The following is a 112,877-nucleotide window of genomic DNA, read 5'->3' as shown; positions in this document are numbered from 1 at the left end:
CCGTTCGGCCAGCGTCAGCCGCCGCAATTCCTGATCGGGACGCAGCGCCGGAAAATTATACTTCTCGAGCAGGGCAAGCGTCTTGCGGCGCATTTCGGCGCGGTCGACGGTACGCAGCAGCGTCCTCGGCTCGTGGCGGAACCAGACATTCTGTTCCACGCTGAGGTCGGGGATCAACGACAGTTCCTGGAAGACGGCGGCGATGCCGCGCGCCTGGGCCGCATCCGGATTGGCCGGGCGATAATCCTGGCCGTCGACCAGGATCGAGCCGCCATCGTGCTGCACGGCGCCCGACAGGATCTGGATGAAGGTGCTCTTGCCGGCGCCGTTCTCGCCGAGCAGCGCATGCACCTCGCCGGCGCGGGCGCTGAATGTCGCATCGCTCAGCGCAACGATGCCGCCATAGCGTTTGGACAGGCCTTTGACGGTGACAAGGTCCATGAATGCGCCTTCGAAAAGCTCTCCCGACATCTTGCGATGCCGGGAGACAGGGTCGTGGTCTCGGGATGTTACTTCGAGCCGGCCGCTTCCGCAGCCGTGATCTCGACCCAGTCGGGCGTGATCGGCAGCGTCAGGCCGGGGGCCTGGTCGGGGAAGGCATTTTCGCCGACCGCGATCTTGATCATCTTGGTGCCGGGATAAAGCTTGGACTCGAACGGGTCGGTGGTGACGAAATCGCCCTTGACCGAGATGGACCGTTCGGCCGGCTTCTTGCCGGTGTCGAGAATGTCGACCGCGAGCTTGATCGCTTCCGAGGACAGATAGGCCGGGTTGGATCCCAGGATGCACTTGGCGCCTTGCGTCTGCGCGCAGGTTACGGCGGCGACATTGTAGGAGAAGCCGACGACCGGCACGATCGGCCGGCCGGCATCCTTCAGCGCCTGGATGGCGCCGGAGCCATAGCCCTGTGTCATGATGCCGTCGATCTTCGGGTTGGCGGCAAGCAGCGCCGCCACGCCGGACTGTTCGGGCCCGAGCGCGTAGTTGCCGTTGTAGTAGCCGACGACCTTGATGTCGGGATATTTGGCCAGCACCTTCTCATAACCCCCTTGCAGCTGCGCCGAGATCGGCGCGCCCGCCAGGCCGCGGTCGAGGATGATGTTGCCCTTGCCGCCAAGCTGCTCGGCCATCCATTCGGCCATCACGGAGGGGATGCGGTCCCAGTCGGAAGCGACGGCGAAGGCGCAGGGTTCGGTCACCACCTGGTCGAAGGAGATGACGACGATGCCGGCATCGCATGCCTTCTTGATGGTCGGGTTGAGCGCCGAATCCGAACCGGCATCGACCAGGATGGCGTCCGGCTTCTGGCGGATGATGTTGTTCAGCGAATTGATCTGCGCCTGGACGGTGTTCTCGACGTTCTCGATCTTGAGGTCGACGCGGCCCTTCAGCGGTCCCTTGTTGACCGAAACGGTGGCGACACGCTCCATCTGCTGGCGCCAGTCGTTGCCGACGAAATTGTTGGAGAGATAGATGGTGTAGGGCTTCTTGTCCTCGGCGTGGCCGGTCTGCACGCCGGCGGCCATCATGGTGGCGGCGAGTGCTGCAAGGCCGATGTTACGGCTCAGTGATTTCATGGTTCTCCTCCCGGTTTTCGTTTCCAAACAGCGCCGCCGGACAGTGGCGCATTGCCTTCCTCAAATCAGCTTCCCGAGGCCTCCTTGGGCGTGATTTCAACCCAACTCGGCGAAACCGGCAAGGACAGGCCGGGGGCCAGATCGGGAAATACGGTCTTGCCGAGTTCGATCTTCACCGCCGAGGAGTTCGGAGCATATTTGGCGTCGACCATGTCCGTGGTCAGACCCGGCGAATTGAACAGAACGGTGGTGTCGTCGGGCTTCTTGCCGGTGTCGAGTATGTCGACCGCGAGCTTGATCGCCTCGGCCGACAGCGACGGCGATTGGCGCCGAGCCAGCATTTGGCGCCCTTGGTCTCGGCGCAGGTGACGCCGGTGCCGTTGAACGCGGCGGCGACGATCGGCACCATCGGCCTGTCGGCATTCTGCAATGCCTTGATGGCGCCGGTGCCATAACCCTGCGAGAAGATGCCGTCGACTTCCGGGTGCGCCGCAAGCAGGCTGGCAACCCCTTCCTGCTCGGGGCCGGCGGCGTAATTGCCGTTGAAATAGCCGACGATCTCGATGCCGGGATATCTCTTCAGCACGGCACCGAAGTTCTTCTCGAACTGTTCCGAGATCGGCGCGCCGGCGAGGCCGCGATCCATGAGAACCTTGCCCTTGCCGCCAAGGATGGAGGCCATCCATTCGGCCTGGTTGTTGGCCATGATGTCGAAATCGGAATGCAGCTTGTAGGCGCATTTGGCCGACACGGTCTGATCGAAGCTGACGACGACGATGCCGGCGTCGCAAGCCTTCTTGATGGTGGGATTGAGCGCTTCCGCCGACGACGCATCGATCAAAATGGCGGCGGGCTTCTGGCGGATGATGTTGTTCAGCGAATTGATCTGCGCCTGGACGGTGTTCTCGGCGTTTTCGATCTTGAGGTCGACACGGCCTTTCAGCGGCCCCTTGGTGATCGCGACATTGGCGACGCGCTCCATCTGCTGGCGCCAGTCATTGCCGACGAAATTGTTCGAGAGATAGATGGTGTAGGACTTCTGGGCGGCGGTGTGGCCAGGCATGGCGGCCGTCGAAGCCGCCAGGCCGGCGAGCGCCGCCAGGCAGGTGCTCAAGCTCCTCGATTTCATGGTTTCCTCCCTGTGTTCCCTGCCCAGCCGCTGATGGACTGCGCCATCTTGATCGGATGAGGAGGCGTGCATGATACCGGTACCAATTGCCGATGTCAATTTGACCGTGACTCTCCCAAGGCCGCGCCCGCAGGCGGAATTCGCCGGATCTCCTCCCTTGCGACCTCTCCCGGAGCCGGCATCTCAGCCTAGCTATCATGCTATTATAATTTTATGGCTCTGTCTATGCGGCCACTATCAGAAAATACCGCGTCGGGCGGGCTTCAGGACAGGTCGTTCGGCGCGTCATAGGTGATGCTGAAGATGTCGGCGGGATGACGGGCGACGGAGAATTCGATGCTGCGCTGGTCGGCCGACTGATAAAGCATCTCCACCGTCAGCACCGCACCCCCGAGCGCGATGCCGAGGTCGGCGGCAACGGTCTCGTCGGCGATTTCGGCGCGCACCGTCACATGTGCCACATCGAGCCGCAGGCCGAGATGTTTCTGCACCGAACGGAAGATCAGCACGTCGGAAAAGTCCTCCCGCTTCAACCGGGCGCCGACATCGGGCGGAAAATAGGTGGTGATCTGCGCCTTCCTCTGCTCGCCGATCGACAGCACGCTGCGCAGGCAATAGCCGGCCTCGTCCTTGCCCATGCCGAAATGGCGCTGGAGCACGGGCGAAACCTCCTTGCGGTAGGATTTCACCGCCAGCTTCGCGTCCTTGGTGAAGGCCGCCATGTCGGCGAAATTCTTGAACTTCCAGCTCAGATTGACCGAGGGGCTGCGGGCCGCCACCACGGCGGGCTTGGCCGAGCGTTTCCTGATCAGGCCGTCGGCCTCGAGATCGCGCAGCGCCTGGCGCACGGTGATCAGACTGACGCCGAAATGCTCGGCGATGGTCGCCTCCTTCGGCAGCTCGCCGCCGACCGGGAAGGTGCCGTTGCCGATCGGCTCGCGCAGGATATCGGCGAGCTGCCGGTAAAGCGGCCCGTTGGCGCGGCCGAGCGTGCGCTTGGGAAGACTTTCGATGGTGGGAACGGAATGGTCCATGTGCCTCGTCGCGCCTGTGTCGAAGCTTTTATAATAGCTTCCTTGGCCCGAGGCTATTGCATGTCGCCCAAAAGTGGCGCCGGTTTTGGGATAATGGCTTGCCTGGGGCAAAATCCGGCGCGACGACCGCCGGCGGTCTCAGACGAAGAGCCGAAGCGGCTGCTCTATCGCCGATTTCAGAGCCGAGAGCCATGCCGCGGCCGCATCCTCGCCCACGCTTGCCGCATCCACCGTGAGCAGGCATTCGGCATGGTCCCCTGCCATGCCGAGCGAGACGGCGAGGCGCATGGAGCGACCGGGCAGGAGCGGCATCGCCATCGGCCGGATGTCGCCCGCCGCCAGCAGCCGCAGGGACAGAGCGGCCGGTTCTTGCGCCTCGTCGCGGCTATCGGCCAGGGCCGCGAGCCGCGTCGCGCGCAGCGCTGTCAGGGGTGGCTCCGGAACCGTGGCGACCACCGCTTGCCCGCCCGCGAGTTCCAGCGCCACGGCGTTGTCGCCGGCCCTGGCGTCCGGCGTCTCATGAAATGCCCGGCCCACCGCGCGCGGCAGCACGTCGTCGACATCGAAGACATGTCCCGAGCTCTCCAGCGCCGCCAGCAGGTCCCGCAGCGCGCCGAGTGCGACGGATGCCGCGAAGGCGGCGATCCGGGGCGCGGCGATGGCCGGGGCCACCAGGGAAGCGTCGCTATCCGGGGAGACGGCCGCGGCGACCGGAACGAAGCTCAGGACATCGGCGGCCAGGATGCGCCCGTCCGGCCCGCTGCCGCGAAGCGTTTCGAGCGGCAGCGCGCGCTCGCGCGCCAGGCGGCGGGCATAGGGGGAAACCGCAAGACGCCTTGCCTGCGCCGTTGCATTCATCGCAGATACCCTGCGTTGACGCAGTTGGTGAGCCGGCCCTCGGCGAGATAGGCGTGCACCACCTCGATCGACTTCAGGCGAAGGTCGCGCATCGATGCCGGGCTGTAGAAGGCGGCATGCGGGGTGACGATCAGGCGATTGGCGATCCACGGCTCGCGGCGCCGCCATGCCGCCAGCAACGGATGGTCGAGATCGCCGGGTTCGTTCGGCAGCACGTCCAGCCCGGCACCGCTGACCACGCCGTTGCGCATCGCGGCCTCCAGGGCGTCGAGGTCGACGATCGGGCCGCGCGCGGTGTTGATCAGCATAAGGCCCGGCCTGGCGGCGGCGAAAGCCGCCGTGCCGAGCAGCTTGCGGGTTTCCTCGCTGAGCGGCGCGTGGACACTCACCACATCGGCTCGTCCCATCAGTTCGGTCAGCGAATGGACGCGTTCATAGCCGGTCGACAGGTCGACGCCGGACAGAAGATGCGGATCGTAAAAGACAATTCTCATATCGAAGGCGGCGGCGCGGCGCGCGGTGGCGAGCCCGATGCGGCCGAGCCCGACAATGCCGAAGGTGGCGCCCTTGTGCCTTCTAACCAGCGGCGCCTTGGAGAAATGCCAGCCATCGGCGCCATGACCGGAGAGCTCCGCGCCATAGGCCGACGTCCCGCGCGTCAACGCCAGCATCAGGCCGATGGCGTGGTCGGCGACCTCGGTCGTGCCATAGTCCGGCACGTTGCAGGCCGGAATCCGGCGCGCGCCCCAGCCCGCCGTGTCGATGTTGTCGAAGCCGACGCCGGAGCGCACCGCGATGCGCGCCTTGGGAAAGGCGGACGGGGCGGCGGCGACATTGTGGGTCGGCGAATAATTGATGACGGCGTCGACCATCTCGCACACCGCCGGATCCAGCGTCGCCGCCTTGTCGTTGGTCGACCGGGCGAGGATGAACTCGATGTCGGGATAGTGCTCGCGCTCGAGTTCGGCCTCGTCGGCGGCTTGCCAGTTGGCGCACAGGATCTTCATGCCGGTCCTTCGGATCGCTTGTTGGGATGGTCTATTTCTTGATGCCGCCGATGCGGCCGCCCATCGGCACCACCGCGCCGACCGGCTGATCGATCGCCGCGAGCGTCCCGCTGACGGGAGCCTCGATCTCGACCACGGCCTTGTCGGTCTCGATCTCGGCGATCAGCTCGCCCTCCCTGACCGGATCGCCGACCGCCTTCAGCCATTTGATGACCGTGCCTTCGCTGACGGTGAGGTCGCCGAACGGCATGGTCACCGGCTCGTCGTCGCCGGAAGCAGCGGGCGACTGGACCGGTGGGGCAGGTGGGAGCGCCTTGACCGGGGCAGGTGCCGGCTTGGCTGGCGCGGTACTCTTCAGGCCGACCGTGTACCAGTGATCCGGCACCGGCGGCCTGCCCGACATGACGTCGCGCGCGCCTTGCGCGATGCGCGCGGTGTCGACCAGCATGGCGCGCTCCAGCACAGGCGCGAAAGGATGCGAGGTCGGCGCCGTGTGCAGCCTTCCGGGCGGCGCGTCGAGTTCGTCGAAGGCGAGTTCGTTGATCGCCTGGGCGATTTCGCCGCCCAGGCCGCACATCGCCCAGGCTTCGTCGACGATGAGCAGGCGATGGGTTTTGCGTACGCTGGCGACGATGGTGTCGATGTCGAGCGGCATGATGGTGCGCGGGTCGATCACCTCCGCCTCGATGCCTTCACCGGCGAGCACTTCGGCGGCTTCCAGTGCACGCTGCACCATCTGGCCGGCGGCAACGATGCTGATGTCGGCGCCGGCCCGTGCGATGCGCGCGACGCCGAACGGCACGAAATGCTCGCCGACCGGCACCTCGCCCTTGGCGGCGAACAGCGCCTTGGGCTCCAGCATGATGACCGGGTCTCCGGCCCTGAGCGCTGTCTTCATCAGGCCCTTGGCGTCGGCAGGGGTCGACGGCACGCAGACGATGAGGCCTGGCATGTGGGCGAAGACCGGATGGTAGATGCCGCTGTGATGCGGCCCGGAACTGCGCAGTGCGCCCGCACCCACGCGCACCACCATCGGCGCGCTCATCAACCCGCTGGTCATGTAGCGCAGCTTGGCGGCCTGCAGGAAAATCTGGCCGGCGGTCTCGAAAGCGAAGTCGGCGAACATCAGGTCCGAGACGGTGCGCGCGCCTGTCGCCGAGGCGCCGACGGCGGCGGCGGTAAAACCCTGTTCGGAGATCGGCGTATCGACCATCCGCTCGGCGCCGAACTCCTGCCACAGGTTCTTGGTGTGCGCGAAACTGCCGCCACGCTCGCCGGTGCCCTCGCCGAAATAGAGGATCGCCGGGTCGGCGCGCATTTCCTCGGCGATGCCGTCGCGTACCGCTTCCAGCCAGCCTTGCATGCGGGTTTCGCCGACCGCGCGCGGCTTGAGGGCGGCGGGCGGATTGATCGGATCGGCAAACACATGCAGCCGCACCGTCGACGGGTCGGGCTCGGGAGAATTGCGGGCGAAGGTCAGCGCCTGCTCGACCACCTTCTCGATCCGCGTCTCGATCGCCGCGAGTGCTTCGGCGTCGGCAATGCCGTATTCCTCGATCAGCTTCTTGCGGAACATGTCGATCGGATCGCGCTTGATCCAGGCGTCGAGCTCCTCCTGCGTGCGATAGCTGCCGATCACCGGGTCGCCCTCATGATGGCCCACGGTGCGGTAGGTCTTGGCCTCGATCAGCGTCGGACCCTTGCCGGCGCGGGCGCGCTCGGTGGCCTCCTTCATCGCCAGCCAGACGGCGAAGACGTCATTGCCGTCCACCGCGACGCCGGGCATGCCGTAGGACGCGGCCTTGCTGGCGATCTCGGGATTGAGCGTGATCGACTTCAGCGGCGTGGCGGTGGCGTAGAGATTGTTCTCGCAGATGAAGACAGCCGGCGCGCGTTGCACGGCGGCGAAATTGAGCGCCTCGTGGAAGCCGCCATGATTGGCGGCGCCGTCGCCGAAGAAAGCGACGCCGATGTCGTCGCGGCCCTGCTGGCGCGCGCTCATGCCGATGCCGACGGCGTGGCCGATGCCGGCGGCGACGATGCCGTTGGTGCCGAACAGGCCGACCGAGCGGTCGTAGAGATGCATGGTGCCGCCACGGCCGCCGCAGATACCATCGGCCTTGCCGAACAGCTCGGCCATCACCCGGCCGGGATCGGCGCCCTTGGCCAGCGCATGGCCGTGCCCGCGATGGGTCGATGTCACCCAGTCGGTGGGCCTGAGATGCGCGCAGACACCGACGCCGGTCGCCTCCTCGCCGATATAGAGGTGCAGGAAACCGGGCGTTTCGCCCTTGCGGCAGGCGATCTGGGCGATGCTTTCGAAGCGGCGCAGCAGCACCATGCGTTCGAACAGGTCGAGCAGGATTTTCCGGTCGGGCAGATTTGACGCACTCCTGGAATCCTCGCGTGCACGCGCCGCAGACATTGCCACCAAAGCCTCCCTGAATGCGTCTGGCGCCGGGCGGCAGAGCGCCGGCGGCGGGCTTGTTGGTCGCCCGCTTCGACGCATCATAGATTATAATAGCATAATGTCTACTGGCTCTGACCGAGCTGTGCGAGAGGCTAGAGTCTGGTGATCCGCACGGCTGCGTCAGGCCGCTGGAACAGCTCCGGCCGCAGGCTGAGGCCAAGGCCCGGCCCTTCGAGCGGCGCGACATGACCGTCCCTGACCGGCGGGATGTCGGCGACGATCTCGGTGTACCAGCCGGTGAAGTAGGCGCGTACCGCTTCCTGGTAATTGACGTTCGGCAAGGTCGCCGACAAGGCGCAGCTCGCCGCATAGACGATCGGTCCGGTGCAGTCGTGCAAGGTGACAGGCAGTTCGCTGGCTTCGGCCATGTTGGCGATCTTGCGCGCCTCGGACAGGCCGCCGCACCAGGCGAGGTCGATCATGATCACGCTAGCCGCGCGCTTGTCGATCAACTGCTTGAACATCTGCCGCGACGCCAGCCTTTCGCTGGCGGCGATCGGGATGGAGGTGTGGCGGGCGAGCTCGGCCATGGCGTTGAGTTCGTTGTAGCGGATCGGCTCTTCCAGCCAGGCGACGTCATAGGGTTTCAGCGCCTCGGCGATGCGCAGCACCGGCGGCAAGGTCCACAGCCCATGCAGTTCGACCATGATCTCCATGTCGCGGCCGACGGCGTCGCGGATCTTGTGGAAGGGCTCCAGCGCCTTGTCGAGATCGACAAGCGAGATTCGGGTGCCGTTCGAGGCTTCGGCGGCGATATCGAACGGCCAGATTTTCATGGCGCCAATGCCTTCCGACTTCAGGCTTTTGGCGAGATCGCCGGCATTGTAGCGCCAGGCGAGCAGGTCTTCATACGGCCCTTCATTCGAATCGCCTGATTTGAGCGACCAGTCCTCGCCGCGTTCGAACAGGGCATTCTTCTTCGTGGCGCGCACATGCTTGTAGCCGGCGCAAGTGTTGTAGATCGGCACGGTCGCGTGGGTGCGCCCGCCAAGCAGCCGCCAGACCGGCTCGCCGAGCGCCTGGCCATAAATATCCCACAGCGCGATGTTGACGGCGGAATTGCCGCGCACCTCGGCGCCGGAATCGCGGGCGCCGACATAGACGCTGCCCAGCGTGCGGTCGTGCAACTCGATGTCGCGCGGGTCCTTGCCCAAGAGATAGGACGCGACATTGTCGTGGATGTAGGCGGCAACCGGCCCCGGCGCCCAGAAGGTCTCGCCGGTTCCGACAAGGCCGGCGTCGGTGTGGACGCGCAACCAAAACAGGAACGGGAATTCCGCCAGCTGCAGCGTTTCGAGCGCGACGACTTTCATCTTTTCCTCCCAACTCCCGCCGATACTACAGTCCAAGGACAATAGCACATAGCCGTTGACAGCCATTTATGGTACCGGTATCAATTTCGTCAAGATCGCCTCCGGGAGGGTGCTCGCTTGCCTGCCCAAAATCGAAACAAGATGCCGCTCAGGGCGCTGGTCACAGGCGCTGCCGGCGGGCTCGGCCGCGAGGTGGCGGTTCAGCTGGCGCGTCGCGGCTGTTTCGTCGCGGTCACCGATATCAACGGCGATGGGCTCGCCGAGACCGCCAGGCAGATCGGCGAAACCGGCACGGAAACCGAAAGCATCGTCAGCGATTTCACCGGGGAAGGCGCGCCGGAAGCGGCCGTCGAAAAAGTCGTCGCGCGCTGGGGCGGTATCGACATCCTGGTCAACAATGCCGGCTATGGCGTGATCGAGCCCTTCCTCGACGCCACCTTCAAGGCCTGGACGCGTACGCTGGCGCTCAATGTCACAGCCCTTGCCATGGCCTGCAAGGCGGCGGGCCGGGTGATGCGGGAGCAGCGCTCCGGGCGCATCATCAACATCACCTCGCCGGGCTCGCGCATGGCGCTGCCCGACTACACCGCCTACACGGCGAGCAAGGCCGGCGTCGATTCCATCACCCGCGCCGCGGCAGTGGCGCTCGCGCCCTATGGCGTGCTGGTCAACAGCCTGGCGCCGGGCATGATGGACACCGAAATGCAGCGCTCGACCGAAATCGACCTTGCCCGTGCCAATGGCCGCGACGATTTGCAGGCCTTTCTCGACGAGCGCACCCGCCGCATCCCGCTCGGCCGCCGTGCCGAGATTGCGGAAGTGGCCGAGGCCGTCGTCTGGCTCTGCCTCGACGCGCCTGATTACATGACCGCCGAGCGGCTCAACATGTCGGGCGGGCTCGACAAGGACTGATCCAGATGCTGCGAAACTCTCCTCCCGGCTACGCCGACATCGGCGCGCTCGAACACAAGGCGATGCTGCTGCGCCGTCATATGCTGACGATGGCGCGCGGCCAGGGCCAGGGCTATATCGGCCAGGGCCTCGGCATCGCCGATGTGCTGGCGGCGCTCTATTTCCACGAGCTGCGCTACGATCCCGGCAATCTCGGTTGGCCCGACCGCGACCGTTTCCTTTTGTCGACCGGGCATTATTCCATCGCTTTGTGGGCTGCCCTGGCCGAAGCGGGCATCATTCCTGTCGATGAACTCGTCACCTATGGCGCCGACAACAGCCGGCTGGAAATGTCGACGCTCGACACCACGCCCGGCGTCGAAATGATTGGCGGTTCACTTGGCCATGGGCTGGGGCAAGGTGTCGGGCAGGCGCTGGGCCTGCGTGTCGACCGCTCCGACGCGCGCGTTTTCGTCGAGCTCTCCGATGGAGAGATGCAGGAAGGCTCGACCTGGGAAGCAGCCATGTCGGCCAGCCACTTCAAGCTCGACGGGCTGGTGGCGCTGATCGACTGCAACGGCATTCAGGCCGACGGGCCTGTGGTGCTCGACATGGAGCCGGTGGCCGACAAATGGCGCGCCTTCGGCTGGCAGACAGCCGAGATCGACGGCAATGACATGACCGCGGTGGTTGGCGCGCTGGCGGATGCGAGAAACCGCAACGGCAAGCCAAAGGCGATCATCCTGCGCACACGGCCCGGCAAGGGTGTGCCCCGCATCGAGACTTCCGAGAAGTCGCACTTCTTCCGCATCGACGTGGCGCAATGGGATGGCATCATCGCCGAGTTCGAGAAAACCGTGGGAGCGGGCCAATGAGCGGCGCGGCGATGGAGGCCGGCCGCACGCTGGCCATGGGCCAGGACGAGGCCGTCGGCGGCGGACGGCGCAGCGTTGAGGCACCCTTCGGCCGGGCATTGGCAAGGCTCGGCGAGAGCCGCCCCGACATTGTCGGACTGACCGCCGATCTCGGCAAATACACCGACATCCTGCCATTCCGAGACGCCTTCCCGGAGCGCTTCTTCAACGTCGGCATGGCCGAGCAGAATCTGGTCGCCGTCGCCGCCGGGCTGGCGCGCACCGGCAAGGTGCCGTTCGCCACCACCTATGGCGTGTTCGCGACGCGGCGCGCCTATGATTTCGTCGCCATCGCGCTGGCCCACTCCAATCTCGACGTCAAGATCGTTGCGGGCCTCCCCGGTCTCACGACCGGCTATGGCGGCACCCATCAGGCGATCGAGGACCTTGCGCTGATGCGCATGATCCCCGGCCTGACTATCATCGACCCCTGCGACGCGACCGAGATCGAAGCCGCGACCGAAGCGATCTCGCAACATCGAGGACCGGTCTACATGCGGCTGCTGCGCGGCAGCGTGCCGGTTGTGTTCGAGCCCGGTTACGTCTTCGAGATCGGCAAGGCGCGCCGCCTGCGCCAGGGTAGCGATGTCGGCATCATCTCGACCGGCCTGATGACCGAAAGGACATTGGATGCAGCCGATGCTTTGCAAAAACGGGGCGTCGCTGCCGGCGTGCTGCATGTGCCGACCATAAAGCCGTTCGACAGCGAGGCGGTGGCCGAATTCGCCGCGTCGGTTGACCGTATCGTGACAGTGGAAAACCACGTCGTGGTCGGTGGCCTGGCGAGCCTTGTGGTCGAGACCTTGTTCGATGCCGGCATTGCGAAGACAGTGACGCGCGTCGGCCTGCCGGACCGCTATATCGAATGCGGCGCGGTGCCGACCTTGCAAGCGAAATACGGACTGACGACCGAGGCCGTCATCGCGACCATTGCCGCATTGAGCTAGGGTTCTCCCATGAAGATTACAGAGATCGAGACCTTTGCCGTCGGCGCCGGCTGGAAGAACTGGCTGTTTGTCAAAGTACATACCGATAAGGGCATCCACGGGATCGGCGAAGGCACGCTGAACGGTTTCATCAAGACTACCGAAGCCGGCGTGCACGAGTTGAAACACCTCGCCATCGGCCAGGACCCGCGCCGCATCAACGCGCTGGCCAAACGCATGCTGGACAGCGTCTCGCTCGACGGCGGCCACATCCACCGCACGGTGATCGCGGCCATCGAAGTCGCATGCTGGGACATACTGGGCAAGAGCCTCGGCGTGCCGATCCACCAATTGCTCGGCGGCCAGGTGCGCGACAGCGTGCTCGGCTATGCCAATGGCTGGTACCGCACCGAGCGCTCGCCCGAGGCCTTTCTCGATGCGGCGAAAGCGGTGCTGGCCAAAGGCTTCAAGGCATTCAAACTCGACCCGTTCGGCACCGCCCAAGGCTTCATTTCGCGCGAGGAGCTGGAGCTTTCCTACGCGATCTGCCGGACCTTACGTGACAGGCTGCCAAAGGACACGCTGATCCTGATTGACGTGCATGCGCGCTTCACCGAGATCGCCGCACTGCAGGCGGCGCAAAAATTCGCCGATCTCGACATCTACTGGTGGGAAGAGCCGACCTCGCGCGACCGCCAGGAGACCGTGCATGAAGTGGCGCACCGCTCGCCGATCCCGGTGGCGACGGGCGAGATGTACGACACGGTCGGTCAGTTCTACACGCTGGCGGCCGGCGGCGGCGTCAACATCTTCCAGCCCGAGCCGATGTCGCTCGGCGGCATCGGGCCGTCGATGCAGGTGGCCAATCTGGCGCTTGCTCATGGCAGCCATATCGCGCCGCACCAGAGCGGCGGACCGGTGGCGACGGCGGTTTGCCTGCAACTGGCGGCGGCGGTGCCGAACTTCCTCATCCAGGAGCATTTCGACACCTTCAACGATCCCTGGACGCGCGACCTCGTGAGCTGGCATCCCACCGTCAATCCCGACAATGGCCATCTGTCGCTGCCGGACGCGCCCGGTCTCGGCATCGACCTCGACATCGATGCGATCAAGGATCATCCCTACGACCCCAACGCCTATCTCAACGTCCACGCCGAAGGCTGGGAGAAACGCCTCGGGCGGCGCGAAGAGGCGGGGAAGCGCGGTTAAGGAAAATCGCGACGTTTACAGTTTGGCCGAGGCTTCCCTCTCTTCGTCATCCTAGGGCGGAGCAAGGAGCGAAGCGACGCGGCGCAGACCCTAGGATCCATGCCGTGGCGTTAAAGCTTTACAAACGTTGAAGAATTTTTCTCCGCCGTACCCTTCGATCGAGGTCACGGAATGGATCCTAGGGTCTCCGCGACGCCGCTTCGCGGCTGCTCCGCCCTAGGATGACGAAGCTGAGGGGCCTCGGCCAACGAGCAACCCATCAAGCGCTTTCGCGGTCGACGATCTCGAAGCCGAGTCTGGTGATGGTCGGCACCTTGGCGTCGCCGCCGAGCTTTGCCAGCAATTGCCGCACCGCGCGCCGGCCCATCTCGTAGCGGTTGACCTTCACCGTGGTCAGCGGCGGATGAAGCTGCGCGGCCAGATCCATGTCGCCATAGCCGGCAATGGCGATTTTTCCAGGCACCGCCCAACCGCGCCGGTGGCATTCCTGCACGGCGCCGACAGCGAGCGTATCGCTGGAAAAGAAGATCGCGTCGATATCCCTGTGGCGGGAGGTCAGCGTCACCAGCGCTTCGGCGCCGCCTTGCGCGGTGATCGGCACCTCGACCTCCAGGTCGGCATGGTTCTTGAAGCCGAGTTCGGTCAAGGCCGCGTGGTAGCCGGTGCGGCGTTGCTGGAGACGATCGTTGCCGTGGATCGGCGTCGAGACGAAGCCGATGCGCTTGTAGCCCTTCGCCGCCAGATGCATGGTCATGGCATAGGCTGTCTCGAAATTTGAGACGCCGACCACCATGTCGATCGGCTTGCGGCCCTTGATCTCGGAGATCTCGACCACCGGTGCGCCGCTGCTCTTCAGCAGCGCGCGCGCCGTCTCGCTTTGCACGAAGCTCTGCAGGATCATGCCGACTGGGCGCCAGCCAAGCAGATTGCGGATCGCCTTCTCCTCGGCCTCCTGCGTGAATTCACCTTGCACCAGGAGCATCGAATAGCCGCTCTCGTGGCATTCGTCGGACATGCCTTGCACCTGTTCGGCTATGCCCGAATTGATCAGCGGCGGCACAACCGTGCCGATCATGCGGCCGTTGCCGCGCATGCTGGAGGCCAGGCGGTTGGGCACGAAGCCGGCCTGCTCGATCGCCTCGAGCACCTTGGCGCGCGTCTCCGGCGACACCATGTCGGGATTGGACAGCGCACGTGACACCGTCATCGGCGCAACGCCGACGCGCTTGGCGATCTCGCGAACGCCGAGGCGCTGCGGCTTTTTCTCGCCCGCCGGCGGCTTATCGGTCATCACCCTGCTCCAAGAGAGCGCGATCCACCAAGGCAAAGTCCCACGGATCACATCAGCCCATTCATAGCGGTTGCAGCGGACGCTTTCCAGCGACGCGACGCGCTGTCGCGAGGCGTGGAATTTTCATCGTTGACAAGTTATAATATTATAATCTTAATGAAGACGAGGAGCGCGCCGGGATTGGCGCGGGTGAATGGAGCCGGCCGCGGGATCCGGCAACAGGCGCCGCCAGGGAGGTCAGGATGAACAGCGCGGCTGAGGTGAGCTCTCCGCGCCGGGGCACGCAATCGTTCCGGCGGCGACTGATCGGCTTGATTGCGGTGGGCGAAGTCGGCGTGCTGGCGGCGATGGCCTTGCTGATTGCCTTCTTCTGGTTGCTCGAACCGGCTTTCCTGTCGGAGCGCAACATCCGCGCCATTCTCAACGTCGTCTCCTTTGTCGGCATCATCGCCATCGGCCAGACGATTCTGCTGGTTGCCGGCGAGTTCGACCTGTCCGTCGGCTCGGTCGCCGGGCTGTCCGCAGTGGTCGCCGCCAAGCTGATGACCGCTGCCGCCTTGCCGGTGACCGTCGGCATTCTCGGCGGCATCGGCGTCGGCGCATTGATCGGCCTGCTCAACGGCTTGATCGTCGTCAGGCTCGGTATCCCCGCCTTCATCCAGACGCTCGGCATGCTGTTCATCGGTCAGGGGCTGATCCAGTCGGTGACCGGAGGCTATCCGGTCTATCCGCTGCCGGAGGCGATCAATACGATCGGCGGTACGGATCTCGCCTTCGGCCTCGGCTGGAGTTTCGCCTTCTTCATCATCGCGGCGGTGGCAGCCGATTTCGTGCTGCGGCGCACCGTACTCGGCCGCAACATCTATGCCACCGGCGGCAACAAGGAAGTGGCGCATCTCGTCGGCATCAACACCAATGCCTGCAAGATCGGCGCCTTCATCACCGTCGGCGCGCTGTCGGCGATCGCCGGCATGTTCGTCATGGCCGATCTCGGCAGCGGCGGCACATCGATCGGCAGTGGCTGGGAGCTGACGGTCATCGCCGGTGTCGTGGTCGGCGGCGTCAGCCTGTTCGGCGGCGCCGGCACGGTCGCCGGCGGTGTCGTCGGCATCCTGATGCTGAAAGTGGTGCAGAGCGGCCTCGTCGTCATCGGCGTCAACTCCAACTGGCAGCAGATCGCGGTCGGCGTGATCATGGTCATGGCCGTCGGCCTCGACATAGTGCGCCGCCGCTACTTCATCGCCGGGGCTTGAACCGGCCGAGATATTGCGCCGGCAAAAATGCCGGTGAACCATGGGAGGTAAGGCATGAAAATTCAGGTGAAGAAGGGGCTGATCCGGGCCGCATTGGTGGCGGCGACAGTCGCCACCTCGGGCCTAGCGCGGGCGGCGGATGTGCATCTGCTCTGGGTGCAGGCGATGAAGGATCACCCGGTGCACCGGCTGATGCAGGCGGGCTTCCTCAACAAGTGCAAGGAGCTCGGCTACACCTGCGAGGTCGTCGGCGACCCGAGCGCCACCAACTGGGACATCCCCGCGACCTTGCCACTTGCCGAGGCCGCGCTTGCCCGTACCAAATATGACGCCATCGGCGTCTACGGGGTGGACCCGGCCATCTATTCCTACATCACCAAGCTTGCCAAGGAGGGCTTCCCGATCGTCACCTGGCACGTCCTGCCGCCGGAAGGCACCGTCAATGGACTGAAGGCTGCGACCGGAGAAGACATTGCCGAGGTCGGCGCCAATGCGGCCATCGCCATCGGCGACAAGCTCGGCGGCAAGGGCACTGTGGCGCTGACGCAAGGCGCTTCCAACGACACCGAGAACGCCATGTCGGATGCCTTCCGCAAGACCATCGCGGCAAAGTATCCCGGCATCAAGGTGCTCGATACGCAGATGGAAGGCTTCGAGCCTTCCGCCGCCGAAGCCAAGGCGGTGGCCATCCTGCAGGGCAATCCCGACGTGACCGCCGCCTTCGGCACCACCGGCAACAGCATCCAGACCTGGTCGGGCGCGGCCCGCAAGGCCGGGCGCGACGTCGTCATCATCGGCATGGACTATATCAGGCAGAACCTCGATCTGGTGAAATCGGGCGCCGCCTACGGCATCGTCGCACAGCCGCTCTACGAGGAAAGCGCCAAGGTGGCCGAACTGCTCGGCGACCTCGCCCAGGGCAAGACGGTTCCCTACAGCAATCCGTTGCCGGCCAAGGTGATCACCGCAGCCGACCTTGCCCCCTACTACAAGATGCTGGACAGCGCCGGCCAGTAACGCCTGCCGCCGGGCCCGCATCTTGCGGACCCGGCAACATCCTGAGGGACCACTGTGTCGACCAACCAAGCGCCGCTGTTTTCAGCCACCGCGATCGCCAAGAATTTTGGCGGCGTGCAGGCGTTGCGCGGGGTCGATTTCGACGTGGTCTCTGGTGAAATCCATGCTCTGCTTGGCCAGAACGGCGCCGGCAAGTCCACCCTTGTGAAGATCCTCAATGGCGTGCATCCGGCCGGCTCCTACACCGGCACGATCCAGCTCGACGGCCAGCCCGTCAGCTTTGCCTCGCCGGCCGACGCGCGATCGAACGGCGTCGGTTATGTCCCGCAAGAAATCGAGGTGCTCGAACAGCTCTCGGTCGCCGAGAATGTCTTTGCCGGCCGCACCGGTCTGGGCGACGGCGTGCTGGTTCACCAGCGGAAGCTCGAGCAGCGGGCGGCCGAGATATTTGCCGATCTTGGCATCGATATCGACCCAAGGGCCTATGTCGCATCGCTGCCCTCGGCGCAGCGTCATCTGGTGATGATTGCCCGCGCCATCGTCATGAAGCCGCGCGTGCTGATGCTGGACGAGCCGACCGCGTCGCTCTCGGGCACCGAAGTCGACGCGCTGTTTGCCGTGCTGCGTCGGCTCAAGGCACAGGGCGTGGCGATGATCTACATCACCCATCGCCTGCCGGAAGTGCTTGCCATCTGCGACCGCGCCACCGTGCTGCGCGACGGACAGGTGGCGGTGCGCATTGCCCGCGAGGATTTCGACGCCGAGACCTTCATCTTCTCGATGTCCGGGCAAAGGTTGCAGCGGCTGTTCCCCGAGCATGCCGCGCCTGTCGGCACCCCGACCGCGCTGGAGGTTCGCCGCCTCAGCGTCGACGGCCACGGCGGTGCTGTCCATGGCGCGAGGGACATCAACCTGTCCGTCGCGGCCGGCGAGATCGTCGGATTGGCGGGACTGCTTGGCTCCGGCCGCAGCGAGATCCTGCACGGCATCTACGGCCGCGTGCTGTCCGAGGGCGAGATCCACGTCGGCGGCAAGGAGGTATCGATCAAGTCGCCCGCCGATGCCCGCGCGGCCGGCATCGCGCTGCTGACCGAGGATCGCAAGCGTGACGGCCTGCTGTTCAACCTGCCGGTCGGCGCCAACATCACCATCGGCAATCTCGCGCCCTTGTCGCGGCGCGGCGTGGTGCGCGGCGGGCTGGAGCGCAACGCCATCGTGGCAGCCATGCGTGCCCTCAACGTCAAGGCATCGTCGCCGCGGGCCTCGGTCACCCATCTGTCGGGCGGCAACCAGCAGAAACTGCTGTTTGCCCGCGTGCTGATGCGGGCGCCGAAGGTACTGCTGCTCGACGAGCCGACCAAGGGCGTCGACGCGGCAACCCGGCATGAGATCTACCGGCTCGTGGTCGAGTTGGCCGACAAGGGCGTTTCACTGCTGATCGTCGCGTCGGAACTCGAGGAATTGATCGGTCTTTGCGACCGCTGCCTCGTCGTCGCCGACGGCCGCATCGTCGATGAATTCGGCCGCGGCGAAGGCGGCGAGGATCGCGTCTTGCGTTCGGTCACCGCGGCGCAGGCCGAGCGTCAGGCGCAGGTTTCCGCATGATATTTGCCGGCAAACGCATTTTCGTCACTGGCGCCGCGACCGGGATTGGCCGGGCAACGGCGGAATACCTTGTCGCCGAGGGCGCCAAGGTCTTTGGCGCCGGGCTGGACGGCGATGACGGCAAATCACTGGCGAGCCGTTATGGCGAGAGCCAGCTGATCTTCCGGGAGAGCGACCTCACGCGCCAAGCGGACGTCCAGGCAGCCGTTGCGGCGGCGACGGACCGGTTCGGCGGGCTCGACGCGGTCGTCAACTGCGCCGGCATCTATCCGACAGGCAAGCGGCTGGAAGAGCTTTCCGACGAGGAGTGGGACAGGACCATATCAGTCAATCTGACGGCCATTTTCCGCGTCTGCCGGGCGACCTTGCCGCTGCTGCGCGAGGCCGGCGGCGGCTCGATCGTCAACATCGCCTCCGTCCATGCCGACGCCACCGTACCCGGCGTGCCCGCCTATGCGGCGACCAAGGCGGCGGTCGTCGGCCTGTCGCGGCAGATGGCGCTCGACTATGCCGTCGACCGCATCCGCGTCAACGCCGTGCTGGTCGGCTCGGTCGCCACCCGCATGACGCTCGACGGGCTGGAGGCAGCCGGCGGCGCGGAAGCGCTGGGCCTGTCTTTCGAACCGAACCGGATCGCGCGCATCGCCAACCCTGCCGAGATCGCCACGGCAATAGGCTTCCTGATCTCGGACGACTCTTCCTTCGTCACCGGCAGTGCCATGCAGGTGGATGGCGGCCTGCTGGCTCGGCTGCTTTAGGATTGAAGCGCGAAGGGCATGAACGAAACAGCGCCGGCTGCACTTTCCCCCGGGCCAAGCACGATGACGCCCTCTTCCGGATCATCCCATCGGCCGCGGTTGAAGGCGCCGGAGGCATTGGTCTGGGGTTCGACGCAGAAAAACGGTTTTGTCGGGTCGGCATAGAGCATCAGGTGCCTGAAGACCGGATCGGCCGTGATCCGCAGCCCCGCGCCGCGCGAGGGAAAGCGGATGATCGCCTCGCCGCCCCAGCCGCCATAATCATTGTTGCGCCAGCCCGCCGGCAATGGCCGGCCCTCGGCGAAGTCGAGTTCGGGTGGCAGCGTGATCGGGTCGCCGGAAACACCGTCGGGCTCTTCGAGATAGAAACGCTTGGCCTTGAATTGCAGAGTCACGTCCGGGTCGCGATCGAACCAGGGGTGCAGGCCGAAGCCGAACGGCAGGGAAACCGGTCCGGTGTTGGTCAGGGTCATGGTCACGTCAAGCCCCTCGTCGGAAACCACGAAAGTCTGCATCGCGCGATAGGAATAGGGTTCGCCGGCGCCAGCAATATCCAGCCCCAGGGTTGCGCTACCGGCTCCTGCCTCCACGACAGTCCAGGCAAGCTGCCAGCCGCTGCCATGCACGTTGAATTTTTCCGGCGGATTGTTGGGCAGGACCTGCCAACGCTTTGACCTGAACTCAAAGGCATTTCCGGCGATGCGGTTGGCATAGGGCGTCATCGGGAACATGGCGACGCCCAGCACATTGCCGGCCTCGCGATCGCCGTCCGAAAGCCCGCGCATCAGATCGATGCCGCGCCAGCGCAGTGAACTCACGGAGCCGCCGATTTGCGACACCAGCCCGACCTCGATTGCGCCGGCCTTCAGCGTCAGCGGCTCAGAAATTACGCCCATAGCCTGCCATCCATCCACCGTCGACGCCCAGCATCTGGCCCGTCGTATAGGTGTTCAGTGGATCGCAGAAGAACAGCACGGCCGCAACCGCTTCCTCGATATTGCCGGCGCGGTTGACCGGGACGTGGCTGAGCATCGCCTTGTCACCCGAAACCATGGTCTCGTCCTCGACCAAGCCGACGCCGACGGCATTGACCAGGATTTTGGGGCCGAACTCCATGGCCAGCGTGCGCATGCCGGCCAGGATCGAGGCGTTCTCCATGGAGAAGCGCGGATGGCGGCGCATCGGCATGCCGGCGGTCACCGAAAGCAGGAAGACGATGCGTCCGCCGTTGCGCTCGGTCATGGCCACCGCCGCCTTGCGCGCCGCCGCGTACAAGGTGCCGGGATTTTCGGCCGTGCTTCCCGGACGCAGAGGGCATGATACCAGAACGATGTCGGGGGAAAGGACGCTGGCGTGCCGCGCCCCTTCGAGGACGCGGCCGCCATTGGCGCGCAAGGCGGCGAGTGCCGCCTCGGCAACCGGATTGCTCGCGCCTTCCAGTTCTATTGTCGAGCCAGTGAGATCGATTTCCATGGCCCCGCTCACATCATGTATCCAGCCGTCCAGCCGCCATCGACGGCCAGCACCTGGCCGTTGACATAGCTGGCGGCCGGCGAGGCCAGGAACAGCACCGCCTCGGCGATCTCTTCCGGCTGGGCAGGCCGGGCGAGGGGCACATGGTCGAGGAATTCCTGCGTGCGCCCGGCGAACTTGCCGTCCTCGCCATAGAACAGCTTGGCGGTCAGCGCCGTCATCACCGACCCCGGCGCGATGGCGTTGGTGAGAATTCCCCTGGCGCCGAGTTCGATTGCCATCGACCGCGTCAGATGGATGATGCCGGCCTTGGCGGCGACGAACGGGCTTTGCAATCGCATGGCGGCGAGCCCGACGACGGAGGCGATGTTGACGATGCGCCCGCCCTTGCCGGCGTCAAGCATCGGGGCCAGTGCTGCCCGGCTCACGATGTAGAGGCCATCGAGGTCGATGCCGGTGATGCGGTGCCATTCGTCGGCCGGGAATTCGTCTAATGTGACGCGATGCGCCAGCGTGTTGACGCCGGCATTGTTGATGAGGATGTCGAGGCGACCATAGCGCCGCATGAGCGCGGCGATCGCGGCGTCCACCGATGCGGGGTCGCGGATGTCGGTGGTGCAGGCCATCGCATCGCTCAACCCGGCCGCGACCTGGCGTGCGCCCTCGCCATTTATGTCGGCGACGACGATCGCCGCGCCATTGTCCGACAGGCGTTTGGCGATCGAACTGCCGATGGCGCCGGCGGCTCCCGTGACCAGCGCCACCTTGCCTCGCAAATCGCAGCGCATGTCCCGTCAGCCTCCCGCACAAGTTATGCTATTATAATAATCTGGCGGCAGGAACAAGCAGCTACACGGGCGCGCGAGACTTATTCCGCGGCCGCCCCGACCGCGCCCTTGCGGGCGGCATCGACCATCCGCCGGCGCGCCCGGAACACGCCCCATTGCTGGTCGACCAGCACGCCGATGAGGATGACGCCCCCCATCACCGCGAAGTTGAGCGAGGAGGGGATGCCGAGCAGGTTGACCAGGTTCTGCAATTCCTGCAACAGCACCGTGCCGAGGATGACGCCTATCAGCGAGCCCTCGCCGCCGCGCAGCGAGAAGCCGCCGAGCACCGCCGCCGCAATGGCGTAGAGCTCGTAGAACTGGCCATGGCTGGCCGGCGAGATGGAGCGCGTGTACATGGCGAAATAGATCGCCGACAGCGCGGTGAGCACGCCGCAGATGACGTAAGCCGCCATGACGACGCGCCCGGTGCGGATGCCCGAATATTTCGCCGCCTCCTCGTTCTTGCCGATGGCGTAGAGATAGCGCCCGAACACCGAGCGGTGCAGCACCACCCACATGACGATGGCGATGACGATCAGCGCGAAGAAGGAGTTCGGCACGCCCCAGGAGCGGCCGGCGGTCAGGAATTCGAGATCGGGAAAATTCTGGCCGAAGGCGAAGCCTGCCGTGCCGTCGGCGGTGTAGAAGCGCGCGACGCCGCGGTAGATCAACAGGCCGCACAGGGTCACGACGAAGGGCTGCAGCTTGAGCCGCGTGATCAGCCAGCCATGCGCCAGCCCGATGATCGCGCCGAGCACCAGGATCAGTACGAAGGCGATAGGCCATCCCATGCCGCGCACGGCGATGAAGTCGATGAACAGCGTGCCCAGCAGCGCGACGACGGAGCCGACGGAGAGCTCGATGCCGCCGGTGATGATGACGAAGGCCTGGCCGATCGACAGGATACCGAAGAGACCGATGAGGTTCGAGGTGTTGGCGAGATTGATCGGCAAGAGGAAGCGCGGATTGATGACGGCAACGATCGCTCCGACCACCAGGATCAGGATCAGCAGGCCGAGATCTTTCTTTGTCATCGTCGTCTCCGCTTAGCTAAGGCGCGTCGCGCGCTTCAGCTCTTTGTTTATGCATGCCGTTGCCGCAAAAAACCGCGGGCAACTTTTGCGCGGGCATGCATTAGTTTGCCGGCTTGCCCACCGCGAGCAAAAGCACGTTTTCCTGGCTGAAATGGTCCTTGTCGAGGATGCCCGAGATCTGGCCCTCATGCATCACGGCGATGCGGTCGGAGACGCCGATCACCTCTTCCATGTCGCTGGAGATCATCAGCACGGCGACGCCGGCATCGGCCAGCGCCCGCATCAACCCGTAGATCTCCGCCTTGGCGCCGATGTCGATGCCGCGCGTCGGCTCGTCGAGGATCATCACCTTGGGGTTCATGGCCAGCCATTTGCCGAGCACGACCTTTTGCTGGTTGCCGCCAGACAGCGTGCCGGTGCGTGTCTGCACCGAAGGTGCCTTGATGCCGAGATTCTTCTTTTGCTTCTCAGCGGTAGCCGCTTCCGCGCTGTTCGAGACGAGCGTGCGTTTGGCATGTGCCGGCAAATTGGGGAGTGAAATGTTCTGCGCTATCGACAGGTCGAGCAGGATGCCGGTCAGCTTGCGGTCTTCCGGCACGAGGAAAATGCCTTGCGCGACGGCGTCCGCCGCGCTCGCCAGCGTCAGCGGCTTGCCGTTGAGCTCCAGCGTGCCGCCAAGGCTGGCTTCGATGCCGAAGAAGACCCGTGCCAGTTCGGTGCGACCGGAGCCGACGAGGCCGGCGAGACCAAGGATTTCGCCGCGCCTGACGTCGAGATCGACCGGCCGGCTGGGATAGGTGGGGGTGCGGACCGCCTTGGCCGAGAGCGCCACGGCGCCGGGGGCACGCGCGGCTTCGGAGGCCTTCTCGCGTTCCTTCAGCATGCGGCCGATCATCAGCTTGACCATCTGGTCGTGGTTGATGTCGCGCTTGCCCAATGTTCCGGCCAGCATGCCGTCGCGCAGCACGACGACGCGGTCGGCGACGCGCTCGATCTCGTGCAGGCGGTGCGAGATGAAGATGACCGAGATGCCGTCGGCCTTCAACGCCTTGATGACGTCGAGCAGCTTGTCGGTCTCGGCGAGCGGCAGGCTCGATGTCGGCTCGTCGAGGATGACCAGCTTTGCCTTGATCGACAGCGCCTTGGCGATCTCGACCATCTGCTGCTGCGCCAGCGAGAGATCCGCGACCTGTGTGTCGGCGGAAAAATTGGCGCCGACGCGCTTCAGCAGCGGCGCCACCATTTCGCGCAGTTTCGCGCGGTCGACCAGCCGCAGCGGCCCGGCGCGCAGCGGCTCGCGGCCGAAGAAGATGTTGGCGGCGACATCGAGATTTTCGAACAGATTGAGTTCCTGGTGAACGAAGGCGATGCCGGACCCCAGGCTGCCCTCCACGCTCAGGCCCTTATGGGCGGTGCCGTCGACCGTGATGGTGCCGGTATCCGGCGTGGTGACGCCACCGAGGATTTTCATCAGCGTGGATTTGCCCGCGCCGTTCTCGCCGACTAGGCCGATGACCTCGCCCGGCCTGACCTCCATCGAAAACCCGTCGAGCGCCACGACGCCCGGATAGGTCTTGCGCACGTTCTCCAAGCTGAGGAACGGGGTGGTCGCAGCGATGGATGTGTCGGAATAATTCATCATGCCTGACAGCGTTTGGCGGGCTCACAGACTGACTGGCCTGATCGAACCCGTCAATAAAAAGCGAAACGTCGCGCCGCCCCTCACCCTTACCCTCTCCCCGAATAGAGACGGGGAGAGGGGCTCGCCAGCGTCGCGGCCATCTCCCTTCTCCCCGTCACTATACGGGGAGAAGGTGCCGGCAGGCGGATGAGGGGCAGCGCCAACGCCGATCAGTTACCTGCCATCGCCTTGAGATTGGCGGCATAGGCGTCGACGTCATCCTTGCCGATGATCTTGGTCGGGATGATGATCAAATTGCCGGCCGGGATACCCGACTTGTCGCCCTTGAGATAGGCGGCCATCAGCTTCATGCCCTGATAGGCCCATTCGAAGGGCTGCTGCACGACGGTGGCGGCAACTGTGCCTTCCTTGACGCCGCCCAGCGTGATCGGATCGTCATCGAAGCCGACGACGGTGATCGAGCCGAGCTTGCCGGCGTCGCGCAGCGCTTCATAGATGCGCGGCGTGTTGTAGGAGTAGAAGCCGACCATGCAGGTGACGTCGGGGCTGGCGACCAGCGCGTCCTCGACATTCTTCTTGGCGCGCGCCTGGTCGATGTCGTCGCCGCGCACGTCGACGAGCTCGATCTTGGTGCCGGCGAGACCGTCCTTCATGCCCTGGATGCGCTCCTTGGCATTGTCGGCGCCGAGCAGGCCGACGAAGCCGAGGCACTTGCCGCCGTTCGGCATCGCCTTCTTGGCGATTTCGGCCGCCTGCTTGCCGGCGTCGACATTGGACGAGCCGATATAGGCGACACGCTTGGTCTGCGGAGCATCCGAGTCCGTGGTGAACAGCGCCGTTTGCGAGGCGATCTTGTTCAAGCCATCGGTCGAGGTCTTGGGATCGACGGCCGAGACCATGATGCCCTTGACGCCGGCGGTCACCAGATCGTCCATCAGCCGCTGCTGGATGGCGACCGAGGATTGTTCGGGATATTTGAGTTCGAGCGTGTAGTCGGGCAGTTCGCCCTGCGCCTTCTTGACGCCGGCTTCGGCCGCTTTCCAGAAGTCGGAAGCGCCGTTGACGACGAAGGCCAGCGTCGGCTTGTCGTCGGCGCGCGCGATGGCCGTCGCCGTCAGGCCGACAGCCAGGGCCGCGGCGGCCATGGATGCATTACGTATCAAGGATTTCATGTTCAACCTCCCGTTTTGGTCAGTCGTAGGACTGGCCGGACTTGCTCACTAGAATTGTCTTGCTCACCTGAATTGCCGTCTGCGGCGTGGACGCCTCCTCCTCAAGGGGTTCCCGGCACTGAAAAGAATGGCGTCGTTCCCAGCCACGGCCACGGACTTTAGACAACCATTCTTCATTCGTAAATAGTCCGATTTGTCTGACATATCACATATCTGAGACATGGTTTGTGGAAGCAATATCCGCTCGCCATCGGGCTATTCACAGACACGTCCACCGCAACCGGACCGATCAGGCCGGATGCGGTGGATTGACGGTACAGCGCATCCTTGTATTAGTAAATACTATTAGCAAAGGACCGATCTGGTGGCGCTCGGGTGTCATAGCCGAACCGATTCGATGGCGCAGCGATGCTTGTCCGAGCGCAGCCGGAGCCCTTGCGATCTGGGTATTTTTGCGAGGCTGGGCCTGCATGACGGGATGGGCTGCAAAGGGTGATAATAGTTATTAGTTTGCCCGACGCGCCCACGGACTGGCGGCGTCACGTCATCTTGTCGGCCCGGCAGGCCGCCGTTAGACAGGCTGGGGATTGGGGGACATCTACGGCATGAGCGAGACGACGGACCCGGACATCGCAACCGCGAAGCGTCGCAAGGCGCCGGCAAAGCCCAAGGGCCGCGTCACCATGACCGATATAGCGCGCGCCGCCGGCTGCTCGCAGGCCACGGTTTCCTTCGTGCTCAACAATTCGCCCGGCATTCGCCTGTCGCAGCAGACCCGCGAGCGGGTGATCGAGGCGGCGCGGGCGCTCGGCTACAGCGCCCCTGCCTTCTCGGCGCTGAAGCAGCCGGTTGCGGCTTTCGAGGGCGCCGCCTTCGACGGACTCGACGGCGTGATCGGCTTCTGTGTCGACCAGCTCGCCACCAGCCCGGAGGCCGTGGTCGCCATAGAGGGCGCGCGCCAGGCCTCGTGGAATGCCGGCAACGTGCTTTTGGTGGCGCAGACCATGGGCGACGCCGTGATGGAGCCGCGCGCCATTTCAGCGCTGACCAGGCGGGGCATTTCGGCGCTGATCTACATGACCATCTTCACCCGCGAGATCACCGCGCCCGATTTCCTCTACGGCCTCAACATCCCGGTCATCCTGCTCAACTGCTACACGTCGGACTATGCCTTCCCCGCCGTGGTGCCCTCCGAGATCGCCGGCGGCCAGAGCTCGACCCGCCATCTGATCAGTCACGGCCACCGCCGCATCGCCACCATCACAGGCGAACCCTGGATGCAGGCGGCCCAGGACCGCCTCAAAGGTTACCGCCGGGCGCTCGCCACCGCCGACATCCCGTTCGACCCCGAACTGGTGGTGGAGGGCGACTGGTCGGCCAGCGCCGGCTACGCCGCGACTGTGAAGCTGCTGGCCCTGAAGGACCGCCCGACCGCCATCTTCTGCCAGAACGACCGCACCGCGATCGGCTGCTACGAGGCGCTGAAGGAAGCCGGCCTGCACATCCCGCAAGATATCTCCGTCGTCGGCTACGACGACGAGGAAATCGCCCGCCATCTCTTCCCGCCGCTGACCACCTCGATCCTGCCGCATATGGCCATGGGCCAATGGGCGATCGAGCAGCTGGAAGCGCCGGCGGTGGCGGGACGGGGGCGCTATCCCATCACCAAGCTGGAGTGTCCACTGGTGGAGCGGGAGAGCGTGGCGACGTTCAGGGGCTTCGCATAAACCACCGGTCCCTTGTCCCGTCCCGGATGCAGGCATTCACCGTGCTCCCCGCGTCTTGGCTTCATCTCGATAGGAGTCTAGCCTGCGCCTGCAGCCGGGGGAGGCGCCTATGACATCGAGTTTCACCGTTCATGACGCGTCCGGCTACGAGCAACTCATGGGCCGCTGGAGCCGAAAGCTCGCGCCCAAGTTCATCGGCTTCGCCGGACTTGCCCCTGGCGAAAAGATACTCGACGTCGGCTGCGGCACCGGCAGCCTGACGTTCGAGCTGGCGAAATCCGCCGAACTCGCGGCGATCGAGGCAATCGACTTTTCGCCTGTTTTCGTCGAGGCGGCAAAGCGGCGCAACGCCGATCCGCGCATCGCAATCCAGCAGGCGGACGCCACCGCCTTGCCGTTCGCGGACAATGCGTTCGACCGTGCGCTGGCCCTGCTGGTGCTTCATTTCGTGCCGGAAGCCGGCAAGGCGGTTGCCGAAATGCGCCGTGTTACTCGGCCGGGCGGCGTGGTCGCGGCCGTGGTGTGGGACCATCTCGGCGGCATGGCGGGCATGCGCATGATGATCGACACTGTGGCGGCGCTCAGCGAGAGCGGACGCCAGCTGCGCAGCCGCTATTGCTTCCAGCCGATGATGCAGCCCGGCGAAATGAAGCGGAGTTTCGTGGAACAGGGGCTGGCCGACGTGACCGAAACCGAGCTGATGATCCGCATGGATTATCAGGACTTCGCCGATTATTGGGCCCCGATATCAGCCGGCGAGGGCCCGCTCGGCAAATACATGACCACGCTGGAGGCAGCCGAACGCGAGCGCGCCGAGGCTGCCGTTCGCGATGCCTATCAGGCCGGACGACCGGACGGGCCGAGGTCGTTCGCCAATGTGGCCTGGGCGTGCAGGGGCATGGTGCCCTGACCGCAGGCAGCGAAGCGCCTTTAAAAGCTGCTGTCAGGCCTGCAGTGCAACCAGATCGACATAGCGTTGCAGGTAGAGTGGCCAGCCCTGATCGCCGGCGACGGCATCGCGGACGCCTTCCCAGCCCTGGCCATGGCGCTCCAGGTTCCTGTGCTCGATCTCGACGCGGGTACGCTCAGCCGTTTCGGCGGTGAACCGCACCTCCCACTCGCTGGTTTTGGCCGGGTCGGTCTCGATGCGCCATTGCGGGCTGATGTCCCAGCTCAGGAGCACGCGGTTGGGCGGGTCATAGGCCAGCACGCGCGCCCAGCGGCACTCGCTGCCGTCGACGCCGCGATCATAGACGTGGCCACCGACCCGAGGCTCGAACACCGTCTCGGCGACCTCGGCTGCAAGCAGATTGTGCTCTGGCGGTTTGAAACTGCCGAAATCCTCGGTGAAAACCTTGAAGGCGCGTTCGATCGGCGCCTCGACCACGACGGACTGTTTCACGGAGGCGATGGGGACCTGGGTGTTCATGGTGACTCCTCTGGTGGGGTCTCGACAGCCAGCTTGTAGGCCGCGAGAGTCTTGCTCCAGAACCGGTCGAGCCAGGCGCGCATCTGGCCAAGCCCGTGCGGATCGATGTGGTAGACGTTGCTGGCGCCCTTCGGCTCCGCGCGCACCAGCCGCGAATCCCTGAGCACCTTCAGGTGTTGTGACACCGCGGACTGCGACACGCTGACCTGCCGCGTGACCTCCGCCACGGAGCGCGGCCGCTCCGCGATCAGCTCGAAAATCTGCCTTCGGGTCGGATCGCCCAAGGCGGCAAGCTGTGGACTATCAACAGTCATGACTTATGATTAGTGCAGACTGATGATTGAGTCAAGCGGGCGCACCTAGTAGGCCCTGTTTGGCAGTGCGGGAATTTCTCCCGAAAGAGAGATCGCATTCGTTTGGATGGAAGGAATTACGTCAGGTCGAGATCCACCCGGCCGCGAGATCTATCCCTTGCGTTCTTCAAGGCTGTTGCCGCCGTCGACGACGAGCAAGGCGCCGTTGATATAGCTGGCGCTCTCGGAGGCCAGGAACACGACTGCCGCCGCGACCTCGTCCGGCCGGCCGGCGCGGCCCGGCGGCGCATGCAGGGCCGCTATCCGCTCCGGCTCGCTCGAGGCGCCTGTCTCGATCCAGCCCGGCGCCACGGCATTGGCGGTGACGCCGTGCCGCGCCACTTCCAGCGCCAATGTCCGGGTCAGGCCGACCATCCCGGCCTTAGCCGCGGAATAGGCGGCGGTGCCCTGGTAAGAGACCAGCGGCCCGGTCACCGATGCGACATTGACGATGCGCCCATACCCCGCTTCGACCATCGCCGGCAGAAACGCCCTGGTGACGAGAAACGCCGTCTTCAGGCTGGTGTCTATGCCCTGGTCCCACTCGGCCTCGCTCATCGTCAGGAACGTCTTGTCGACGGACGGCGAGGCCAGCGATCCCATGCCGGCATTGTTGACCAGGATATCGACAGTACCGACCTCTGCCCGCAGCCGCTCCACCTCCGCGGCGATGGTGAGATCGGCGATAGCGGCTTTGGCATCGATGCCCTCGCCGCGAAGCCCGCCGGCGCGCTCAAGCACCCGCGCGCTGGCGCCGGTCAGGAAAACGGCATGCCCGGCCTGGCCAAACTGGCGCGCAATGGCGAAGCCGATGCCGTCGACAGCGCCGGCGCCGGTGATCAGGACACGCCTGGTTTTGGGGGTGGTTGCGGCCAAATCAGGCTCCAAAACCCGTTCGGGCCAAACGTGTCACTTATGTCTCCGGTACAAACCGTAACCTGTGTGTCGGGAACGGACCCTATGGAACTGGCATCCCACGGTGGAGGAAAGCGACAACTAAGTCCACACCACACCCCAGCAATAACGGTCCTAATCACCCAGCTACGGCTTGCGGCGCGATGTGCTGCGAGGGGACGCTATGATAGGCCTGCTGCGATTGTGAGGCAAAGCGCCTGCCGGCGCGAAGATAGGCTCCTGCCGAACGGACTCCCGGAGAGGCTGGGACGGTGGTGAGCGGTCGGCGCGAGCGAACCGGCCGACGAGCTCTTGCATCGGACCCTGGGGCCGCCCTTACGGCGAGGGTCCGGAACGGGAGGTCGGTATGGCAGCGAAAAGGAGCGATGGTTCGGTCCCAGGGAGATAGCGCGGCGTCACCACCAAGGCGCGCTGCCGAGCAAGCCTTAGTCGGCGATTTCGAATGGAAAGACCTTCTTCCAATCCTGCTTCATGTCGACGACAATCCAGCCCCGCTTGGTCGCCTGGTCCCAGGCCTTGTCAAGCTTGCCGACCGGCGAATTTCGGTCATAGGCGTATTCGCGCTTGGCGTCGGTGTGATGCACGATCCCCATGAATCGCGCTCCATTGCCGGAGGCGGTCCATTCCAACATCCGCTGGTCACCATCCGAATTGCCGAAGGCAAGGATCGGCTTGCGCCCAATGAACCTGTGGATACCGACAGGCTTGCCCGGACCATCGTCGATGAAATCGACTTTCGCATCCTTGACCAATGCCGGCGTTCCATCCGGCTGAACCGTGAATTTCGTAATCCCTGACGAGCCGACAATCCTTTCGGGCGGAATGCCGTAGACCTGCTCCACCCAGGGGCGCATGAAATCAATTCCACCGCCCGAAACGATGAACATCTTGAGCTCGTTTTGCCGCAGATACTCCAGCAACTCCAGCATCGGCTGGTAGACAAGTTCGACATAGGCGCGATTAAAGCGTGGGTGCCGGGCGTTTTTTGTCTATTCGACGACCGCCTTTGTGAACTCCTCCGTGGTCATTCCGGCGTGCGTCGCCGCCATGATCTCGAAAATCCCCTTCTCGCCCGAAGCGAGCAAGGCCTTCTGGTCGTTGGAAATCACCGATTTGGCGCCATCGATCAACTGCCTGATGGCGCGCCGCGCCGGGTGATGATGAGAACTACGTCTACGCTATAGCCCTCCTTTAGGCAGTTTCGCACCGAGGATTTCAGCAGACCGCCGATTGCCCCGTTGCACAAAGCGGCTGACGAAGGAGGACTCCATGCAATCGGGCAACGTTTGAAGGTCTGAATGGGGCCGACTCCAGAAAGGCCGGTTCCGGCCAGACGACCTGAATAAGCCGACATTCGGCTCACGGTCCCATGTCTGCCATTCAACAACCTATTGCCTGTCGCCAAATGGGCCATCGGAACTCGAGCAAGTGGCGACCTGAACCCGAGTGTCATTGACCGAACCGATTGGTCGGCAGCCCACCTACCCGCACCGCGACCGCAATGTCGCAGAGCGCGCATAGACGACAACTGGAAAAGTGCCAAGAGTGTTGGACAGGGCGTGGAAGACCGCTCCTCCCAACGCTTGGCAGCAGGGCTTGTTAGAGCTGTGCCTTATCAACGAGGCATCTTAGAAGGCCGAGCGTCTCTGATGCGCAGACGCTCGGCTATCTACCGTTATTTCAGTCGGGAGAGGCTACCAGTTGTCGGCAGGTCGAGAATTTGCGAGATCACCATAATATACAGACGGAAGTGCCTTCGCGAGGAACGAGAACTCCGAATGGCAATGGCGCATCAGCCCCAGTCCGATCTCGTCCGGGACAGCGTGGCCGCCCTTGTCGCTATCGAGACCAAGAACGAATCTGCTTCGCAGAACGAGGCCATCGGGCGTGTCCCGTGTGACGTGCATCATCCGGCCGCTTGTTGGAATTCCATGCTCGTCAACCTCAACATCATCGCCAAAGCCAATTCCGGCGTAGAAAAGTGCGGATACGCCGCCCACCTTCTTTGCGGCATCGATGTCCGTGGCACTGAAGTATGCGGCTGGGCTTAGGAATTTGATGGTTGCTTTGACCGGAGGAACCTCTCCTAGCGACTCCGTCGCCCTTATCGTCGCGCCGATGTAGTTCTCACCTTTTTTCCAAAGCTCGTCCCAACCGAAATGGCGCTTGTGATCAATTGGGTGCCACCAGCGAAGGTGTTCGTCGGTTTCAAAATACTTGAACCACCATTCCAGCATCGCTCCATTGCACCCTGGCATTATCGTTCTGCAGGCGACCGTGAGGGTGCCGGAGGCGAAGCGCTCGATACCCATTTCGAGTCTAATTGGGTCGGCGTGCAGCAGTGCGACAGGGATTGCTGCGTCCAATTCATGTTGCATTTCCATCTCCCATATTTAGGAAACGCTCTTCGTTTCCTAAATATGATCGGTATACCGTTCGTACAACGTTGGTCAAGGAGATCAAGTTTGGAAAAGCGAGCGAGAGGGCGTCCGGCCCGTAATCGGCTTGAGGTGGAACGCAAAATTCTCCAAGCCTCAACACAGCTTCTGTTTGACCAGGGATTTGCCAAGTTCAGCATAGATGCGGTGTCGCGTAGCGCAGGAGTTGCCAAAAAGACTGTTTACGCTATGGCGGCCAATCGTGAGGAACTGGTCGGGAAAATCGTAGCGTCCTGGACTGAGCAACTCCAAACCAGTGGAGATCACCGGCCGGGCGAGCCGCGTCCTGATCCGGGGAGCTTGCGGGAGCTATTGAGCAGGATTTTTCGGATCGCCCTATCCAAGGAAGCTGTAGCCCTTTTCCGTCTCATCTGCGCTGACACGGAGGGCCGAGAACGGCTCGCAGAAATCTATAATCGAAACGGAGTCGAGCGGGGAGTGCTGGCCGTGGCGAACTGGCTGCGCGAGTACCAAGCCGATGTCCAATCATTTGATGGCATCCGATCTGCCCGGATGATCCTTGCCGCTCTTGTTGCTGAACCCTTGCGCAGGGCCGCTATCGGCCTTGAAACACCATGGAACGATAGCGATGAGGAAGTCACCGCACGGGTTGGAGAATGCGTGGAGTTCTACGCACGTATATTGTTCAAAGAGTTGGGCACGGCACCATAGCGGCCATCGTGGCGCGTCTGGTGATAAAGTTTCGTCTCTGATCGACTGGGATGAGCCGCATATCGACGTGCACGACCTTGACCTCGTCTTGCCCCATCGGTGTCGTGATAAGCGAGGAATTCGGGCGCGGCCGCGCACCAGCGGCAACGCGGGCGTCCGTCCGGCCCGAGGATCGTCGCGCTCATCACTCAGCCTTTCAGAAAGGCGAGCCGTTCGTCGGTACGGCCCGGTGTGATGGGGAGGATTTCAGCGCTGACAATCCCCTCGGCGACGAAGGGGTCATCCTGCACACGAGCTCTGTCTCTTCAGGAGACGCATTGTGCGCGAGGATCGCACCGCCTGCGCTCGGCTGAAGGCTGCCGGTCAGCAGGAAAACGCCATCGTCGAAGCCGCGTTTGATCCAGGCGTTGTGCCCATCCATGAATAGGGGCGCTTTGGTCTTGTCAGCAAAGCGAAGGGTGACGACGAACATGGTCTCTCCATCAGGCCGAGAAACGCCTTGTCCCGCTGCCAATAGAAGACGATCCCGCCAGCGTTCACGGGCCCCTGGTCATCCATGCCGCGCAGTTGCGAGACCGCCCCTTGGGCCGTGCAGGCACCTGGCTTCTCGACAATCTCAAGGCGCGGTTCAATGCGATCGCGGCGCGCCCCGGTTAGAACCTATGGGCAGCGGTCCGGCTGACTTCTCGGCCGTGTGGGAAAGAGATCAGTGAGCCCAGCTGAACGCGAACCGTCGATTCGGATTAGCAGCTTAAGGCGTGGCGCGATCCGGGGGATTTGAACCCTCGATCTCAACCTTGGCAAAAAAGAGAAACTGGCGCACCCGACAGGATTCGAACCTGTGACCTCTGCCTTCGGAGGGCAGCGCTCTATCCAGCTGAGCTACGGGTGCTTTCGGGACAAGGAGTCCGGAAAACGAACCAGCCGGTGAACCGGCAAGTCACGGCTTCTTAGCGGAAGCCGGCGCGGGCTTCAACGGGCAATTGGCGATTGCCCTCTCACGGCGTGCGCTTGTTGGATATGGCGCTCCCCCTCTCCGTCTCGGCTTCGCCGAGCCATCTCTCCCCCACTGCGTGGGGGCGAGGAACTCCTCACTGTGGCCCCGCCGCACCCTTCGCCGTCCGCCGCCGGCGCACCGCGCGTTTGGCTTTCTTGGCGCCGGCCAGCTCGTTCATCGCATCGAGCTGCATCTGCTGCATTTCGGCCAGCCGTGTCCATTGGCGCGAGATCAAATAGTCGAGCTTTTCGTGCAGGTGGCGCACTTCGAGCTCGGCCTTGAGGTTGACGCGGTATTCGTTGAAGGAGCGCAGGCGGTCTTTCACCTCCTGGCGCTTCTGGCTCATCATGATGACCGGCGCCTGGATGGCGGCGATGCAGGAGAGCAAGAGGTTGAGCAGGATGAACGGGTAGGGGTCGAAGGCGCCGTTCAAGCCCTCGAACAGGTTGATGCCGATCCAGACCAGAAGCACGGTGGCGAACGAGATCAGGAACCACCAGCTGCCGCCGAAGGCCGCCATGTTGTCGGAGACGCGGTCGGGAAAGGTCCTGTGCTCCTCGAATTCCTCTTCCGAGTTTTCGGAGATCGTGTCCTGCTTGGCGATCGATTCCACCACCTGGCGGTCGAGCTCGGAGAATTCGCCGTGCTCCTGCTGCAGGAGCTCCTCCATGTAGCGCATGCGGTAGCGGCCGAGCTCCTCGCGGCTGACGCGCGCGCCCTTGGGCAGGTCCGGATGGTCGGAGCGGATACGGTCGGCAAGGCTCGGGCGCAGCGTGTCGATGCGCACCAGGTCGCGCTTGCGGAATTTGCGGCCCGAGATCGCCGACGGTTTCTTCCTGGGCTTTATCCGCGACGCGTCGGGCGGCGTCGGTTCGGAGTCCGGCACTTCGGGTGTGTCGAAATGCTCGTCCGAAACCTCCTGCAGATCGGCCTCGGTGGTCGGCGCCTCGAAATACTCGCCGCCGCTGTCGTTCTGGTTGTCGGCGCCCTGCTGCTCGGATGCCTTGGGAACGGTGCTCATGATGGGCTCCTGCTGTCGCGCTGTAAGTTAGGATACGCCATGGCGGCGGGGCAGTGCCACCATGGGTTTTCGCAGCGTATGGCATGCCTTCCGCACGAGTGCGTGACAGTCGTGAAACAATAGCCGGCTGCAGGGTTTTTGTTAGCTTCTTGGCGGCGACGGCCTCCGCAGGCGCTTCGTCATCCACGGGCGGAGCAGCCGCGCAGCGGCGTCGCGGAGACCCGAGGATCCATGCCGCGACTTTTGTCGGAGGGTGCAACGGTGCAGAATTCTGGACCGTGGCGACAGCTTCAGAGTCCCGGCATGGATCCTCGGGTCTGCGCCGCGTCGCTACGCTCCTTGCTCCGCCCGTGGATGACGAATTCGGGGGAGGCTCCGCGCAATCGCCGGCAACAAGGCCAGCTAGTTCTTTACTGCTGTTCGGCGTACATCAGCCTGGTCTTGGTGTCGGCCATGGTGGGCGACAGGCTGCGCTGGATCAGCGCTTCGACATGGTCGTTGCGCTGGCGGGCTGAGTCGGCGCCCATCACCACCACGATCAGCTGACGGCCGTCGGCATCGTAGGAGGTGACGATGTTGAAGCCGGAAGCCCTGATATAGCCGGTCTTGATGCCGTTGACGCCTCGCACGCGGCCGAGCATGTCGTTATGGCCGCGCACCAGCCTGCCGCGGAACATGAAGTCGCTTTCGGAGAAATAATGGAAGTGCTGCGGGAAGCGCCGCTGCAACGACATGCCGAGCACCGCCATGTCGTGCGCGGTCGTCATCTGGCCGTCGTCGGGCAGGCCGGATGCGTTGCGGAAGGTGGTGCTGCTCATGCCGAGCTGGCGCGCCTTGGATGTCATCATGGCGGCGAACTGGTCTTCCGAGCCGCCGAGATATTCGCCCACCGCCACCGCCACGTCGTTGGCCGATTTGACGACGATGGCACGGATGGCGGAATCGACGTCGATCGTCTCCCCGCGCCGGAAGCGCATCTTGGTCGGCGGCTGCGAGGCGGCGTGATCGGAAACCGGGATCTGCGTCTCCTTGGTGACGCGGCCGGTGTCCATCGCCTCGAACAGCAGGTAGAGCGTCATCATCTTGGTCAGCGACGCCGGATAGCGCTGCGCCGTCGAATTGACCTCGAACAGCTGCTTGCCGCTCTTTCCATCGACGACGATGGCGGCGTATTTCTGCGGCGGCGCCGGCACGGACAGCACCGTGTCGGGCGGGGTTGTGGTCGAGCAGCCGGCAACCAAGGCCGCCAGGGCCAGGACAGCCAGGATTTTCTGGAAGAGCGGAAAGAGACGCGGAAAGGACAAGGGCTGACTGTTCTGGCGATGCTGTTGCTGAGATAAGGCGAAGCTAACGTAACGCGGCGGATGCGTCCATTTGGTTAATGCCGGTTAGCCCTGGGAATGTCGAGTGGGGCGAGGAACTCGAGCTCCGCTTCCGCCGCCCCGAAATCGCCCCGTTCCTGTCTTTCCTTGCCAGAGCCGCGTTTCCCGTGGGAAGGAGTGTGGCATCTGGCGGCTTGGGGGTTGCAAAATGACTGACATTGGGGCTGGCGCCGCGCCGTCATTGATCAGGGCATCGCTCAGCCGCACCGGCAAATGGGCCGGCAGCATCGCCTTCATCGGCGGCGCCGTTTCCGACATTCTCAACCCGCTGGCGCCGTTTGCCGCCTATATCGCGCTGGTTGCCTCGATCGCGGCCGTGATCATCGCCATTGCCATCGTGCTCAGGCTGGTGCTGGCGGCCAAGGCACTGCCGGCGCTGGTGTTCGCCACCAGTGCGGCGGCGGTTGCCGGCGGCGTCTACGCCGTGCAGAAGGAGACCAGTTCGCAGAACGGCATCATCGCCGGCCTGGTGCCGGCGATCGCGCAACTGCAGAAGTCGATGGGCATCGTCGCCGAAAAGGTGGCCAGGATCGAGCAGACCGTCACGCAGACACAGAAAACCGTCGAAGAGGTCAAGAAATCGACCGACACGGCTGCGCAAAAAACCGATCAGATCGCCTCCGCCCAGCAGCAGCAGACGGCGCAAGGGGCGCAGACGCAAAAGACCGTCGAAGCGGTCAAGCAGACGACCGAGACGCTCGCCGCAGGCCAGCAGCAGCAAGTGGCCCAGGCCGAAAAGCTGCAGGCGACGACCGAACAGATCGCCGCCTCGATCGACACGATCGCCAAGGGGTTTGCCACCTTGGCCGCGCAAGGCGGCGCCATCGCCGAACCGAAACGGCCGGACGAATTCTACCACAATGCCCGTGTCTACGAGCTGTCGGGCGACATGCTCAACGCGCGGCGCTCCTACCTCGCCTTTGCGGGTTTCGACGTCGACGCCATCGACCCCTATACGCGCTTTGCCACGCTGCTGCGGGTCCAGGACGGCAAGGCGGGCGCCCGCGAAGTGTTCGGGGCACTGGCCGACAAGGGCAAGGCGCTGTCGATCAAGCTGGTGCATATCATGCAGTTCGACGACGCGCAGCGGCTCGACAAGCTCAGCGCCTTCATATCGGCCAATCCGGATTTCGCGCCGGCCTATTACCTCGAGGCGCAGGAGTTTTCGGAAGATCGCCTCGGCAGCCAGACGCTGGCCGACAAGCGCAGCGAAGCCCAGTCGCTGACCAAATTCGTCTCCTACGAAAAAGATGGCGGGCTGCTCAAATATTTCGTCGATCAGACCCAGCTTGCCGACTGGCTGGACCGCAGCCGCAGCCGGCTGGCGGCCCTTGGCGACGTCCTCGACCCCGCCCGCTTCGTGCCTTCGCTGACGCCGATGCGCTCCAACCAGGGCTGGTCGATGACCATTTCGCTGCCCGAGCCGGCAACCGCGATATCCTGGCGTCTTGGCGACACCGGCCCCTTCACCGACACCGGCCCGCTGGCGCTCAACGACCAGCGCACCGGCAAGCCGATGCCCAATCCGAGCTTTGAGCTGCCCGACAGCACGGCGGCGACCACCATCGCCATCAAATATCTCGACATCAGGGGGCGCGAGACCGGCCCGTTCGACATCCGCTTCGATCCGGATGCCGCCCTGCAGCAACGCAACAAGCAGATCCTCGACCAGTTCTGGACGTCATGGATCGCCTTCGACGCCAGCGGCAATCACGGGCTGGTCTATTTCACGCAGATGCTGTCCTACCGCTGCGCCATCAAGGAGGTGCGTTACAGCCTGAATGGCGCCGTGCTCGACAAGGCGCTTGCCATGCCGCCCTGCAATGCCAAGGACCCCTACGCCATCCCCGATGATTTCCAGCCCTATTTCAAGGTTGCCGACAGCGTGAAATCGATGTCGGTGCAGGTGACCTATACCGACGGGACAAAATCGCCGGTGCGGGAATACAAGCGGCAGTAGGCTCGCACCTTTCGGCGTGTGGGAAGGCGGGCATAAATCTGATGCAAAATGCGCGCCCGCGCGCTTGCGCGGTGCGCCGAACCGGTTCTTCTTGGCACCCGTCAGATTCGGGTGAGAGCGCCATGGATACAGTTACGATCAAGGCCAAAGGCATTTCGGTTTCGCTCGACCTCACGGTTGGCCACATCGCCGACATGAGCATCGAGAGCGGCGGGCGCCAATTGCGGCCACTGCACCGCGCGCCATGGGTCGACGCAAGCGAGACGCTGCCTCAAGACCTGCCGCAGGGCACCGTCCGGCTCTCCGGCGACTTTCTCTGCGCGCCTTTTTCGCGCAGCGATGTCGAGGAGGCGCCGCTGCATGGCTGGCCGGCCAACAGCGCCTGGGATGTGGTCGAAAGCGGCGCCACGGATGGCGGATGGCGCGCCGTCTTCCGGCTGCGCCACAAGGTGATGGGCGCCAGCGTCGACAAGATCTTCACGCTGCGCGACGACCATCCCTTCCTCTACCAGGAACACGTATTTTCCGGCGGCCATGGCGGGATCTCGGTCGCCCATCACCCGATGACGGCGATGAAGGGCGGCGGCAGGCTGGCTTTCTCGCCGAAGCGGTTTGCCGCCACGCCTGCCGATCCGCTGGAGCCGGATCCTGGACGTGGCCGATTCATGCTGGCCTATCCCAGTCGGTCGTCCGACCTCGCGCATTTCCCCGCTGCCGGCGGCGGTACGCTGGATCTCACGGACTACCGCATGGAGGATCGGCGCGAGGATTTCCTCACCCTGGTCGAGGCCGACCATGGCGGGCCTGGCTGGACCGCGCTTGCGCGCCAGGCCGAGGACGATCTGGTGCTGGTGCTGAAAAACCCGGCCGAACTGCCGGTCACCATGCTGTGGTTCAGCAATGGCGGGCGCGACTACGCGCCGTGGAGCGGCCGCCATCTTGGCGTGCTCGGCATCGAGGACGGGCGCACGGCGATCGGCCATGCCGCCTCGCTCGGCGACAACTGGCTGAAGCGCGAAGGCGTGGCGACGGCATTCGCGCTCGGCGAGGGCGTCTCGTTCCGCCATGTCATCGGTGCGTTGCCGCTGTCGAGTGGCGAACCCCCACGAGAGATCACCACGGCGGATGGCCGCCTTCGGCTGGCTGGCTCCGCGGCCTCGGAGGTGCCGTTCGACAGTGATTTCCTGCGCATCGGCCAGCCAGCGGCGGCATAGTGCAACCCAGCCAACGGCAGGGTTTGAAATTTCCGCCAACTGCCGACAAGATGCGTCTGAAATCGTGCGGAAGGAGCCAAAATGTCCGAAATCGCCCACCTCGCCGCCACCATCTTCAAGCGCGCCGGCAAGGCCAAGCGCTTCATTGTTGCCATTGCCGGACCGCCGGGCGCCGGCAAGTCGACATTATCGGCGGGCCTGCACGACCTTTTGCCGGAAGGCGCGGTGGAAGTCGTGCCCATGGACGGCTTCCACTTTGACGACATCGTGCTCGAGCGGCGCGGCCTGCGCGCGCGAAAGGGTGCGCCGCACACGTTCGACTTCGGCGGCTTCGAGACGCTTCTGAAACGCATCCGCGCCGGCGAGCCCGACATTGCCATTCCGGTCTTCGACCGCAGCATGGAATTGTCGCGCGCCGCTGCGGCGATCGTCGATGCCGAGACCAAATTCATCCTGGTCGAAGGCAATTACCTGCTGCTCGACGAGGAGCCGTGGTCGCGCCTTGCGCCGCTGTTCGATTTCTCGATCTTCGTCGACGTACCGCGCAATGAACTCGAACGCCGCCTGATGGAACGCTGGCACGAGCATGGCCGTTCCGAAGCCGATGCGCGGGCCTGGATAGCTTCCAACGACATGCCCAACATCGAACGCGTGCTGGCACGACGCCGGGCGGCCGACCTGGTCATTGGTCAACCCGGGTTCGATTAACCCGGGTCAATCTGGATTAACCTGTTTAATTTTGAGTATTTTTCGACGGGAACCTTAAGACTTACAAGGCGTTATCCCGGTCAGGCAATCATGCCAGAAGAGGGATTCCGTCCGATGGCAACCAAGGCAAAAAAGCCCGTCAGGGGCAAGTCAGCCCAACCGAAAGCGACGCAATCGAAGGCCGGGGCTGGTCCAGCGGTCGCCCAGCGCTCAAAGGATGCCAAGCCGGCCTTCGGCAAGGCATCGCCCAAGAAAGTCGTGCCAGGCAGCGCGTCGAAGGTGACCGCGCCCAAAGCGGCAGCGAAGACCGCCCAGGCGAAGAAACCGGCCGCGGCCGGCGGCTCGAAGGTTCGCACGGCAGCCAACGTCGCGGCCGGAGCGGTCGTGGCCACGGCGCGGAGTGTCGCGTCTCTCGCCGCATCTGTCGTCGGCAAGGGCGGGTCCAAGGCGAAAGCAAAGTAGCGACGCGCTTCCCGGCGGGGGCAGATTCAGCTTCGCGCCGGGATGGTCAGGCCCTTCTGTACCGCCGGCCGCGCCAGGCCGCGCTCAAGCCACGCTGCCAGATTGGCGAAATCGTCGAAGCCGACCAGGTCGCGCGCCTCGTAGAAGCCAATCAGGTTGCGCACCCAGCCGAGCAGCGAGATGTCGGCGATGGTGTAGTCATTGTCCATGATCCACTTGCGGCCCTTCAGCCTGACGTCGAGAACGCCGAGCAGGCGGCGCGATTCGTCGCGGTAACGCTCCAGCGGCCGCTTGTCGGCGATCTCGCGGCCGGCGAATTTGTGGAAGAAACCGACCTGGCCGAACATCGGCCCGATCGCCGCCATCTGGAAGAAGACCCACTGGATCGTCTCGTAGCGCCGCGCCGCGTCAACGGGCATGAGCAGGCCGGTCTTCTCCGCCAGGTAGAGCAGGATGGCGCCGGATTCGAAAAGGCCGATCGGCGCGCCGTCCGGGCCGTCGGGATCGATGATCGCCGGGATCTTGCCATTGGGGTTGAGCGACAGGAATTCCGGCGTCCAGCTCTCGTTCTTGCCGATGTTGATCAGATGCGGCTCATAGGGCAGGCCGAGTTCCTCCAGCGCGATCGATATCTTCACTCCGTTCGGCGTCGTTGCCGAATAGAGCTGGATCTGGTCGGGATGCTTGGCAGGCCAACGGGTTGCGATCGGAAAGGCGGACAGGTCGGCCATCGAGAACTCCTGAGCGGGGGGATTCGCACCAAGCGGCGCGGTGTTGGCGGGTCGGCCAAGAATTAGGGCTGCGGTCGGGCCGGATCAATATGGCGGCGACGCTTTCACCGTGCATGGATAGTCAATCGATCGGATCGCCCGGGCGGATAGTAGCCGCCCGAACAGGTGGTGACCGCCCGGTACTAGATGGCCTTGAAGGCCAGCACCGCATTGGTGCCGCCGAAGGCAAAGCCATTGCTGATGGCGGCGCGCACCTTGCGCTCGCGCGCGACATTCGGCGTCACGTCGAGATCGCAGTCGGGATCGGCCTCGCGGTAATTCGCCGTTGGCGGCACGACGCCTTCGCGGATCGCCATGACGCAGGCGATCATCTCCAGCCCGCCCGAGGCGCCGAGGCAATGCGCGTGCATCGACTTGGTCGATGAGACGGAGAGCGCGCGGGCATGGTCGCCGAAGACGCGCTTGATCGCGAGGGTTTCGATCTGGTCGTTGGCCTTCGTGCCGGTGCCGTGCGCGTTGAGGTAGTCGACATCCTCGGGATTGAGCCCGGCATCGGCCAGGCAGAAGCGCATGGCCGCTTCCGGACCCTCGACGGTCGGCGCGACGATATCGGAGGCGTCGGCCGAAAGGCCGGCGCCGGCGATCTCGGCCAAAATGGTGGCGCCGCGCGCCATCGCGTGGTCGTAGCTTTCCAGAACCGCCATGCCGGCGCCTTCGCCCAGCACTAGGCCCTGGCGGTCGGCCGAGAACGGCCTGCACGTGTCGGGCGACAGAACGCGCAGCGCCTCCCAGCCCTTCAGCACGCCCCACACCAGCGGCGCATCGGTGCCACCGGCCACCATGACGTCGGCGCGGCCGAGCCTGATCTGGTCGACCGCAGAGGCGATGGCATGATTGGCTGACGAACAGGCCGAAGTGACGCCGAACACCGGTCCGCGCAAACCCAGATGCATGCTGACCTGGCCGGCGGCCGCGCCCGGCATGACCCGGGGAACGGTGAAGATGCCGGCGCGATTCTTGCCCTCGATCAGGATGGCGCGATAGTTCTCCTCGACCGTCTCGAACCCGCAGACGCCAACACCGACGATGGTTCCCATCCGATAGGTATTGTCCGCATGCGGCACCAATCCGGACTGCCGCATGGCTTCCTTCGCCGCGATCACCGCCAGCAGGCTGAAGCGATCCATCGACACCAGTTGCTTGCGCTCGATGCCGTGATCCGGCAGTGCCTTGATCTCGCAGCCGGTCTTGACCTTCAGGTCGTGCAGGAAGGGATTGTCGATCGGGCCGATCGCCGACCGGCCGGCCCGCATCTCGGCCCAGATTGCCTGCGCATCGGTGCCCAATCCGCACAGCCCGCCGATGCCGGTAATGACGACGCGCTTCAGCATTCGGTCAGGCTTTTTTTTCGATCAGCGCGCGAACGGCCTCGACCATGTCGCCGACATTCTTGAGATTGCTCCAGGCATCGACCGTGTTCATCTCGATTTCGATGCCATATTGCTCCTCGAGGTCGAAGATGATCTCGGTCAACTCCAGCGAATGGATGCCGAGCGCCGTCAATTCGGTAGTGGTGGTGATTTCCTCGCCGCCCGGCTCGGCATGGGCCTTGATCTTCTCGATGATGTCCGTTGCCAGCTGGTCAGCCATTCGGTTTCTTCCCCACTTGTCGTTTCCCGGCGCCAACTGAACAGCGCCTTCTTATCCTCGATATCAGGCCGCGATCTTCGCCTTATACCCCCGTCAAGCGTCGCCCGACCGTACCAAGGTGGTTCCCTCTATAGAAACGGAAACGCCATCAAGCAACAAGCTATATGTCGACAAAACCGCCACAGTGCTTAACCTGACGGCGTGGATACGATCGAAAATACGAAGTTATCAGGTCAACTGGCCCAGCGCGCGGCGGGCAAGGCGCAGCTTGGTTGCGCCAGCGTCGACGGCCGCACGCGGCTGCGGCGCCTCTATCAGGACGGCTCGGCCAAGATAAGGCTGCCGGCCGTTTCGGCCGGTCCGCTGGAGGCCGTCCTGATCAACACCGCCGGCGGGCTGACCGGCGGCGACCGCCTCGGTTGGGACGTGGATGTCGGCGCGGATGCCAGCGCCGCGGTAACAACCCAGGCCTGCGAAAAAGTCTATCGCGCCGCATCGGACCATGCCGAAGTGCGGGTCAAGCTGACCGTCGGCGAGAACGGCAGCATCGCCTGGCTGCCGCAGGAAACCATCGTCTTCGACCGCGCCGCCTTTGCCCGCACGCTCGATGTCGAGCTTGCGGCCGGAGCCGAGGCGCTGGTGCTGGAAGCGGCCGTCTTCGGCCGCCTGGCCATGGGCGAACGTGCCGCGCAGGGCACTTTTCGCGATCGCTGGCGTATCCGCAGGCAAGGAGCCCTCATTCATGCCGAGGATTTCCGCATCGGACCTGCCATTGCCGACACCCTGGCCCGTACGGCGATATCCGGTGGCGCGATCGCCGTGGCAACGCTGCTGCTGGTGTCGCCGCGAGCCGAGGCTCTGCTCGATCCGGTCCGGGAGATCATTGGCGACCGAGGTGGCGCCAGTGTCTGGACCGTGAAGACATCTGGCAAGCTTCTTGCGAGGCTCTACGCCGAGGACGGCTACCAGCTGCGCCAACGGCTGGTCCCGCTCGTCGGATTGCTCAACGGAAGGGCGGGGTTGCCCAAATTATGGTCACTGTGACTGTGTCCGCATCATTTCAGGAAGACGCATGAACCTGACGCCAAGGGAAAAGGACAAGCTGCTGATCGCCATGGCGGCGATCGTGGCGCGCAAGCGGCTGGAGCGCGGCGTCAAGCTCAACCATCCGGAAGCCATCGCGCTGATCACCGATTTCGTCGTCGAGGGCGCCCGCGATGGCCGCCCGGTGGCCGAACTGATGGAGGCCGGCGCCCATGTCGTCAGCCGCGCGCAGGTGATGCAAGGCATCGCCGAGATGATCCATGACGTGCAGGTGGAAGCGACCTTTCCCGATGGCACCAAGCTGGTGACCGTGCACGAACCGATCAGGTGAGGAGGCCGACGTGCTTGAGCTGCGCCCGAACTGCGAATGCTGCGACAAGGACCTGCCACCGGAAGCGAAGGATGCGCGGATCTGCACCTTCGAGTGCACCTTCTGCGCCGGCTGTGTCGAAAACGTGCTTGCCGGCGTCTGCCCGAACTGCGGCGGCGATTTTACAGCCCGGCCGATCCGTCCCGCCGCGATGCTGAAGAAATATCCGGCTTCGACCAAACGCGTGCTCAAGGCCGAGGGCTGCGGTCCCCGCAGGGCCGCCTGACACCGCAAACGAAAGGCAAGTAAATGATCCCTGTCAAACGCCTGTGCCTCTCGGCGATCCTGCTCGTGGCGGCAGCCATGCCTGCCTACGCCCATGTCGGCATCGGCCCGACGTCCTCCCTCATGGCCGGCTTCACGCATCCATTGTCGGGCCTCGACCACATGACGGTGATGCTCGCTGTCGGCCTGTGGGCGGCCCTCAAGGGCGGCAAGGCGATCTGGGCCTGGCCGGCGGCGTTCGTCGGCATCATGCTGGCCGGCGCGGCCCTTGGCATGGCCCATCTGCCGTTGCCGTTCGTTGAGCCGGGCATACTGGCCTCGGTCGTGGCGCTCGGGCTACTGGTCGCGCTGGCGGTCGATCTCCCCGTTTCGGCCGGTGTCGCTATCATCGGCCTGTTTGCGCTGTTTCACGGCCACGCCCATGGCACGGAAGTGCCGGAAAATGCCGGCGGGCTCGAATATATGGCCGGCTTTGCCATCGCCACCGTGCTGCTCCATGCCATAGGCATCGCCGCCGGGCTCGGCCTCGGCATGAGATTTCGTGGTGTGGCCCGCATCGTGGGTGCCGCCTGCGCGGCGATCGGCGTCGGCCTCGTCTTCGGCGTCGTGTGAGGTCCGATGATCCCCGGCGAAATCATGCCTGCCCAAGGCGACATCGAACTCAACAAGGGTCTGCCGACCGTCACCCTGAAAGTGGCCAACAGTGGCGACCGGCCGGTCCAGGTCGGCAGCCATTATCATTTCTTCGAAACCAATGAGGCGCTGACATTCGACCGCGAGAGCGCGCGCGGCATGCGCCTCGACATCGCCGCCGGCACCGCCACGCGCTTCGAGCCGGGGCAGGAACGCGACGTCACGCTGGTGCCGCTTGGCGGCAAGCGCGAGGTCTATGGATTCCAGCAGAAGGTAATGGGTAAGCTGTGAGGACGTCTCGTGCTTCGCGCGCAAGGCCGGCGAGCGACTTCAGCGCAGGCATGAACGCACGCGCTGCGCGTCGCTCAGTCCGATGGCTTGGCGGCCGCGTAGATGACGATCTTTCCGGGATCGTCGAATTCCACGGCGAGAACGTCTTGCGCAAGCACGCGCCGCGACTCGATGGCGTTGAAGAGCAGCGCGTTGGCCTCGATCTCCTTGCGCAGCTCGGTAACATCGTCCTGATGCTGCCGGACTTTGTTCTCGATGACCGGCGGCGGGCCGCCTTCGCTGCGCGCCGCATCGGTCAGGAACACGATATCGACCTTGTCGAGCTTGGAGGTCTTGCGCACCGTGCTGATATTTTCCCGCGTGCGGTCGATCGCCGAATTGACCTTTCCAATCTCAGCGGTCGTCTTGGCCTCTTCCTGGTTGACTTGCGAGCCGACGATGCGGTCGACGGTTTCCGGGCTCTGAAGGCCCTGCGCGTTCAGCGCGGCCTGGGGGAGGCTCACTGCCAGAAACGCAGCGGCTGCAACGGCATGCAGCCAACGGATATCGGGCAAGGTGGTATCGGTCATCGGTCACTTCCGCGGTTTGTTCCAACGCTCAGGAAACAAAACGACGCCAGCCCTGCCACGGTTCCCTCTCCGATTCGGTGGGCGGACCGGATACCGGCCCGCCGCGCCGGGCCTTTAACTCGCCTTCTTGGTGATCAGGGTCAGCGCGCCGTTTGGCTCCATGCTGGCCGCGACCACCTGAGCCGAGGTCATTCCCTTGGCCTGGAGGGCGGACTTCACCTTGGGCGTGGCATCGATCGAGCTGCGCAGCTTCTGCAGGCCGGCATCGCCACGCTGGGAGATCACCTGGTTGACCTGCGTCTGGGTGTCCTTCGGCAACTCGCTGATGTCGACGATGTTGACGCTCTGAATCGCCGGGGCGGCCTGCTGGCCGCCAGGGGCGGCTGGGGCCGGCGCGGTCGGAGCGGGCTGTTGAGCAGGCTGCTGCTGGGCACTGGCGGCACCCGCCAGCATCAGGCTGGCGGCGGTTGCAAGAACTATCGTTTTGCGCATGGATTTTCCTTCCATCGGTTTGGCAAACGGTCGTTTTGGGGTGGCCTGCCAACCTCAACCGCCAAATGGGATCAGAAGGTGTCGCCCAGCGGGTCATTGCGTGACCATTGGGTGGCGGCAATGTGCAGCCGGGTTTCGACCATACCGCATTTCGGGAGCAATCGCTGATGGCCAGACTAAGCCGTGCCGCCTACGCCCAGATGTATGGCCCAACGGTCGGCGACAGAGTGCGGCTTGCCGACACGGAGCTGATCATCGAGGTCGAGAAGGATTTCACCATCCATGGCGAAGAGGTGAAATTCGGCGGCGGCAAGGTCATTCGCGACGGCATGGGCCAGAGCCAGGTTTCCCGTGCCCAAGGAGCGGTCGACACCGTCATCACCAACGCGCTGGTGATCGATGCCAGCGCCGGCATCTTCAAGGCCGACATCGGCCTCAGGGACGGCCGCATCGCCGCAATAGGCAAGGCCGGCAATCCCGACACTCAAGGCGGCGTCACCATCATCATCGGACCCGGCACCGAAATCATCGCCGGCGAAGGCAAGATACTCACCGCCGGCGGCTTCGACGCGCATATCCACTTCATCTGCCCGCAGCAGATCGAGGAAGCGCTGATGTCGGGCATCACCACCATGCTCGGCGGCGGCACCGGCCCGGCGCATGGCACGCTGGCCACCACCTGCACGCCGGGGCCATGGCACATGGCGCGTATGATCCAGTCCTTCGACGCTTTCCCGATGAATATCGGCCTGTCGGGCAAGGGCAACGCCTCGCTGCCTGCAGCGCTCGAGGAGATGGTGCTGGGCGGCGCCTGCTCGCTCAAGCTGCATGAGGACTGGGGCACGACGCCGGCGGCGATCGATTGCTGCCTGTCGGTCGCCGACGACTACGACGTGCAGGTGATGATCCACACCGATACGCTGAACGAATCCGGCTTCGTCGAGAACACGGTCGCCGCCATTAAGGGCCGCACCATCCATGCCTTCCACACCGAAGGCGCCGGCGGCGGCCATGCGCCCGACATCATCAAGGTCTGCGGCCTGCCCAACGTCATCCCGTCCTCGACCAATCCGACGCGGCCCTACACGGTCAACACCCTGGCCGAGCATCTCGACATGCTGATGGTCTGCCATCATCTGTCGCCATCGATTCCCGAGGACATCGCTTTTGCCGAAAGCCGCATCCGCAAGGAGACCATCGCGGCCGAGGACATACTGCACGACATCGGCGCCTTCTCGATCATCTCGTCGGACAGCCAGGCCATGGGCCGCGTCGGCGAGGTGGCGATCCGCACCTGGCAGACCGCCGACAAGATGAAGCGCCAGCGCGGGTCATTGCCGCAGGAGACCGGCGACAACGACAATTTCCGCGTCCGCCGCTACATCGCCAAATACACGATCAATCCTGCCATCGCCCATGGCCTGTCCAAGGACATCGGCTCGATCGCGGTCGGCAAACGCGCCGATCTGGTGCTATGGAACCCGGCCTTCTTCGGCGTCAAGCCGGACATGGTGCTGATCGGCGGCATGATCGCCGCCGCCCCGATGGGCGACCCCAACGCCTCGATCCCGACGCCGCAGCCAATGCACTACCGGCCGATGTTCGGCGCCTATGGCAAAGCCCGGACCAATTCGTCCGTGACCTTCGTTTCGAAAGCCGCGCTGGAGTCAGGCCTGCATGGTAGGCTCGGCGTCGACAAGCAGTTCGTCGCCGTCGAAAATACGCGCGGCGGCATCGGCAAGCACTCGATGGTGCTCAATGACGCGACGCCGCATGTCGAGGTTGATTCCGAAACCTACGAGGTACGCGCCGATGGCGAACTGTTGACCTGCGAGCCGGCGACCGTGCTGCCGATGGCACAGCGGTATTTTCTGTTTTGATGCGAAATCGGCGACCGCCTCAAGTGGTGCAAAATCCATTGCAGGGGAGGATTCCACACCGCAATATGCGGCCTCGAAAAGCCGTATTGTGATTAGGCATGGCCACCGAAATAGCCTCTCCCCACGACATCTTCCCGCATATTCGCATCGTCATGGGCATGGTGATCGGGCTCGGCGTCACTCGCCTTCTGTCGGGGCTGGCTCGCATCGTCCAGCATCCCGGCCAGTACCGGCTCTATCCCGTGCACCTCGCCTGGGTCGCCTCGGTGCTTCTGATGATGGTGCATTTCTGGTGGTGGGAGTTCGGCCTTTACGCCATCGAAACCTGGACCTTCGGCAAGTACCTGTTCATCATCTTCTACGCCATCACGCTGTTCCTGCTGTGCGCGCTGCTGTTTCCGGATTCGATGCTCGATTACACCAGCTACGAGGACTATTTTTACTCGCGCCGCGCCTGGTTCTTCGGCCTTCTGGCGGCGACTTATCTGCTCGATGTGATCGACACCCTGCTGAAAGGGCCGGAGCATTTCGCCCGCTTCGGCAACGAATATCTGTTCCGAACGCCGATCTTCGTCGCGCTCTGCATCGCCGCGATCCTGGTCCGCGACCGCCGCTTCCACATCGCCTTCGTCACGGCGGCGCTGATCTACCAGATATCGTTCATCCTGCGGCTCTTCGACACGATCGTATGACGCCAGCCGATGATCTAGAGTTTCGGGGAAAGGCAGGTTCAGCGATGTACAAGGCCATTGGATCGCGTGGGTCCCGGGTCAGCCGCGTCCTCTGGATGCTCGAGGAACTCGGGCAGCCCTATGAATTCGTCGAGGTCAAGCTCCGCTCGCGGCGGCGATCTGCGTCTATCTCGCCGACAAGCACGCCGATAAAGGCATGGGCGCCAATCCGGGCCTTGCGGGCCGTGCCGAGATGGATTCCTGGATGCATTTTGCCCAGAGCGAATTCGAGGCGCCGCTGTGGAACAAATTGCGCCATCGCTTCCTCTTACCCAGGGAAGTGCGGGTCGAGGTCGGCCCCGCGGCGGCCTATGATTTCGCTACGGAACTCAAGGCGCTGGATCGCCGGCTTGGCGACAAACCGTTCGCACTCGGCGACCGGTTTTCCGCCGTCGACGTGCTGCTCGGCGATATGGGCGGCTGGGCCCGAGCCGGCCGCTTCCCGATCGAATCCGACCGCGTCAACGCCTATTTCGACCGCGTGCTGGGCCGCCCAGCCCGCGCCCGTGCCCAAGCCAATGCATCGGCCCGAAAATCGGAATCGGTTTTCGGAAAGCACGATGCATAGATTCAAACATGTTAGAGCGTCCTTTGCGCGTCCAAGGGGACGCGCGGCGCTCTAATGGCGGAGCCATGAAATGAAGCTCAACCTCAACACCGACTTCACCAAATTTCCGCGCGCGGTCTCGGTGCTGCCTGCCGGCACGGCCGCGACCACCGTGCCTTCCGGCCGTGCGGTCCTCGCCCATGACGAGCGGCATCTGCGCCGCCGCGCCATCGAACTTGCCGACGGCGGCAAGGTGCTGGTCGACCTGCCCGAGCCCGTTGCCCTGAACGACGGCGACCGGCTGGTGCTGGAGGACGGCGGTCATATCGAGATTATCGCGGCGCCCGAAGAGGTCTATGACATCCGCGCCCGCGACGCCGTGCATCTGACCGAACTCGCCTGGCATATCGGCAACCGCCACCTCGCCGCCGGCATCGAGGCGCACCGTATCCTCATCCTGCGCGACCATGTCATCAAGGCGATGCTGGAGGGGCTCGGCGCCACGGTGCGCGACGTCTCGGAGCCGTTCAAGCCGGTGCGCGGCGCCTATTCCGGCGGGCATGGCCATGCCCACGCCGAGGCGCACAGCCATGGCCACGGCGAATCCCATTCGCACAGCCATGCGCATTCGCATCACGATCATCATCATGACTGACCAGCCCTCCGGCATCGCCCTGCTGCGGCTGATGGCATGGCTGTCGCCGGCCTTTCCGGTCGGCGGCTTTGCCTACAGCCATGGTCTGGAGCGCGCGGTGCATGACGGGTTGGTGGCCGATGCCGCCGGCCTTGCCAGCTGGCTGGAGACGCTGGTCGAGATGGGCTCCGGCTGGAACGATGCCGTGCTGTTCGCCGAGAGCTGGCGCCGCGCCCGCGAAGGCAGCGATCTGGCCGAGGTCGCCGCTCTGGCCGAGGCACTGGCCGGCTCGCGCGAACGCCACGCCGAGGCCACGCTGCAAGGTGCGGCCTTCCTTAAAGCGGCCGGCGCCTGGCCCAATTCCGTGCTGGAGCGGTTGCCGGCCGAATGCGCCTATTGCGTCGCTGTCGGCGCTGTCGCCGGGGGCAATGGCGTTGCGCTGCAGGACGCGCTGTCCGCCTTCCTGCAAGCCTTCTTTTCCAACCTCGTCCAGGCCGCGATCCGGCTCGGCGTCATCGGTCAGAACGAAGCCACCGCGCTGCTTGCCGGCTTCGAGCCGCTGGCGCTGTCGGCCGCGGCGCGCGCGTCCCGCTCGACATCGGACGATCTCGGCGGCTGCGCCTTCGTCTCCGACGTCATGGCGATGAAGCACGAAACCCAGTATTCGCGATTGTTCCGCTCATGATCCTCCTCGCCTTCGTCCTCTCATTCGTGCTGCTGCTGATCACGACACTGCATGTCTATTGGGGCATCGGCGGCATCTGGCCGGGCAGGGATGCCGCGTCCTGCGCCCATGCCGTCGTCGGTTTTCGCGGCGTCGACGAAATGCCGACACCGATCGCCAGTTTCGCCGTTGCCGCCTGCCTTGGCCTGGCGACGCTCTGGCCGCTGGCGCTCATCGGGTTCTTCGCCTCGCCCTTTCCCAAGGAGGGCCTTGCCGCCACGTCGATGCTGATCGGTCTGGTGTTCCTGGGGCGTGGCATTGCCGGTTTCACGCCCTGGTGGCGCCGGCTGGCGCCGCAACAGCCTTTCGCGTGGCTCGATACCAGTCTCTATTCGCCGCTGTGCCTGCTGATCGGGCTCGGCTTCGCGGCTCTTGCCATTATGGAGTTTCCGATATGACACAAGCTAACGGTCCTCTTCGCATCGGCATTGGCGGCCCCGTCGGTTCCGGCAAGACGACGCTCACCGAAAAACTCTGCAAGGCGCTGCGCGACGAGTTTTCCATCGCCGTCGTCACCAACGACATCTACACCAGGGAAGACGCCATGATGCTGGTCCGGCTGCAGGCGCTGCCGGAGGACCGCATCGTCGGCGTCGAAACCGGCGGCTGCCCGCACACCGCCATCCGCGAGGACGCCTCGATCAATTTGCAGGCGATCGCCGAACTGAACCGCAAATTCCCCGATCTCGACATCATCTTCATCGAATCCGGCGGCGACAACCTGGCCGCCACCTTCTCGCCGGACCTTGCCGACCTGACGCTCTATGTCATCTCGGTCTGCCAGGGCGAGGAGATTCCGAGAAAGGGCGGCCCGGCGATCACCCGTTCCGATTTCCTCATCATCAACAAGAGCGACCTCGCGCCCTATGTGAACGTCAATCTCGATGTCATGGAGAGCGACGCCGGCCGCATGCGCGGCAAGCGGCCGTTCGGCTTCACCGATCTTTCACGCGGCAAGGGCCTGCGGGAGGTGATCGATTTTATCGTCGAGCACGGCGGACTGCGGACCATTGGCGCCGCAAGCACCGCGGCATAGCTGGCCGTCTGCACCAAGCGAAAGCGGTTGCGGGCACCAGCGGAGCGCGGCATTCTTGCCGAAACCGGAGGAATTTTAGCATGAGCATTGCCCGCCTGCAGAAGGAAAAGCTGACCAACCTGCCCTTCTACGAAGAGCGCGTCGATCTCGCCTGCGCCTTCCGCTGGACGGCGCGGCTCAACATGCACGAAGCGGTGGCCAACCATTTCTCGCTGGCCATCAACGACGACGGCACCAGGTTCCTGATGAACCCCAACCAGGTGCATTTCTCACGCGTCAAGGCGAGCGACCTGATCGAGATCGACGCCAACGACCCCGACACGCTTTCGGGGCCTAATGCACCCGACCCGACGGCATGGGGCTTGCACGGCGCCGTCCATCGCAACGTACCGCACGCGCGCTGCGTCATGCATGTCCATTCGATCCACGCCACCGTGCTGGCCTCGCTGGCCGACTCGACGCTGCCGCCGATCGACCAGAATTCGGCAATGTTCTTCAACCGCCATGTCGTTGACGCGCACTATGGCGGGCTGGCCTTCGAGGAAGAGGGCGAACGCTGCTCGCAGCTTCTCGCTGACCCCAAGGTCAAGGTGATGGTGATGGGCAACCATGGCGTGCTGGTCATCGGCGACACCGTCGCCGACGCCTTCAACCGCATGTTCTATTTCGAGCGCGCCGCCGAGACCTACATCAAGGCGCTGTGGACCGGTCGCCCGCTGCGCACGCTCTCCGACGCGATCGCCGAGAAGGCGGCGAGCGAGATGGACGACTATCCCGGCCAGGCCGAGCGTCACCTCGCCGAGTTGAAGGCGATCCTCGACGAGCAGGAGCCGGTGTACCGGAATTAAGCGATCATTTCGCAACGCCGGTAATTGGCGAAACCGTCAGCACCGCCACTTTCTCCCCGTCACTATACGGGGAGAAATGTCCGGCAGGACAATGAGGGGCGGCACCAAGGTCTCAGAAATCAGAACCTGCACGCCGACGTTTTGCCAAGTCAGCGCTGCCCCTCATCCGCCTGCCGGCACCTTCTCCCCGTATAGTGACGGGGGAGAAGGAGGCTACTCACAGCCCGAGCTGAGCCCGCAATTCCCCGGCGCTGTTGATGACGATGGCGCCGGGCGGTCCTTCCATCGGCTTTTCAGGCCAGAAGATGGTCTTCATTCCCGCCGCCAGCCCCGCCATGGCGCCCGGCCAGCTGTCGTCGACCGCGACGGCGTGCGCGGGATCGACGTCGGCCAGATAGGCGGCGCGCAAGAAAGGCTCGGCGTGCGGCTTGCCGTCGCGCACGTCGTTGCGGCTGATCGTCTTCATGCCGGGATAGGTGAGGCCGACCATGCGCAGATTGGCGTCGACGATCATCCGGTCCGAATTGGACACCACCGCCTGCTGCACGCCGAGCGCGTGCAGTTCGTGGAAGACCTCGATAGCGCCTGGGCGCGGCTTCAGCCCTTCGACCAGCGGCAGGTAATGCTCATATTTGTGAACGATCCACTCGTCGAAGGGCAGTCGCAGCCCGAACTCGTCGCGCATCATTTCGTAGACCGGCCAGGCGGCGACGCCCAGCACGCGCTCATGCAGATCGTCAGGCGGCGTCAGGCCGGCATTGCGCATCGCTGCAATGAGGGCTGCCTCATGCAGCGGTTCGCTGTCGACCAGCGTGCCGTCCATGTCCCAGAAAACCGCCTTCGGTGTCATGCAGCGCTCCTTTTTGCGATCCCTTAAAGGGTTTGCGGCGGGAGATAAACCTTTGGCGGCCATAGAACATGCCTTCAAAGCGAAACGGAACCGGCCGCGTTTTCTCCGACCGGGTATTGGCCGAGAAACCTCCGCTGTATCAGCGTAGGCATTTGCTCTTGAGATTGACAATTGCGCAGGCGGCCATTCCCTGCGAAACTGATACGGATCGCCTGATGATCGGCGGGTTTCGGGAGGCAGGACGTGAATAGCCGGCAGGATGGCGGCAGCAACAGGCTGGACGACGCGGCGCGCGCCGGCTGGCTCTATTATGTTGCCGGCAACACACAGGACCAGATCGCCGCCACGCTCGGCATATCGAGGCAGACGGCGCAGCGGCTGGTGTCGCTGGCGGTGTCGGAAGGCTTGATCAAGGTCCGCGTCGATCATCCGATCGCCAACTGCCTGGACCTTGCCGCGCGGCTGAAATCACGCTTCGCGCTCGACCTTGTCGAGGTGGTGCCGAGCGATCCCAACTCATCCTCCACCACCATCGGCATCGCCGAAGCGGCCGCCGCCGAGATCGAACGGCGGCTGCGGTCGCCGACACCGATCGTCATGGGCATCGGCACCGGACGCACGCTGAAGGCGGCGATCGAACAATTGCCGCCGATGGAATGCCCGCAGCATAAGGTGGTGTCCTTGACCGGCAACATCTCGCCGGACGGTTCGGCCGCCTTCTACAACGTCATCTTCACCATGGCCGACAGGGTCAAGGCGCGGTCCTTCCCGATGCCGCTGCCGGTCATCGCCTCCTCGCCGCAGGAGCGCGAAATGCTGCTCAACCAGCCGATGATCCAGCCGACGCTGGCGCTTGCCGCCGAGGCCGATGTCACCTTCATCGGCATTGGCGACCTCGGCCCGAAGGCGCCGCTCTACGAGGACGGCTTCATTTCCGAAAGCGAGCTGAAAGCCTTGCAGAAGGCGGGCGGCGTCGCCGAAATCGTCGGCTGGGTGTTCGATCGCGAGGGCCGCATGATCGAAGGCATCACCAATGACCGGGTGTCGTCGGCGGCGCTGCCGTCGCGCGAGAAGTCGCTGGTCATCGCGCTCGCCATGGGCGAGCGTAAGCTGCCGGGAATCCTGGCGGCCGTGAACCGGCGGCTGGTCAACGGGCTCATCACCGACGAGCGGACGGCGACCGCCCTGCTGGCCGGTATTTGACGGCTTCCTGATAAAGCCAGGAAGGCTATTGGTGCCGGCCGAAAGGGTCGTTGCCGTCGAGAAAACCGAGGTCGCGCTGCAGATGGGGCGACAGGTCCCTGATGTCGAGATGCGCCTTTTTTCGGGGCGCGAACCAGCCGAATCCGTCCACCAACCACGAAATCCAGCGATGATCGGGAGCGGGAGTGCATTTTTGCTGCGTCATGGTCATGATCGTCAACCTTCGCTATCCTGAACCCGAATGACGGGTTGAGGATGAATGTCGGCCTTGCCGGCCGCCTTTGCCAATCGAACGTCGATAACGACCCATAAGGAGGCTTTATGCCTGACCTCAGCGCGCCGCAGGTTTCGCAACTGCCGCCATTGCAGGCGATCCGGGTGTTCGAGGCGGTGGCGCGGCATCTTTCTTTCACCAAGGCCGCCGGGGAACTCGCCATGACGCAAGCCGCGGTCAGCTACCAGATCAAGGTGCTGGAGGAGCGCGTCGGCGCGCCGCTGTTCCTGCGCCGGCCGCGACAGATCGAACTGACCGAAGCGGGCCAGCGCCTAGCGCCGGCTGTCAGCGAGGCCTTTGCCATCCTCAGCCAGGCCTATGCCGCCGCGCGCGGCGGCGCGGACGGGCTGCTATGTGTCACCACGGTGCTGACCTTTGCCTCGAATTGGCTGGCGCATCATCTGGGCGCGTTCCAGATCGCGCATCCGTCGCTTGCCGTGCGGCTCGAGACGTCGAGCCGGCTGACGGATTTCTCCCGCGAGGACGTCGACCTCGCCATTCGTTCTGGCGGCGGCAAATGGCCCGGGCTGGAAGCCCACAAGCTGCTCGATGCCGATTTCACGCCGATGCTGAGCCCGAAGCTCGCGGCGAGCATCGGCGGCATCAACGACCCGGCCGATCTGCTCAAGCTGCCGATCCTCGATCCCAGCGATATCTGGTGGACGCAATGGTTCGAGGCCGCCGGCGTGCACAGCCACGACCTTGCCAGGCGGCCCGGCAGCAGCATGGGCGCGCAAGCCTATGAAGCCAACGCGGCCATATCGGGCCATGGCGTGGCCATCCTGACCCGGGCCCTGTTCAAGGCCGAACTCGCCGACGGCCGCCTGATCCAGCCGTTCGACCTGGTCGGCGACGACGGCCACGCCTACTGGTTGGTCTATCCGGAAGCCCGCCGCAACGTGCCCAAGATCCGCGCCTTCCGCGATTGGCTGCTGGCCGAGATCGCCTGCTGACCGGTTCGTCGCGCCCGCTTCGATCCTGGACCCCTTCCTGTCCCGTTGCCTGATATCCGGCACGCGCGCGGCTCGTCGTCTCCAACTTCCATCCGTCGGCGGTCCATCGGCAAGCCCGGTGCTGCGCTGCAGCATCGAATCCGGCTTGACATAATTCACACTTAGTGAGTAATTGCTCACAGCCAAGGCAAATGCTCATCTTGGTCCATGGGAGGAATTTGATGAAACTTCGTACGCTCATCCTGGGCTTGTGCTCGGCCAGCGCGCTGGCTTTCGCCGCACATGCCGAATCCATCACCATCGCCACCGTCAACAATGGCGATATGGTCCGCATGCAGAAGCTGACCGACGACTTCACCAAGGCCAACCCCGACATCCAGCTCAACTGGGTCACGCTCGAAGAGAACGTGCTGCGCGAGCGTGTCACCACCGACATCGCCACCAAGGGCGGCCAGTATGACGTGATGACCATCGGCACCTACGAGGTTCCGATCTGGGCCAAGCAGAGCTGGCTGCTGCCGCTCGACAAGCTCGGCGACGACTACGACGCCAAGGACATCATCCCGGCCATCGCCGGCGGCCTCTCGGTCGACGGCAAGCTCTATGCCGCGCCGTTCTACGGCGAAAGCTCCTTCGTCATGTACCGCAAGGACCTGATGGAGAAGGCTGGGCTGAAGATGCCCGATGCGCCGACCTGGGACTTCATAAAACAGGCCGCCGACAAGATGACCGACCGCGCCAATGGCGTGAACGGCGTCTGCCTGCGCGGCAAGGCCGGCTGGGGCGAGAACATGGCCTTCCTGACCGCCATGTCGAACTCGTTCGGCGCCCGCTGGTTCGACGAGAACTGGAAGCCGCAGTTCGACCAGCCCGAGTGGAAGAAGACGCTGCAGTTCTATGTCGACCTGATGAAGGCCGACGGCCCCGAAGGCGCGTCCTCCAACGGCTTCAACGAAAACCTGGCGCTCTTCCAGCAGGGCAAGTGCGGCATGTGGATCGACGCCACAGTCGCGGCGTCCTTCGTCTCCGACCCGAAGAACTCGACCGTCGCCGACAAGGTCGGTTACGCCTTGGCGCCTGACAACGGCCTTGGCAAGCGCGGCAACTGGCTATGGGCGTGGTCGCTGGCGATCCCCGCCGGCACGCAGAAGGCCGACGCTGCCGAGAAGTTCGTCTCCTGGGCGACCAGCAAGCACTATGCGGAGCTCGTCGCGTCGAAGGAAGGCTGGGCCAACGTACCTCCGGGCACGCGCTCCTCGCTTTATGCGAACGCCGAGTACCAGAAGGCGGCTCCGTTCGCCAAGATGACACTGGACTCCATCAACGCCGCCGACCCGACGCATCCGACCGTCAAGCCGGTGCCCTATGTCGGCGTGCAGTTCGTCGCCATCCCTGAATTCCAGGGCCTTGGCACAACCGTCGGCCAGCTCTTCTCGGCGGCACTTGCCGGTCAGTCGAGCGTCGACGATGCGTTGAAGCAGGCCCAGGACGCCGCGACCGCGGCGATGACCGAGGGCGGTTATATCAAGTAAGGCTCCTCCCGGTGCCGAATGCCGGTCACCTCCTCGACCGGCAACGGCCGCCCGAAACCCAGTTCGGGCGGCCGCCTTTCCAACGCCTGTGAAAATTCAGTCTGATCCTTGAAGGGTGACCGTCATGGCTACTCAGCAGACCCGTTCGCTTGCCCGATTCATGATGGCGCCATCCGTGGTGCTGCTGCTGGTCTGGATGGTTGTTCCGCTCGCTCTCACGCTGTGGTTCTCCTTCCAGCAGTACAACCCGCTCAATCCGGTTCGCGATGGCTTCGTCGGCCTCTCGAACTACGCGCTGTTCTATTCCAACCCGGCTTTCCTGCAGTCGATCCTCAACACGCTGGTCCTGGTGGTCAGCGTGCTGCTGATCACGGTGATCGGCGGCATCCTGCTGGCACTGCTCATCGATCAGCCGATGTGGGGCCAAGGGATCGTGCGCATCCTCGTCATCTCGCCGTTCTTCGTCATGCCGCCGGTCGCCGCTCTGGTGTGGAAGAACATGATCATGCACCCGCAATATGGCGTCTTCGCCGACATAGCGCGCTTCTTCGGGGCGCAACCGATCGACTGGTTCGGGCAGCATCCTATGACGGCGATCATCATCATCGTCGCCTGGCAATGGCTGCCTTTCGCGACATTGATCCTGCTGACCGCGCTGCAATCGCTCGACGGCGAGCAGAAGGAAGCCGCCGAGATGGACGGCGCCGGCTTCATCAGCCGCTTCATCTATCTGACGCTGCCGCACATGTCGCGAGCGATCACCGTGGTCATCCTGATCCAGACGATCTTCCTGCTCTCCGTCTATGCCGAGATCCTGGTCACCACCAATGGCGGCCCCGGCTATGCCTCCACCAACCTGCCCTTCCTCGTCTACCAGAAGGCGCTGCTGGAGTTCAAAATCGGCCAGGCATCCGCGGGCGGTGTGATCGCCGTCATTCTCGCCAACATCGTCGCCTTCTTCGCCATGCGCGCCGTCGGCAAGAACCTGGACAAGTAAGGGAGGACAAGATGGCACGCGCAGTCACCACCCAGCACAAGACCATCGCGACGGCAGCCGCCTGGATCGTCGCCCTGCTGATCTTCTTTCCGATCCTGTACACGATCATCACCTCGTTCAAGTCGGAACAGGAGGCGATCCAGGGCTTCAACCTGATCCCGTCGGGAACCTTCGAAAGCTATTCCGAGGTCCAAGCGCAGAGCGGCTATTTCAAGTTCTTCTTCAACTCGGTGCTGCTCTCGGTCGGCTCGACCGTCCTGGCCCTGCTCGTCGCCATTCCGGCGGCATGGTCGATGGCCTTCTCGCCGACCAAGCGGACCAAGGACATCCTGATGTGGATGCTGTCCACCAAGATGATGCCGGCGGTCGCGGTGCTGTTTCCGATCTACCTGATCTTCCGCGACACCGGTCTGCTCGACAGCCGCATCGGCCTGATGGTCATGCTGATGCTGATCAACCTGCCGATCGTGATCTGGATGCTCTACACCTATTTCCGCGAGATCCCCGGCGAGATCCTGGAAGCGGCCCGCATGGACGGCGCCTCGCTGTGGAACGAGATCATCTATGTGCTGACGCCGATGGCGGTGCCGGGCATCGCCTCGACGATGCTGCTCAACATCATCCTGGCCTGGAACGAGGCATTCTGGACGATCCGGCTGACGACCACGGAAGCAGCACCGCTTACCGCCTTCATCAGCTCCTTCTCCAGCCCGCAAGGCCTATTCTGGGCCAAGCTTTCGGCGGCCTCGACGCTGGCCATCGCACCGATCCTGATCATGGGCTGGTTCAGCCAGAAGCAGCTGGTACGAGGCCTGACCTTTGGTGCGGTGAAGTAACGGAAATTGCCTGAAGCAATCGGCGAAAAATAGCTCTCGGGGAGGAAACCATGGGAAACATCACGCTCAAGAACGTCTCCAAATCCTTTGGATCGACGTCCATCATCCCCGGTCTCGACCTGGTGATCGAGAATGGTGAGTTCGTCGTCTTCGTCGGCCCGTCGGGCTGCGGCAAGTCGACATTGCTGAGGCTGATCGCCGGCCTGGAAGACACCAGCGGCGGCACCATCAACATCGATGGCCGTGACGTAACCGGCGAGGCGCCGGCCAAGCGCAAGCTCGCCATGGTGTTCCAATCCTATGCGCTCTACCCGCATATGACGGTTGCCAAGAACATCGCCTTCCCATTGAAGATGGCGGGCGAGGATCAGGCGACCATCGACAGGAAGGTGAAGGACGCGGCGCGCGTCTTGAACCTCACCAACTATCTCGAACGCCGTCCCGGCCAGCTCTCCGGCGGCCAGCGCCAGCGCGTCGCCATCGGCCGCGCCATCGTGCGCCAGCCCTCGGCCTTCCTGTTCGACGAGCCCTTGTCCAACCTCGACGCGGCACTGCGCGGCACAATGCGGCTCGAAATCAGCGAGCTGCACCATCAGCTCAAGACGACGATGATCTACGTCACCCACGACCAGGTCGAGGCCATGACCATGGCCGACAAGATCGTCGTGCTCAACGCCGGCAACATCGAGCAGGTCGGCTCGCCGATGGAGCTCTACAAGACGCCGCGCAACCTGTTCGTCGCCGGCTTCATCGGTTCGCCGAAGATGAACCTGATCGAGGGCGCACCGGCCGCCAAATATGGCGCCAAGACGATCGGCATCCGGCCTGAACATATGCAGATCTCGACCACGGCGGGCGACTGGAAGGCCGCCGTCGGCGTGGCCGAGCATCTGGGTTCCGACACGTTCCTGCACGTCCAGGCCGATGGTGTCGGGCCGCTGACGGTGCGCGCAGACGGCGAACTGGCGGTCCGCCATGGCGACACCATCTATCTCACGCCCGACCAAGCCAAGCTGCACCGCTTCGGCCCCGACGGCAAGGCGATGGCCCAGTGAGGATGGAGCGGTGAGGATGGAGCGGTGAGGCTGACAGGCAAATCGGCGCTGATCACGGGGTCGGCGCGCGGCATCGGCAGAGCCTTCGCCGAAGCCTATGTGCGCGAAGGCGCCACCGTGGCGATTGCCGATATCAACCTCGACGCAGCACGCAAGACCGCGGCTGAAATCGGTGACCACGCCTATGCGCTAAAGCTTGACGTCACCGATCAGGCATCCATCGATGCCGCGGTCAAGGCGGTGGAGAGCAGGACCGGCGGCCTCGATATCCTGATCAACAACGCCGCTCTGTTCGACCTGGCGCCGATCGTGGAGATCTCGAGGGCGAGCTACGAAAAGCTGTTTTCCGTCAATGTCGCCGGCACGCTGTTCATGTTGCAGGCAGCCGCCCGGTCGATGATCGCGCGGGGCAAGGGCGGCAGGATCATCAACATGGCGAGCCAGGCCGGGCGTCGCGGCGAACCGCTGGTCGCGGTCTATTGCGCCACCAAGGCCGCGGTCATCTCGCTGACGCAGTCAGCCGGACTCGACCTGATCAAACACCGCATCAATGTCAACGGCATCGCGCCCGGCGTCGTCGACAGCGACATGTGGGACGAGGTCGATGCCTTGTTCGCCAAATACGAGAACCGGCCGAAAGGCGAAAAGAAACGGCTGGTCGGCGAGGGCGTACCGTACGGCCGCATGGGCAAGCCGGAAGACCTCGCGGGCATGGCCGTGTTCCTCGCCAGCGACGAGGCCGAATACATCGTCGCCCAGACCTACAATGTCGATGGCGGCCAATGGATGAGTTGAGGGGGAAGGCGCTTCTCTCATTTCCTCCAGAGAAGTGCCGAGGGGCGGTGAGGGGCAGCATACTGGAACATCAGGTGCGGCCCCTCATCCTCGCCCTCCCGAAGGAGGCGAAACAGTCGGGCTGCAAATCGGCCAAAGGGTAAAGCAGATGACCGTGAAACTCTCTTCCTCGAGCCTCGCCACGCTTCCGTCCAAGGTCGCAGGTCCGAACTATGACCGGTCAGCGTTGAAAGCCGGCATCGTGCATTTCGGTGTCGGCAATTTCCACCGCTCGCATCAGGCCGTCTATCTCGACGACCTGTTCGGTCAGGGCATCGGCCATGATTGGGCGCTGGTCGGCGCCGGCGTGTTCGACGGCGAGAAGATCGGCCGCGGCAAGCTCGAAGAGCAGGACTGGCTGACCACCGTGGTCGAGCAGGACAAAGGCCACATGAGCGCCCGCGTCACCGGAGCGATGATCGATTTCCTGATGCCGGGCGATGCCGCCGCCATCATCGAGCGGCTGGCCGATCCGGCGATCAGGATCGTATCGCTGACCATCACCGAAGGCGGCTATTTCATCGATCCGGCCTCCGGAGTCTTCAACCCGACTCATCCTGATATTGTCGCCGACGCGCAGCCGGGCGCCACACCAAAGACCGTGTTCGGCATCATCCTGGCTGGCCTCATGCGCCGCCGTCAGGACGGCATCGTGCCGTTCACCGTCATGTCCTGCGACAACATTCCCCATAACGGCCATGTCACGTCGGACGGTGTGATCGGCCTTGCCCGCCTGATCGACGAGGACCTGGCGAGCTGGGTCAGCGACCACGTCGCCTTCCCGAACGCCATGGTCGATCGGATCACGCCGGCGACCAGCGACCGCGAGCGCAAGATCCTCGCCGACGATTTCGGCCTCGAAGACAACTGGCCGGTGTTCTGCGAGCCGTTCCGGCAATGGGTGCTGGAAGACCATTTCACAGATGGCCGCCCGCCGCTGGAAAAGGTCGGCGTGCAGTTCGTCAAAGACGTCGCCCCTTACGAGCTGATGAAAATCCGTATCCTCAATGGCGGCCACGCCACCATTGCCTATCCGGCCGGGCTGATGGACATCCACTTCGTTCACGAGGCGATGCAGGAGCCGCTGGTGCGCGGCTTCCTCGACAAGCTCGAGCATGACGAGATCATCCCGACCGTGCCGCCTGTGCCGGACACGGTGCTGGAGGACTATTACCAGCTCATCGAGAAGCGCTTCTCCAATCCCAAGATCGGCGACACAGTGCGCCGGCTCTGCCTCGACGGCTCCAACCGCCAGCCGAAATTCATCATCCCGACCATCGCGGACCGGCTGAAGGCGGGCAAAGGCGTTACCGGACTGGCGCTGGAATCGGCGCTGTGGTGCCGCTACTGCTTCGGCACGACGGACAGCGGCGCCGTCATCGAACCCAACGACCCGAGCTGGGATCGGATGCAGGCAACGGCAAAGGCGGCAAAGGCCGCGCCTGCCGCCTGGCTTGCGATGGACGACATCTATGGCGATGTCGGCCGCGCCACCGCCTTCGTCGAGGCCTTCGCCCACGCGCTCAACGTGCTCTGGGCCAATGGCACGCGCGCCACGCTGACGCGCTACATCGCCGGCAAGCTCTGAGAGCCAGCCGGCACCATGACGCCTGAACTGGTCATCTTCGACTGCGACGGCGTGCTGGTCGACAGCGAGGCGCTCTCCGTCTCGGCGCTGCTCGGCATGATCGAACTTGCCGGTGGCAGCATAGGCGAAGACGCCGCCTACGAGCATTTCCTAGGCAAGAGCATGAAGAGCGTGCGCGAGATCCTCGGCCGCGACTTCGGCCTGGAGATCACCGACCGGCATCTCACCGCCCTGCGCGTTGACCTCATGCGAAAGTTCCGCGAGGAGCTGAAGCCGATCGCCGGCGTCAGGGAGATGTTGCCGAAGCTCCGCCTGCCGTATTGCGTTGCCTCTTCCGGTACGCTGGAACGGATTCGTTACGCGCTCGACGTCACCGGTCTGCTCACGCTGATGGAGCCGCATCTGTTCAGCGCCGCCATGGTTGCCAGGGGAAAGCCGGCACCGGACCTTTTTCTCCACGCTGCCGCCAGCATGCGGGCGCGTCCGCGCAACTGCCTGGTCATCGAGGACAGCCCCGCCGGCGTCGCGGCGGCACGCGCGGCCGGCATGCACGTCTTCGCCTTCACCGGCGGCGCGCACGCCGGCAATCCGGGATTGAAAGCGCGGCTTGCGTCGACCGAACCGGACTTTATATTCGCTGACATGCTGCAATTGCCGGATCTGATTGCAGGCCTGGGAGCGAGAGTTAGAGCATCTTGACGAAACAGTTTGTCTGCGCGGTCGATGTCGGCACCGGGAGCGCTCGCGCGGGCATTCTCGACGCCAGTGGCGCCTTGCTCGGCCGTGCCGAGCGGCCGATCGCCATGAATCAGCCGAAGCCCGATCATGCCGAGCATGATTCACGCGACATCTGGTCCGCCGTCTGCACCGCCGTGCGTGCCGCGCGGGAAAAGGCAGGCGTCGCCGCCGAGCATATCGCCGGTATCTCCTTCGATGCCACCTGTTCGCTGGTCGTGCGTGACAGGCAAGGCGGCCAGCTCAGTGTTTCGACCACCGGTGACAAGCGCTGGGACACCATTGTCTGGCTCGACCATCGCGCCATCGCCGAGGCCGACGAATGCACCGCAAGCGGCCACGAGGTGCTAAATTATATCGGCGGCGTCATGTCGCCGGAGATGGCGACGCCGAAGCTGATGTGGCTGAAGCGTAATCTGCCCGGCACGTGGAAAGAAGCCGGCTATTTATTCGACCTGACTGATTACCTGACCTGGCAGGCGACCGGCTCGCTGGCGCGCTCGCAATGCACGCTGACCGCCAAATGGACCTACCTGGCGCACCAGGAAACCGCGTGGCAACGCGATTTCTTCGAACTCGTCGGCCTCGACGATCTTTTTGACCACGGCAATCTGCCGGAGCGGGCCAGCCCGGTGGGTGCCTACATCGGCCCGCTGACGGCGCGGGCAGCGGCAGAACTCGGCCTGACCGAAAACTGCCGCGTCGGCGCAGGCGTTATCGACGCCTATGCCGGCGCGCTTGGCGTGCTCGGCGGCTTCGCCGGCGACGACCAGAATATCGGCCGCCATCTGGCGCTGATCGCCGGTACATCGAGCTGCGTGATGGCCATGTCGCCCGACCCGCAGCCTTTCGCCGGCGTCTGGGGCCCGTACTACGGCGCCGCCCTTCCGAAGCTGTGGCTGTCGGAAGGTGGCCAGTCGGCAACCGGGGCGCTGCTCGACCACATCATCCGCTGGCATGGCGCCGGCGGCGAGCCGAACGCGGCCATGCATGCCAGGATCGCCGCGCGCGTCGCCGAACTGCGCGCCGCCGAGGGCGAGGGCCTTGCCGGCCGGCTGCACGTGCTGCCGGATTTCCATGGCAACCGCTCGCCGCTCGCCGATCCGCACGCGGTCGGCGTCGTCAGCGGTCTGACGCTGGATTCGTCCTTCGACAGCCTGTGCAAGCTCTACTGGCGCACCGCCGTCGGCATTGCGCTCGGCGTGCGCCATGTGCTGGAGGCGCTGAACGAGAATGGCTACCTGATCGACACGCTGCATGTCACCGGCGGCCACACCAAGAACCCGCTCTTGATGGAGCTCTATGCCGACGCCACCGGCTGCACGGTGGTCGAACCGCTGGCCGACGAGGCGGTGCTGCTCGGCACCGGCATGGTCGCCGCGACCGCCGCCGGGCTGTTTCCCGACCTCAACGCCGCCTGCCTTGCCATGCAGCAGGGCGGCAAGAGGCGTGCTGCCAACCCGGCCGCCGGCGCCCGCTTCGATCGCGACTACCGGATCTTCCTGGAGATGCACCGGCAACGCCAGGCGCTTGACGCGATCCGGTAGGCTTTGCCTATTGCTTGCGCAGCGACGCGCCTGATGTCGCGTCGAACAAATGGATGCTTTCTTCCTCGAATGTGTAGCGGACAGGGGCATGCAGCACCGGGCATTCGCGTGCCGGTACCAGTGCGCTGATCTCCTTGCCGCCGGAGCCGAATGTCACCAGAGCGTCATTGCCGTGGAATTCGATGAGATCGGCGGTGCCTTGCAATATGCCGGCGGCGCCGTCACTGCCTGTCTTCAGGTCCGGGGGCCGGATGCCCAGCACGGCGCGATCGCCAGGCTGGAGATGAAAGCCGGCCCCGTCTAACGAAAGCACCGTTCCGGCGCCGGTCAGCGTCCAGCCGTTCGCCGCCCTGCCGACCGTCACCTCGATGAAATTCATGTTCGGCGTGCCGATGAAGCCGGCCACGAACATATTGCCCGGCCGGCCGTAGATCTCCGCCGGCGAGCCGACCTGCTCGATGACGCCATCCTTGAGCAGCACGATACGGTCGGCTAGCGTCATCGCCTCCAGCTGGTCATGGGTGACGTAGACGGTGGTGGTCTTCAGCGACTGGTGCAGCCGCGCGATCTCGACGCGCATATGGTTGCGCAATTTGGCGTCCAGATTGGACAACGGCTCGTCGAACAGGAACACCTTGGGCGTCTTGATCATCGCCCGGGCGATCGCCACGCGCTGCTGCTGGCCGCCGGAGAGCTCGGCCGGCTTGCGGCCGAGATAGGGGTCGAGCCCGAGCGTCCTCGACACCGCTTCGACCCGCTTGCGGATTTCGGGCGCCGGCACCTTCTGGCGCCGCAGCCCGAAGGCGATGTTGTCGAAGATCGTCATATGCGGGTAGAGCGCGTAGTTCTGGAACACCATGGCGATGCCGCGGTCGCCGGGATCGAGGTCGTTGACTACCTTGCCGCCGATCGAGACCTCGCCGCCGCTGATGTCCTCCAGCCCCGCCAGCATCCGGAGCAAGGTCGACTTGCCGCAGCCGGACGGGCCGAGGAAGACGACGAATTCGTGCTCCTCGATCGCCAGGTTGAGGTCGCGGATCACCGTGGTGGCGCCATAGGCCTTGTCGACATGGGAGCAAACGATCGCGGACATGGTCAGTCCTTTTCGCCGGTAAGCAGGATTTGCAGTTTGACGTCCTGCGGGTTGCCTTCGGCGGCCCGTTCGAACGCCTTGATGCTGTCGGCGAAATCATAGGTACCGGTGATCAGCGGCTTGAGATCGACCTTGCCGGAGGCGATGAGTTGCAGCGCGCGGTCGAAGATGTTGGCGTAGCGGAACACCGTCTCGATACGCACTTCCTTCGAGATCGCCGCCGGAACGTTGAGGCTCACCGGTTCGACCGGAAGCCCGACCAACACCACCGCGCCGCCCGGCCGCACGACGTCGAACAGGTCGGCGAAGGCCTTCGGGCTGCCGCTCGCCTCGAAGACGATGTCGGCGCCCCATTTGTCGGTCGCGGCGGCGACGGCATCGACCAGCGACCGCTCGCCGATATTGACCGGCACGATGCCGGCATATTGCGCGGCGATCTTCAGCTTGGGCGCGGAAAAATCGGAAATCAGCACTTTCGAGCAGCCGCCGGCAAGGGCGGCAAGCGCGATCATGATGCCGATCGGGCCGCAGCCGACGACGACGGCGACATCGCCCGGAACGATGCGGGCACGGCTTGCCGCCTGCATGCCGATGGCGAAGGGCTCGACCATGGCGCCTTCGGCGAAGGAGACATTGTCCGGCAGCCTGTAGGTGAAAGCGGCCGGGTGCACGGCATAGGGAGCAAGAATGCCGTGTACCGGCGGGGTCGCCCAGAAAGTGACGTCAGGGTCGACATTGTAGATGCCGAGCTTTGTCGCGCGCGACGACAGGTTCGGCACGCCAGGCTCCATGCAGACGCGGTCGCCGACCTTCAGACTCCTGACATTGGCGCCGACCTCGACGATTGTGCCCGCGGCCTCGTGGCCGAGCACCATCGGCGCGCGCACGACATAGCTGCCGATGGCGCCATGCGTGTAATAGTGCACGTCGCTGCCGCAGACGCCGACCGTGTGGATGGCGATCTTGACATCGTCTGGTCCGACGTCGAGCGGCAGCGCGATCTCGCGCAACGACAGTTCGCCTTTTTTCTCAAGCACCAGTGCCTGCATCGACGTAAGCCTCACTTCAATTCTTCTTTTGCCGGAAAACGGAATTCAGAAAGCCGCTCAAAACGCCGAGGAAAAGCAGCGGCGGCAGCGACAAAAGCACGACCGAGGCGTTGAGAATTCCCCACGGCACGTTCATGCCTTGCTGGGAGAGTTCGGAGGCGACGATCGGCAAGGTCTTTGCGTTGGAGCTGGACAGCATCAGCGCGATCAGGAATTCGTTCCAGACCAGCACGAAGCTGAAGGCGACCGCGCCGATCAGCGAGCGGGCCGCGACCGGCAGCGCGATCCGCCAGAACACCTCGTAGGCTCCGTAGCCATCGACGAAGGCGGCTTCCTCGATCTCCTTCGGCACGCCCTGGAAAGCGGGGATCGCGAGCCACATGATGACCGAGATGGTGAGCAGCGAGTAGGTGACGATCAAAGCCGGCAAAGTGTCGTAGAGGCCGAGCTGCAGCCAGATCACCATCAGCGGGATCGCCACCGCCACCGGCGGCAGGAAGCGCAGCGACAGCACGAAGAACTGGATGTCGCCGGCCCAGCGGTTGGGATAGCGCGCCACCGCGTACGCCGCGGGCAGGCCAAGCACGACGCCGATCAGCACGGCTATGCCGCAAGCGACGACCGAATTGTAGAGGCCGGTGATGACGCTGTCGCGGCCAAGGATGTAGCTGATGTTGGCAAGCGTCGGCGTAAACACCAGGCGTGGCACGCGGGTGATGATGTCGACGCTGTTCTTCAGCGAGTTGAGCGCCGTCCACAGCAGCGGGAACACCGCGATGAAGCCGGCGAAGGCCAGGACGGCCTTGGCGACGATGCGGCCGGGCTTCATGCCTGCACCCGCTTCCACAGCATGGTGAAGGTGATGACGGTGGCGATCATCATCAGCACCGCCATGGCCGAGGCATAGGACACCTTGCCGGATTCGATGAAGCCTTGCGAGAAGGCGTACATGTCGAGCGTTTCGGTCGCCACGCCCGGCCCGCCGCGGGTCATCACATAGATCAGGTCGAAGGAGCGCAGCGACTCGATCATCTTGACGAACATCAGGCTGATCAACGGCGCCTTCAGCATCGGCAAGGTCACATAGGCGTGGATCTGCCAGCGTTTGGCATGGTCGAGCCTTGCGGCCTCGATTGGCTGCGGCGGCAAGGTCTCCAGCAGCTTCAGCACGATGACGGCGAAGAACAGGCCCCATTGCCAGACGTCGACCGAGGCGACGGCGAACAGCGCCGTCGACGGCTTGGAGAGCGGGTCGAAGATCAGGCCGCCGGTCAACAGCCGATAGGGGTAGGTGGCGATGCCGTAGAGCGGATGATAGGCGAATTTCCACACGAAGGCCGCCGAGACGCGCGGCAACAGCACCGGAATGATGAACAACAGGCAGTAGAGGTTGCGCAGGCGCGGCGCGGCGACCTCGAACATCAGCACGCCGAGCCCGATGGCCACCACCATCGTCGCGACGACGGTGACGACCTCCCACTTCACCGATACCCAGACGGCGTTGAGGAAGCGGCGGTCGGAGAACAGGTCGACAAAATTCGAGAACCAGACCCAGGAATAGGCCGTCGAACTCAGCTCGCGGTTCTGCAAGGCGATGATGATCGCGTAGAGCGTCGGCACCATCGACAGGATCAGCAGAATGACCAGCGTCGGCACGACAAAGGTCACCGGCAGGGATGAACGTCGAGGCATTGGTCTCAGGCCTTGCTGTGTCTCTGATATCTGGACATGACGGAACCGTCGCGCGCTCGGGGGAAAGGCAGGCCCTCCTGCGACGCACAGGTCCCGGCATTTTCCGGGAATGCTTGGGACCGCGCGCCGCAAGAGGGAGGGGGCTATTTCTTCACCAGCTCATTGGCATAGGCCTCGAGCTCGTTGAGGCTGCCCTTGACGTCGGTGCGTGTGCCGGCGATCAGCTCCTCGAGGATAATGCCCCAGCGGTCGCCGAGATCAGGCCAGCGCGGGTCCTGCCAGAAGTTGACAGCCGTCACCTTGCCGGTTTCGGCCAGCGCCTGGCCGAGATCGGCGCCGTAGATATCGGCGAACTCCTTGCTGGACAGGATGCTGGTGCGGTTCAGCTCACCGAACTGGTGGGCGTCGAGCCGGCGCTTCTCGTTTTCCTTCGACGTTGCCCAGGCGATGAACAGGCCGGCGCATTTCTTCGAAGCGTCGTCGGCATTGGCTTTTGCAGCAATGGCGAGGCCATGGCCGTAGCCGCCGCCGGGAAGCGGCGAGGGTGGCGGCAGGAAGCCGATCTTGCCGACCACTTGCGAGGTCTTCGGATCAACCGCCATGCCCGAAAGCGGCGTCGATTCGACCAGGATCGCGACCTGGCCCGACAGGAAGGCGCCGGTCGATTCATCCCAGCTGCCGGTCTGCGTGCCAGGAGCGGAATCCTTGAACAGTTTCAGATAGGTCTCGGTTGCCTTGACGGCGGCGTCCGAATTGAAGGCCGGCTTGTCGCCGTCGAACCATTTGCCGCCATAGGCCTTGAAGAACGGCATCCAGCGCCAGACATTGGCGCCCGAGCCGCGCGCGCCACGCAGCGCGATGCCGTACATGCCCTTGTCGGCGTTGGTCAGTTTCGGCACGTCAGCGATCAGCTCGTCCAGCGTTTTCGGCGGCTGGATGCCGGCGGCCTCCAGCACGTCCTTGCGGTAGACCATCAGGTCGCCGCCGCCGGTCAGCGGCGCGAACCAGACCTTGCCGTCATAGGTGGCAACCTTCTGGCGGCCGGGGTCGAAGTCGGCATAGTCATAATCAGCCGGATAATAATCGGTCAGCGGCACGATCCATTTCGACGAGGCGAACAGCGCCACGTTCGCTTCATCGACATAGTAGACGTTGTAGTTGCCGACCGTGGAGGCGTCCGCGCGCGACTTCGCCCGCCGGTCGTTCTCGTTCAGATAGTCGATCTTGAAGCTCGCGCCGGAGAGCTTCTCGAACTCGGCCTTGGAGTCCTCCAGAAGCGTCAGGCCGTCACGCGGCTGCGCCAGCACCTTGACCGGCGCCGAGCAGACCGGCGCCTGCGCCAGGGCAAGGGTTGAGACGGTAGCGGAAAGCACGAAAGCTGCGCCGAGGCTGGCAGCGAGCCGAACTGGTTTCATGATCTTTTCTCCTCCAGGAATACGTCGCGGGAAGCGCAGGTCCTCGGGTTACGCGATCCTCACCATCGCCCGAACGACTTGCCACCCATCGCCAAAATGCGCGGTTGCGATGGGCCAAGCTAGAAGCCCCGTTGCAGCAGACCTGTACTTTTATGCATTGTGCAACGCAAAAGCCGGCCTCCTTATGGGGAGCCTGTCACACGAGTATCGATCTGGTCCAAAACGATGATTCAGGAAGCGCTTATGCGCGCATCGCCAGACGCTGTCGCGACAGCTTGCGATAGGATGACGGCGTCATCTTGTGCTTGCGCAGGAAGGCGCGGTTGAAATTGGAGATGTTCATGTAGCCGACCTGGAAACAGATATCGGTGATCGGGACGTCGGTATCGGCCAGAAGCTTGCAGGCCTGCCAGAGCCTCAGCTTGGCAAGATGGTCGCTGAACGAATTGCCGGTGTTCTTCTGGAAGAAGCGCGAGAAAGTGCTTTCAGTCATGCCGGCCAGATCGGCCATGTCAGGCAGTTTGAGATCCTCGGCGAAGTGCTGGAACAGATAGGTCAGCGTGCGCTGGATGATATCGAGCGAAGCGGCGTCGAGAACCGGCGAGAAATCCGGCGACGACAACAGCTCGTATTCGTCGGTCCTGGCCAGCAGGTCGACCAGTTCGAGGAACAGGCAGAGGCGGGCGAGCCCCTGCACCGTGCCCATCCGCTCCATGAGCGCGGCGCCTTCAAGCGCGGTTCGGCCGTGGAAGACGATGCCGCGCAGCGACCGCTCCAGGAACGGCTCCAGTTCGCGCAGTTCCGGCAACAATCCCGCCGATCCGCGCAGCCGCTCGGGATCGAATTGCAGCACGATGTCACGGCCCTCGATCAATTCGTCCGGCTGCACCGCGGTGACCCAGTCATGCGGCAGGCCGCCGCCGACGATGGTCAGGTAGCCCGGGCCGAACTCGCCGATATGGTCGCCGACCAGCACGACGCCGGAGGACTTCCTGAGCAGATGGATCTCGTATTCCGGATGAAAATTCCAGACATTGCGCTCCCAGGGATAGTCGTCGAGGCGCCACAGGAAACTGTCGCTCGCCTCGGTGACGATATGCTCGAAGGAAGGCACCGTGCGCGGGATCGCGGCCGGGTTCTTTCTGCGCCTGAACGCCATCCTGCCTCCCACATTCGCCGGTTGCCGATGTCCAATCCGTAGCAGCCCCCGGCCGGCAAGGGAACGAGGCGACGCCTGCCGGGCAAAGCCGCTGGCTCAATCTGTTCACGCGCCTCCTCCCTTGCCTTCATGTCGCATTTCGTTCAATAGACGGCGCAAACGCCGCGAAACCGAAGGTTTTGCCGTTTGCAATGCGGCTTCCGGCTCTTTGCCGATGCGCCGCAACCTTGAAAGAGCAGGACAATGTCCGCGATCGAAGCCGGCGCCCGCGCGCCGGAAAATCTTTGGCGCCAGGAAATCAGGGCGACGCTGGCGCTGGCCTGGCCGATGGTGCTGACCAATCTCGGCCAGACGGCGATGACCGCGACCGACGTCATGATGATGGGGCGCCTCGGTGCCGATACGCTGGCCAGCGGCGCGCTTGGCGCCAACCTCTATTTCATGCCGCTGATCTTCGGCCTCGGCCTGATGCTGGCGACCTCGCCGATGATCGCCACCGAGCTTGGCCGCCGCCGCCATTCCGTGCGCGACCTGCGCCGCACCGTGCGCCAGGGCCTCTGGCTGGCAATCCTGATCTCGATCCCGATCTGGCTCGTTCTCTGGCACGGCGAGGCCATCCTGCTGGCGATGGGGCAGGAGCCCGCGCTGGCGCATCAGGCCGGCATCTATCTGCGCTGGCTCGAATGGGCGGTGCTGCCCTTCTACGGCTACATCGTGCTGCGTTCGTTCATCTCGGCGCTCGAGCGGCCGGGCTGGGCGCTGGTCATCGTCTTCGTCGCCGTGGCTTTCAACGTGTTTGCGAACTGGGTGTTCATGTTCGGCAATCTGGGTGTTCCGGCGATGGGCATCGCCGGCTCGGGCCTTGCCACCTCGCTGTCCAGCACGCTGATGTTCGTCGGCATGGCTGTCGTGGTGATGTGGGAGAAGAAGTTCCGGCGCTACCATCTGTTCGGCCGCTTCTGGCGGTCCGACTGGCCGCGCTTCAAGGGCCTGCTGCGGCTCGGCCTGCCGATCGCCGGCATCCTCGCCTTCGAGGTGACGATCTTCAACGCGGCGGCGCTGCTGATGGGCCTGATCGACGCCGATTCGCTGGCCGCGCACGCGATCGCCATCCAGATCGCCTCGATCTCCTTCATGGTCCCGCTCGGCCTCAACCAGGCGGTGACGGTTCGGGTCGGACTGGCGCATGGCGCCGGCAATCCCGAGGGCGTGTCGCGTGCCGGCTGGACCGCCTTCGTCATCGGCGTTTCGTTCATGGCGCTGATGGGGCTGGTGATGGTGCTTTGGCCGCATCTCCTGATCAGCGCCTTCATCGACCTGGGCAATCCCGCCAATGCCAGGGTGATCGCGCTTGCCGTGTCGTTCCTGGTCTTTGCCGCCCTGTTCCAGGTCTTCGACGGCGCGCAGGCGGTTGCCGCCGGCATGCTGCGCGGCCTGCACGACACCAAGGTGCCGATGATCTATGCCGCGATCGGCTACTGGGGCGTCGGCCTGCCGCTCGGCGTGCTGCTCGCCTTCCATTTCGGCTTCCACGGCGTCGGCATCTGGATCGGCCTGTCATCGGGGCTGGCCGTGGTGGCGGCGCTGCTTCTGGCGCGCTGGCTGCGGCGCAACCGCATCGCGCCGTCGCTGGCGTTCGGACATTGAGACCACGGGTGCCGATAGCAAAGGGCCGCATGGCTCAACATCGCTGCTCATCAAATGGCGCTATCAGAAGCGCCGAGACGCCAGACCTGCCGAAATCGCGCCAAATGCGGAACTCACTCAATGTTCAAGCGTTGGCGGATTTCAATCAGGATTGAGGCACACGATGGATATCCAAGGTATTTACGCCGCTCTGGCCACGACGAATATGGCAGCGTCGGAGCGCTTTTACACACTCCTGTTCGAACGCCGGCCGGACGACCGTCCCATGGACAGCCTGATCCAGTGGCGTGGCGTCGCGGGCGCAAACATCCAGATATTTCTCAATGAAAGCAACGCTGGATCAAGCATGTGCACGATCGTCGTGCCAAACATGGACAAGGCCCGTGCATCGCTGGAACGCGTGGGCCTGACCCTGGGAAAAGAAAAAGCCGGCGATTTCGGCAGGGTGGCGCATATTCGCGATCCGGACGGCAATCAGCTCACCCTGGCCGAGCCACCCGGCGCCACCCAAGCACGATGAGGGGCCCCAACGCCGGGTGATCGCGTTCACCTTGTCATTCCTGGTCCTTGCCATTGGTTGGGCAATTCCCGTTTTCGTCTGGCTCAATCAGTTGCCGTCCGACGACGTCGCGCAGAGCAGCCTGCGGATATCGCCGAACCCGGCGATCGACCCGAACACCAGCGCCGCCACCGCGACGAAGAACACCGAACTTTCAGTCGTGATTCATCCCGTTGACGCCGGAACTACGCCGCCTGGACGATCTCGACCAGTTCAACGTCGAACACCAGGTCCTTTCCGGCCAACGGATGATTGCCGTCTAGCTTGACGCTGGCGTCGTTCACGCCGACGACCGTTACCGGCATGGGGCGCCCCTCGCTGGTTCTGACCTGCAATCGGGTACCGATATCGACATTGATGTTATCCGGCACGCGGGCGCGGTCGATGGTCATGACCGCTTCGGGGCGGTGGGGGCCATAGGCGGCTTCGGCGGGAACGGTGACGGTGCTTTTCGCGCCGACCTCCATGCCCTCGACATGGGTTTCAAGACCGGAGATCACCTGCCCTTCACCCAGGGTGAATTGCAACGGTTCGCCGCCGGAAGCGTCGAATTGAGTGCCGTCGGCCAGACATCCAGTATAATTGATGCGCACGGTGTCGCCATTCTTGGCCTGTGTCATGGCAGTTATCCTTTTGGGAGCTTTTTGAGGGGACCGGCCAGAGGTCACGGTCCCGTTTTCGATCATCCACGCACCAAAGTGCGCGGCGCGAAACTCTAAAACTAGGTGACCGGCTGCAGATGTAAAGCGCTGGAGCTGCCAAACGGCTTCTCCATGTGCCGCCTTCATTCGCGTGCGGCCTGCGCGATAATGCCCGCCGCCGGCCTTCAGCGCAGGTCAAGCCACCACCGAAATCACTCAATGTAGTCGCGGTCGATGTTGGCCAACGCAACGTGCTCTCGCGGCTCAGATCGCCGACGCTCGCTTCTCAAGTCTGCGCGCATATTGCGTCAGTGGAAAGCACATGACGAAGAAGATGAGCGCCACCAGTCCGTAGACTTTGAACGGCTCGAAAGTGGCGTTGTTGATGGCGTTCGAGGTCCGCACCAGCTCCTCGAAGCCGATGATCGAGGTCAGCGCTGTCGACTTGATCAATTGCACCAGGAACCCGACGGTCGGCGCGCGGGTGATGGCGAACGCCTGCGGCAGGATGATCAGCCTGAGTTCCTGCAGATAGTGCAGGCCGAGGCTGGCTCCGGCATCCCATTGACCAAGCGGCAGCGCGTCGACACCGGAGCGCCAGATCTCGGCCAGATAGGCGCTGGCGAAGAAGGTCAGGCCGAGCACGGCCGCCGTCCAGGGCTCGATGCGTAGGCCGAGCATCGGCAGACCGAAGAACATCAGGAAGAGCTGCATCAACAGCGGCGTTCCCTGGAACAGCGCGATATAGCCGGAGGCAAGGCGCCGGCTCCATTTGTTCCTGGAAATCCGCAGGAACAGCACCGCCATCCCGACCACGGCGCCGCCGACAAAGGCAGCCAGCGACAACAGCACCGTCCAGCGTGTGGCCAGCAGCAGGTTGCGCACGATGTCCCAGAGGGTGAACTCGATCATGACACGCCAGCTCCGAGCGCGCGGCGCCCGCCGGTGACCAGCAGCCGGCGCAGGGCCATCGACAGGGCGAGATAGACCAGCGTCACGACGAAATAGGTCTCGAACGAGCGAAAAGTGCGCGCCTGCAGCATGTCGGCCTCATAGGTCAGCTCGCGCACGGCGATCTGCGACACGACGGCCGACTCCAGCATCATGATGACGATCTGGCTGGTCAGCGCGGGATAAATCACCTTGAGCGCCTGCGGCAGTACGATCTTGATGAACACCTGGCGCGGCCGCAGCCCGAGTGCCAGCGCCGCTTCCGTCTGCCCGTGCGGCACCGCGTCGAGCCCGGCGCCGACGATTTCGATCGTATAGGCGGCCATGTTGAGCGTCATCGCCAGCATGGCCGCGAGGATCGGGTCGAGCCTGATGCCGAGGCTCGGCAGACCGAAGAAGATGAAAAACAGCTGCACCAGGAAAGGCGTGTTGCGCATCACCTCGACATACCAGGCGATGGCGTGGCGCAGCAGAGCGGGACCGTTTCGCCGTCCGGCGGCCCCCAGGATGCTGAGCAGCGTTTCCGCCAGCGTTGTCACGGCGATCAAAAGGATCGTCGTGGCGGCGCCGTGGGCGATGTCGCTCACGGCACCTGGAAGCCAGCCGAAGGCCACGGCAGCTCAATCCTTGAGGTTGTCGGGGTTGAGCGGCGTCTTCAGCCAGGCCTTCGAGCTTTCATCCAGCTTGCCGTCAGCCAGCATCTTGGCGACGGCATCGTTGACGGCCTTCTTGAGGGCATCCTCATTCTTGTTGAGGCCGATATGCGAGGGCGAGGTCAGAAGCTGGAACTTCTGTTCCGGCTTCAGCACGTCCTGCTTCGCCAGAACCTGGGCGCCGACATCGTTGCCGACGACCATCAACTGGGTCTGGCCGGAAATGAAGGCCTGGATCACCGAATTGTAGTTGTCGAAGCGCTTGATGTCGGCAGAAGCGGGCGCTGCCTCGGTGAGCGAGGTGTCTTCCAGCGTGCCGCGATTGACGGCGATCGACTTGCCGGCAAGGTCTTCCTTGCCCTTCACCGACATCGCCGCCGGACCGATCACCGCGATGTAGTACGGCGCGTAGGCGGCGGCGAAGTCGATGACCTGCTCGCGCTCCTTCGAGTAGCCGACGCTCATCAGGATGTCGACGCGGTGGTCGTTGAGGTAAGGGATGCGGTTCTGGCCGGTGACGGCCACGGTGTTGAGCTTCACCTTGAGCGTGTCGGCGATGTACTGCGCGACATCAATGTCGTAGCCCTTGAGGCTCATGTCGGCACTGGCCGAGGAGAAGGGCGGGAAGTCGGCGAAGACGCCGACATTGATCGTGCCGGCCTTGGTGATATCGGCCAGCGCGTCGGCCTTGGCCGCCTGCGTGGCGAGGCCGAGACCTGCCGCGCCTAGTACCAGGACGGCGGCGATGGATGATTTGAACGTCGATCGGATTGTCATTGTCATTCCCCTTCTGGATGCTTTTGATTGTTTGGGTCGGCCGCCGGCTCCAGCGCGGCGGCCGCCTTTGCTTTCCGGCCGTCAGGCTCCCTTGCCGGCCAGGGCCGGGCTGAACACCATCAGGCTCAGGATTTCGAACAGCACCTGGGCGCCGGCATGCGCGGTGTTGGTGGTCGCGTCATATTGCGGCGCCACCTCGACGACGTCGCCACCGACGATGTTGAGGCCCTTGAGGCCGCGCAGCAATTCGAGGACTTCGCGCGTGGTCAGCCCGCCGACTTCCGGCGTGCCGGTGCCTGGCGCGAAGGCCGGATCGACGCTGTCGATGTCGAAGGACACGTAGGTCGGGCCTTCGCCAACGATCCTGCGCGCCTTCTCGATGATGGCGGGAATGCCGAGACCGGTCACCTCCTCGGCATGGACCACGGTCATCCCGGACTCGTAGGTGAACTCCCACAGATACTCGGCGGCGCCGCGTATGCCGATCTGGATGGTGCGCGTCGGATCGAGCACGCCGTCCAGCACCGCATTGCGGAACGGTCCGCCGTGGTGGAATTTGGTCAGGTCGAACAGCCCGCTGGTGTCGCAATGGGCGTCGATGTGGATGAGCCCGACCGGCGCCTTCTTGCCGACAGCCTTCAGGATCGGGTGCGTGATCGAGTGGTCGCCACCGACCGACAATGGGATGACACCGGCGTCGACGATCTGGTTGATGCGCCGCTCGATATCCTCATGGCTGGTCTCCAGCCTGTAGCGGCTCTGGAACGGAACGTCGCCGATGTCGGCGACCCTGAGCTCATGCGTCGGCGCGCATTCCAGCACATGATTGTAGGGGCCGATGCGCTCGATCGCACGCAATGCGCGCGGCCCGAAGCGCGAGCCCGGCCGGTTGGTGACGCCAAGATCCATCGGCACGCCAATGATCGCCACCTGCAGATCGCCGAAGTCCGGATTGTCAGCGGCGATTTCGCGATAAGGCGCCGTGAGGAACGTCGGGATGCCGGAATAGGGCGCCAGCCGCGTGCCGCTCTTGGAAAAGATCTTGTCGGCGACCTTGCGGAATTTCGGGTCGAACATCTCGCCGCCATGGCTCTCGCCATATTTGCGACGCAGCGCGTCGAGCTTGCCGCGATCGTATCCCATATCCGCTCCTCCTCAAGTGATGCAGTGTCGCCGTCGGTGATCTCGGGCGAACCGACCGTCATCCGGCCGGGCCGCTGTCCCGCTGGCTGCATGCAGATTTCACGTCTTGATGTTGTTCCAGGCAAAAGTGTCCGGCAGCCGCATTGAAAAAGCAATTGATATTGTTAGGGTGGTTTCTGTGAGAAAATCTCACAATGAAGCCGAGCGCCCATGGCCAAGCGCCTGCCACCTCTCAACCCGCTGCGCGCCTTCGAGGCCACGGCGCGCCATGCCTCGCTGACCAAGGCGGCGAGTGAGCTGAATGTCACGCATGGCGCCGTCAGCCACCAGATCAAGGCGCTGGAGCAATCGCTCGGCGTCAAGCTGTTCGAACGCGTCGGCCAGCGGGTCAAGTTGACCCCGCATGGCGCCGAACTTTTGCCGGCGGTGTCGACGGCCTTCGACGGCATCGCCGCCGCAACGCAAAGGCTGACGCGGCCGGCAAGCAGCGGCGCGCTGTCGGTGTCCTGCGTGCCGGCACTGCTGCTTTTGTGGATGACGCCGAGGCTCGGCAGCTTCACCGCGCAATATCCTGATATCCAGCTGACGCTCATCCCCTCCAACGACCCAAGGGATATCCGGGCGCCGCATATCGATGTCTGCGTGCACTATGGCGATGGCAGCTGGACCGATTGCTGGATGCGCAAATGGTCGGGCCTGGAGCTGTTCCCGGTGGTCAGCCCGACGCTGATCAACAACCGGCCGATCCGCAATGTTCGCGACCTCGCCGACCATGTCTTGCTGCATGGTGACGATGGCCGCGAGTGGCACACCTGGCTGGCCGCCGCCGACGCGCTGGACCTGGAGCGCGGTCGGCGCCATCATCTCGGCGATGCGCGCATGACGGCGGAGGCCGCGGTGCACGGCCATGGCGTGGCGCTGGGCGACTCGGTGACGGCAAGCGCGCTGCTGGCCAGGGGCATGCTGGTCGCTCCGTTCAGCCTGTCGGTGCCGGCGGTCGATGATTTCTATGTCGTTTGCCGCAACGAAATGCGGGCGACGCCGATCGTGCAGGTGTTCATGGACTGGCTGTTCGCCGAGAAGGCGGGGGATGACGGCCGCGCCGGCGCCCCCGTGGCGGGCCGCCTCGTCACCCGCCGCAAACGTCCAGCGCTCAAGGTGATGGGCGGCAAACCCTCGTAGCCGCACGCAGGGCTTTCTTTTTGTCGGGCCAGCCTGAAAGCGGGGAGCGTTTTGGTCAATTCGATGCTATGAGGCCTGTCGCTATTGTGGTGGCAGAGCAGCGAAGGCGGTAACGAGACATGGCCAAGACCGATATTGCGCGGCGCGTCTACAACCACACCTGGAAGCTCGACCCGATCGTGCGCAGCCTGCTCGATACCGATTTTTACAAGCTTTTGATGCTGCAGATGATCTGGGGGATGTATCCCAAGGTCGATGCCACTTTTTCGCTGATCAACCGCACCACCTCGGTTCGGCTCGCCGACGAGATCGACGAAGGCGAGTTGCGCGAACAACTCGACCATGCCCGCACGCTGCGCTTCTCCAAGAAGGAGATGATCTGGCTCGGCGGCAACAATTTCTACGGCCGCAAGCAGATTTTCGAACCGGAATTCCTCGCCTGGCTGGAAGGCTTCCGGCTGCCCGACTATGAGCTCTCCAGGCATGACGGCCAGTACGAGCTCTCCTTCTCCGGCCCGTGGATGTACACCACGCTGTGGGAGATCCCCGCGCTCGCCATCATCAACGAATTGCGTTCGCGGGCCGCATTGCGGTCGTTCGGGCCGTTCGCGCTCGACGTGCTCTATGCCCGCGCCAAGGCCAAGATGTGGGCCAAGACCGAACGGCTGAAGGCGCTGCCCGGCATCCGCATTTCCGATTTCGGCACCCGGCGGCGCCATTCCTTCCTGTGGCAGCGCTGGTGCGTCGAGGCGCTGAAGGAAGGCATTGGCGAAGCCTTCACCGGCACCTCCAATGTGCTTCTGGCCATGGACAACGACCTCGAAGCGCTCGGCACCAACGCGCATGAACTGCCGATGGTGTTTGCGGCACTCGCCAATTCGGAAAAAGAGCTGAAGCAGTCACCCTACAAGGTGCTGCAGGATTGGCAGCGTTACTATGGCGGCAATCTGCTGATCGTGCTGCCCGACGCCTTCGGCACCGCTTCCTTCCTGCGCGACGCGCCGGACTGGGTCGCCGACTGGACGGGCTTCCGTCCCGACAGCGCGCCGCCGATCGAGGGCGGCGAAAAAATCATCGACTGGTGGCGCGAGAAGGGCAAGGACCCCAGGCAGAAGCTGCTGATCTTCTCCGACGGGCTCGAGGTGGAGAGCATCGAGGAAACCTACCGCCACTTCAAAGGCAAGGTGCGCATGTCCTTCGGCTGGGGCACCAACCTGACGAATGATTTCGAAGGCTGCGCGCCGACGGAGACCAACAGCCTCGATGCCATATCGCTGGTCTGCAAGGTGACCGAGGCCAATGGCAGGCCGGCGGTGAAACTGTCCGACAACCCGGCCAAGGCGACCGGCGATCTCAAGGAGATCGAGCGGTATTTGCGGATTTTTGGCGCTAAGGATCGCGTGGAGCAACTGGTCAAGGTTTGAGGAGGTAGGCGGGATCTTGGAGAGGTCGAGTCCCGCCGTAGAGGGCTGTCGCTGGTCATTAGCGTTGCTGTCTGCCGCTTTGGGGCTCGTCTTACCCACCCCCGCCTTCGCCCACGCCTCCGACCGTGGCCACGTCCTGCTCCTTCCAACCGGCTATTATCTCATCGGCGGCGCCTTCGCCGTAGCAGCCAGTTTCCTCGTCCTGGCATTGCTCCCACCTGCTTCCCTCGACCGTTTCTGGCGTCGGCGCCTGCCGCTTTTCACATTCAGTGACAGTGCCCGAGCCACTATCAGCTTAGTGTCCTTTGCCGGCTTTGTAATCCTCATCACCGCCGGCCCCTTCGGCAGCCGCGATCCGCTCTCTAACCCGCTGCCGCTGGTGGTATGGACGCTGCTATGGACCGGGCTGACCCTGCTGCAAGGGGTGTTCGGCGATCTCTGGTCGTGGCTCAACCCGTGGTACGGCCCCTGGCGGTTGCTGTCCCGCCTGACGGGCAGAGGCGATGAGGTGGCCAGGCAACTTCCGCAATGGCTTGGCTGCTGGCCGGCCGTCATCCTGTTCCTGGCCTTTGCCTGGTTCGAACTCATCGATCCTGCGCCCGATGATCCGGCACGGCTTGCCTTTGCCGCCGGCCTCTATTGGCTGGTTACCCTCATCGCCATGCGGGTGTTCGGCTACGACAAGTGGAGCCGTGGCGGCGAATTCCTCGGCATCTTCTTCTCGATGGTGGCGCGCTTCGCGCCGGTCGCGCGCGACGATGACGGCCGGCTTGCGCTGTGCTGGCCAGGTGCCAAGCTGCTCGCGGCCGAGCCCTTGCCGGCCAGCGGCATGGCGTTCCTGCTGCTCGCTCTGTCCTCGGTCTCGTTCGACGGCCTGTCGAAAACCTTCTTCTGGCTCGGCCTGTTCGGCATCAACCCGCTGGAATTTCCCGGCCGCACGGCGGTGATCGACAGCGGCACGCTGGGACTCGGTATGACATTCGCGCTGCTGACAGCGGTGTTCCTTCTCGCCGTCTTTCTCGGCCAGCGTCTTGCCCGCAGCGATCGGTCTCTCGCCCAGTCGGCGGGACTGCTGGTGTGGTCGATCGTGCCGATCGCGCTCGCCTATCATGTCGCGCACTATCTGACGGCGCTGCTGGTCGACGGCCAGTATGCTTTGGCCTCCCTGTCCGATCCATTCGCGCTGGGCTGGAACCTGTTCGGCACCGCCGACATGCAGGTCGAAGCCGGCATCGTTGCCGGCGCCGGCTCCGCATGGTGGCTGTGGAATGTCCAGGCCAGCGCCATCATCCTTGGCCATGTGCTGGCGGTTCTCGTCGCCCACGGCTTTGCCTGGCGCCTGCATCCCCAGCCCACTCGCGCCGCGCTCAGCCAGTTTCCGCTCACTGTTTTGATGATCGCCTACACCATTTTCGGTCTTTGGCTGCTTGCCACGCCGACGGTCGGATGAGACAAGCCATCCCGTGCGGGCTTGCCGCCACGGAAAGCTCGCTTGCCAGGCCAAGCCTTTGGTGATTTAGTTTGTACACATGCAATTTTGCATCCTCTTGCCGAGGATGTTCGAGCCGCCTTATCGTTGGTCAAAACGCAAAAACAGGGGAACGAACGTGACTGACAAGAACGGATTTTTTGACCTCTCCAAAACCACACTTACCCGCCGCAATGCGCTGAAGGGTCTCGCCGCCGGCGCCGGTCTCGCCATGGCGCCCGGCTTTGTCCGCTATTCCCAGGCGCAAAGCTCGGCGCCGATCAAGATCGGTTTCCAGTCGCACCGAACCGGCATCGGCGCCGCCTATGGCCGCTGGTATGAGAAGACCACCGCCGCCGCGATCAAGGCGATCAATGCCGCCGGCGGCATCAATGGCCGTCAGGTCGAGGTCATCATCGAGGATGACGGCACCGATCCTGGCCGCGGCGCCGAGGTGGTCGGCAAGTTCGCCACACAGCACAAGACCGACATCGTCTTCGGCACGCTGTTCTCGCATGTCGTCATCGGCTCGGCGCCCGCCGCCGGCGAAGCCAAGATGCCCTATTTCGTCGTCAGCGAAGGCCACCACGTCGCCTCGACCAAGCTCAACCGTTACGTCTTCCAGCCCGGCATCACCGATGTGAAGAGCCAGATCCAGTCGATGGCGCCGTGGATCGCGGCCAATGCCGGCAAGAAGGTGACGCAAATATTCCCCGATTTCGCCTTCGGCTACGACCATCGCGACTACCTGCCGCCGGCGCTGAAGGCGCAAGGCGCCGAGGTGATTGCCCAGATCGCCATTCCGCCGACGGAATCGTCCTTCACCAAATATTTCCCGCAGATCCCGGCCGAGACCGAGGTGATCTACCATGTGATGGTCGGACCGGCGGTGCTCACCTTCGTCAAGGAACTCGGCGAATTCTACGGCTCCAACCGGCCGCAATTGTTCGGTTTCATCGATTCGCTCGAAGCCACCGACATCAATAGCCCCGGCCTGGAATTCCTCGACGGCAGCCACTTTTGGGAGGGCTCGCCGCGCTATGCGCAACCGGATGATTCCGCCGCGCAGAAAGCCTATCGCGCCGCCGTCGGCATCGACGACAATGGCGCCGCTGTCGGCGATCCCAAGGATGTCTCCACCGCCGCGCACATGTTCGGCTGCTGGGAGACGCTCTACGTCGTCAAGAAGGCGATGGAAGACGCCGGCTACAAGGGACCGGAAGATCGCGCCAAGCTGGTCGAGGCGACCGAAGCGCTGAAGGAATTCGCCGAAGGGCCTGAGCATCCGCAAGGGCCGAAAACCTTCAACGGCAAGATTCATCAGTGCTTTGGCATCCAGAACATCTCCAAGGTCGAAGGCGGCAAGCTCAAGGTCGTGCACAAGACCAAGATCGAGGACGGGCTTTACGAGGCCGAAGGGGATTACACGACGCAGGCGCTGTAGGCGTTGCTTTTCCAGCAAGCGTGAGCGCCCAGGCCCCCCTCTCTGTCCTGCCGGACATCTCCCCCTCAAGGGGGGAGATTGGATTTTACGGCGGGTTTCGCCAATCGCAGACGATGGAAAAAAAGAGCCGTCGCAGGTACCGCCAATCTCCCCCCTTGAGGGGGAGATGTCCGGCAGGGCAGAGGGGGGCGCTTCGCGCCGCCCTATCAAGCGTGTAATCAATGCACTTCGGACCTCATCTCCTCCTGGCAACCCTCGAAGGCCTCGTCACCTCGGCCGTGCTGGCGCTGACGGCGCTGGGCTTGTCGCTGGTGTTCGGCGTCATGCGTGTCGTCAACGTCGCCCACGGCGAGTTCTTCATGCTCGGCGCCGTGCTTGCCTGGGCGATCACATCAGCAATCGGCGGCCACCCCGCGCTCGGCTTCCTGGCGGCGCTGGTGATCGCGCCACTGATCGTCGGCGCCGTCGCGGTGGTCGCCGAACGGCTGGTGCTGCGCCGGCTCAATTACAACCCTGAAGCCACCATCGTCGCCACCATCGGCATGCTCTACATCATCCAGCAGCTGGCGTTGACTTTCTATGGTCCCGAAGCGCGGCCGGTGGAGCCGCCCTTCAGCTATCGCATCCTTCTGCCGTGGTTCGGCTATTCCGGCTACAAGCTGTCGATCATCGCCGCATCCGCTGTCCTGTTGATCGCGACATGGCTGGTGCTGACGCGCACGAAGATCGGCCTCATCATGCGCGCCACGCAGTACGACAGCGAGACGGCGCAAGCCTTCGGCATCTCTGTCGGCCGCGTCTATGGCGGCGTCTTCGCGCTTGGCGCCATGCTGGCGGCGATCGCTGCGGTGCTGATCGTGCCGATCAGCCAGGCGCACTACCTGATGGGACAGGACCCGCTGCTCTTGTCCTTCATCGTCGTCATCATCGGCGGCCTCGGCTCGCTGCGCGGCACCGTCGTCGCCGCCGTGCTGATCGGCCTGTCCGACGGCATCATCTCGATGTTCTTCTCGCCGACCTTGGCCAAGATCATCGCCACGCTGCTGGTCGCCATGGTGCTGGTGTTCCGGCCGCAAGGCCTGTTCGGGACGGCATCGCGATGAGCGAAGCTTCGCCGGCAAAGGCCTACGCGCTGCATCTCGGCGCCATCGCCCTGCTCTTCGTGCTGAGCTTCCTTTTGCCGGAGTACTATCACGGCGTGCTCGCCCGCATCATGGTGCTGGCGGTCTTTGCCATGGGTTACAACATGCTGTTCGGCTATGTCGGCCTGCTCAGTTTGGGCCACGCCATGTTCTTCGGCGCCGGGCTCTATGGCGCCGGGCTCGCCGTCATCCAGCTCGGCTGGAGCGTGCCCGCGGCATTCGGCGCCGGTCTCGGTTGTGGTGCCGTCCTCTCCCTGATCATTGGCCTTCTGGCGCTGCGCACCACGGGTGTCGCCTTCATGATCGTCACCATGATGTTCGCCCAGGTGTTTTATCTCGCCATCCTCTATTTCGCGGCTTGGACCGGGGGCGACCAGGGCATGGTGGTGCCGCAGCCGGCGCGGGTCCTCTCTTTCGGTGCAACCTCGCTCGACCTCACCAACCCGACCGTGCGCTATATCTGCGCGCTGTCGCTGTTCTCGCTCGTGCTGCTGATCACGCTCGCCATCGTCCGGTCCCGCTATGGCCGCGTGTTGGTCGCCATCCGCGAGAACGAAGAACGCACGAAGATGCTGGGCTACGACACCTTCTCCAACAAGCTCGCCGCCGTCGTCGTCTCCGGCACGATCTGCGCTGCCTCGGGTGCCGCCTACGCGCTGCTGTTCGGCTATGTCGGCTCGAGCTTCGCCTCGGTGCAATACTCGATCCTGCCGCTGCTGTGGGTGCTGCTCGGGGGTGCCGCCACGACGCTCGGACCGCTGATCGGCACGCTGTTCATGTACTATGTCATCGACGTCACCAGCGGCTACACATCGGCCTATCTGCTGATCGTCGGCATCGCGCTGATCCTGCTGGTGCTGTTCTTCCCCAAGGGCATTCTCGGCAGCATCCGCCAGCGCTGGCTCGGATGGCTGCCATGACGCCGCTTTTGACCACCAAGGGCCTGTCGCGCAATTTCGGCGGCCTGCGCGCCGTCGACAGCGTCGACTTCACCTTGATGCCCGGAGAAATCCGCGCCGTCATCGGCCCCAACGGGGCAGGCAAGACCACTTTCGTCAGCCTGGTCAGCGGCCGCATCCGGCCATCTTCGGGAGCGATCCTCTTCGACGGCGCCGACATCACCGGCCTGCCGGCCTATGTCAGGGTCCGCCAGGGCATCGCCTACACCTTCCAGATCACCAGCGTCTTCGCCAACCTGAGCGCCTATGACAATGTCGCGCTGCCGGTGCAGCGCACGCTGAGCGACGGCCGCTCGAAGGGTGCGGTGCGCGCCGGCGTCATGTCGGCGCTCGAACGCACTGGGCTGGCCGGCCGCGCCCATATGCCGGCCGGGCAATTGTCCTACGGGCATCAGCGGTTGCTCGAAGTGGCGATGGGCCTGGCGCTGAAACCGCGCCTGCTGATCCTCGACGAGCCGACGCAAGGCCTTGCCGATAGCGAGATCGACAATTTCGTCGAGCTGGTACGCGACATCGCCAAGAGCGCCACCGTGCTGCTGATCGAGCACAACATGCCTGTGGTCATGCATCTGGCTGACCGCATCACCGTCTTCAACGCCGGCAGGATCCTGGCCGAGGGCGCGCCCGAAGCGATCCGAAACGACGCGGCGGTGCAGGACGCCTATCTGGGGACCGCCCCATGACCGATGCATTGGTGATCTCGGGGCTGGACTGCTTCTATGGCGAGGTCCAGGTGCTCTACGGGCTCGATCTCGTGCTGAACAAGGGCGAGGTGCTGTGCCTGTTCGGCCGCAATGGCGCCGGCAAGACGACGACGCTGAAGGCGATCATGGGCCTGGTTCCCGCGAATGGCGGCTCGATCAGGCTCGCCGGCCGGGAGTTGACCGGCCTGCCGGCGCATGAAGTACCGAAGGCCGGCGTCGCCTATGTACCGCAGGGAAGGCGGCTGTTCGCCGAGATGACGGTGGCTGAAAACATCGAGATCGGGCTGATGGCGCGCGGCAAGGGCAAGGCGACACGCGAGAACGTCCTCGACCTTTTCCCGCTGCTGCGCCAGCGGCTGCGGCAGCGCTCCGGCACCTTGTCCGGCGGCGAGCAGCAGATGCTGGCCATGGCGCGTGCGCTCTGTCTCGAGCCGCAGGTGCTTTTGCTCGACGAACCGACCGAAGGGTTGATGCCGTCCATGATCGCCAAGATCCGCGAGACTGTATCGAAGCTGCGCGAGCTGGGCGTCTCCACCATCCTGGTCGAGCAGCGGGTCGACGCTGTGTTGTCGGTCGCCGACCGAGTCTCGTTCATCGAGAACGGCCGCAACCGCGAGACCGTCGATGTCGACGCCCTGCGCGCCGACCCGTCAGCGGTCAGGCGCTATGTCGGTGTCGGCTGATCAACCGAGAAACAGAAAGCCGGCGATCAAGAAGGTCGGAATCAGCACCAGCCCGGACCACAGCATATAGCCGAAGAAGCCCGGCATCTTGACGCCACGATGCCTGGCAATGGCATAGACCATGAAGTTGGGCGCGTTGCCGATATAGGTGTTGGCGCCCATGAACACAGCGCCCGCCGAGATCGCGGCAAGCGTCGAGGCGAACTCCGTCATCAGGTGTTGGGGGTCGCCGCCGGCCAGCTCGAAAAACACCAGATAGGTCGGCGCATTGTCGAGGAAGGACGACAGCGCCCCGGTCAGCCAGAAATAGGCGAGGTCGTTGGGTGTGCCTTGCGCCGAGGTGACGAGCGCGACCAGCGGCGCCAGCGCGCCGTCATGGCCGGCTCTCAAAATGGCGACGACCGGAACGATGCAGATAAAGATGCCGGCAAACAACTTGGCCACTTCCGCGATCGGTCCCCAGTTGAAGCCGTTTGCTTGACGGTGGCTCTTGTAGGAGAGGGGAAGCGATAGCAGGGCCAGCGCGAGGATGATCGCGTCGCGTACCAGGTTCTGCAGTTCGAGACCGACGCCGAACACGGAAAAGCTCACGTCCGGCTTCCAGGCCGCCGACAGCAGGATGGCGCCGATCACACCGGCCAGCAGCGGGACGTTGGCCAGGCCGCGCAGGCGCACTTTCGTGTCCGGTGTTGGGTCCTTGATCTTCGGTGCCCCGGCCTCGCGCCGGTGCAGGATGAGGTCGATCGCCAGGAAGACGGCGAGCACGACCACCACGACGAACAGCGTCTCGCGCCAGAGACTGGCGGTCGTCCAGAAGAAATCGACGCCGCGCAGGAAGCCGACGAACAGCGGCGGGTCGCCGAGCGGCGTCAGCGAGCCGCCAATGTTGGACACCAGGAAAATGAAGAAGATGACGACATGGGCATTGAAAGGCCTGTTGTCGTTGGCGCGCAGGATCGGCCGGATCAGGATCATCGAGGCGCCCGTCGTGCCGATCACCGAGGCAAGCGCCGCCCCGACGACCAGCAGTCCGGCATTGACCAGCGGTGTCCCGTGGATGTTGCCGGCAAGCAGGATGCCGCCTGAAATCGTGTAGAGCGCAAACAGCAGGACAATGAACGACATGTATTCGGTGAGCAGCGCGTGCAGCACCGCCTCGGTTGCCGCCGGGGTGCCGAAGGCGACCGCGAGCGGCACGATCACCAGCGCCGCCCACAAGGCAGCGATCTTGCCGTAGTGGTGTTCCCAGACATGGTGGAACAGCAGCGGACCGGTGGCGATCGACAGGAGCAGTCCGGCAAAAGGCAGCGCCCACCAGAGCGACATGGCGGCGCCCGGCAGGCCATGCTCTTCTGCCGCCAAGGCCGATGCCGGAAACAGCAGCGCGACGATGATCGCGCCGGCCGCCCCGATCGCCATCGGCATGCATCCCCCTCTGCCCGCCACGGTGCGGTCAGTCCGACGTATGATCTTCGAGCGTCACGCCGGCGTCGCGCATTCTCGCCAGCATTGTCTCGAGCGATCCGTTGAGATCGATGCCACGGCAGGCATCGAGCCTGACCGTGGTTCTAAACCCCTGTTTGACCGCATCCAGCGCCGAGAAGGCGACGCAGAAATCGGTCGCCAGGCCGACCAGGATCAGCGTGTCGATGCCGCGTTCCCGGAGATAACCGGCGAGTCCGGTGGGCGTCGCGGGATCGTTCTCGAAGAAGGCGGAGTAACTGTCGATGGCGGGACGAAATCCCTTGCGGATGACGAGTTCGGCCTTGGTCCAGGCCAGCCCCGAGTGGAAATCCGAACCGAGACTGCCCTGGATGCAATGGTCCGGCCACAAGGTCTGCGCACCGTATGGCATTTCGATCGTCGAATAGGGCTGCGAACCCGGATGGCTGGAGGCAAAGCTGGAATGGCCGGCGGGGTGCCAGTCCTGCGTCAGCACGACATGGTCGGTTCGCCGGATCATGTCGTTGACCAGCGGCACGATCTCGTCGCCGCCGGCAACGGCCAGCGCGCCGCCCGGGCAAAAGTCGTTCTGCAGGTCGATGACAACGAGCGCTTCGTCGGCCATGGAGTTTCCTTCCTGTCAGGCTGCGGTCGGGCTCCGAATGAGGCGCCCGGCGAAAGAAGAAGCCGCTGGCGCGACCGGAGGGAGAAACTTGACCAGATGGCGGGCCGCGTCAACCTCCAGCGGAATAACAAATACGTGGCGATGCCCGCCACATGGGCACCGGCGTAAACTCTGGCTTTGACAAATTCCGCCGTCTTGATATCATTTGCATACGAATGAATTTGCTGGATCGAAAGCCGGCAGGATATTCCCAGGCGAAACGTCTTGGGAGGGCCGATCTCTGGGAAGGCCCATCTTGTTGGGAAAGCCCATTTTGTGTTGGGAAGGCCCATCTTACTGGGAAGGAAAGCGTGATCCGTTACGCGAAACCCACCACGGTCGACGAGGCGCTCGCGCTGCTTGGCGGCGGCACCTGGCGCATTCTTGCCGGCGGCACGGATTTCTATCCGGTACAGGGAAGCAAGCCGTTTCGCGACAATGTCCTCGATGTCAACGGCCTGACAACGCTGCGCGGCATCGCCGAAACCGCCAGCCACTGGATCGTCGGCGCGCGCACGACATGGACCGATGTCATCCGCCACCCCTTGCCGCCAGCCTTTGACGCCTTGAAACAGGCGGCGCGGGAGGTCGGCTCGGCGCAGATCCAGAACGTCGCCTCGGTCGCCGGCAATCTCTGCAACGCTTCACCTGCCGCCGATGGTGTGCCGGGCCTGCTCGTGCTCGACGCCGAGGTAGAACTGCGCTCGGTGGCGGCGACACGCTATCTGCCCTTGTCGCAGTTCGTCCTCGGCAACCGCCGTACCGCCTTGCAGCCTGGCGAGATGGTGACTGCCATCCGCGTGCCGAAACCCTCCGGCACATCGGCCTTCGTCAAGCTCGGCGCCCGGCGTTATCTCGTCATCTCCATCGCCATGGTGGCGGCGCGTCTGGTTGTCGAGGACGGCACTGTCGCGGATGCGGCCGTGGCCGTCGGCTCGTGTTCCGCCGTCGCCAGGCGGTTGGCCGGGGTCGAGACGGCGCTGCGCGGCCTTGCCGTCGGCGCCGGGCTTGTCGTCGCGGTCCGGTCGGCGCCGATGGTTGAGCTGTCGCCGATCGCCGATGTGCGCGGCAGCGCCGAATACCGGCTTGACGCGGTGCGCGAGATCGTTGCCCGCGCCGTGCTCGCGGCCACGGAGACGCCAGCAGGCGACAAGGTGGCCGCATGAGCATGGATCGCGCCGATATCGCCTTCGCGGTCAATGGCGCCGCTGTCTCGGTCAACGTGCCGCCGCTGCGCAGGCTGTCTTCGGTATTGCGCGATGAATTGCGGCTGACCGGCACAAAGGTCGGCTGCGATGCCGGCGACTGCGGCGCCTGCACGGTGCTGGTCGACGGCAACCCCGTCTGCGCCTGCCTGATGCCGGCGGCCTCGGCCGCTGGCACCGCGGTGACGACGGTCGAGGGGCTTGCCAATGGCCGGCTGTCGGCGTTGCAAGCCTCGTTCCTGGCGCATGGCGCCGCGCAATGCGGCATCTGCACGCCGGCGCTGCTGGTCGCCGCAACCGCGTTGCTGGACACGAAACCCAGGCCGACCGAGACCGAGGTACAGGATGCGCTGGGCGGCATCCTCTGCCGCTGCACCGGCTACCGGAAGATCATCGCGGCGGTGATGGAGGCGGGATGGTTCGGCAGTGAACGGTCAACTGCCAGCGCCGCCCCTCATCCGCCTGCTGGCGCCTTCTCCCCGTATAGTGACGGGGAGAAGGGAAGCGCTCCAGCGTTGGCGCCCCCCTCTCCCCGCCCCTTGCGGGGAGAGGGTAAGGGTGTGGGGCAGCGCCAACTTTATGGACTGGATCGCGATCTCGATCGGAGGATGCCGGCCTCGGGCCACGCCATTGGCGCGTCGCCGGTCAGGCTCGACGGCGTGCCAAAGGTGACCGGCGCCGAGAAATTCGGCGGCGATTCCTTCCCGGCCGACGCGCTGGCCGTGCTGGTGGTCCGCTCGCCGCACTATCATGCAAAGTTCGATTTCGGCGACCTCGACGGCTGGGCCAAGGCGCATCCAGGAATCGCGGGTGTTTTCACGGCCGCCGACATCCCGGGAAAAAACTGTTTCGGCGTTATCGGCCCATTCGCCGACCAGCCGGCGCTGGCCGAAGGCTTTGCCCGGCTTCGCGGCGAGGCGGTCGCCCTGGTCGCCGGCGAGCGAGAGGCGATCCTCGATCTCGATCTGTCGGATTTCCCTATCCGCTGGACCGAACTGCCGCATGTTCTCCAGCCTCGTGACGCGCAGGCCGAGGGTGGTGCGCTGATCCACGGCAACCGGCCGGACAACCTGCTGACCAAGGGCTTTGTCGAACGCGGCGATCCCGAGGCGGCACTTGCCAATGCGGCCGTCACCGCGAGCGGCGCGATCGACACCTCCTATGTCGAGCACGCCTATATCGAACCGGAAGCCGGCTATGCATATGTCGACGGCGACACGCTTGTCGTCGTCGCCTGCACCCAGGCGCCTTACATGGACCGTGACGACACCGCGAAAGTGCTCGGCCTTGCCGTCAACAAGGTGCGCATCGTGCCGACCGCGACCGGTGGCGGCTTTGGCTCCAAGCTCGACGTTTCCTTGCAGCCTCTGATCGGCCTCGTCGCCATCAAGACGGGACGGCCCGCGGCCCTTGCCTACACCCGCAACGAATCGATGATGTCGACCACCAAGCGCCATCCGGCGCAGATGAAGGCCACCATCGGTGCCGCCTCCGACGGCTACGTCACCGGCATGGTCTTTACCGGCGATTTCAACACCGGCGCCTATGCCAGCTGGGGTCCGACGGTCGCCAACCGCGTGCCGGTGCATGCCTCCGGCCCTTATCTCACGCCCAACTATCGTGCCGAGGGCCGCGCCATCCACACCCATGGTCCGATTGCCGGCGCCTTCCGTGGCTTCGGCGTGCCGCAGGCGACGATCATGCAGGAGACGCTCTATGACGAGCTTGCGGGCAAGCTCGGCATGGATCGGCTAGACTTTCGCCTGAAGAACTGCCTTCGGAACGGCTCCGAAACGGTTACCGGGCAGCTTCTGGTGTCTGGCGTCGGCATCGCCGAATGCCTCGAAGCGCTGCGGCTGCACTGGGCGCGGGCGACGGCCGACGCGGATACTTTCAACAGCACCAGCATAGATAGAAAGCGCGGTGTCGGCGTCGCGTGCTGCTGGTATGGTTGCGGCAACACCTCGCTGCCCAATCCGTCGACCATTAGGGTAGGCATCGCGCCATCGGGCGACGTCATCCTGCACCAGGGCGCCGTCGATATCGGCCAGGGGTCCAACACCGTCATTACGCAGATCTGCGCCGACGCGCTCGGCCTGCCGCTGGAGAAATTCCAGCTGAAGAGCGCCGATACGGCAATCAGCCCAGACGCCGGCAAGACTTCGGCCTCGCGACAGACTTTCGTGACCGGCAAGGCGGCTGAAAAGGCTGGGCGGGCCCTTCGCGAAAAAATCCTGCGCTTTGCCAATGTCTCGGATAAGGCTTCCCTTAAATTGGATGGCGCGGTGATCGTCATCCGCGAAGGCGAGGCGACACGCCGCATCGACCTTGCCGCGCTCGATGCGAATGCCGACGGCTTCGTCTTCCGCGCCGAAGAGACATACGATCCGCCGACGCTGCCCCTCGATGCCAAGGGCCAGGGCAAACCCTATGCGGTCTATGGCTATGGCGCGCAGATTGCCGAACTTGAGGTCGACCTCAAACTCGGCACTGTCAGGCTGATCAAGATCACGGCGGCGCATGACGTCGGCAAGGCGATCAATCCGTTGCTGGCCGAGGGCCAGATCGAAGGCGGCATCGCCCAAGGCATCGGCATGGCGTTGATGGAAGAATATATTCCCGGGCGCACCGAAAACCTGCACGACTATCTCATCCCGACCATTGGCGACGTGCCGCCGATCGAGACCATCCTTATCGAGGTGCCCGATCCCGAAGGGCCGTTCGGCGCCAAGGGCCTGGGCGAGCACGTGCTGATCCCGACGGCGCCGGCGATCCTCAACGCCATCCGCCACGCCACCGGCGTGCTGGTCACCAAGGTGCCGGCAACGCCAAGCCGCATCCTGGCGGCCATCCGCGAGAAGGAGGCACGCGCATGAGCGAGCTTGCCGAACGCTTCGAAACCCATGATCCCGGCGAGAAGCTGGTGGCGGAGAAGATCCGCTGCGATGCCTGTCCCGTCATGTGCTACATCGCCGACGGCCGCACCGGCGCCTGCGACCGCTATGGCAATGTCGCCGGCGGGATCGTGCGCATGGATCCGCTGACCATCCTCGACCACGCGGCCGAGACCGGCGCTGCCATGGTGCCCTTTGTCGCCGAGGGCGAGCAATGGGACGGCGAGCTGCTCAACACCGGCCGCCGCTTCGTCACGGCAATCGGCGCCGGCACCACCTATCCCGACTACAAGCCCGCTCCCTTCATCGTCAGCCAGGAGGTCGAGGGTGTCGATCTCGTCACGGTGGTGACCGAAGGCATCTTCTCCTACTGCGGCGTCAAGGTGAAGATCGACACCGATCGTCATATCGGACCCGAAACGGCTGTCGTGCGGGCCGAAGGCGAGGCCATCGGCCATGTCACGACGGGCGAATACGGTTCGCAGATGCTGTCGCTGGGCGGCGTGCATCATCTGACCGGCGGTTCCAAGGCGGAAGGCCGCGCCACCTGTGACGCCTTGCTCAATTTGTGCAACCGCAAACCGGTGGAACTCAGCATAGACGGCGGCGCCACGGTCATCGTCGAAGCCGGCAAACCCCCCGTCATCGACGGCAAGCAGGAACACCGCATGCGGGTCGGCTGCGGCTCGGCCACGATCGGCATGTTTGCCACGCAATGGCGCGGGCTGGTCGACGAGGTCGTGGTGGTCGACGATCACATCACCGGTGTCGTCTCCGAACACCAGGCCGGCAAGGTGCTGGGCTGGCAGGATACGGGCATCAAGATCGTTGGCCGCCGCTCGACACCGGGCCGCTATTTCAAAGTGTCCGAGCCAGGCCTCGGCTGGGGCGGCACCAGCATTTCAGATCCGCTGTCGATACTCGGCGAATGGAACGCCAAGAAGGGCGCGCGCCCGGGCCTGTCGCTGCTGATGGTTTCGACCACCGGCGAGCAGTTCGCCTATTACGAGCTCGATGACGACCTGAAGCCGGTCGAAAAACCGTTTCCGGAACGGCTTAGGAAATCGGTCAACCTGATCGAGGACAATTGCGAGCCGGCCTTGTGCACCGTGCTGTTCATCGGCGGCGCCGGCGGGTCGCTGCGCGCCGGCGTCACCGAAAACCCGGTCAATCTCACCCGTTCGGTGCAAGGCCTGACTACCTATGTCACCGTTGGCGGCGCCCCGGTCTATGTCTGGCCGGGCGGCGGCATCACGCTGATGGTCGATGTCACCAGGGTTCCGGAAGGCGCCTTCGGCTATGTGCCGACGCCGGCGCTGGTGGCGCCGATCGAGTTCACGCTGCGTCGCGACGACTATGTCAGGCTCGGCGGCTACGAGGCGGAGATCCGCAGCGTTGCGGACATCGTCGCCAAAGGCGGCGAGTATCTCAATCCCCGACGCGGCACAGGCGCCGCAACCCAAAATCCATGGCCGCCGCTGGCGCAATTGCGCCGCGTGGGTCCGAACGGGGCGGGGTGATGGAAGATCCGCAAGCGCACTGGCTGCAGGACGGCAAGCGGCTGCATCTCAACCATGGGCCGATCGACCTGATCGTCGAGGCCTTTGGCGAGGCTGATGAGTGTCGCGCCGCCTACGTCCAGGCCGTCGCGCGCTTCCAAACGATCCTGATCGAGCTGGTCGAGGAGCTTCCCGAATTGCGGCTCCCGGCATTTTTCTTGGCGCCGCGAACCTTCGCCGGCCCGACGGCGCGCCGCATGGAAGCAGCCGTCATGCCCCTGGCGGAATGCTTCATCACACCGATGGCCGCCGTTGCCGGGTCGGTAGCCGACGAAATGCTTGCCGCGCTGCTTGCCGGACGCAAGCTCGATCGCGCCTATGTCAACAATGGCGGCGACAGCGCCCTCCACATCGGCAGAGGCCGCTCGATGGGATTGGCGGTCGCCGGCACCGGTAACGGCATGGCCGACCGGATCACGATCCGCGCGCAGGATGGCGTGCGTGGCGTTGCAACCAGCGGCTGGCGTGGCCGCTCCTTCTCGCTTGGCATTGCCGACGCCGTCACCGTGCTGGCGCGGACCGGCGCGGAGGCCGATGCGGCGGCAACGCTCATAGCCAACGCGGTAGACCTGCCCGGCAATCCCGCCATCAGGCGCGTTCCCGCACGCGACCTGTCGCCCGACAGCGATCTTGGCGCGCGGCTGGTGACGCAAGGCGTCGGCACGCTTGCGCCTGATGAGGTGGCACGCGCGCTGGACAATGGTCTTGCCGTCGCCGAAGATTTTCGCCGGCGCGGCCTGATTGCAGCATCGGCGCTGTTTCTTGGCGGGGAGGCCCGCATCAGCGGCTCCGTTGCACTCGGCGCGCCCAACAAGCATGAACCGGAGGAAGTTGCCCATGCCTGAATTTCCGATCCGCAAGATCGCGGTGCTGAGCGAGGAGATCTTCCACGACGGCGGACCGGCCGCCGCGGTGCCGCGCCGGCGTGCCGCTGCCATGGCCGTGGTCAGGAACCCGTTCGCCGGGCGTTATGTCGAGGAACTGCAAAGCGCCATGGACGATCTGAAGCCGCTCGGCCTGCTGCTCGCCGACCGGCTGATCGCCGCCCTCGGCGGCGACGTCAAACAGATCGACGGCTACGGCAAGGGCGCCATCGTCGGCAGCGCGGGCGAGCTGGAACATGGCGCGCTGTGGCATGTGCCGGGTGGCTATGCGATGCGCGAGCGGCTGGGCGATGCCAAGGCGATCGTGCCGTCGGCCAAGAAGGTCGGCGCCTTCGGCTCAAAGCTCGACGTGCCGCTCGGCCATATCAACGCCGCCTATGTGCGCAGCCATTTCGACGCCATGGAAGTCGGCATCAGCGACGGCCCGCGTCCCGACGAGATCCTGTTCTGCCTCGCCATGACCTGCGGCCCGCGCGTCCATAATCGGATGGGTGGCCTCGCTGCGGATGACATAAAAGCCTGGGACGGGCTGCGGTGAGCGGCGAGGACAACCTGCTCAAGCTGGTCGAGGTTGAAGAGGCCGACGATCACGACTACCTCCTGCAGGAGCAGGTCGGCTTCATCCTGCGCAAGGCGCACCAGCGCCATGTTTCAATCTTCGCCGCCCGTATCGCCGATCTGACGCCGCCGCAATTCGCCGCACTCGCCAAGCTGCGCGACGTTGGCGAAACTTCGCAGAACCAGCTCGGCACGCTGATCGCCATGGACGCGGCGACGGTGAAAGGCGTCATCGACCGGTTGAAGGCGCGTGGCATGGTCGAGCTTTCCAGGCATGAGGTCGACAAAAGGCGGCTGCTGGTAAACCTGACGCCGGAGGGCCGCGACGCGATCGAGCGCCTGATCCCGCTGGCCCGCGAGATCACGCTGGAGACCCTGGCGCCGCTCACGGCCAAGGAGATCGTCACCTTCATGAAGCTGCTAGCCAAGCTGGCGTAGATGCGGACCTTACCAGCCTGCAGAAGCTGGTCACCGAAACGATTGAGTTGAGTAGAATTGGTTGGTCTGCGCTGCCCCTCATTGTCCTGCCGGACATTTCTCCCGTATAGGGACGGGGAGAAAGGCGCTGTCATCGACGGCTTCGCTAGTCGCCGGCGTTGCAGAAGGGCGCCGGCTTCACCACAGCTCCCTTCTCCCCGTCACTATACGGGGAGAAGGTGCCGGCAGGCGGATGAGGGGCTGCGCCAACCGAGGCCCCTCAAGCTCCACTATCTCACAGGCCGTTGTCTTTCAGCACCTGGGCGGCGTTTTCCTTGGTGATCTTCTGCGTCGGCAAGGTGATGGTCTTCTCGACCTTCTCGCCGTTCAGGAACTTGATCGCCTGGCGCAGGCCTTCCGCACCTGGGGTGACATAGGTGAAGGTCGCCGTCAGCTCGCCCTTGTTCACCATCTGCACGCCTTCGTTGGGCAGGCCGTCGATGCCGATGAACTTGATGTCCTTCTCGCGGCCAACATCCTTGGCCGCGAGATAGGCGCCGTAGGCCATCGGGTCGTTATGGCCGTAGACGAGATCGATCTTCTCGTTGGTCTTCAGCGCGTTGGCCATCAAATTGTAGGCCTGATCCTGTTTCCAGTCGCCCGACTGCTGGTCGAGCAGATATTTGATGCCCGGTTCCTTGTCGGTGAATTCATGGAAACCGTCATGGCGGTCATGCGCCGGCTGGGTACCCATGCCGCCCCAGATCTCGACGACATTGCCTGCCGCCTTGCCTTTGCCGCCGAGCAGTTCGACGGCATATTCGCCGGCCGCGCGGCCGATCAGCTTGTTGTCGCCGCCGACGAACTGGGTGAAGTCCTTGGTGTCGACGTTGCGGTCGAGCACGAAGACCGGAATCTTGGCGTCGATCGCCTGCTGCACGACGCCGGTCAGGCCGGCCGATTCCTTCGGCGACACCAGGAGCGCGTCGACTTCCTGGCGGATCAGGTTCTCGACGTCGGCGACCTGCTTCTCGGTCTTGTCCTCGCCGTCGGTGATGATCAGCTCGACATCGGGATGCTTGGCGGCCTCGGCAATGATGTCCTTGTTGAACTGGGCGCGCCAGGGCTCGATGGTGGTCACCTGCGAGAAGCCGATCTTCCACTTCTTGTCCTGGGCGAAGGCATGTCCGGTGGAGAGCATTGCCGTGGTGGTCAGCAGGGCCGCACCGAATGCGGCAAGCTTCAGCATGTCACGTCGTTTCATTTCTTGTTTCCTCCGAGATTGAGAGACGGTGTCTCTTGCGACGGCCGTTTCGCGGCGGCCGTTTCCTTGTGCGCCGCTCCGGGCAGGCGCAGATAGGCCATGAGATCGCCGGCATTGCGCTCCTGCACGAGCACGGTGCCGATGATGATCATCCCCTTCAGCACCAGCTGAAGGTTCGAATTGATGTTGTGGAGCTGCAAGATGTTGGACAGCAGCCCGAAGATCAGCACGCCGCAGAAGGTGCCTGTCAGGCTGCCGCGCCCGCCCATCAGGCTGGTGCCGCCGATGACCACGGCGGCGATGGCGTCGAGCTCCAGCCCGGCGCCGGCATCCGGCTTGCCTTGCCGGTACTGCGCTACGTAGAGCACGGCGGCGATGCCGGCGAGCAGTCCTGATATGGCATAAGTGGCGATCTTGACGCGGCCGGCGGCGATGCCGGAAAGCCTTGCTGCCTCCTCATTGCCGCCGATGGCATAGACATAGCGGCCGAACGGCGTGAAGCGCAGCACCGCGCCGTAGATGACGATGGCGCCGAGGAAGAACAGGCCGGGCATCGGGATGACGCCGAATACCAGCGAGCGCAGCAGCTCGAAATCGGCGGTGGCGTTGGAGCCGGTATAGACCGGCAACACGGCATTGTTCTGGCCGGCGGTGAGCCGGGCGATTCCGAGCGCCGTCACCATCATCGCCAGCGTGACGATGAAAGGCTGCAGCCGTCCGCCGACGATGATGAAACCGTTGATGGCGCCGAACAGCAGACCAACGCAAGGCGCCACCAGAAGCACGCCGAGAACGCCGAATTTGGGCTCGATCTGCGGCAGCAGGTACCAGAGCGAAAGGCAGCACAGGACGATGCCGACGATTGCCGGCGTGACCAGCCCACGAACGGTGTCCAGCCTCACGTCGCGGGCCACGGCATCAACGCCGGCGCGGGACTTTTCCACGTTGAGGAAGATGAAGCGCGTGACCACGAAGCCGAGACACAGCGCAACCAGGGCAACCGTCGGCACGCCCAGCACGACGCCCGGCGTCACGCCCGGAACCGTCAGCAGCATGGCGCACACCACCGAGCAGATGGCCATCAGCGAGCCGACGGAAAGGTCGATGCCGCCGGTGATGATCACCGCCGTCATGCCGGTGGCGATCAGCCCGGTGGTCGACACCTGGCGCAGCACGTCAAGGAGATTGCCGTAGGACAGAAAGATGTTGTTGCCCTTGGAACTCACTGGCGAGCCCAGCACGCCGATCAGGAAGATGGCGATCAGGCCCCAGTAGAGCTTGGTGCGGGACAGGAGTTTCAGTGCGGTCATGCGGCGGGTCTCGATAGGGTCCGGCGCGGTGCCGCGAGGCGCATGATGGCCTCCTCGCTCGCCGCTTCGCGGGAAAGGATGCCTGTCTGGCGGCCGTCGGCCATCACCAGGATGCGGTCGGAAAGATGCAGCAATTCCGGCAGCTCGGAACTGATGACGGCGATGGCCAGGCCATCGCCCGCCAGCCGGAAGATGAGGTCGTAGATCTCGCGCTTGGCGCCGACATCGATGCCGCGCGTCGGCTCGTCGAGCAACAGCACCCTCGGCCTGGTCGCCAGCCACTTGCCGATGACGACCTTCTGCTGGTTGCCGCCCGACAGCGTGCCGGCGGGCTGGTCGATATCCCGGCAGCGGATGCCGAGCGCCTTGACCGCTTGCCGCGCCAGGCCCTGTTCGCCGGCTAGCGAACGGATGCCGAAGCGGGCCAGCGCGCCGACCAGCGGCAGCGCCACATTGTCCGATATCGAGGCCTGCAGATGCAGGCCTTGCGTCTTGCGGTCCTCGGTGACCAGAGCGATGCCCAGCCGCCGCGCATCGCGCGGTGAGCGGATGTCCACCGGCTGGCCGTCGAGCCGGATCTCGCCGCCGGCACGGCCATCGCTCGAGCCGAAGATCGCTTCCATGATCTCGGTGCGGCCGGAGCCCAGCAACCCGCCAATGCCGAGGATTTCTCCGGCGGCCAGATCGAAGCTGATGCCGCCGATCACCTGCCGCCAGCCCTGGCGGTCTGGCTTCGACAGCGACAGATCGCTGACCGAAAGTACGGTCCTGCCGCCGGGATCCCGCTCGTCCTGGGAGGATGCTAGCAGGTCCCGTCCGACCATCGCCGAAATGATGGCATTTTCGTCAAGCTCGGCCATCGGCCGCGTCAGCACATGGCGCCCGTCGCGGAACACGGTGACGCGGCCGGCCAGATGCATGACCTCGTCGATGCGGTGCGAGATGTAGACGATGGCGACACCGCTGTCGGCAAGCTGGCCGATGATGCGAAACAGCCGTTGGCATTCGGCCGGCGACAGTGCCGAGGTCGGCTCGTCCATGATCAGCATACGCGCCGACATCGACAGCGCCTTGGCGATCTCGACCAGCTGCTGTTCGCCGACACGCAGCGCGCCGACGCGTGCGTCCGGATCGAGTTCGATGCCGAGCCGCTGCAGGAGGGCGCTTGCCGCGCGGCTGCTCGCCTTGCGGTCGACGATCAGACCCGCGATCAGCTTCTCGCGCCCGAGAAAGATGTTGTCGGCGACGCTCAGTTCCGGCACCAGGTTGAGCTCCTGGTGGATGATGGCGATGCCCGCGTCCTCGGCGTCGCGCACGCCGGCGAAGCTGACCGGCCTTCCGTCGATGCTGACCGTGCCTTCGTAGCCGGTATAGACGCCGGAGAGGATCTTCATCAGCGTCGACTTGCCGGCGCCGTTCTCACCCATCAAGGCATGCACTTCGCCGCGCCGCAATTCGAAGCCGACATCGACGAGCGCGGCGATGCCGCCAAAGCTCTTCGAAATATGCTCGGCGCTCAGAACGGTGTCCGAGCGATCCGATGTCGCATTGCGCGCCGAGGAAAGGGAATTGCTCTGTTCCATGACAATGGCGGCCTCCCTTCCGTCTTCGTCAGCTTCTCGAACGCTAATCTAAACGTTTCGATCCTGTCAAGCCGATATAGGGTGACGAAACTTTGATGCATTTCAATTCTTGCCTAAAATGGCGGGATTCCGTAGGTATTGCTGGCAAGGGGTGACGAAACGTTTCGAAAATGACAGCGTCAGGGCCAAAAAAACAACGCAAATCCACCGCGCCCACCATGTTGCACGTGGCCGAAGCGGCGCGTGTCTCGGTCGCCACCGTGTCGGCGCTGATCAACGGCACCGCAACCGTGAGTCCGGAGCTCAGCGCTCGAATCGAGCAGGCGATCCGCGATATCGGCTACAAGCGCAACGCCATAGCCCGCAGCCTGAAGATGGGTACGACGCGCACCATCGGCTTGACCGTTCCCCACATCACCAACCCGTTCTTCACCGCCGTCGTCTCGGTCATCCAGCAGGCCTTCGACCGCGCCGGCTATGCTGTCATGCTGTGCTGTACCGACGAGGATTTGAACACCCAGGACGACCAGATCAGGCTGCTGCTCGACCGCATGGTCGACGGCTTGATCGTGGCGCGCGTCGGTGACGGCGCGATCCTCGAGCGGATCGTCGCCGATGCCAACGTGCCGGTGGTGCTGATGGATCGCCTGTGCGAGGGGGTCGACACCGACGCCGTGGTTCTCGACAACCAGCGCGCGGTGTTCGACGTCATCAGCTATCTGATCGACCTCGGCCACCGCCGCATCGGGTACATCACCGGCACCTCGGATATTTCACCCATGCATGACCGCATGACCGGATATTGCGAGGCGCTCCAGGCCGCCGGCTTGCCGGTGGCCGAGGAACTGGTTCGCTCCGGCAATTTCCACGAGATCGACGGCTACAACGCAACCATGCAGCTTTTGTCGCTGCATGACCGGCCAAGCGCGATCTTCTCGGCCAACAACCCGATGGTGATCGGAACCATGAAGGCGATCCGCGACATCGGCTTGTCCTGTCCGGAGGACATTTCGGTCGCTTGCTTCGACGATTTTCCCTGGTCCGACGTGTTCCAGCCGCAGCTGACCACGGTGGCGCAGCCGGTGCAGGCCATCGGCGAGCAAGCGGCCAATCTGCTGCTCGACCGCCTCGCCGGCAACCGGGACACGCCGCCGCGCAAGCTCGTGCTCAAGGGCCGCCTGATGATCCGCAACTCATGCCGGCCGCTGGGGGCGGTTCAGAGCGTCAGTGCCTAAAGCATGATGCCGAAAAATGTGAAGCGGTTTTCGGACGCCATCCTGCTTCCCGAGATTTGGAGCCTGATCAGGACGTAAAGACACCGGAACACAGCGCCTGCAGCTTCGAAAACACGCCCTTGCCGCCCGTGATGACCTGCGTGCCGCTCTGGAGCACCGTCTTCGGGTCCGCCTTCAGAACGGTGCCGCCAGCCTCCTCGATCAACAGCATGCCGGCCACGCAGTCCCAGGCGTTCATGTGTTCTTCGACATAGCCGAGCAGCCGGCCCGAGGCGACATAGGCGAGCATCAGGGCGCCTGACGCGTTGCGGAAGAAGACGCCGCCTTCGGCGAGGATCTTCTTGATCAGCACGGCGATGTTTTCGGCCTCGGCCCGGTTTGAGAAGCCGGTGCCCACCGAACCTTCTTCAAGGCTGGTCGCCGCGCTCGTCCTCATCGGCCTGCCGTTGACGAAGGCGCCGCCGCCCAGCCTTCCGTGGAAGGTCTCGCCGGTCGATGGCTCGTGGATGACGCCGACGATCGTCTCCCCATCCCGGGCGCAAGCGATCACCACGCACCAAGCCGGAATGCCGCGCACGAAATTGGCGGTGCCGTCGATGGGGTCGATCACCCAGACATGGCCGGTAGAGCCGGCGACCGAGGCATGCTCCTCGCCGACGATGCCGTCCCGGGGATAGTCGGCGGCGATCGCCGCGCGGATGAACAGCTCGACCTCGCGGTCGGCTTGCGAGACCAGGTCCTGATGGCCCTTGCTCTCGATGGTCAGGCTGTCGAGATCGCGGAAATACCTCAGGCCGAGTTCGCCGGCGCGCCGCGCCAGATCGATGGCGAACCGCATGCGTGCTTCGAGATCATGTGTCACGGGAAAGCTCACTTGCTGCCGATGGATGCCTTGCACTTAGCAGAGCATTGTGACCGGCAAAAGCACCCGGCGAAGTACAAGACGTCAGGCCGCTTGCGACAGCGATTTGTGCGCCTCGGCCAGGATTTCGAAGGAACGCACGCGGGCGGCGTGATCGAATATCTGCGCGGTGACCATCAGCTCGTCGGCGCCGGTGCGGCGTACGAACGCATCGATGCCTTGGCGGACCGTTTCCGGCGAGCCGACGACGGCGCAGGACAGCGCCTGGCCGAGCATGGTCTTGGCCATCGGGTCGAGATCCCGGTCATAGCTCTCGACCGGCGGCGGCAATCTTCCGGACCTGCCGGTGCGCAGATTGACGAAGGCCTGCTGCAGCGAGGTGAACAGCAGACGTGCCTCGGCGTCGGTGGGCGCTGCAAAGACATTGAGGCCGAGCATGACATGTGGCTTGTCGAGCTGCTCGGACGGCTGGAAGCGCGAGCGGTAGATGTCCAGCGCGTGATCGAGTTCCGCCGGGGCGAAATGCGAGGCGAAGGCATAGGGCAGGCCGAGCATGGCGGCGAGCTGCGCGCCGTAGAGGCTCGACCCGAGAATCCAGATCGGCACCGTCTGCCCTTCGCCAGGCACGGCGCGCAGGCGCTGGCCTTCCTCGGCCGGCAGGAAATAACCCATCAGCTCGACGACATCCTGCGGGAAATTGTCGACGCCGGCCTCGAGATTGCGGCGTAGCGCCCGCGCCGTGTTCATGTCGGTGCCGGGAGCGCGGCCGAGGCCAAGGTCGATGCGGCCTGGAAACAAGGCCGCCAGCGTGCCGAACTGCTCGGCGATCACCAGCGGGGCATGGTTGGGCAGCATGATGCCGCCGGCGCCGACGCGAATGGTTTTGGTGCCGCCGGCAACATGGGCGATGACAACCGATGTGGCCGCACTGGCAATGCCTGGCATGTTGTGGTGCTCGGCCAGCCAGTAGCGCTTGTAGCCGAGCCGCTCGGCGTGGCGGGCGAGGTCGAGCGAATTGGCGAGCGATTGCGAGGCATCGCTGCCTTCGACGATCGGCGACAGGTCGAGGACGGAAAGTTCGGTCATGTACTGGTCTCCACGATCTTCTTCTCACGCACCCGAGCCTCGAAGGCCGTGCGGTCGGGAATGGTGATGCCGAGCTGGCCTTCCAGCGTGTCGGCGAGTTCAGTGGCTGTGGCGATCTGCTTCTGTTCGGTGTGGCCATCAATGTGATGGATCGACAGGCGATTGCCGCGCAGCGCGTAGCGCCGGTCGGGCGCGGCGCGCGCCGCCAGAACCGAGGTCAGGAAATGCGATGCCGGGTTGGTCGACAGGAAATAATTGGTGACGGAATAATCGACCTCATAGTGCGGCTGCAGATCGAAGCGATACAGCGAGCGCCAGCCGCCGCCGATGGCGGCCTGCAGGCGAAAGTGATCGCCGGTTTCAACGATGCGGAACGTTTCGTGCGGGGTCGTCTGTTCGAGGCCCGGCTCGAGCAGCAGCGGGGCGGTCAGCGTCAGGCCGCCGAAGCCGACATCGGCTATATAGGTCCGGCCATCGAGCTCGGCGCGCAAAAGCATGTGGCTACGCGCCGTGATCGCGTCCTCGCTCTGACCCCAGAGCACACGCGCGGCGAGGCCGCCGACCTCGAAGCCAAGCGCCTTCAGCGCGTGCATGAAAATGAGATTGTGCTCGAAGCAATAGCCGCCACGCCCGTCGAGGACCATCTTGTCCTGCAGCGATGCGGCGTCCAATCGGACCGGGCGCCCCAGAAACGGATCCATGTTCTCGAAGGGGATCGCCTGCGGATGCAGGAAATGAAGCGTCTTCAGCGTGTCGAGCGAAGCATCACTGGAACCGGCATGGCCGATCCGGGCGAAATAGGCGTCGAGGTCGAAGGGAGCGTCGTTCATCGGGAAGGGCACCGGGCACTGATCGGGCGGATATAGGCATTCGATCCCGCCGCCGCAAACGGTGCGCCTGTTATGCGGCGGCCGTGCCGTCCTGTTCGTCGGCGTCCTCCTCCACGACCGCCGTATGTTGGGCGGCGAGAAAATTGCCGACATGGCTAAGGCTCTCGAAATGGTCGCAGAACACCTTGACGACGACCAGCAGCGGCACAGCCATCAGCGCGCCGACGAAGCCCCACAGCCATGACCAGAATGCGATGGCGATGAAGATCGCCACGGCGTTGATCTCGAGCCGCCGCCCGACCACCATCGGCGTCACGAACTGGCCTTCGACGATGTCGCACAACACCAGGAAGGCAGGCGCCAACAACGCGTAGGCGATCGTGTCGAAGCTGATCAGCGCGATGACCGTGACCAGGACGAGCGTGATCATGGCCCCGACATAAGGCAGGAAATTGAGCAGAGCGGCCGCGGCGCCCCAGACCAGCGGATTGGGCATGCCAAGCGCCCACAGGCCGAGGCCGATGACCGTGCCGAGGCCGGTGTTGATGATTGTGACGGTGAGCAGATAGTGCGAGATTTCCCGCTCGACGTCGTAGACGACGCGCAGCGCCCGCTTCTTTTCGGTGAGGCTGGCGAAGGACTGAATGATCTTCTCGTAGAACATCGTGCCCGAGGCGAGCAGGAACAGCGACAAAACGAAGATGATGGTCAGGCTTGTTCCGGCCGACAGGATGTTGCTCGCCGCCGACGACAGGAAGCCGGACTGCGCCACCGCGACCTTCTGCACACCCGGTTCCTGCGATGTTTCGGTCAGCCCTTCGATCTGGTGCGCGATCTCCATGATCCTCTCGACCGGCCGCCGCAACTGCGCCAGCCGTTCGGTCAGTTGCTGGCCGATGGACGACGTGTTGTTGATGAGATCGATGACGGGGCCGCTGAGCACATAGCCGGCGCTCGCGAAGACGAAGAGGGACACAAGCACCAGAAGCGTCGCCGAGACCACTTCGGGAATGCCGCGCTTGCGCAGCAGCCGCACGATCGGCGTCAGTGTCAGCGTCAGCAGAAAGGCCAGGATGACCGGCATGAAGAAGGCGCGCGCGAAATAGAGCGCATAGATGCTCATGAACAGGAAGATGCCGATGAGCAGCGAGCGCATCAGGCGTGTGTCGGCGCGCGTTACCAAACGTGACTCCTCGGCCTCGGCCTCGGCAACGCCTGCGCCCAAAGCGGCGGGTTCGGCTTTCATAGTGGCCCCCTCGGCGGCGCACCACAACTGATGCAATCCGCAGACGAAAACGCCGGCACGGCTTCAAGGTTCCGTTAGCCGGCACTGCCGCACGGGCCGCCGTCGAGGGATCGTGCCGCCAATTGCGCAACCGGAGACTCGGCTGCGAGTGCGCCATATTTCATGCGATGCAAAGATTTACCCTTCAGACAATCGAGTCGGCGCCGGAGAAATCCAAGCCCGCAGGCGCCGCCACGGCCGGCACGGATTTCGCCGTTTCCTTGCGCACGATCGGCGCCACCTTGGTGCCATAAAGCTCGATCGCCTTCATGATCTTGGCGTGCGGCATGGTGCCGATCGCCATTTGCAGCAGGAAGCGGTCGTTGCCGAAAATCCTGTGCTGGGCGACGATCTTTTCCGCCACCTGCTCCGGATTGCCGACGAACAGCGCACCATCGGGACCACGCGACTGGTCGAAATGCGCCCGCGATGTCGGACCCCAGCCGCGCTCACGGCCGATGCGGTTCATCACCTCGGCTTGCGGGCCGTAGAAATCGTCCGCCGCCTGCTCGGTCGTGTCGGCGATGAAGCCATGCACGTTGATGCTGGTGGCCAAGCCTGCCGGATCGCTGCCGGCGCGCTTGGCTGCATCACGGTAGAGGTCGAACAGCGGCGCGAAGCGCGCCGGTTCGCCGCCGATGATGGCAAGCGCCAGCGGCAGGCCGAGCGCGCCCGCGCGGGCTGCCGATTGCGGCGTTCCGCCAATCGCGATCCAGACCGGCAGCCTGTCCTGGAAGGGTCTGGGATAGACGCCGCGATCGTTGATCGGCGCGCGCAGACTGCCCGACCAGGTCACCTTCACCTGATCGCGGATGGCAAGCAAAAGGTCGAGCTTTTCGGCGAACAGCTCGTCATAGTCTTCGAGGTTGTAGCCGAACAGCGGGAAGGATTCGATGAACGATCCGCGCCCGGCCATGATCTCGGCGCGGCCGCCTGACAGAAGGTCGAGCGTGGCGAATTGCTGGAAGACGCGTACCGGATCGTCGGAAGAGAGCACGGTGACAGCGCTGGTCAGTCTGATGCGCTTCGAACGCTCCGCCGCCGCGGCCAAAGCCACGACCGGCGCCGAGGCGGCATAGTCGGGCCGATGGTGTTCGCCGAGGCCAAAGACGTCGAGGCCAACCTGGTCGGCCAGTTCGACCTCCTCGATCAGGTTGCGCAGCCGCTCATGCGGGCCGATGGCGCCGGGACCCGGCACAGGGCTCACATCGGCAAAAGTGTAGAGGCCGAGTTCCATTTGAATGTCATCCCAGTGTGTTGATTGTCGCCCTAGAGGTAGCGACGCGTCCGTCGCGCCGCCAGAGGGTGGCTGGTGAACAGTGCATGTCGATTTCGGCCGGAAATGCGTCTCCCCGGTGCAACATCCCGGAATTTCATGGCTGCCATACCGTTTTGGCGCTTGAACTCCCGGTTTTCACGCGTATGTAAGCCTCGCGAATAGACTTCAAGGAAGTGGACTTGGCTATCTACAGGGAAAAAGACATTTTCGAGCGGCGCAATGCCGCGACCGAGGCAAAGAAGGCGCTTCTGGAGCGCTTCAAGTCAAAGCCGGCAGCAGACGATCCCGCGGTGCTGGCACGACAGGCCGAACGCAAGGCAATTCTTGCGGCACGTGAGATCCGCGAGGCCGAAAAGGCCAAGCTGAAGCAGGAAAAGCTGGCGCGCGAGGCGATCGAGAAGGCCGAGCGTGAGGCAGCAGCTGAAGCGGCGCGCATTGCCGCCGAAGAGGCAGCGGAGGCGGAAGCAAAGCTTCGGGAGGCTGAAGAGAACGAGCGTATTGCTCGCTTGCTTGCCGATGAAGCCGAGCGCAAGGCAAAGCGCGACGCGCGCTACGCAGCACGCAAGCAGCGCACCGGCAGGACTCCTCCCGGCTTTACGGGTCGCTAAGAGCGCACTCGCCTCGACGGATGACCAACAAGGGACGCGCCAAGGCGCGGCCCTTTTTTCGCTTGTCCATGTCGCCGACCGGAAGCCCCTGCATCCGGGATGTCGGCTTGGACATCCGGGGATATCGGCTCGGTCGATGTCGCCCGCCGGCGGACAAGGCCGTTCAGGCCGCGAATTTCAGCCCCATGATGCCGCAGACGATCAACGCGATGCAGCCGAGCCTGATCGCCGTGGCGGGCTCGCCCAGCAGCCAGATGCCGAGCAGCGCCGTGCCGACGGTGCCGATACCGGTCCATACCGCATAGGCGGTGCCGACAGGCAGCGCCTTCAGCGCCAGGCCGAGCAAGGTGAGGCTGACGATCATCGACGCGACCGTGAGCACGGTTGGAACCAGCCTGGTGAACCCGTCGGTGTATTTGAGGCCGATTGCCCAGCCGATTTCGAACAGGCCGGCGAAAAACAGAAAAGTCCAGGACATCGCAACGCTCCATCGGAGCATCCAGGCTTCCGGCCTTGGCTGCTCACTCGACAATGGCGGGTCGTCCCGGCCGAATTTTCGGAAAGTGCGAGGTCGTCCCCGCGCCGTCGATATAGGGCTGTCCGAATGCCCGATCAACACGTGCCGGCGGCATTGTCGAATGCCGCCGGTGAAATCCCGCCGCGCCGGGTTGCCGGGACTTACTTTTCCTTGAGCCTCATTGCCTTGACCGGCGGCGCCTTCAGGGCCGGAGCGGCTACAGGCTTCTTGGCGTCTTTCTTCGGTTTGCGGGCTTCCTTGCCTGCCTTCATCGCACCTTTAGCCATGATTCGTTCCTCCAGTTGCGGGAAACGGAGTGAAACAAGACAAGCGTCTCTAGGCAAGGGGCTGTTTCCGTCCCGCCACCACTGCCAGTGCCCGTATCAACCGCTTTCCGGCCCCCAATGGCCTAGGGCGGGCAACGCCGAGGCCTGAACGGATCGACGGGTTATGCGTTCAGGATGGATATGGAGCTTCAGCGCGCGGGTGGCTAAGCTCCCCGGCACAAGCTCGCGAGTATCGGAGGCGGCGAGGAAGATGGCAGGGCACGGCGGCTCCAGAACGGTCATCTATGCGGCGCTTGCCGGCAATCTCGCCATAGCGCTGACCAAGTTCGCCGCCGCCTTTTTCACCGGCAGTTCGGCCATGCTGTCGGAAGGCGTGCACTCGCTGGTCGACACCGGCAATGGCGGCCTGCTGCTTTACGGCATGCACCGCGCCGCGCGCCCTGCGGACAGTACGCATCCGCTCGGGCATGGCCGGGAGCTCTATTTCTGGAGCTTCATCGTCGCCCTGTTGGTCTTCGCGCTGGGCGCCGGCGTGTCGTTCTACGAGGGCGTCGTCCACATCTTGGCGCCGGAGCCGGTCTCCAACGTCAAGGTGAACTATATCGTTCTGGGCCTGTCCTTCCTGTTCGAAGGCAGCTCCTGGCTGGTGGCACTGAAGGAATTCCGCAAGCAGAAGGGAAGGCAAGGCTGGCTGCAGGCCGTGCAATCGAGCAAGGACCCAAGCGTCTATACGGTGCTGTTCGAAGACAGTGCCGCGCTGCTCGGCCTGACCGTCGCCTTTGCCGGCATCCTGGCGGCGGAGATTTTCGAGATGCCCGAACTCGACGGCGCCGCCTCGATCGGCATCGCGCTCATCCTCGGCGCGACCGCAATCTTCCTGGCGCGTGAAAGCAAGGGCCTGCTCATCGGCGAGCCGGCCTCACCCGAGGTGCAGAGGAAGGTACTGGCGATCGTCCAGCAGGATCCGGCGGTGCAGCGGGCGAACGGTGTGCTGACGGTGCATATGGGACCGGAAGAGATCGTTGCCGCCCTGAGCGTCGAATTCGAGGACCATCTGGCGGCGCCGGAGATCGAGGCCTGTGTCGAGCGCATCGAGGCGCGGCTGAGGAAGGAAATGCCTGAGATCGCGCGGCTGTTCGTCAAGCCGCAGACGTCAGGCACCTGGGAAAAGCGGCGCAAGGTGATCGAATCCGCGTCAGGAGAAAGTTGAGCATGACCCCGAAACCCTCTTCGTGATCATGCCCTGGCCTCTGGACCAGCGCCGCGCCGTTGCCTCGCATCCCCGCGTCGCTAAGATCAGCCGAGCGATTTTGGAGGAATGACGATGAAGATCGACGGCAGCTGTCATTGTGGTGCCATCACCTACGAGGCGGAGGTCGACCCGGAAAAGACCTCGATCTGCCACTGTACCGATTGCCAACAGCTGACCGGTACGGCCTTTCGCGTCACCGTTCCCGCGCCGCAGGATCACTACCGGATCACCAGGGGCGCGCCGAAAATCTATATCAAGACCGTGGCGAGCGGCGCCAAGCGCGCCCAGGCTTTTTGTGCCGACTGCGGCTCGCACCTTTATGCGACATCGGTCGGCGACGGTCCGAAGGTCTATGGGATCAGGGTCGGGACCTCGCGGCAGCGTCAGGACCTGGTCCCGAGACACCAGAAATGGCACCGGTCGGCGCTGCACTGGCTTCCGGAATTCGAGGGCATGACGACGGTGGAAGAGCAGTAGGGTTAGTAGGCTCCCACAAGACCTCTGCGATTAGCGAAGCCTCCTATCGCTTCGTCATCCTCGGGCTTGACCCGAGGATCCATGCCGTGACCTTGCCGAAGGATGCCGTGGAACGGAATTCTGCACTGTTGCGGCGCGCCGCGGTCGCGGCATGGATTCTAGGGTCTGCGCGCGTCGCTCCGCTCCTTGCTCCGCCCTAGAATGACGATGGGATAGACGCTTCGCTAATCCCTGGCGTCGAGCGACTACTCTCCATCTTCGACGACCCTCAGCCTCAGCTGTCCCGTCTTGGAATCAGCCACGCGCGGTGCGGCTTCCACCTTGCCGGCGCCGCCGTGTGGGACGTCGGCCTCGCCTTCTCCGAACTCCAGCGCCTCGATCTTCTGGCCGCGCTTGGTCACCTTCGAGGTCGAGACGAGGATGTCTTCGATGTCCTTGGCCGACTGGCCGAAATGGCCCTGCAATTTGCGCACCCGCTCGTCGACGCGCTGGACATCTTCCATCAGCCTGATGACTTCGCCCTGGATCAGATGCGCCTGCTCGCGCATGCGGGCATCCCTGAGGATCGCCTGGATGACCTGGATCGACAGCATCAGCAGCGAAGGCGAGACGATGATGACGCGGGCGCGGTGCGCCTTCTGCACGACCGCTTCGAAATTCTCATGGATTTCGGCGAACACCGATTCCGACGGCACGAACATGAAGGCCGTGTCCTGCGTCTCGCCCTGGAGCAGGTATTTTTCCGAAATGTCGCGGACATGGACCTCGATGTCGCGGCGAAAGGCCTGGGCAGCGACCTTCTGCAGGTCGGTGCCGTCGGCGGCGCGGATGGCATTCCAGGCTTCCAGCGGAAATTTGGCGTCGATGGCAAGCGACGGCGCGCCGTTCGGCATTTTCACCAGGCAGTCCGGCCGGCTGCCGTTCGACAGCGTCGCCTGGAATTCATAGGCCCCATGTGGCAGGCCGTCGGCGACGATCGCCTCCATGCGCGACTGGCCGAAGGCGCCGCGGGTCTGTTTGTTGGAGAGGATCGCCTGCAACTGCACGACCTGGCCGGCGAGCGACTGGATGTTGCCTTGCGCGGTGTCGATGACCGCCAGCCGCTCCTGCAGTTTCGCCAGGCTCTCATGCGTGGATTTGGTCTGCTCGGTCATGGTCTGGCCAATGCGGCCGGTCATGGCGTCGAGGCGCTGGCCGATCGATTGCGTCAATTCGGCCTGCCGGGCGCCGAACACTTCGGCGATGGCCCCCATGCGGCCCTGCATTTCAGCCTGCGACTGCAAAATACCTGCCATGCGTGTCTCGGCGTCGCGGGCATGGTCGGCGGCCTCCGCGGCGGCGACCGCGCGCGCCTTGGCCGACCGCCACAGCGCAACGACGAGCGCCACGAACAAGCCGAGAAACAGCAAGGCGCCGAAGGCCAGCGCGTGACCCAGCGTGATTGTCGAGGCGCCGAGCCGTACGACAGGCTCCGAAAAGATGGTGCTGAGATCATTCATGTGGACAGCATAGCCGATTCGGCGGGCTGGCACAGATCAAAACGTGAACGAGGCTCAGGCGCACCGGTTGACGCCTTTCCTTGGAGGTCTTAGGTGAAACGCCATGCCGATCAAGCCGCTCATCATCCTTCCCGACCCCATCCTGCGCCAGGTTTCCAAGCCGGTGGAGCGCGTCGACGCGCCCTTGCGCAAACTGGCCGACGACATGCTGGCGACCATGTATGACGCGCCCGGCATCGGGCTGGCGGCAATCCAGATCGGCGAACCGCTGCGCATGCTGGTGATCGACCTTGCCAAGGAAGACGAAACGCCGGCGCCGCACGTCTTCATCAACCCGGAGACTCTCGAAAGTGCCGACGCGCGGTCGGTCTACGAGGAAGGCTGCCTGTCGATCCCGGATTACTATGCCGAGGTCGAGCGCCCGGCTTCCGTGCGGGTCAAATATCTCGACCGCGACGGCACGCTGCAGGAGATGGAGGCCGAGGGCCTGATGGCGACCTGCCTGCAGCACGAGATCGACCACCTCAACGGCGTGCTGTTCATCGACCACATCTCGAAGCTGAAGCGCGACATGGTGGTGAAGAAGTTCAGGAAGCTCGCCAAG

The 112,877-nt window shown here is 64.2% G+C and carries 112 protein-coding genes, 1 tRNA gene and 3 pseudogenes (2 of these 116 only partly in view); 59 read left to right on the top strand and 57 right to left on the bottom strand.

The window, feature by feature from the left end:
- From EN861_RS05135 to EN861_RS05100, 9 genes are all read right to left on the bottom strand, one after another.
- Positions 1-441, bottom strand: partial view of a sugar ABC transporter ATP-binding protein gene (locus EN861_RS05135; RefSeq protein ID WP_245511994.1) — the 5' end (the start) only. It extends 1,062 nt beyond the left edge of the window; the window shows 441 of its 1,503 coding nt (coding positions 1-441); it begins with the start codon at positions 439-441; its stop codon lies beyond the left edge, outside the window.
- 68 nt (positions 442-509) lie between these two features.
- Entirely contained in the window at positions 510-1,577 is a 1,068-nt protein-coding gene (locus EN861_RS05130; protein WP_135862699.1) for a substrate-binding domain-containing protein, read from the bottom strand.
- A 65-nt stretch (positions 1,578-1,642) separates the two neighbouring features.
- Entirely contained in the window at positions 1,643-1,789 is a 147-nt protein-coding gene (locus EN861_RS36055) for a hypothetical protein (protein WP_245511993.1), read from the bottom strand.
- A gap of 8 nt (positions 1,790-1,797) precedes the next feature.
- On the bottom strand, positions 1,798-2,706 hold the full coding sequence (locus EN861_RS05125) for a substrate-binding domain-containing protein (protein ID WP_245511992.1): 909 nt from the start codon (positions 2,704-2,706) through the stop codon (positions 1,798-1,800).
- Between the two features lie 263 nt (positions 2,707-2,969).
- Entirely contained in the window at positions 2,970-3,740 is a 771-nt protein-coding gene (locus EN861_RS05120) for a GntR family transcriptional regulator (RefSeq protein ID WP_135862697.1), read from the bottom strand.
- A 138-nt stretch (positions 3,741-3,878) separates the two neighbouring features.
- On the bottom strand, positions 3,879-4,598 hold the full coding sequence (locus EN861_RS05115) for an E3 binding domain-containing protein (protein WP_135862695.1): 720 nt from the start codon (positions 4,596-4,598) through the stop codon (positions 3,879-3,881).
- Complete coding sequence (locus EN861_RS05110; protein WP_135862693.1) at positions 4,595-5,605, bottom strand: C-terminal binding protein; 1,011 nt, start codon at positions 5,603-5,605, stop codon at positions 4,595-4,597. The genes EN861_RS05115 and EN861_RS05110 overlap by 4 nt, the downstream gene beginning before the upstream one ends.
- A 31-nt stretch (positions 5,606-5,636) precedes the next feature.
- The gene (locus EN861_RS05105; RefSeq protein ID WP_245511991.1) at positions 5,637-8,030 is read right to left on the bottom strand and encodes a thiamine pyrophosphate-dependent enzyme; all 2,394 of its coding nucleotides are present in this window, start codon (positions 8,028-8,030) and stop codon (positions 5,637-5,639) included.
- A gap of 137 nt (positions 8,031-8,167) precedes the next feature.
- A complete protein-coding gene (locus tag EN861_RS05100) occupies positions 8,168-9,388 on the bottom strand; it encodes a mandelate racemase/muconate lactonizing enzyme family protein (RefSeq protein ID WP_135862688.1) in 1,221 nt (406 codons plus the stop codon).
- Between the two features lie 117 nt (positions 9,389-9,505).
- On the opposite strand from EN861_RS05100, the gene EN861_RS05095 reads away from it, so the two are divergent.
- The 4 genes from EN861_RS05095 to EN861_RS05080 are packed head-to-tail and all read left to right on the top strand — an operon-like array spanning position 9,506 to position 13,328.
- Complete coding sequence (locus EN861_RS05095) at positions 9,506-10,300, top strand: SDR family oxidoreductase (protein WP_127871226.1); 795 nt, start codon at positions 9,506-9,508, stop codon at positions 10,298-10,300.
- 5 nt (positions 10,301-10,305) lie between these two features.
- The gene (locus tag EN861_RS05090) at positions 10,306-11,154 is read left to right on the top strand and encodes a transketolase (protein WP_127871227.1); all 849 of its coding nucleotides are present in this window, start codon (positions 10,306-10,308) and stop codon (positions 11,152-11,154) included.
- Positions 11,151-12,140: a transketolase C-terminal domain-containing protein gene (locus EN861_RS05085; RefSeq protein ID WP_127871228.1), complete on the top strand. Its 990-nt coding sequence runs from the start codon at positions 11,151-11,153 to the stop codon at positions 12,138-12,140. Before EN861_RS05090 ends, EN861_RS05085 begins: the two co-directional genes overlap by 4 nt.
- 9 nt (positions 12,141-12,149) lie before the next feature.
- On the top strand, positions 12,150-13,328 hold the full coding sequence (locus tag EN861_RS05080) for a mandelate racemase/muconate lactonizing enzyme family protein (RefSeq protein ID WP_135862687.1): 1,179 nt from the start codon (positions 12,150-12,152) through the stop codon (positions 13,326-13,328).
- 259 nt (positions 13,329-13,587) lie between these two features.
- Here the strand turns inward: EN861_RS05080 and EN861_RS05070 are convergent, their stop codons facing one another.
- Positions 13,588-14,619, bottom strand: coding sequence for a LacI family DNA-binding transcriptional regulator (locus EN861_RS05070; RefSeq protein WP_135862685.1), 1,032 nt, complete (start codon positions 14,617-14,619; stop codon positions 13,588-13,590).
- Between the two features lie 242 nt (positions 14,620-14,861).
- Here EN861_RS05070 and EN861_RS05065 point away from each other — a divergent pair, with 242 nt between their 5' ends.
- Genes EN861_RS05065 through EN861_RS05050 form a run of 4 tightly spaced genes read left to right on the top strand, consistent with a single transcriptional unit; the run spans position 14,862 to position 19,252 of the window.
- Positions 14,862-15,872 carry an ABC transporter permease gene (locus EN861_RS05065; protein ID WP_135862683.1) on the top strand — a complete coding sequence of 337 codons (1,011 nt, stop codon included), beginning with the start codon at positions 14,862-14,864 and terminating at the stop codon, positions 15,870-15,872.
- Positions 15,873-15,926: 54 nt separating this feature from the next.
- Positions 15,927-16,889, top strand: coding sequence for a substrate-binding domain-containing protein (locus EN861_RS05060; RefSeq protein ID WP_127275281.1), 963 nt, complete (start codon positions 15,927-15,929; stop codon positions 16,887-16,889).
- A gap of 54 nt (positions 16,890-16,943) precedes the next feature.
- The gene (locus EN861_RS05055; RefSeq protein ID WP_135862681.1) at positions 16,944-18,494 is read left to right on the top strand and encodes a sugar ABC transporter ATP-binding protein; all 1,551 of its coding nucleotides are present in this window, start codon (positions 16,944-16,946) and stop codon (positions 18,492-18,494) included.
- The gene (locus EN861_RS05050) at positions 18,491-19,252 is read left to right on the top strand and encodes an SDR family NAD(P)-dependent oxidoreductase (RefSeq protein ID WP_135862679.1); all 762 of its coding nucleotides are present in this window, start codon (positions 18,491-18,493) and stop codon (positions 19,250-19,252) included. Before EN861_RS05055 ends, EN861_RS05050 begins: the two co-directional genes overlap by 4 nt.
- Here EN861_RS05050 and EN861_RS05045 read toward each other — a convergent pair.
- The 6 genes from EN861_RS05045 to EN861_RS05020 form a co-directional block, all read right to left on the bottom strand.
- Positions 19,249-20,148: an aldose 1-epimerase gene (locus EN861_RS05045; protein WP_135862677.1), complete on the bottom strand. Its 900-nt coding sequence runs from the start codon at positions 20,146-20,148 to the stop codon at positions 19,249-19,251. The two genes, EN861_RS05050 and EN861_RS05045, sit on opposite strands and share 4 nt — an antisense overlap.
- Positions 20,132-20,725, bottom strand: a complete 594-nt coding sequence (locus EN861_RS05040; RefSeq protein WP_127275277.1) for an SDR family oxidoreductase — start codon at positions 20,723-20,725, stop codon at positions 20,132-20,134. The genes EN861_RS05045 and EN861_RS05040 overlap by 17 nt, the downstream gene beginning before the upstream one ends.
- 8 nt (positions 20,726-20,733) lie before the next feature.
- The gene (locus tag EN861_RS05035) at positions 20,734-21,513 is read right to left on the bottom strand and encodes an SDR family NAD(P)-dependent oxidoreductase (RefSeq protein ID WP_135862675.1); all 780 of its coding nucleotides are present in this window, start codon (positions 21,511-21,513) and stop codon (positions 20,734-20,736) included.
- An 80-nt stretch (positions 21,514-21,593) separates the two neighbouring features.
- Positions 21,594-22,589: an ABC transporter permease gene (locus tag EN861_RS05030; RefSeq protein ID WP_127871236.1), complete on the bottom strand. Its 996-nt coding sequence runs from the start codon at positions 22,587-22,589 to the stop codon at positions 21,594-21,596.
- Between the two features lie 100 nt (positions 22,590-22,689).
- A complete protein-coding gene (locus tag EN861_RS05025) occupies positions 22,690-24,228 on the bottom strand; it encodes a sugar ABC transporter ATP-binding protein (RefSeq protein WP_135862999.1) in 1,539 nt (512 codons plus the stop codon).
- A gap of 212 nt (positions 24,229-24,440) precedes the next feature.
- On the bottom strand, positions 24,441-25,403 hold the full coding sequence (locus tag EN861_RS05020; protein ID WP_127275274.1) for a sugar-binding protein: 963 nt from the start codon (positions 25,401-25,403) through the stop codon (positions 24,441-24,443).
- Positions 25,404-26,008: 605 nt separating this feature from the next.
- On the opposite strand from EN861_RS05020, the gene EN861_RS05015 reads away from it, so the two are divergent.
- Positions 26,009-27,130, top strand: coding sequence for a LacI family DNA-binding transcriptional regulator (locus EN861_RS05015; protein WP_189343556.1), 1,122 nt, complete (start codon positions 26,009-26,011; stop codon positions 27,128-27,130).
- A gap of 109 nt (positions 27,131-27,239) precedes the next feature.
- Entirely contained in the window at positions 27,240-28,040 is an 801-nt protein-coding gene (locus EN861_RS05010) for a class I SAM-dependent methyltransferase (RefSeq protein ID WP_127275273.1), read from the top strand.
- A gap of 33 nt (positions 28,041-28,073) precedes the next feature.
- Here EN861_RS05010 and EN861_RS05005 read toward each other — a convergent pair whose 3' ends face one another.
- The 5 genes and pseudogenes from EN861_RS05005 to EN861_RS04985 form a co-directional block, all read right to left on the bottom strand.
- A complete protein-coding gene (locus EN861_RS05005; RefSeq protein ID WP_135862673.1) occupies positions 28,074-28,559 on the bottom strand; it encodes an SRPBCC family protein in 486 nt (161 codons plus the stop codon).
- Positions 28,556-28,873 (bottom strand): metalloregulator ArsR/SmtB family transcription factor, encoded by a 318-nt coding sequence (locus EN861_RS05000; protein ID WP_135862671.1) that lies wholly within the window; start codon positions 28,871-28,873, stop codon positions 28,556-28,558. Before EN861_RS05000 ends, EN861_RS05005 begins: the two co-directional genes overlap by 4 nt.
- 150 nt (positions 28,874-29,023) lie before the next feature.
- The gene (locus EN861_RS04995; RefSeq protein ID WP_135862668.1) at positions 29,024-29,788 is read right to left on the bottom strand and encodes an SDR family NAD(P)-dependent oxidoreductase; all 765 of its coding nucleotides are present in this window, start codon (positions 29,786-29,788) and stop codon (positions 29,024-29,026) included.
- Positions 29,789-30,252: 464 nt separating this feature from the next.
- Positions 30,253-30,942 (bottom strand): annotated as a pseudogene (locus EN861_RS04990) (HAD family hydrolase); the annotation flags it as partial.
- Between the two features lie 579 nt (positions 30,943-31,521).
- Entirely contained in the window at positions 31,522-32,205 is a 684-nt protein-coding gene (locus tag EN861_RS04985) for a hypothetical protein (RefSeq protein WP_210212391.1), read from the bottom strand.
- Between the two features lie 87 nt (positions 32,206-32,292).
- Between EN861_RS04985 and EN861_RS04980 the strand changes: the two genes are divergently transcribed.
- Entirely contained in the window at positions 32,293-32,937 is a 645-nt protein-coding gene (locus EN861_RS04980; protein WP_189343555.1) for a TetR/AcrR family transcriptional regulator, read from the top strand.
- Between the two features lie 95 nt (positions 32,938-33,032).
- Here EN861_RS04980 and EN861_RS36050 read toward each other — a convergent pair.
- The 5 genes and pseudogenes from EN861_RS36050 to EN861_RS04955 all read right to left on the bottom strand — a co-directional run.
- Positions 33,033-33,122: pseudogene (locus EN861_RS36050) on the bottom strand (DNA-3-methyladenine glycosylase I); the annotation flags it as partial.
- Between the two features lie 3 nt (positions 33,123-33,125).
- A pseudogene (locus tag EN861_RS04970) lies at positions 33,126-33,409 on the bottom strand (hypothetical protein).
- A 343-nt stretch (positions 33,410-33,752) separates the two neighbouring features.
- Positions 33,753-33,829, bottom strand: a tRNA-Arg gene (locus EN861_RS04965).
- Between the two features lie 199 nt (positions 33,830-34,028).
- Positions 34,029-34,955, bottom strand: coding sequence for a DUF1003 domain-containing protein (locus EN861_RS04960; protein ID WP_135862665.1), 927 nt, complete (start codon positions 34,953-34,955; stop codon positions 34,029-34,031).
- A 410-nt stretch (positions 34,956-35,365) separates the two neighbouring features.
- Positions 35,366-36,259: a D-alanyl-D-alanine carboxypeptidase family protein gene (locus tag EN861_RS04955; protein ID WP_127275265.1), complete on the bottom strand. Its 894-nt coding sequence runs from the start codon at positions 36,257-36,259 to the stop codon at positions 35,366-35,368.
- 226 nt (positions 36,260-36,485) lie between these two features.
- Here EN861_RS04955 and EN861_RS04950 point away from each other — a divergent pair, with 226 nt between their 5' ends.
- The 4 genes from EN861_RS04950 to EN861_RS04935 all read left to right on the top strand — a co-directional run bounded on the left by EN861_RS04950 (position 36,486) and on the right by EN861_RS04935 (position 40,681).
- A complete protein-coding gene (locus tag EN861_RS04950; RefSeq protein WP_135862662.1) occupies positions 36,486-38,297 on the top strand; it encodes a methyl-accepting chemotaxis protein in 1,812 nt (603 codons plus the stop codon).
- A gap of 122 nt (positions 38,298-38,419) precedes the next feature.
- The gene (locus EN861_RS04945) at positions 38,420-39,511 is read left to right on the top strand and encodes a hypothetical protein (RefSeq protein ID WP_135862660.1); all 1,092 of its coding nucleotides are present in this window, start codon (positions 38,420-38,422) and stop codon (positions 39,509-39,511) included.
- An 81-nt stretch (positions 39,512-39,592) separates the two neighbouring features.
- Positions 39,593-40,219, top strand: coding sequence for a nucleoside triphosphate hydrolase (locus EN861_RS04940; RefSeq protein ID WP_135862658.1), 627 nt, complete (start codon positions 39,593-39,595; stop codon positions 40,217-40,219).
- 114 nt (positions 40,220-40,333) lie between these two features.
- Positions 40,334-40,681, top strand: coding sequence for a hypothetical protein (locus tag EN861_RS04935; protein WP_127871246.1), 348 nt, complete (start codon positions 40,334-40,336; stop codon positions 40,679-40,681).
- A gap of 26 nt (positions 40,682-40,707) precedes the next feature.
- On the opposite strand, the gene EN861_RS04930 is transcribed toward EN861_RS04935, so the two are convergent.
- The 3 genes from EN861_RS04930 to EN861_RS04920 all read right to left on the bottom strand — a co-directional run bounded on the left by EN861_RS04930 (position 40,708) and on the right by EN861_RS04920 (position 43,062).
- Entirely contained in the window at positions 40,708-41,412 is a 705-nt protein-coding gene (locus EN861_RS04930) for a glutathione S-transferase N-terminal domain-containing protein (protein ID WP_127275260.1), read from the bottom strand.
- A gap of 182 nt (positions 41,413-41,594) precedes the next feature.
- Positions 41,595-42,803, bottom strand: coding sequence for a beta-ketoacyl-[acyl-carrier-protein] synthase family protein (locus EN861_RS04925; RefSeq protein WP_127275259.1), 1,209 nt, complete (start codon positions 42,801-42,803; stop codon positions 41,595-41,597).
- Between the two features lie 4 nt (positions 42,804-42,807).
- Entirely contained in the window at positions 42,808-43,062 is a 255-nt protein-coding gene (locus EN861_RS04920; protein ID WP_127275258.1) for an acyl carrier protein, read from the bottom strand.
- 201 nt (positions 43,063-43,263) lie between these two features.
- Between EN861_RS04920 and EN861_RS04915 the strand changes: the two genes are divergently transcribed.
- Genes EN861_RS04915 through EN861_RS04895 form a run of 5 tightly spaced genes read left to right on the top strand, consistent with a single transcriptional unit; the run spans position 43,264 to position 45,625 of the window.
- On the top strand, positions 43,264-44,106 hold the full coding sequence (locus EN861_RS04915; protein ID WP_135862656.1) for an urease accessory protein UreD: 843 nt from the start codon (positions 43,264-43,266) through the stop codon (positions 44,104-44,106).
- A gap of 28 nt (positions 44,107-44,134) precedes the next feature.
- Positions 44,135-44,437, top strand: a complete 303-nt coding sequence (locus EN861_RS04910) for an urease subunit gamma (protein WP_127275256.1) — start codon at positions 44,135-44,137, stop codon at positions 44,435-44,437.
- Between the two features lie 10 nt (positions 44,438-44,447).
- Positions 44,448-44,702 (top strand): DUF1272 domain-containing protein, encoded by a 255-nt coding sequence (locus EN861_RS04905; RefSeq protein WP_135862654.1) that lies wholly within the window; start codon positions 44,448-44,450, stop codon positions 44,700-44,702.
- A gap of 23 nt (positions 44,703-44,725) precedes the next feature.
- On the top strand, positions 44,726-45,313 hold the full coding sequence (locus EN861_RS04900) for a HupE/UreJ family protein (RefSeq protein WP_135862652.1): 588 nt from the start codon (positions 44,726-44,728) through the stop codon (positions 45,311-45,313).
- 6 nt (positions 45,314-45,319) lie between these two features.
- A complete protein-coding gene (locus tag EN861_RS04895) occupies positions 45,320-45,625 on the top strand; it encodes an urease subunit beta (protein WP_127871251.1) in 306 nt (101 codons plus the stop codon).
- A 74-nt stretch (positions 45,626-45,699) separates the two neighbouring features.
- Here the strand turns inward: EN861_RS04895 and EN861_RS04890 are convergent, their stop codons facing one another.
- Both EN861_RS04890 and EN861_RS04885 read right to left on the bottom strand, forming a co-directional pair.
- Positions 45,700-46,194 (bottom strand): hypothetical protein, encoded by a 495-nt coding sequence (locus EN861_RS04890; protein ID WP_135862650.1) that lies wholly within the window; start codon positions 46,192-46,194, stop codon positions 45,700-45,702.
- A 114-nt stretch (positions 46,195-46,308) separates the two neighbouring features.
- Positions 46,309-46,686 (bottom strand): hypothetical protein, encoded by a 378-nt coding sequence (locus EN861_RS04885; protein WP_127871253.1) that lies wholly within the window; start codon positions 46,684-46,686, stop codon positions 46,309-46,311.
- A gap of 164 nt (positions 46,687-46,850) precedes the next feature.
- On the opposite strand from EN861_RS04885, the gene ureC reads away from it, so the two are divergent.
- The 8 genes from ureC (at position 46,851) to EN861_RS04845 (ending at position 53,086) form a co-directional block, all read left to right on the top strand.
- The gene (gene ureC, locus EN861_RS04880) at positions 46,851-48,566 is read left to right on the top strand and encodes an urease subunit alpha (protein WP_167531404.1); all 1,716 of its coding nucleotides are present in this window, start codon (positions 46,851-46,853) and stop codon (positions 48,564-48,566) included.
- 98 nt (positions 48,567-48,664) lie between these two features.
- Complete coding sequence (locus EN861_RS04875; protein WP_135862646.1) at positions 48,665-49,258, top strand: hypothetical protein; 594 nt, start codon at positions 48,665-48,667, stop codon at positions 49,256-49,258.
- Positions 49,259-49,454: 196 nt separating this feature from the next.
- Positions 49,455-49,865, top strand: coding sequence for a glutathione S-transferase C-terminal domain-containing protein (locus tag EN861_RS04870; RefSeq protein WP_245511990.1), 411 nt, complete (start codon positions 49,455-49,457; stop codon positions 49,863-49,865).
- A 70-nt stretch (positions 49,866-49,935) separates the two neighbouring features.
- Positions 49,936-50,499, top strand: coding sequence for an urease accessory protein UreE (locus tag EN861_RS04865; RefSeq protein ID WP_135862644.1), 564 nt, complete (start codon positions 49,936-49,938; stop codon positions 50,497-50,499).
- Positions 50,492-51,163, top strand: coding sequence for an urease accessory protein UreF (locus EN861_RS04860; protein ID WP_135862642.1), 672 nt, complete (start codon positions 50,492-50,494; stop codon positions 51,161-51,163). The genes EN861_RS04865 and EN861_RS04860 overlap by 8 nt, the downstream gene beginning before the upstream one ends.
- Positions 51,160-51,600 carry a DUF3995 domain-containing protein gene (locus tag EN861_RS04855; RefSeq protein WP_135862640.1) on the top strand — a complete coding sequence of 147 codons (441 nt, stop codon included), beginning with the start codon at positions 51,160-51,162 and terminating at the stop codon, positions 51,598-51,600. Before EN861_RS04860 ends, EN861_RS04855 begins: the two co-directional genes overlap by 4 nt.
- The gene (gene ureG / locus EN861_RS04850) at positions 51,597-52,238 is read left to right on the top strand and encodes an urease accessory protein UreG (RefSeq protein WP_127275244.1); all 642 of its coding nucleotides are present in this window, start codon (positions 51,597-51,599) and stop codon (positions 52,236-52,238) included. Before EN861_RS04855 ends, ureG begins: the two co-directional genes overlap by 4 nt.
- A gap of 80 nt (positions 52,239-52,318) precedes the next feature.
- Entirely contained in the window at positions 52,319-53,086 is a 768-nt protein-coding gene (locus EN861_RS04845) for a class II aldolase and adducin N-terminal domain-containing protein (protein WP_127275243.1), read from the top strand.
- 217 nt (positions 53,087-53,303) lie between these two features.
- Here EN861_RS04845 and EN861_RS04840 read toward each other — a convergent pair whose 3' ends face one another.
- On the bottom strand, positions 53,304-53,936 hold the full coding sequence (locus EN861_RS04840) for an HAD family phosphatase (RefSeq protein WP_127275242.1): 633 nt from the start codon (positions 53,934-53,936) through the stop codon (positions 53,304-53,306).
- A 243-nt stretch (positions 53,937-54,179) separates the two neighbouring features.
- On the opposite strand from EN861_RS04840, the gene EN861_RS04835 reads away from it, so the two are divergent.
- Positions 54,180-55,139 (top strand): sugar-binding transcriptional regulator, encoded by a 960-nt coding sequence (locus EN861_RS04835; protein WP_127275241.1) that lies wholly within the window; start codon positions 54,180-54,182, stop codon positions 55,137-55,139.
- A gap of 25 nt (positions 55,140-55,164) precedes the next feature.
- Here EN861_RS04835 and EN861_RS04830 read toward each other — a convergent pair whose 3' ends face one another.
- Positions 55,165-55,350 carry a hypothetical protein gene (locus EN861_RS04830; protein WP_127275240.1) on the bottom strand — a complete coding sequence of 62 codons (186 nt, stop codon included), beginning with the start codon at positions 55,348-55,350 and terminating at the stop codon, positions 55,165-55,167.
- A 110-nt stretch (positions 55,351-55,460) separates the two neighbouring features.
- Between EN861_RS04830 and gcvA (EN861_RS04825) the strand changes: the two genes are divergently transcribed.
- From gcvA (EN861_RS04825) to EN861_RS04785, 9 genes are all read left to right on the top strand, one after another.
- Positions 55,461-56,366 carry a transcriptional regulator GcvA gene (gene gcvA, locus EN861_RS04825; RefSeq protein ID WP_135862638.1) on the top strand — a complete coding sequence of 302 codons (906 nt, stop codon included), beginning with the start codon at positions 55,461-55,463 and terminating at the stop codon, positions 56,364-56,366.
- A 221-nt stretch (positions 56,367-56,587) separates the two neighbouring features.
- Positions 56,588-57,898 (top strand): sugar ABC transporter substrate-binding protein, encoded by a 1,311-nt coding sequence (locus tag EN861_RS04820; protein WP_127871260.1) that lies wholly within the window; start codon positions 56,588-56,590, stop codon positions 57,896-57,898.
- Positions 57,899-58,022: 124 nt separating this feature from the next.
- Positions 58,023-58,895 (top strand): sugar ABC transporter permease, encoded by an 873-nt coding sequence (locus tag EN861_RS04815; protein ID WP_127275237.1) that lies wholly within the window; start codon positions 58,023-58,025, stop codon positions 58,893-58,895.
- Between the two features lie 11 nt (positions 58,896-58,906).
- Positions 58,907-59,731, top strand: a complete 825-nt coding sequence (locus EN861_RS04810) for a carbohydrate ABC transporter permease (protein ID WP_127275236.1) — start codon at positions 58,907-58,909, stop codon at positions 59,729-59,731.
- A gap of 50 nt (positions 59,732-59,781) precedes the next feature.
- A complete protein-coding gene (locus tag EN861_RS04805; RefSeq protein WP_127275235.1) occupies positions 59,782-60,786 on the top strand; it encodes an ABC transporter ATP-binding protein in 1,005 nt (334 codons plus the stop codon).
- A 24-nt stretch (positions 60,787-60,810) separates the two neighbouring features.
- Positions 60,811-61,581, top strand: a complete 771-nt coding sequence (locus tag EN861_RS04800) for an L-iditol 2-dehydrogenase (RefSeq protein ID WP_127275234.1) — start codon at positions 60,811-60,813, stop codon at positions 61,579-61,581.
- Positions 61,582-61,729: 148 nt separating this feature from the next.
- Positions 61,730-63,208, top strand: coding sequence for a mannitol dehydrogenase family protein (locus EN861_RS04795; protein ID WP_135862636.1), 1,479 nt, complete (start codon positions 61,730-61,732; stop codon positions 63,206-63,208).
- A 15-nt stretch (positions 63,209-63,223) separates the two neighbouring features.
- The gene (locus EN861_RS04790; RefSeq protein ID WP_135862634.1) at positions 63,224-63,907 is read left to right on the top strand and encodes an HAD-IA family hydrolase; all 684 of its coding nucleotides are present in this window, start codon (positions 63,224-63,226) and stop codon (positions 63,905-63,907) included.
- Positions 63,904-65,490 (top strand): FGGY-family carbohydrate kinase, encoded by a 1,587-nt coding sequence (locus tag EN861_RS04785; RefSeq protein ID WP_135862633.1) that lies wholly within the window; start codon positions 63,904-63,906, stop codon positions 65,488-65,490. Before EN861_RS04790 ends, EN861_RS04785 begins: the two co-directional genes overlap by 4 nt.
- 7 nt (positions 65,491-65,497) lie before the next feature.
- On the opposite strand, the gene ugpC is transcribed toward EN861_RS04785, so the two are convergent.
- The 6 genes from ugpC to EN861_RS04755 all read right to left on the bottom strand — a co-directional run bounded on the left by ugpC (position 65,498) and on the right by EN861_RS04755 (position 71,898).
- Positions 65,498-66,583: a sn-glycerol-3-phosphate ABC transporter ATP-binding protein UgpC gene (gene ugpC, locus EN861_RS04780; RefSeq protein ID WP_127279274.1), complete on the bottom strand. Its 1,086-nt coding sequence runs from the start codon at positions 66,581-66,583 to the stop codon at positions 65,498-65,500.
- A 2-nt stretch (positions 66,584-66,585) separates the two neighbouring features.
- Complete coding sequence (locus EN861_RS04775) at positions 66,586-67,632, bottom strand: NAD(P)-dependent alcohol dehydrogenase (RefSeq protein ID WP_135862994.1); 1,047 nt, start codon at positions 67,630-67,632, stop codon at positions 66,586-66,588.
- Between the two features lie 16 nt (positions 67,633-67,648).
- Positions 67,649-68,461 carry a carbohydrate ABC transporter permease gene (locus EN861_RS04770; RefSeq protein ID WP_135862630.1) on the bottom strand — a complete coding sequence of 271 codons (813 nt, stop codon included), beginning with the start codon at positions 68,459-68,461 and terminating at the stop codon, positions 67,649-67,651.
- Positions 68,458-69,324, bottom strand: coding sequence for a sugar ABC transporter permease (locus EN861_RS04765; protein ID WP_127279277.1), 867 nt, complete (start codon positions 69,322-69,324; stop codon positions 68,458-68,460). Before EN861_RS04765 ends, EN861_RS04770 begins: the two co-directional genes overlap by 4 nt.
- Positions 69,325-69,467: 143 nt before the next feature.
- Positions 69,468-70,739, bottom strand: a complete 1,272-nt coding sequence (locus tag EN861_RS04760) for an extracellular solute-binding protein (RefSeq protein ID WP_127279278.1) — start codon at positions 70,737-70,739, stop codon at positions 69,468-69,470.
- Between the two features lie 241 nt (positions 70,740-70,980).
- A complete protein-coding gene (locus EN861_RS04755; RefSeq protein WP_127871272.1) occupies positions 70,981-71,898 on the bottom strand; it encodes an AraC family transcriptional regulator in 918 nt (305 codons plus the stop codon).
- 243 nt (positions 71,899-72,141) lie between these two features.
- Here EN861_RS04755 and EN861_RS04750 point away from each other — a divergent pair, with 243 nt between their 5' ends.
- Complete coding sequence (locus tag EN861_RS04750; protein ID WP_127871273.1) at positions 72,142-73,545, top strand: MATE family efflux transporter; 1,404 nt, start codon at positions 72,142-72,144, stop codon at positions 73,543-73,545.
- A gap of 163 nt (positions 73,546-73,708) precedes the next feature.
- Positions 73,709-74,065: a VOC family protein gene (locus EN861_RS04745; protein ID WP_127279975.1), complete on the top strand. Its 357-nt coding sequence runs from the start codon at positions 73,709-73,711 to the stop codon at positions 74,063-74,065.
- Between the two features lie 224 nt (positions 74,066-74,289).
- On the opposite strand, the gene EN861_RS04735 is transcribed toward EN861_RS04745, so the two are convergent.
- The 5 genes from EN861_RS04735 to speB all read right to left on the bottom strand — a co-directional run bounded on the left by EN861_RS04735 (position 74,290) and on the right by speB (position 78,269).
- Positions 74,290-74,724: a peptidylprolyl isomerase gene (locus EN861_RS04735; protein WP_127279976.1), complete on the bottom strand. Its 435-nt coding sequence runs from the start codon at positions 74,722-74,724 to the stop codon at positions 74,290-74,292.
- Positions 74,725-75,009: 285 nt separating this feature from the next.
- Positions 75,010-75,657: an amino acid ABC transporter permease gene (locus tag EN861_RS04730; protein ID WP_127279977.1), complete on the bottom strand. Its 648-nt coding sequence runs from the start codon at positions 75,655-75,657 to the stop codon at positions 75,010-75,012.
- Positions 75,654-76,310, bottom strand: coding sequence for an amino acid ABC transporter permease (locus EN861_RS04725; RefSeq protein WP_135862627.1), 657 nt, complete (start codon positions 76,308-76,310; stop codon positions 75,654-75,656). The genes EN861_RS04730 and EN861_RS04725 overlap by 4 nt, the downstream gene beginning before the upstream one ends.
- 6 nt (positions 76,311-76,316) lie before the next feature.
- The gene (locus EN861_RS04720; protein ID WP_135862624.1) at positions 76,317-77,126 is read right to left on the bottom strand and encodes a transporter substrate-binding domain-containing protein; all 810 of its coding nucleotides are present in this window, start codon (positions 77,124-77,126) and stop codon (positions 76,317-76,319) included.
- Between the two features lie 81 nt (positions 77,127-77,207).
- Positions 77,208-78,269, bottom strand: a complete 1,062-nt coding sequence (speB, locus tag EN861_RS04715) for an agmatinase (RefSeq protein ID WP_135862622.1) — start codon at positions 78,267-78,269, stop codon at positions 77,208-77,210.
- A 210-nt stretch (positions 78,270-78,479) separates the two neighbouring features.
- Here speB and gcvA (EN861_RS04710) point away from each other — a divergent pair, with 210 nt between their 5' ends.
- The 8 genes from gcvA (EN861_RS04710) to EN861_RS04670 all read left to right on the top strand — a co-directional run bounded on the left by gcvA (EN861_RS04710) (position 78,480) and on the right by EN861_RS04670 (position 87,275).
- Complete coding sequence (gene gcvA / locus EN861_RS04710) at positions 78,480-79,451, top strand: transcriptional regulator GcvA (RefSeq protein WP_127871275.1); 972 nt, start codon at positions 78,480-78,482, stop codon at positions 79,449-79,451.
- Between the two features lie 119 nt (positions 79,452-79,570).
- Positions 79,571-80,875, top strand: a complete 1,305-nt coding sequence (pncB, locus tag EN861_RS04705) for a nicotinate phosphoribosyltransferase (protein WP_127278105.1) — start codon at positions 79,571-79,573, stop codon at positions 80,873-80,875.
- Positions 80,876-80,939: 64 nt separating this feature from the next.
- Positions 80,940-82,325 carry a hypothetical protein gene (locus tag EN861_RS04700; RefSeq protein WP_189343554.1) on the top strand — a complete coding sequence of 462 codons (1,386 nt, stop codon included), beginning with the start codon at positions 80,940-80,942 and terminating at the stop codon, positions 82,323-82,325.
- Positions 82,326-82,482: 157 nt separating this feature from the next.
- Complete coding sequence (locus tag EN861_RS04695; RefSeq protein ID WP_127278104.1) at positions 82,483-83,787, top strand: ABC transporter substrate-binding protein; 1,305 nt, start codon at positions 82,483-82,485, stop codon at positions 83,785-83,787.
- Between the two features lie 221 nt (positions 83,788-84,008).
- Positions 84,009-84,890 carry a branched-chain amino acid ABC transporter permease gene (locus tag EN861_RS04685; protein ID WP_127871277.1) on the top strand — a complete coding sequence of 294 codons (882 nt, stop codon included), beginning with the start codon at positions 84,009-84,011 and terminating at the stop codon, positions 84,888-84,890.
- Positions 84,887-85,849, top strand: coding sequence for a branched-chain amino acid ABC transporter permease (locus EN861_RS04680; RefSeq protein WP_135862619.1), 963 nt, complete (start codon positions 84,887-84,889; stop codon positions 85,847-85,849). Before EN861_RS04685 ends, EN861_RS04680 begins: the two co-directional genes overlap by 4 nt.
- Positions 85,846-86,571, top strand: coding sequence for an ABC transporter ATP-binding protein (locus EN861_RS04675; protein ID WP_135862617.1), 726 nt, complete (start codon positions 85,846-85,848; stop codon positions 86,569-86,571). The genes EN861_RS04680 and EN861_RS04675 overlap by 4 nt, the downstream gene beginning before the upstream one ends.
- The gene (locus tag EN861_RS04670; protein WP_135862614.1) at positions 86,568-87,275 is read left to right on the top strand and encodes an ABC transporter ATP-binding protein; all 708 of its coding nucleotides are present in this window, start codon (positions 86,568-86,570) and stop codon (positions 87,273-87,275) included. The genes EN861_RS04675 and EN861_RS04670 overlap by 4 nt, the downstream gene beginning before the upstream one ends.
- On the opposite strand, the gene EN861_RS04665 is transcribed toward EN861_RS04670, so the two are convergent.
- Complete coding sequence (locus tag EN861_RS04665; RefSeq protein WP_189343553.1) at positions 87,276-88,700, bottom strand: sodium:proton antiporter; 1,425 nt, start codon at positions 88,698-88,700, stop codon at positions 87,276-87,278.
- 28 nt (positions 88,701-88,728) lie between these two features.
- Positions 88,729-89,343 (bottom strand): bifunctional nicotinamidase/pyrazinamidase, encoded by a 615-nt coding sequence (pncA, locus tag EN861_RS04660; RefSeq protein ID WP_135862609.1) that lies wholly within the window; start codon positions 89,341-89,343, stop codon positions 88,729-88,731.
- Between the two features lie 350 nt (positions 89,344-89,693).
- On the opposite strand from pncA, the gene EN861_RS04655 reads away from it, so the two are divergent.
- The 6 genes from EN861_RS04655 to EN861_RS04630 are packed head-to-tail and all read left to right on the top strand — an operon-like array spanning position 89,694 to position 96,920.
- Positions 89,694-90,548 carry a xanthine dehydrogenase family protein subunit M gene (locus EN861_RS04655; RefSeq protein ID WP_135862607.1) on the top strand — a complete coding sequence of 285 codons (855 nt, stop codon included), beginning with the start codon at positions 89,694-89,696 and terminating at the stop codon, positions 90,546-90,548.
- Positions 90,545-93,463 carry a molybdopterin-dependent oxidoreductase gene (locus EN861_RS04650; RefSeq protein WP_135862605.1) on the top strand — a complete coding sequence of 973 codons (2,919 nt, stop codon included), beginning with the start codon at positions 90,545-90,547 and terminating at the stop codon, positions 93,461-93,463. The genes EN861_RS04655 and EN861_RS04650 overlap by 4 nt, the downstream gene beginning before the upstream one ends.
- Positions 93,460-95,001 carry a 6-hydroxynicotinate reductase gene (locus EN861_RS04645; protein WP_135862603.1) on the top strand — a complete coding sequence of 514 codons (1,542 nt, stop codon included), beginning with the start codon at positions 93,460-93,462 and terminating at the stop codon, positions 94,999-95,001. The genes EN861_RS04650 and EN861_RS04645 overlap by 4 nt, the downstream gene beginning before the upstream one ends.
- Positions 95,001-95,885 carry a UPF0280 family protein gene (locus EN861_RS04640; RefSeq protein WP_135862601.1) on the top strand — a complete coding sequence of 295 codons (885 nt, stop codon included), beginning with the start codon at positions 95,001-95,003 and terminating at the stop codon, positions 95,883-95,885. Before EN861_RS04645 ends, EN861_RS04640 begins: the two co-directional genes overlap by 1 nt.
- The gene (locus tag EN861_RS04635; protein WP_135862599.1) at positions 95,878-96,462 is read left to right on the top strand and encodes an amino acid synthesis family protein; all 585 of its coding nucleotides are present in this window, start codon (positions 95,878-95,880) and stop codon (positions 96,460-96,462) included. Before EN861_RS04640 ends, EN861_RS04635 begins: the two co-directional genes overlap by 8 nt.
- Complete coding sequence (locus tag EN861_RS04630) at positions 96,459-96,920, top strand: MarR family transcriptional regulator (protein ID WP_135862597.1); 462 nt, start codon at positions 96,459-96,461, stop codon at positions 96,918-96,920. The genes EN861_RS04635 and EN861_RS04630 overlap by 4 nt, the downstream gene beginning before the upstream one ends.
- 274 nt (positions 96,921-97,194) lie before the next feature.
- Here the strand turns inward: EN861_RS04630 and EN861_RS04620 are convergent, their stop codons facing one another.
- From EN861_RS04620 to EN861_RS04610, 3 genes are read right to left on the bottom strand one after another with little or no spacing between them, the layout of a single operon-like run.
- Positions 97,195-98,163: a substrate-binding domain-containing protein gene (locus tag EN861_RS04620; RefSeq protein WP_127873277.1), complete on the bottom strand. Its 969-nt coding sequence runs from the start codon at positions 98,161-98,163 to the stop codon at positions 97,195-97,197.
- Positions 98,160-99,473 carry an ABC transporter permease gene (locus tag EN861_RS04615; RefSeq protein ID WP_127873278.1) on the bottom strand — a complete coding sequence of 438 codons (1,314 nt, stop codon included), beginning with the start codon at positions 99,471-99,473 and terminating at the stop codon, positions 98,160-98,162. Before EN861_RS04615 ends, EN861_RS04620 begins: the two co-directional genes overlap by 4 nt.
- Entirely contained in the window at positions 99,470-101,056 is a 1,587-nt protein-coding gene (locus tag EN861_RS04610) for a sugar ABC transporter ATP-binding protein (protein WP_127873279.1), read from the bottom strand. Before EN861_RS04610 ends, EN861_RS04615 begins: the two co-directional genes overlap by 4 nt.
- Before the next feature lie 218 nt (positions 101,057-101,274).
- Here EN861_RS04610 and EN861_RS04605 point away from each other — a divergent pair, with 218 nt between their 5' ends.
- Positions 101,275-102,291 carry a LacI family DNA-binding transcriptional regulator gene (locus EN861_RS04605; protein WP_135862596.1) on the top strand — a complete coding sequence of 339 codons (1,017 nt, stop codon included), beginning with the start codon at positions 101,275-101,277 and terminating at the stop codon, positions 102,289-102,291.
- A 67-nt stretch (positions 102,292-102,358) separates the two neighbouring features.
- Here EN861_RS04605 and EN861_RS04600 read toward each other — a convergent pair whose 3' ends face one another.
- The 5 genes from EN861_RS04600 to EN861_RS04580 form a co-directional block, all read right to left on the bottom strand.
- Entirely contained in the window at positions 102,359-103,153 is a 795-nt protein-coding gene (locus EN861_RS04600) for an inositol monophosphatase family protein (RefSeq protein ID WP_135862594.1), read from the bottom strand.
- An 84-nt stretch (positions 103,154-103,237) separates the two neighbouring features.
- Positions 103,238-104,239, bottom strand: coding sequence for an LLM class flavin-dependent oxidoreductase (locus EN861_RS04595; RefSeq protein WP_127278267.1), 1,002 nt, complete (start codon positions 104,237-104,239; stop codon positions 103,238-103,240).
- Complete coding sequence (locus EN861_RS04590) at positions 104,236-105,069, bottom strand: arylamine N-acetyltransferase (protein ID WP_127278268.1); 834 nt, start codon at positions 105,067-105,069, stop codon at positions 104,236-104,238. The genes EN861_RS04595 and EN861_RS04590 overlap by 4 nt, the downstream gene beginning before the upstream one ends.
- A gap of 70 nt (positions 105,070-105,139) precedes the next feature.
- Positions 105,140-106,315, bottom strand: a complete 1,176-nt coding sequence (locus EN861_RS04585; RefSeq protein WP_135862592.1) for an AI-2E family transporter — start codon at positions 106,313-106,315, stop codon at positions 105,140-105,142.
- 184 nt (positions 106,316-106,499) lie between these two features.
- The gene (locus EN861_RS04580) at positions 106,500-107,591 is read right to left on the bottom strand and encodes an LLM class flavin-dependent oxidoreductase (protein ID WP_127278270.1); all 1,092 of its coding nucleotides are present in this window, start codon (positions 107,589-107,591) and stop codon (positions 106,500-106,502) included.
- A gap of 221 nt (positions 107,592-107,812) precedes the next feature.
- Here EN861_RS04580 and EN861_RS04575 point away from each other — a divergent pair, with 221 nt between their 5' ends.
- Entirely contained in the window at positions 107,813-108,241 is a 429-nt protein-coding gene (locus EN861_RS04575) for a DUF6481 family protein (RefSeq protein WP_127873285.1), read from the top strand.
- Between the two features lie 163 nt (positions 108,242-108,404).
- Here EN861_RS04575 and sugE read toward each other — a convergent pair whose 3' ends face one another.
- Both sugE and EN861_RS36610 read right to left on the bottom strand, forming a co-directional pair.
- Entirely contained in the window at positions 108,405-108,719 is a 315-nt protein-coding gene (gene sugE / locus EN861_RS04570) for a quaternary ammonium compound efflux SMR transporter SugE (protein WP_127278272.1), read from the bottom strand.
- A 200-nt stretch (positions 108,720-108,919) separates the two neighbouring features.
- Positions 108,920-109,045, bottom strand: a complete 126-nt coding sequence (locus tag EN861_RS36610; RefSeq protein ID WP_127278273.1) for a hypothetical protein — start codon at positions 109,043-109,045, stop codon at positions 108,920-108,922.
- 250 nt (positions 109,046-109,295) lie between these two features.
- Here EN861_RS36610 and EN861_RS04560 point away from each other — a divergent pair, with 250 nt between their 5' ends.
- Entirely contained in the window at positions 109,296-110,255 is a 960-nt protein-coding gene (locus EN861_RS04560; protein WP_135862590.1) for a cation diffusion facilitator family transporter, read from the top strand.
- 114 nt (positions 110,256-110,369) lie between these two features.
- The gene (locus EN861_RS04555) at positions 110,370-110,774 is read left to right on the top strand and encodes a GFA family protein (RefSeq protein ID WP_135862588.1); all 405 of its coding nucleotides are present in this window, start codon (positions 110,370-110,372) and stop codon (positions 110,772-110,774) included.
- A gap of 245 nt (positions 110,775-111,019) precedes the next feature.
- Here EN861_RS04555 and EN861_RS04550 read toward each other — a convergent pair whose 3' ends face one another.
- Positions 111,020-112,273 (bottom strand): DNA recombination protein RmuC, encoded by a 1,254-nt coding sequence (locus EN861_RS04550; protein ID WP_135862586.1) that lies wholly within the window; start codon positions 112,271-112,273, stop codon positions 111,020-111,022.
- A 103-nt stretch (positions 112,274-112,376) separates the two neighbouring features.
- Here EN861_RS04550 and def point away from each other — a divergent pair, with 103 nt between their 5' ends.
- Positions 112,377-112,877, top strand: the 5' portion of a protein-coding gene (gene def, locus EN861_RS04545) for a peptide deformylase (protein ID WP_135862584.1). Its footprint extends 30 nt past the window's final position; only the first 501 of its 531 coding nucleotides appear in the window; its start codon is at positions 112,377-112,379; the stop codon falls past the right edge of the window.

The sequence above is a fragment of the Mesorhizobium sp. M8A.F.Ca.ET.218.01.1.1 genome, assembly GCF_004791165.1.
Taxonomy (GTDB): Bacteria; Pseudomonadota; Alphaproteobacteria; order Rhizobiales; family Rhizobiaceae; genus Mesorhizobium.
This window is presented reverse-complemented; position numbering and strand designations above follow the sequence as displayed.

Bases quoted from the DNA above. Each gene is read 5' to 3' on its own strand.
- EN861_RS04745 (WP_127279975.1), top strand. From the start codon at position 73,709: ATGGATATCCAAGGTATTTACGCCGCTCTGGCCACGACGAATATGGCA.
- EN861_RS04830 (WP_127275240.1), bottom strand. From the start codon at position 55,350: ATGACCATGACGCAGCAAAAATGCACTCCCGCTCCCGATCATCGCTGG.
- EN861_RS05005 (WP_135862673.1), bottom strand. From the start codon at position 28,559: ATGAACACCCAGGTCCCCATCGCCTCCGTGAAACAGTCCGTCGTGGTC.
- EN861_RS05070 (WP_135862685.1), bottom strand. From the start codon at position 14,619: ATGACCGATAAGCCGCCGGCGGGCGAGAAAAAGCCGCAGCGCCTCGGC.
- EN861_RS05100 (WP_135862688.1), bottom strand. From the start codon at position 9,388: ATGAAAGTCGTCGCGCTCGAAACGCTGCAGCTGGCGGAATTCCCGTTC.
- EN861_RS04845 (WP_127275243.1), top strand. From the start codon at position 52,319: ATGAGCATTGCCCGCCTGCAGAAGGAAAAGCTGACCAACCTGCCCTTC.
- pncB (WP_127278105.1), top strand. From the start codon at position 79,571: ATGGCCAAGACCGATATTGCGCGGCGCGTCTACAACCACACCTGGAAG.
- EN861_RS04795 (WP_135862636.1), top strand. From the start codon at position 61,730: ATGACCGTGAAACTCTCTTCCTCGAGCCTCGCCACGCTTCCGTCCAAG.
- EN861_RS05090 (WP_127871227.1), top strand. From the start codon at position 10,306: ATGCTGCGAAACTCTCCTCCCGGCTACGCCGACATCGGCGCGCTCGAA.
- EN861_RS05105 (WP_245511991.1), bottom strand. From the start codon at position 8,030: ATGTCTGCGGCGCGTGCACGCGAGGATTCCAGGAGTGCGTCAAATCTG.
- EN861_RS04910 (WP_127275256.1), top strand. From the start codon at position 44,135: ATGAACCTGACGCCAAGGGAAAAGGACAAGCTGCTGATCGCCATGGCG.
- EN861_RS05030 (WP_127871236.1), bottom strand. From the start codon at position 22,589: ATGACAAAGAAAGATCTCGGCCTGCTGATCCTGATCCTGGTGGTCGGA.
- EN861_RS04840 (WP_127275242.1), bottom strand. From the start codon at position 53,936: ATGACACCGAAGGCGGTTTTCTGGGACATGGACGGCACGCTGGTCGAC.
- EN861_RS04640 (WP_135862601.1), top strand. From the start codon at position 95,001: ATGGAAGATCCGCAAGCGCACTGGCTGCAGGACGGCAAGCGGCTGCAT.
- EN861_RS04985 (WP_210212391.1), bottom strand. From the start codon at position 32,205: ATGCAACATGAATTGGACGCAGCAATCCCTGTCGCACTGCTGCACGCC.
- speB (WP_135862622.1), bottom strand. From the start codon at position 78,269: ATGGGATACGATCGCGGCAAGCTCGACGCGCTGCGTCGCAAATATGGC.
- EN861_RS05085 (WP_127871228.1), top strand. From the start codon at position 11,151: ATGAGCGGCGCGGCGATGGAGGCCGGCCGCACGCTGGCCATGGGCCAG.
- EN861_RS04595 (WP_127278267.1), bottom strand. From the start codon at position 104,239: ATGACCGAACTTTCCGTCCTCGACCTGTCGCCGATCGTCGAAGGCAGC.
- EN861_RS04560 (WP_135862590.1), top strand. From the start codon at position 109,296: ATGGCAGGGCACGGCGGCTCCAGAACGGTCATCTATGCGGCGCTTGCC.
- EN861_RS04755 (WP_127871272.1), bottom strand. From the start codon at position 71,898: ATGGCGTTCAGGCGCAGAAAGAACCCGGCCGCGATCCCGCGCACGGTG.
- EN861_RS05080 (WP_135862687.1), top strand. From the start codon at position 12,150: ATGAAGATTACAGAGATCGAGACCTTTGCCGTCGGCGCCGGCTGGAAG.
- EN861_RS04760 (WP_127279278.1), bottom strand. From the start codon at position 70,739: ATGAAACCAGTTCGGCTCGCTGCCAGCCTCGGCGCAGCTTTCGTGCTT.
- gcvA (WP_135862638.1), top strand. From the start codon at position 55,461: ATGCCTGACCTCAGCGCGCCGCAGGTTTCGCAACTGCCGCCATTGCAG.
- EN861_RS05045 (WP_135862677.1), bottom strand. From the start codon at position 20,148: ATGGGCGTAATTTCTGAGCCGCTGACGCTGAAGGCCGGCGCAATCGAG.
- EN861_RS05015 (WP_189343556.1), top strand. From the start codon at position 26,009: ATGAGCGAGACGACGGACCCGGACATCGCAACCGCGAAGCGTCGCAAG.
- EN861_RS05065 (WP_135862683.1), top strand. From the start codon at position 14,862: ATGAACAGCGCGGCTGAGGTGAGCTCTCCGCGCCGGGGCACGCAATCG.
- EN861_RS04820 (WP_127871260.1), top strand. From the start codon at position 56,588: ATGAAACTTCGTACGCTCATCCTGGGCTTGTGCTCGGCCAGCGCGCTG.
- EN861_RS05120 (WP_135862697.1), bottom strand. From the start codon at position 3,740: ATGGACCATTCCGTTCCCACCATCGAAAGTCTTCCCAAGCGCACGCTC.
- EN861_RS04870 (WP_245511990.1), top strand. From the start codon at position 49,455: ATGGGCGCCAATCCGGGCCTTGCGGGCCGTGCCGAGATGGATTCCTGG.
- EN861_RS04945 (WP_135862660.1), top strand. From the start codon at position 38,420: ATGGATACAGTTACGATCAAGGCCAAAGGCATTTCGGTTTCGCTCGAC.
- EN861_RS04855 (WP_135862640.1), top strand. From the start codon at position 51,160: ATGATCCTCCTCGCCTTCGTCCTCTCATTCGTGCTGCTGCTGATCACG.
- sugE (WP_127278272.1), bottom strand. From the start codon at position 108,719: ATGTCCTGGACTTTTCTGTTTTTCGCCGGCCTGTTCGAAATCGGCTGG.
- EN861_RS04770 (WP_135862630.1), bottom strand. From the start codon at position 68,461: ATGAAGCCCGGCCGCATCGTCGCCAAGGCCGTCCTGGCCTTCGCCGGC.
- EN861_RS04580 (WP_127278270.1), bottom strand. From the start codon at position 107,591: ATGGAACTCGGCCTCTACACTTTTGCCGATGTGAGCCCTGTGCCGGGT.
- EN861_RS04585 (WP_135862592.1), bottom strand. From the start codon at position 106,315: ATGAAAGCCGAACCCGCCGCTTTGGGCGCAGGCGTTGCCGAGGCCGAG.
- EN861_RS04810 (WP_127275236.1), top strand. From the start codon at position 58,907: ATGGCACGCGCAGTCACCACCCAGCACAAGACCATCGCGACGGCAGCC.
- EN861_RS04890 (WP_135862650.1), bottom strand. From the start codon at position 46,194: ATGACCGATACCACCTTGCCCGATATCCGTTGGCTGCATGCCGTTGCA.
- EN861_RS05050 (WP_135862679.1), top strand. From the start codon at position 18,491: ATGATATTTGCCGGCAAACGCATTTTCGTCACTGGCGCCGCGACCGGG.
- EN861_RS04685 (WP_127871277.1), top strand. From the start codon at position 84,009: ATGCACTTCGGACCTCATCTCCTCCTGGCAACCCTCGAAGGCCTCGTC.
- EN861_RS04680 (WP_135862619.1), top strand. From the start codon at position 84,887: ATGAGCGAAGCTTCGCCGGCAAAGGCCTACGCGCTGCATCTCGGCGCC.
- EN861_RS04555 (WP_135862588.1), top strand. From the start codon at position 110,370: ATGAAGATCGACGGCAGCTGTCATTGTGGTGCCATCACCTACGAGGCG.
- EN861_RS04750 (WP_127871273.1), top strand. From the start codon at position 72,142: ATGTCCGCGATCGAAGCCGGCGCCCGCGCGCCGGAAAATCTTTGGCGC.
- EN861_RS04610 (WP_127873279.1), bottom strand. From the start codon at position 101,056: ATGGAACAGAGCAATTCCCTTTCCTCGGCGCGCAATGCGACATCGGAT.
- EN861_RS04645 (WP_135862603.1), top strand. From the start codon at position 93,460: ATGAGCGAGCTTGCCGAACGCTTCGAAACCCATGATCCCGGCGAGAAG.
- EN861_RS05035 (WP_135862675.1), bottom strand. From the start codon at position 21,513: ATGCGCTGCGATTTGCGAGGCAAGGTGGCGCTGGTCACGGGAGCCGCC.
- EN861_RS04670 (WP_135862614.1), top strand. From the start codon at position 86,568: ATGACCGATGCATTGGTGATCTCGGGGCTGGACTGCTTCTATGGCGAG.
- EN861_RS04605 (WP_135862596.1), top strand. From the start codon at position 101,275: ATGTTGCACGTGGCCGAAGCGGCGCGTGTCTCGGTCGCCACCGTGTCG.
- EN861_RS04720 (WP_135862624.1), bottom strand. From the start codon at position 77,126: ATGACAATCCGATCGACGTTCAAATCATCCATCGCCGCCGTCCTGGTA.
- EN861_RS04730 (WP_127279977.1), bottom strand. From the start codon at position 75,657: ATGATCGAGTTCACCCTCTGGGACATCGTGCGCAACCTGCTGCTGGCC.
- EN861_RS04790 (WP_135862634.1), top strand. From the start codon at position 63,224: ATGACGCCTGAACTGGTCATCTTCGACTGCGACGGCGTGCTGGTCGAC.
- EN861_RS04675 (WP_135862617.1), top strand. From the start codon at position 85,846: ATGACGCCGCTTTTGACCACCAAGGGCCTGTCGCGCAATTTCGGCGGC.
- EN861_RS04765 (WP_127279277.1), bottom strand. From the start codon at position 69,324: ATGCCTCGACGTTCATCCCTGCCGGTGACCTTTGTCGTGCCGACGCTG.
- EN861_RS04920 (WP_127275258.1), bottom strand. From the start codon at position 43,062: ATGGCTGACCAGCTGGCAACGGACATCATCGAGAAGATCAAGGCCCAT.
- EN861_RS04550 (WP_135862586.1), bottom strand. From the start codon at position 112,273: ATGAATGATCTCAGCACCATCTTTTCGGAGCCTGTCGTACGGCTCGGC.
- EN861_RS04735 (WP_127279976.1), bottom strand. From the start codon at position 74,724: ATGACACAGGCCAAGAATGGCGACACCGTGCGCATCAATTATACTGGA.
- EN861_RS04935 (WP_127871246.1), top strand. From the start codon at position 40,334: ATGGCAACCAAGGCAAAAAAGCCCGTCAGGGGCAAGTCAGCCCAACCG.
- EN861_RS04620 (WP_127873277.1), bottom strand. From the start codon at position 98,163: ATGAAACGACGTGACATGCTGAAGCTTGCCGCATTCGGTGCGGCCCTG.
- gcvA (WP_127871275.1), top strand. From the start codon at position 78,480: ATGGCCAAGCGCCTGCCACCTCTCAACCCGCTGCGCGCCTTCGAGGCC.
- EN861_RS36610 (WP_127278273.1), bottom strand. From the start codon at position 109,045: ATGGCTAAAGGTGCGATGAAGGCAGGCAAGGAAGCCCGCAAACCGAAG.
- ureG (WP_127275244.1), top strand. From the start codon at position 51,597: ATGACACAAGCTAACGGTCCTCTTCGCATCGGCATTGGCGGCCCCGTC.
- EN861_RS04960 (WP_135862665.1), bottom strand. From the start codon at position 34,955: ATGAGCACCGTTCCCAAGGCATCCGAGCAGCAGGGCGCCGACAACCAG.
- EN861_RS04895 (WP_127871251.1), top strand. From the start codon at position 45,320: ATGATCCCCGGCGAAATCATGCCTGCCCAAGGCGACATCGAACTCAAC.
- pncA (WP_135862609.1), bottom strand. From the start codon at position 89,343: ATGGCCGACGAAGCGCTCGTTGTCATCGACCTGCAGAACGACTTTTGC.
- EN861_RS05060 (WP_127275281.1), top strand. From the start codon at position 15,927: ATGAAAATTCAGGTGAAGAAGGGGCTGATCCGGGCCGCATTGGTGGCG.
- EN861_RS04815 (WP_127275237.1), top strand. From the start codon at position 58,023: ATGGCTACTCAGCAGACCCGTTCGCTTGCCCGATTCATGATGGCGCCA.
- EN861_RS04940 (WP_135862658.1), top strand. From the start codon at position 39,593: ATGTCCGAAATCGCCCACCTCGCCGCCACCATCTTCAAGCGCGCCGGC.
- EN861_RS05115 (WP_135862695.1), bottom strand. From the start codon at position 4,598: ATGAATGCAACGGCGCAGGCAAGGCGTCTTGCGGTTTCCCCCTATGCC.
- EN861_RS05020 (WP_127275274.1), bottom strand. From the start codon at position 25,403: ATGAAATCCTTGATACGTAATGCATCCATGGCCGCCGCGGCCCTGGCT.
- EN861_RS05025 (WP_135862999.1), bottom strand. From the start codon at position 24,228: ATGAATTATTCCGACACATCCATCGCTGCGACCACCCCGTTCCTCAGC.
- EN861_RS04930 (WP_127275260.1), bottom strand. From the start codon at position 41,412: ATGGCCGACCTGTCCGCCTTTCCGATCGCAACCCGTTGGCCTGCCAAG.
- EN861_RS04900 (WP_135862652.1), top strand. From the start codon at position 44,726: ATGATCCCTGTCAAACGCCTGTGCCTCTCGGCGATCCTGCTCGTGGCG.
- EN861_RS04950 (WP_135862662.1), top strand. From the start codon at position 36,486: ATGACTGACATTGGGGCTGGCGCCGCGCCGTCATTGATCAGGGCATCG.
- EN861_RS05000 (WP_135862671.1), bottom strand. From the start codon at position 28,873: ATGACTGTTGATAGTCCACAGCTTGCCGCCTTGGGCGATCCGACCCGA.
- EN861_RS05010 (WP_127275273.1), top strand. From the start codon at position 27,240: ATGACATCGAGTTTCACCGTTCATGACGCGTCCGGCTACGAGCAACTC.
- EN861_RS05110 (WP_135862693.1), bottom strand. From the start codon at position 5,605: ATGAAGATCCTGTGCGCCAACTGGCAAGCCGCCGACGAGGCCGAACTC.
- EN861_RS04805 (WP_127275235.1), top strand. From the start codon at position 59,782: ATGGGAAACATCACGCTCAAGAACGTCTCCAAATCCTTTGGATCGACG.
- EN861_RS04925 (WP_127275259.1), bottom strand. From the start codon at position 42,803: ATGCTGAAGCGCGTCGTCATTACCGGCATCGGCGGGCTGTGCGGATTG.
- EN861_RS04665 (WP_189343553.1), bottom strand. From the start codon at position 88,700: ATGCCGATGGCGATCGGGGCGGCCGGCGCGATCATCGTCGCGCTGCTG.
- EN861_RS04635 (WP_135862599.1), top strand. From the start codon at position 95,878: ATGCCTGAATTTCCGATCCGCAAGATCGCGGTGCTGAGCGAGGAGATC.
- EN861_RS04885 (WP_127871253.1), bottom strand. From the start codon at position 46,686: ATGCGCAAAACGATAGTTCTTGCAACCGCCGCCAGCCTGATGCTGGCG.
- EN861_RS04615 (WP_127873278.1), bottom strand. From the start codon at position 99,473: ATGACCGCACTGAAACTCCTGTCCCGCACCAAGCTCTACTGGGGCCTG.
- ugpC (WP_127279274.1), bottom strand. From the start codon at position 66,583: ATGTCCGCGATCGTTTGCTCCCATGTCGACAAGGCCTATGGCGCCACC.
- EN861_RS05040 (WP_127275277.1), bottom strand. From the start codon at position 20,725: ATGGAAATCGATCTCACTGGCTCGACAATAGAACTGGAAGGCGCGAGC.
- EN861_RS04775 (WP_135862994.1), bottom strand. From the start codon at position 67,632: ATGCAGGCACTGGTGCTTGAGAAAAAAGGCGAACTGTCGTTGCGCGAG.
- EN861_RS04590 (WP_127278268.1), bottom strand. From the start codon at position 105,069: ATGAACGACGCTCCCTTCGACCTCGACGCCTATTTCGCCCGGATCGGC.
- EN861_RS36055 (WP_245511993.1), bottom strand. From the start codon at position 1,789: ATGGTCGACGCCAAATATGCTCCGAACTCCTCGGCGGTGAAGATCGAA.
- EN861_RS04860 (WP_135862642.1), top strand. From the start codon at position 50,492: ATGACTGACCAGCCCTCCGGCATCGCCCTGCTGCGGCTGATGGCATGG.
- EN861_RS05130 (WP_135862699.1), bottom strand. From the start codon at position 1,577: ATGAAATCACTGAGCCGTAACATCGGCCTTGCAGCACTCGCCGCCACC.
- EN861_RS04650 (WP_135862605.1), top strand. From the start codon at position 90,545: ATGAGCATGGATCGCGCCGATATCGCCTTCGCGGTCAATGGCGCCGCT.
- EN861_RS05125 (WP_245511992.1), bottom strand. From the start codon at position 2,706: ATGAAATCGAGGAGCTTGAGCACCTGCCTGGCGGCGCTCGCCGGCCTG.
- EN861_RS04865 (WP_135862644.1), top strand. From the start codon at position 49,936: ATGAAGCTCAACCTCAACACCGACTTCACCAAATTTCCGCGCGCGGTC.
- EN861_RS04875 (WP_135862646.1), top strand. From the start codon at position 48,665: ATGGCCACCGAAATAGCCTCTCCCCACGACATCTTCCCGCATATTCGC.